At 61.9% G+C, this 114,710-nt stretch carries 103 protein-coding genes (2 of these 103 cut by a window edge); 73 read left to right on the forward strand and 30 right to left on the reverse strand.

Going from position 1 to position 114,710, the window contains the following annotated elements:
* On the forward strand, positions 1-433 hold the end of the coding sequence (gene guaA / locus LIX93_RS06300) for a glutamine-hydrolyzing GMP synthase (RefSeq protein WP_226503157.1). It extends 1,145 nt beyond the left edge of the window; only the last 433 of its 1,578 coding nucleotides appear in the window; the start codon falls outside the window, past its left edge; the stop codon is at positions 431-433.
* 283 nt (positions 434-716) lie between these two features.
* Here guaA and LIX93_RS06305 read toward each other — a convergent pair whose 3' ends face one another.
* Genes LIX93_RS06305 through LIX93_RS06335 form a run of 7 tightly spaced genes read right to left on the reverse strand, consistent with a single transcriptional unit; the run spans position 717 to position 7,015 of the window.
* Positions 717-2,087, reverse strand: coding sequence for an ATP-binding protein (locus LIX93_RS06305; protein WP_226503158.1), 1,371 nt, complete (start codon positions 2,085-2,087; stop codon positions 717-719).
* On the reverse strand, positions 2,087-2,746 hold the full coding sequence (locus tag LIX93_RS06310) for a response regulator (RefSeq protein ID WP_226503159.1): 660 nt from the start codon (positions 2,744-2,746) through the stop codon (positions 2,087-2,089). Before LIX93_RS06310 ends, LIX93_RS06305 begins: the two co-directional genes overlap by 1 nt.
* A gap of 12 nt (positions 2,747-2,758) precedes the next feature.
* Positions 2,759-3,403, reverse strand: coding sequence for a tetratricopeptide repeat protein (locus tag LIX93_RS06315; RefSeq protein ID WP_226503160.1), 645 nt, complete (start codon positions 3,401-3,403; stop codon positions 2,759-2,761).
* Positions 3,400-4,209, reverse strand: a complete 810-nt coding sequence (locus LIX93_RS06320; protein ID WP_226503161.1) for an SDR family oxidoreductase — start codon at positions 4,207-4,209, stop codon at positions 3,400-3,402. Before LIX93_RS06320 ends, LIX93_RS06315 begins: the two co-directional genes overlap by 4 nt.
* Complete coding sequence (locus tag LIX93_RS06325; RefSeq protein ID WP_226503162.1) at positions 4,196-4,870, reverse strand: iron-containing redox enzyme family protein; 675 nt, start codon at positions 4,868-4,870, stop codon at positions 4,196-4,198. Before LIX93_RS06325 ends, LIX93_RS06320 begins: the two co-directional genes overlap by 14 nt.
* A complete protein-coding gene (locus LIX93_RS06330) occupies positions 4,867-6,348 on the reverse strand; it encodes an AMP-binding protein (RefSeq protein WP_226503163.1) in 1,482 nt (493 codons plus the stop codon). Before LIX93_RS06330 ends, LIX93_RS06325 begins: the two co-directional genes overlap by 4 nt.
* Positions 6,338-7,015: a thermostable hemolysin gene (locus LIX93_RS06335; protein ID WP_226503164.1), complete on the reverse strand. Its 678-nt coding sequence runs from the start codon at positions 7,013-7,015 to the stop codon at positions 6,338-6,340. The genes LIX93_RS06330 and LIX93_RS06335 overlap by 11 nt, the downstream gene beginning before the upstream one ends.
* Before the next feature lie 189 nt (positions 7,016-7,204).
* On the opposite strand from LIX93_RS06335, the gene LIX93_RS06340 reads away from it, so the two are divergent.
* The 3 genes from LIX93_RS06340 to LIX93_RS06345 all read left to right on the forward strand — a co-directional run bounded on the left by LIX93_RS06340 (position 7,205) and on the right by LIX93_RS06345 (position 8,646).
* Positions 7,205-7,753 (forward strand): cytochrome b, encoded by a 549-nt coding sequence (locus tag LIX93_RS06340; RefSeq protein WP_226503165.1) that lies wholly within the window; start codon positions 7,205-7,207, stop codon positions 7,751-7,753.
* A gap of 124 nt (positions 7,754-7,877) precedes the next feature.
* Positions 7,878-8,012 (forward strand): hypothetical protein, encoded by a 135-nt coding sequence (locus LIX93_RS29550; RefSeq protein ID WP_260524669.1) that lies wholly within the window; start codon positions 7,878-7,880, stop codon positions 8,010-8,012.
* A 193-nt stretch (positions 8,013-8,205) separates the two neighbouring features.
* A complete protein-coding gene (locus LIX93_RS06345; RefSeq protein ID WP_226503166.1) occupies positions 8,206-8,646 on the forward strand; it encodes a hypothetical protein in 441 nt (146 codons plus the stop codon).
* A gap of 26 nt (positions 8,647-8,672) precedes the next feature.
* Here the strand turns inward: LIX93_RS06345 and LIX93_RS06350 are convergent, their stop codons facing one another.
* A complete protein-coding gene (locus LIX93_RS06350) occupies positions 8,673-9,278 on the reverse strand; it encodes a response regulator transcription factor (RefSeq protein ID WP_226503167.1) in 606 nt (201 codons plus the stop codon).
* 109 nt (positions 9,279-9,387) lie between these two features.
* Between LIX93_RS06350 and LIX93_RS06355 the strand changes: the two genes are divergently transcribed.
* Positions 9,388-11,028: a hybrid sensor histidine kinase/response regulator gene (locus tag LIX93_RS06355; protein ID WP_226503168.1), complete on the forward strand. Its 1,641-nt coding sequence runs from the start codon at positions 9,388-9,390 to the stop codon at positions 11,026-11,028.
* Between the two features lie 39 nt (positions 11,029-11,067).
* Here LIX93_RS06355 and LIX93_RS06360 read toward each other — a convergent pair whose 3' ends face one another.
* The gene (locus LIX93_RS06360) at positions 11,068-11,355 is read right to left on the reverse strand and encodes a hypothetical protein (protein WP_226503169.1); all 288 of its coding nucleotides are present in this window, start codon (positions 11,353-11,355) and stop codon (positions 11,068-11,070) included.
* A gap of 279 nt (positions 11,356-11,634) precedes the next feature.
* On the opposite strand from LIX93_RS06360, the gene LIX93_RS06365 reads away from it, so the two are divergent.
* A complete protein-coding gene (locus LIX93_RS06365; protein ID WP_226503170.1) occupies positions 11,635-13,020 on the forward strand; it encodes a multicopper oxidase family protein in 1,386 nt (461 codons plus the stop codon).
* Complete coding sequence (tadA, locus tag LIX93_RS06370; protein ID WP_226503171.1) at positions 13,020-13,502, forward strand: tRNA adenosine(34) deaminase TadA; 483 nt, start codon at positions 13,020-13,022, stop codon at positions 13,500-13,502. Before LIX93_RS06365 ends, tadA begins: the two co-directional genes overlap by 1 nt.
* 11 nt (positions 13,503-13,513) lie before the next feature.
* Here tadA and mltF read toward each other — a convergent pair whose 3' ends face one another.
* A complete protein-coding gene (gene mltF / locus LIX93_RS06375) occupies positions 13,514-14,974 on the reverse strand; it encodes a membrane-bound lytic murein transglycosylase MltF (protein ID WP_226503172.1) in 1,461 nt (486 codons plus the stop codon).
* Between the two features lie 279 nt (positions 14,975-15,253).
* On the opposite strand from mltF, the gene purL reads away from it, so the two are divergent.
* Both purL and LIX93_RS06385 read left to right on the forward strand, forming a co-directional pair.
* On the forward strand, positions 15,254-19,153 hold the full coding sequence (gene purL, locus LIX93_RS06380) for a phosphoribosylformylglycinamidine synthase (protein ID WP_226503173.1): 3,900 nt from the start codon (positions 15,254-15,256) through the stop codon (positions 19,151-19,153).
* A gap of 3 nt (positions 19,154-19,156) precedes the next feature.
* Entirely contained in the window at positions 19,157-19,468 is a 312-nt protein-coding gene (locus LIX93_RS06385) for a YqfO family protein (protein ID WP_226503174.1), read from the forward strand.
* 139 nt (positions 19,469-19,607) lie between these two features.
* Here LIX93_RS06385 and LIX93_RS06390 read toward each other — a convergent pair whose 3' ends face one another.
* The 4 genes from LIX93_RS06390 to LIX93_RS06405 form a co-directional block, all read right to left on the reverse strand.
* Complete coding sequence (locus LIX93_RS06390) at positions 19,608-24,170, reverse strand: hemagglutinin repeat-containing protein (RefSeq protein WP_226503175.1); 4,563 nt, start codon at positions 24,168-24,170, stop codon at positions 19,608-19,610.
* Positions 24,171-24,202: 32 nt separating this feature from the next.
* Positions 24,203-25,915: a ShlB/FhaC/HecB family hemolysin secretion/activation protein gene (locus tag LIX93_RS06395; protein ID WP_226503176.1), complete on the reverse strand. Its 1,713-nt coding sequence runs from the start codon at positions 25,913-25,915 to the stop codon at positions 24,203-24,205.
* Between the two features lie 197 nt (positions 25,916-26,112).
* Positions 26,113-26,622: a L,D-transpeptidase family protein gene (locus LIX93_RS06400; protein ID WP_226503680.1), complete on the reverse strand. Its 510-nt coding sequence runs from the start codon at positions 26,620-26,622 to the stop codon at positions 26,113-26,115.
* A 250-nt stretch (positions 26,623-26,872) separates the two neighbouring features.
* Positions 26,873-27,433: an NUDIX hydrolase gene (locus LIX93_RS06405; protein ID WP_226503177.1), complete on the reverse strand. Its 561-nt coding sequence runs from the start codon at positions 27,431-27,433 to the stop codon at positions 26,873-26,875.
* A gap of 191 nt (positions 27,434-27,624) precedes the next feature.
* Here LIX93_RS06405 and LIX93_RS06410 point away from each other — a divergent pair, with 191 nt between their 5' ends.
* The 5 genes from LIX93_RS06410 to purT all read left to right on the forward strand — a co-directional run bounded on the left by LIX93_RS06410 (position 27,625) and on the right by purT (position 30,867).
* Positions 27,625-28,224, forward strand: coding sequence for a CoA pyrophosphatase (locus LIX93_RS06410; RefSeq protein ID WP_226503178.1), 600 nt, complete (start codon positions 27,625-27,627; stop codon positions 28,222-28,224).
* Positions 28,225-28,248: 24 nt separating this feature from the next.
* Positions 28,249-28,776: a gamma carbonic anhydrase family protein gene (locus LIX93_RS06415; protein WP_226503179.1), complete on the forward strand. Its 528-nt coding sequence runs from the start codon at positions 28,249-28,251 to the stop codon at positions 28,774-28,776.
* The gene (locus LIX93_RS06420; protein WP_226503180.1) at positions 28,773-28,973 is read left to right on the forward strand and encodes a DUF1289 domain-containing protein; all 201 of its coding nucleotides are present in this window, start codon (positions 28,773-28,775) and stop codon (positions 28,971-28,973) included. The genes LIX93_RS06415 and LIX93_RS06420 overlap by 4 nt, the downstream gene beginning before the upstream one ends.
* Positions 28,974-29,128: 155 nt before the next feature.
* Positions 29,129-29,596 carry a VUT family protein gene (locus LIX93_RS06425; protein WP_226503681.1) on the forward strand — a complete coding sequence of 156 codons (468 nt, stop codon included), beginning with the start codon at positions 29,129-29,131 and terminating at the stop codon, positions 29,594-29,596.
* A gap of 89 nt (positions 29,597-29,685) precedes the next feature.
* The gene (purT, locus tag LIX93_RS06430) at positions 29,686-30,867 is read left to right on the forward strand and encodes a formate-dependent phosphoribosylglycinamide formyltransferase (RefSeq protein ID WP_226503181.1); all 1,182 of its coding nucleotides are present in this window, start codon (positions 29,686-29,688) and stop codon (positions 30,865-30,867) included.
* Positions 30,868-31,017: 150 nt separating this feature from the next.
* Here purT and LIX93_RS06435 read toward each other — a convergent pair whose 3' ends face one another.
* The 3 genes from LIX93_RS06435 to ccsA all read right to left on the reverse strand — a co-directional run bounded on the left by LIX93_RS06435 (position 31,018) and on the right by ccsA (position 34,737).
* Positions 31,018-32,331, reverse strand: coding sequence for an MFS transporter (locus tag LIX93_RS06435; RefSeq protein WP_226503182.1), 1,314 nt, complete (start codon positions 32,329-32,331; stop codon positions 31,018-31,020).
* A 342-nt stretch (positions 32,332-32,673) separates the two neighbouring features.
* Positions 32,674-33,915: a transporter associated domain-containing protein gene (locus LIX93_RS06440; protein WP_226503183.1), complete on the reverse strand. Its 1,242-nt coding sequence runs from the start codon at positions 33,913-33,915 to the stop codon at positions 32,674-32,676.
* 9 nt (positions 33,916-33,924) lie between these two features.
* Complete coding sequence (gene ccsA, locus LIX93_RS06445) at positions 33,925-34,737, reverse strand: cytochrome c biogenesis protein CcsA (RefSeq protein WP_226503184.1); 813 nt, start codon at positions 34,735-34,737, stop codon at positions 33,925-33,927.
* Between the two features lie 198 nt (positions 34,738-34,935).
* Here ccsA and ffh point away from each other — a divergent pair, with 198 nt between their 5' ends.
* The 11 genes from ffh to LIX93_RS06500 all read left to right on the forward strand — a co-directional run bounded on the left by ffh (position 34,936) and on the right by LIX93_RS06500 (position 47,629).
* Positions 34,936-36,318: a signal recognition particle protein gene (gene ffh, locus LIX93_RS06450; RefSeq protein WP_226503185.1), complete on the forward strand. Its 1,383-nt coding sequence runs from the start codon at positions 34,936-34,938 to the stop codon at positions 36,316-36,318.
* A 262-nt stretch (positions 36,319-36,580) separates the two neighbouring features.
* Complete coding sequence (rpsP, locus tag LIX93_RS06455) at positions 36,581-36,832, forward strand: 30S ribosomal protein S16 (RefSeq protein WP_226503186.1); 252 nt, start codon at positions 36,581-36,583, stop codon at positions 36,830-36,832.
* Positions 36,833-36,837: 5 nt separating this feature from the next.
* Positions 36,838-37,377, forward strand: a complete 540-nt coding sequence (gene rimM, locus LIX93_RS06460) for a ribosome maturation factor RimM (RefSeq protein ID WP_226503187.1) — start codon at positions 36,838-36,840, stop codon at positions 37,375-37,377.
* Positions 37,378-37,380: 3 nt separating this feature from the next.
* Positions 37,381-38,133, forward strand: a complete 753-nt coding sequence (gene trmD / locus LIX93_RS06465; protein WP_226503188.1) for a tRNA (guanosine(37)-N1)-methyltransferase TrmD — start codon at positions 37,381-37,383, stop codon at positions 38,131-38,133.
* Between the two features lie 42 nt (positions 38,134-38,175).
* A complete protein-coding gene (gene rplS, locus LIX93_RS06470; RefSeq protein ID WP_027902605.1) occupies positions 38,176-38,526 on the forward strand; it encodes a 50S ribosomal protein L19 in 351 nt (116 codons plus the stop codon).
* 110 nt (positions 38,527-38,636) lie between these two features.
* Positions 38,637-39,533: a site-specific tyrosine recombinase XerD gene (gene xerD / locus LIX93_RS06475; RefSeq protein ID WP_226503189.1), complete on the forward strand. Its 897-nt coding sequence runs from the start codon at positions 38,637-38,639 to the stop codon at positions 39,531-39,533.
* 156 nt (positions 39,534-39,689) lie between these two features.
* A complete protein-coding gene (locus tag LIX93_RS06480) occupies positions 39,690-40,418 on the forward strand; it encodes a thioredoxin fold domain-containing protein (RefSeq protein WP_226503190.1) in 729 nt (242 codons plus the stop codon).
* Between the two features lie 91 nt (positions 40,419-40,509).
* Positions 40,510-41,814 carry a homoserine dehydrogenase gene (locus LIX93_RS06485; RefSeq protein ID WP_226503191.1) on the forward strand — a complete coding sequence of 435 codons (1,305 nt, stop codon included), beginning with the start codon at positions 40,510-40,512 and terminating at the stop codon, positions 41,812-41,814.
* Positions 41,815-41,920: 106 nt separating this feature from the next.
* Positions 41,921-43,330, forward strand: a complete 1,410-nt coding sequence (thrC, locus tag LIX93_RS06490; RefSeq protein WP_226503192.1) for a threonine synthase — start codon at positions 41,921-41,923, stop codon at positions 43,328-43,330.
* Positions 43,331-43,440: 110 nt separating this feature from the next.
* Positions 43,441-47,076 (forward strand): transporter substrate-binding domain-containing protein, encoded by a 3,636-nt coding sequence (locus LIX93_RS06495; protein WP_226503193.1) that lies wholly within the window; start codon positions 43,441-43,443, stop codon positions 47,074-47,076.
* A gap of 130 nt (positions 47,077-47,206) precedes the next feature.
* On the forward strand, positions 47,207-47,629 hold the full coding sequence (locus LIX93_RS06500) for a response regulator (RefSeq protein ID WP_226503194.1): 423 nt from the start codon (positions 47,207-47,209) through the stop codon (positions 47,627-47,629).
* Between the two features lie 7 nt (positions 47,630-47,636).
* Here the strand turns inward: LIX93_RS06500 and LIX93_RS06505 are convergent, their stop codons facing one another.
* Entirely contained in the window at positions 47,637-48,299 is a 663-nt protein-coding gene (locus LIX93_RS06505; RefSeq protein ID WP_226503195.1) for a response regulator, read from the reverse strand.
* A 185-nt stretch (positions 48,300-48,484) separates the two neighbouring features.
* Here LIX93_RS06505 and LIX93_RS06510 point away from each other — a divergent pair, with 185 nt between their 5' ends.
* Positions 48,485-48,775, forward strand: coding sequence for a DUF3509 domain-containing protein (locus LIX93_RS06510; protein ID WP_226503682.1), 291 nt, complete (start codon positions 48,485-48,487; stop codon positions 48,773-48,775).
* A 189-nt stretch (positions 48,776-48,964) separates the two neighbouring features.
* Here the strand turns inward: LIX93_RS06510 and LIX93_RS06515 are convergent, their stop codons facing one another.
* On the reverse strand, positions 48,965-49,807 hold the full coding sequence (locus LIX93_RS06515; protein ID WP_226503196.1) for a TIGR02285 family protein: 843 nt from the start codon (positions 49,805-49,807) through the stop codon (positions 48,965-48,967).
* A 237-nt stretch (positions 49,808-50,044) separates the two neighbouring features.
* Here LIX93_RS06515 and LIX93_RS06520 point away from each other — a divergent pair, with 237 nt between their 5' ends.
* The 3 genes from LIX93_RS06520 (at position 50,045) to LIX93_RS06530 (ending at position 53,527) form a co-directional block, all read left to right on the forward strand.
* Positions 50,045-50,587, forward strand: coding sequence for a YaeQ family protein (locus tag LIX93_RS06520; protein ID WP_226503197.1), 543 nt, complete (start codon positions 50,045-50,047; stop codon positions 50,585-50,587).
* Positions 50,588-50,590: 3 nt separating this feature from the next.
* On the forward strand, positions 50,591-52,300 hold the full coding sequence (gene recJ, locus LIX93_RS06525) for a single-stranded-DNA-specific exonuclease RecJ (protein WP_226503198.1): 1,710 nt from the start codon (positions 50,591-50,593) through the stop codon (positions 52,298-52,300).
* Positions 52,301-52,420: 120 nt separating this feature from the next.
* The gene (locus LIX93_RS06530; RefSeq protein WP_226503199.1) at positions 52,421-53,527 is read left to right on the forward strand and encodes an NADH:flavin oxidoreductase/NADH oxidase; all 1,107 of its coding nucleotides are present in this window, start codon (positions 52,421-52,423) and stop codon (positions 53,525-53,527) included.
* Between the two features lie 93 nt (positions 53,528-53,620).
* Here the strand turns inward: LIX93_RS06530 and LIX93_RS06535 are convergent, their stop codons facing one another.
* Entirely contained in the window at positions 53,621-55,243 is a 1,623-nt protein-coding gene (locus LIX93_RS06535) for a glucan biosynthesis protein D (RefSeq protein WP_226503200.1), read from the reverse strand.
* Positions 55,244-55,529: 286 nt separating this feature from the next.
* On the opposite strand from LIX93_RS06535, the gene LIX93_RS06540 reads away from it, so the two are divergent.
* The 13 genes from LIX93_RS06540 (at position 55,530) to LIX93_RS06600 (ending at position 70,867) form a co-directional block, all read left to right on the forward strand.
* Complete coding sequence (locus tag LIX93_RS06540; RefSeq protein WP_226503201.1) at positions 55,530-56,216, forward strand: DUF533 domain-containing protein; 687 nt, start codon at positions 55,530-55,532, stop codon at positions 56,214-56,216.
* A gap of 173 nt (positions 56,217-56,389) precedes the next feature.
* Positions 56,390-58,012, forward strand: a complete 1,623-nt coding sequence (locus tag LIX93_RS06545; protein ID WP_226503202.1) for a methyl-accepting chemotaxis protein — start codon at positions 56,390-56,392, stop codon at positions 58,010-58,012.
* Positions 58,012-58,548 (forward strand): chemotaxis protein CheW, encoded by a 537-nt coding sequence (locus LIX93_RS06550; protein WP_226503203.1) that lies wholly within the window; start codon positions 58,012-58,014, stop codon positions 58,546-58,548. The genes LIX93_RS06545 and LIX93_RS06550 overlap by 1 nt, the downstream gene beginning before the upstream one ends.
* Complete coding sequence (locus LIX93_RS06555; RefSeq protein ID WP_226503204.1) at positions 58,545-59,831, forward strand: protein-glutamate O-methyltransferase CheR; 1,287 nt, start codon at positions 58,545-58,547, stop codon at positions 59,829-59,831. Before LIX93_RS06550 ends, LIX93_RS06555 begins: the two co-directional genes overlap by 4 nt.
* On the forward strand, positions 59,828-60,511 hold the full coding sequence (locus tag LIX93_RS06560; protein WP_226503205.1) for a chemotaxis protein CheW: 684 nt from the start codon (positions 59,828-59,830) through the stop codon (positions 60,509-60,511). Before LIX93_RS06555 ends, LIX93_RS06560 begins: the two co-directional genes overlap by 4 nt.
* Complete coding sequence (locus LIX93_RS06565) at positions 60,508-62,862, forward strand: hybrid sensor histidine kinase/response regulator (RefSeq protein WP_226503206.1); 2,355 nt, start codon at positions 60,508-60,510, stop codon at positions 62,860-62,862. The genes LIX93_RS06560 and LIX93_RS06565 overlap by 4 nt, the downstream gene beginning before the upstream one ends.
* On the forward strand, positions 62,859-63,869 hold the full coding sequence (locus LIX93_RS06570; RefSeq protein ID WP_226503207.1) for a chemotaxis response regulator protein-glutamate methylesterase: 1,011 nt from the start codon (positions 62,859-62,861) through the stop codon (positions 63,867-63,869). The genes LIX93_RS06565 and LIX93_RS06570 overlap by 4 nt, the downstream gene beginning before the upstream one ends.
* 51 nt (positions 63,870-63,920) lie before the next feature.
* Positions 63,921-64,925 carry a diguanylate cyclase gene (locus LIX93_RS06575; RefSeq protein WP_226503208.1) on the forward strand — a complete coding sequence of 335 codons (1,005 nt, stop codon included), beginning with the start codon at positions 63,921-63,923 and terminating at the stop codon, positions 64,923-64,925.
* Positions 64,926-65,028: 103 nt separating this feature from the next.
* A protein-coding gene (prfB, locus tag LIX93_RS06580; RefSeq protein ID WP_226503209.1) for a peptide chain release factor 2 occupies positions 65,029-66,124 on the forward strand; the annotation gives its coding sequence in 2 pieces (ribosomal slippage) (positions 65,029-65,100 and positions 65,102-66,124; 1,095 coding nt in all).
* Positions 66,125-66,214: 90 nt separating this feature from the next.
* Entirely contained in the window at positions 66,215-67,717 is a 1,503-nt protein-coding gene (lysS, locus tag LIX93_RS06585) for a lysine--tRNA ligase (RefSeq protein ID WP_226503210.1), read from the forward strand.
* Between the two features lie 209 nt (positions 67,718-67,926).
* The gene (locus LIX93_RS06590) at positions 67,927-68,631 is read left to right on the forward strand and encodes a TetR family transcriptional regulator (RefSeq protein ID WP_226503683.1); all 705 of its coding nucleotides are present in this window, start codon (positions 67,927-67,929) and stop codon (positions 68,629-68,631) included.
* Positions 68,632-68,700: 69 nt separating this feature from the next.
* A complete protein-coding gene (locus tag LIX93_RS06595; protein WP_226503211.1) occupies positions 68,701-69,978 on the forward strand; it encodes a flavohemoglobin expression-modulating QEGLA motif protein in 1,278 nt (425 codons plus the stop codon).
* Positions 69,950-70,867 (forward strand): alpha/beta hydrolase, encoded by a 918-nt coding sequence (locus LIX93_RS06600; RefSeq protein WP_226503212.1) that lies wholly within the window; start codon positions 69,950-69,952, stop codon positions 70,865-70,867. The genes LIX93_RS06595 and LIX93_RS06600 overlap by 29 nt, the downstream gene beginning before the upstream one ends.
* Before the next feature lie 64 nt (positions 70,868-70,931).
* On the opposite strand, the gene LIX93_RS06605 is transcribed toward LIX93_RS06600, so the two are convergent.
* The 4 genes from LIX93_RS06605 to LIX93_RS06620 form a co-directional block, all read right to left on the reverse strand.
* On the reverse strand, positions 70,932-75,497 hold the full coding sequence (locus LIX93_RS06605; protein WP_226503213.1) for an NEL-type E3 ubiquitin ligase domain-containing protein: 4,566 nt from the start codon (positions 75,495-75,497) through the stop codon (positions 70,932-70,934).
* A gap of 161 nt (positions 75,498-75,658) precedes the next feature.
* Positions 75,659-76,441 (reverse strand): OmpA family protein, encoded by a 783-nt coding sequence (locus tag LIX93_RS06610; RefSeq protein WP_226503214.1) that lies wholly within the window; start codon positions 76,439-76,441, stop codon positions 75,659-75,661.
* 51 nt (positions 76,442-76,492) lie between these two features.
* A complete protein-coding gene (locus LIX93_RS06615; RefSeq protein WP_226503215.1) occupies positions 76,493-76,918 on the reverse strand; it encodes a DUF4398 domain-containing protein in 426 nt (141 codons plus the stop codon).
* A 338-nt stretch (positions 76,919-77,256) separates the two neighbouring features.
* Positions 77,257-77,586 carry a pilin assembly protein gene (locus tag LIX93_RS06620; protein ID WP_226503216.1) on the reverse strand — a complete coding sequence of 110 codons (330 nt, stop codon included), beginning with the start codon at positions 77,584-77,586 and terminating at the stop codon, positions 77,257-77,259.
* A 194-nt stretch (positions 77,587-77,780) separates the two neighbouring features.
* Here LIX93_RS06620 and ppc point away from each other — a divergent pair, with 194 nt between their 5' ends.
* The 8 genes from ppc to LIX93_RS06660 all read left to right on the forward strand — a co-directional run bounded on the left by ppc (position 77,781) and on the right by LIX93_RS06660 (position 85,777).
* The gene (ppc, locus tag LIX93_RS06625; protein ID WP_226503217.1) at positions 77,781-80,420 is read left to right on the forward strand and encodes a phosphoenolpyruvate carboxylase; all 2,640 of its coding nucleotides are present in this window, start codon (positions 77,781-77,783) and stop codon (positions 80,418-80,420) included.
* Positions 80,421-80,701: 281 nt separating this feature from the next.
* Positions 80,702-81,349, forward strand: coding sequence for an adenylate kinase (gene adk / locus LIX93_RS06630; RefSeq protein WP_226503218.1), 648 nt, complete (start codon positions 80,702-80,704; stop codon positions 81,347-81,349).
* Between the two features lie 100 nt (positions 81,350-81,449).
* On the forward strand, positions 81,450-82,124 hold the full coding sequence (gene tsaB / locus LIX93_RS06635; protein WP_226503219.1) for a tRNA (adenosine(37)-N6)-threonylcarbamoyltransferase complex dimerization subunit type 1 TsaB: 675 nt from the start codon (positions 81,450-81,452) through the stop codon (positions 82,122-82,124).
* Between the two features lie 312 nt (positions 82,125-82,436).
* Positions 82,437-82,727: a hypothetical protein gene (locus LIX93_RS06640; RefSeq protein WP_226503220.1), complete on the forward strand. Its 291-nt coding sequence runs from the start codon at positions 82,437-82,439 to the stop codon at positions 82,725-82,727.
* The gene (locus tag LIX93_RS06645; protein ID WP_226503221.1) at positions 82,724-83,593 is read left to right on the forward strand and encodes a DUF72 domain-containing protein; all 870 of its coding nucleotides are present in this window, start codon (positions 82,724-82,726) and stop codon (positions 83,591-83,593) included. Before LIX93_RS06640 ends, LIX93_RS06645 begins: the two co-directional genes overlap by 4 nt.
* Before the next feature lie 32 nt (positions 83,594-83,625).
* Complete coding sequence (locus LIX93_RS06650; protein WP_226503222.1) at positions 83,626-84,453, forward strand: isocitrate lyase/phosphoenolpyruvate mutase family protein; 828 nt, start codon at positions 83,626-83,628, stop codon at positions 84,451-84,453.
* A gap of 6 nt (positions 84,454-84,459) precedes the next feature.
* Positions 84,460-85,149 carry an extensin family protein gene (locus LIX93_RS06655; RefSeq protein ID WP_226503223.1) on the forward strand — a complete coding sequence of 230 codons (690 nt, stop codon included), beginning with the start codon at positions 84,460-84,462 and terminating at the stop codon, positions 85,147-85,149.
* Between the two features lie 181 nt (positions 85,150-85,330).
* Positions 85,331-85,777 (forward strand): hypothetical protein, encoded by a 447-nt coding sequence (locus LIX93_RS06660; protein ID WP_226503224.1) that lies wholly within the window; start codon positions 85,331-85,333, stop codon positions 85,775-85,777.
* A gap of 126 nt (positions 85,778-85,903) precedes the next feature.
* On the opposite strand, the gene LIX93_RS06665 is transcribed toward LIX93_RS06660, so the two are convergent.
* A complete protein-coding gene (locus tag LIX93_RS06665; RefSeq protein ID WP_226503225.1) occupies positions 85,904-87,022 on the reverse strand; it encodes an enoyl-CoA hydratase/isomerase family protein in 1,119 nt (372 codons plus the stop codon).
* Positions 87,023-87,151: 129 nt separating this feature from the next.
* Between LIX93_RS06665 and ung the strand changes: the two genes are divergently transcribed.
* From ung to LIX93_RS06700, 7 genes are all read left to right on the forward strand, one after another.
* Positions 87,152-87,847, forward strand: a complete 696-nt coding sequence (gene ung, locus LIX93_RS06670; RefSeq protein ID WP_226503226.1) for a uracil-DNA glycosylase — start codon at positions 87,152-87,154, stop codon at positions 87,845-87,847.
* A 219-nt stretch (positions 87,848-88,066) separates the two neighbouring features.
* Entirely contained in the window at positions 88,067-89,047 is a 981-nt protein-coding gene (locus tag LIX93_RS06675) for a tripartite tricarboxylate transporter substrate binding protein (RefSeq protein ID WP_226503227.1), read from the forward strand.
* A gap of 70 nt (positions 89,048-89,117) precedes the next feature.
* Complete coding sequence (locus LIX93_RS06680) at positions 89,118-89,579, forward strand: tripartite tricarboxylate transporter TctB family protein (protein WP_226503228.1); 462 nt, start codon at positions 89,118-89,120, stop codon at positions 89,577-89,579.
* 2 nt (positions 89,580-89,581) lie between these two features.
* Positions 89,582-91,096, forward strand: coding sequence for a tripartite tricarboxylate transporter permease (locus LIX93_RS06685; RefSeq protein WP_226503229.1), 1,515 nt, complete (start codon positions 89,582-89,584; stop codon positions 91,094-91,096).
* On the forward strand, positions 91,089-92,123 hold the full coding sequence (locus LIX93_RS06690; RefSeq protein ID WP_226503230.1) for an AbrB family transcriptional regulator: 1,035 nt from the start codon (positions 91,089-91,091) through the stop codon (positions 92,121-92,123). Before LIX93_RS06685 ends, LIX93_RS06690 begins: the two co-directional genes overlap by 8 nt.
* A 69-nt stretch (positions 92,124-92,192) precedes the next feature.
* Entirely contained in the window at positions 92,193-92,864 is a 672-nt protein-coding gene (locus tag LIX93_RS06695; protein WP_226503231.1) for a response regulator, read from the forward strand.
* Complete coding sequence (locus LIX93_RS06700; RefSeq protein ID WP_226503232.1) at positions 92,857-94,236, forward strand: sensor histidine kinase; 1,380 nt, start codon at positions 92,857-92,859, stop codon at positions 94,234-94,236. The genes LIX93_RS06695 and LIX93_RS06700 overlap by 8 nt, the downstream gene beginning before the upstream one ends.
* A gap of 6 nt (positions 94,237-94,242) precedes the next feature.
* Here LIX93_RS06700 and LIX93_RS06705 read toward each other — a convergent pair whose 3' ends face one another.
* Together LIX93_RS06705 and LIX93_RS06710 are read right to left on the reverse strand one after the other, a co-directional pair.
* Positions 94,243-95,055 (reverse strand): HDOD domain-containing protein, encoded by an 813-nt coding sequence (locus LIX93_RS06705; RefSeq protein WP_226503233.1) that lies wholly within the window; start codon positions 95,053-95,055, stop codon positions 94,243-94,245.
* A gap of 73 nt (positions 95,056-95,128) precedes the next feature.
* Positions 95,129-96,112: a folate-binding protein gene (locus LIX93_RS06710; protein WP_226503234.1), complete on the reverse strand. Its 984-nt coding sequence runs from the start codon at positions 96,110-96,112 to the stop codon at positions 95,129-95,131.
* 191 nt (positions 96,113-96,303) lie between these two features.
* Here LIX93_RS06710 and LIX93_RS06715 point away from each other — a divergent pair, with 191 nt between their 5' ends.
* Both LIX93_RS06715 and LIX93_RS06720 read left to right on the forward strand, forming a co-directional pair.
* Positions 96,304-96,558 carry a succinate dehydrogenase assembly factor 2 gene (locus LIX93_RS06715; protein WP_226503235.1) on the forward strand — a complete coding sequence of 85 codons (255 nt, stop codon included), beginning with the start codon at positions 96,304-96,306 and terminating at the stop codon, positions 96,556-96,558.
* The gene (locus tag LIX93_RS06720; RefSeq protein ID WP_226503236.1) at positions 96,542-97,018 is read left to right on the forward strand and encodes a protein YgfX; all 477 of its coding nucleotides are present in this window, start codon (positions 96,542-96,544) and stop codon (positions 97,016-97,018) included. Before LIX93_RS06715 ends, LIX93_RS06720 begins: the two co-directional genes overlap by 17 nt.
* 83 nt (positions 97,019-97,101) lie before the next feature.
* Here LIX93_RS06720 and nadB read toward each other — a convergent pair whose 3' ends face one another.
* Complete coding sequence (gene nadB, locus LIX93_RS06725) at positions 97,102-98,715, reverse strand: L-aspartate oxidase (protein WP_226503237.1); 1,614 nt, start codon at positions 98,713-98,715, stop codon at positions 97,102-97,104.
* A 471-nt stretch (positions 98,716-99,186) separates the two neighbouring features.
* Here nadB and rpoE point away from each other — a divergent pair, with 471 nt between their 5' ends.
* The 11 genes from rpoE to pdxJ all read left to right on the forward strand — a co-directional run bounded on the left by rpoE (position 99,187) and on the right by pdxJ (position 109,713).
* Positions 99,187-99,768, forward strand: a complete 582-nt coding sequence (gene rpoE, locus LIX93_RS06730) for an RNA polymerase sigma factor RpoE (protein WP_040070299.1) — start codon at positions 99,187-99,189, stop codon at positions 99,766-99,768.
* A 30-nt stretch (positions 99,769-99,798) separates the two neighbouring features.
* Positions 99,799-100,395 (forward strand): RseA family anti-sigma factor, encoded by a 597-nt coding sequence (locus LIX93_RS06735; protein ID WP_226503238.1) that lies wholly within the window; start codon positions 99,799-99,801, stop codon positions 100,393-100,395.
* 8 nt (positions 100,396-100,403) lie between these two features.
* Positions 100,404-101,360: a MucB/RseB C-terminal domain-containing protein gene (locus LIX93_RS06740; RefSeq protein WP_226503239.1), complete on the forward strand. Its 957-nt coding sequence runs from the start codon at positions 100,404-100,406 to the stop codon at positions 101,358-101,360.
* A 307-nt stretch (positions 101,361-101,667) separates the two neighbouring features.
* Positions 101,668-103,095 (forward strand): DegQ family serine endoprotease, encoded by a 1,428-nt coding sequence (locus LIX93_RS06745; RefSeq protein ID WP_275948743.1) that lies wholly within the window; start codon positions 101,668-101,670, stop codon positions 103,093-103,095.
* A 174-nt stretch (positions 103,096-103,269) separates the two neighbouring features.
* Positions 103,270-105,066, forward strand: a complete 1,797-nt coding sequence (gene lepA, locus LIX93_RS06750; protein ID WP_226503240.1) for a translation elongation factor 4 — start codon at positions 103,270-103,272, stop codon at positions 105,064-105,066.
* A gap of 9 nt (positions 105,067-105,075) precedes the next feature.
* Positions 105,076-105,930, forward strand: coding sequence for a signal peptidase I (lepB, locus tag LIX93_RS06755; RefSeq protein ID WP_226503241.1), 855 nt, complete (start codon positions 105,076-105,078; stop codon positions 105,928-105,930).
* Positions 105,931-105,999: 69 nt separating this feature from the next.
* Positions 106,000-106,371, forward strand: a complete 372-nt coding sequence (locus tag LIX93_RS06760) for a DUF4845 domain-containing protein (RefSeq protein ID WP_226503242.1) — start codon at positions 106,000-106,002, stop codon at positions 106,369-106,371.
* Positions 106,368-107,057 carry a ribonuclease III gene (gene rnc / locus LIX93_RS06765; protein ID WP_226503243.1) on the forward strand — a complete coding sequence of 230 codons (690 nt, stop codon included), beginning with the start codon at positions 106,368-106,370 and terminating at the stop codon, positions 107,055-107,057. Before LIX93_RS06760 ends, rnc begins: the two co-directional genes overlap by 4 nt.
* A complete protein-coding gene (era, locus tag LIX93_RS06770) occupies positions 107,050-107,955 on the forward strand; it encodes a GTPase Era (protein WP_226503244.1) in 906 nt (301 codons plus the stop codon). Before rnc ends, era begins: the two co-directional genes overlap by 8 nt.
* Before the next feature lie 144 nt (positions 107,956-108,099).
* A complete protein-coding gene (recO, locus tag LIX93_RS06775; RefSeq protein WP_226503245.1) occupies positions 108,100-108,786 on the forward strand; it encodes a DNA repair protein RecO in 687 nt (228 codons plus the stop codon).
* A 186-nt stretch (positions 108,787-108,972) separates the two neighbouring features.
* Positions 108,973-109,713, forward strand: a complete 741-nt coding sequence (gene pdxJ, locus LIX93_RS06780; protein ID WP_226503246.1) for a pyridoxine 5'-phosphate synthase — start codon at positions 108,973-108,975, stop codon at positions 109,711-109,713.
* A gap of 113 nt (positions 109,714-109,826) precedes the next feature.
* Here pdxJ and nadE read toward each other — a convergent pair whose 3' ends face one another.
* Complete coding sequence (gene nadE / locus LIX93_RS06785; protein ID WP_226503247.1) at positions 109,827-110,654, reverse strand: ammonia-dependent NAD(+) synthetase; 828 nt, start codon at positions 110,652-110,654, stop codon at positions 109,827-109,829.
* Positions 110,655-110,839: 185 nt separating this feature from the next.
* Between nadE and LIX93_RS06790 the strand changes: the two genes are divergently transcribed.
* The 3 genes from LIX93_RS06790 (at position 110,840) to LIX93_RS06800 (ending at position 113,888) form a co-directional block, all read left to right on the forward strand.
* Complete coding sequence (locus tag LIX93_RS06790) at positions 110,840-111,988, forward strand: ABC transporter substrate-binding protein (protein ID WP_226503248.1); 1,149 nt, start codon at positions 110,840-110,842, stop codon at positions 111,986-111,988.
* Positions 111,989-112,065: 77 nt separating this feature from the next.
* On the forward strand, positions 112,066-113,091 hold the full coding sequence (locus LIX93_RS06795; RefSeq protein ID WP_226503685.1) for an iron ABC transporter permease: 1,026 nt from the start codon (positions 112,066-112,068) through the stop codon (positions 113,089-113,091).
* A complete protein-coding gene (locus LIX93_RS06800; RefSeq protein WP_226503249.1) occupies positions 113,091-113,888 on the forward strand; it encodes an ABC transporter ATP-binding protein in 798 nt (265 codons plus the stop codon). Before LIX93_RS06795 ends, LIX93_RS06800 begins: the two co-directional genes overlap by 1 nt.
* A 55-nt stretch (positions 113,889-113,943) precedes the next feature.
* Here the strand turns inward: LIX93_RS06800 and cmoB are convergent, their stop codons facing one another.
* Positions 113,944-114,710, reverse strand: partial view of a tRNA 5-methoxyuridine(34)/uridine 5-oxyacetic acid(34) synthase CmoB gene (gene cmoB / locus LIX93_RS06805; RefSeq protein WP_226503250.1) — the 3' portion only. Its footprint extends 190 nt past the window's final position; only the last 767 of its 957 coding nucleotides appear in the window; the start codon falls outside the window, past its right edge — the gene reads right to left on this strand; its stop codon occupies positions 113,944-113,946.

A 114,710-nucleotide genomic window follows, 5' to 3' on the forward strand; every position in this document is an offset into this window, starting at 1 on the left:
CGAAGTGCGTCGCCTCGGTCTCGAGCTGGGTCTGCCGTACGACATGGTTTACCGCCACCCATTCCCGGGCCCGGGCCTGGGCGTGCGCATCCTCGGTGAAGTGAAGAAGGAATACGCCGACCTGCTGCGTCGCGCCGACCATATCTTCATCGAAGAACTGCGCAAGGCCGACTGGTACCACAAGGTCAGCCAGGCTTTCGTGGTGTTCCAGCCGGTCAAGTCGGTCGGTGTTGTCGGTGATGGCCGCCGTTACGCCTGGGTCGTGGCCCTGCGTGCGGTGGAAACCATCGACTTCATGACCGCGCGCTGGGCGCATCTGCCGTACGAGCTGCTGGAAACTGTCAGTGGGCGAATCATCAACGAGATCGAAGGGATTTCGCGGGTGACGTATGACGTGTCGAGCAAGCCGCCTGCGACGATTGAATGGGAGTAGGATTGCTTCGTAACTAATTAATTTTTATATAAAAAAACATGATAGTTACGATATTTCCTATGTTGTCAATGGCGTTGGCCATGGTGCTCAGTGCAAGCATCACTAGAAAAGCACATCGATACCATGTTCAGTTGGACAGTGCTGGTATGGTATCGAGTGTGCTCATCCGCGCAGAGGAAGTAATGGCTGGCGGGAGTTCTGATTCAGCAACAAGGGCGCAGCCCATGGCTAACACGATGTTTACTGACTGTGCGAAACGAAATAATCGCTTGATGCTGTGCGATTATTCTTTTGCTGGAATTGATAACGTAGCCCTCAAACCTCCCTCTGTCCGGTTTACCAGTTCGATACGACCGTTCAAACGCATGGCGATTGTGTTGACGATGGTTAGCCCCAAACCGGCTCCTTGCGCCGTTCCACGGCTATAGAAACGCTCAAACAATCGCTCTCTACATGACTCATCAATTCCCGGCCCTTGGTCGTCGACGGTCAAATGACAGAAGCCATCAGCCTGGTTCAGTTGCACAGCGATTACCCCGTGTTCGGGAGAGAAATTGGCTGCGTTGGTGATCAGGTTGCTCAGCGCGATGTCGATGGCGGCAGGGTTGGCGAATACATAAAATGGCTGGTCGCTGACATCGAATATCAGTTCAAGCTTTTTGCTCAATAACCACGGCGCCAACTGCACGAGACTATTACGCACGGTTTCGCTGAGGTCGATGCGCTGTAGCGGTTGTGGATTGGGTTGGGGTTCCAGTCGCGCCATGGTCAGTAACTGGTTGACCAGTCGGCTGGTGCGATCAACGCCTGAGATGAGGAATTCCAGCGATTCTCGACGTTCCTGCTCTGTGCCTGCCTCCAGCAGGTTTTGCGCGTGCACCCGCAGCACGGCGAGTGGCGTACGCATTTCGTGGGCTGCGTCGGCAATGAAGCGTCGTTCGCGGCCAAGCACTTCTTGAATCTGCGCGAGCATGCGGTTGAGCGCCGCCTGCATGGGCTCTAGCTCGCTGGGCAACGGTGCCAGTTGCAATGGCTCAAGTGAGCCGCTGTGACGGGCACGCAGGGTCTCGGCCATGTTTGCCAAGGGCTTCAAGCCCCAGCCTATAGCGAGCCAGACCATCGCCGCGAGCAGCAAACTGCCGACGATGTTCGGCCATAACGTATGACGCACGATGCGGTCGACCAGATCCGCGCGCACATCATCGCGCTCGCCAACCCAGATGCGCATGCCGTTTTGTGGGTCTTCAAGGAGGAATGCGCGCCAATGACGATGGTTCAAATCCACCACATCACTGAAACCCGGTTGCGTCGGGGGTGAGCCGAAGGACGGCGCGCTGGCAGTGTGCACCAATACCTCACCGTCAGGGTTCCATACCTGAAAAGCAATTTTCCGTTCGTAAGGATGACCATCGCCGCGCGGCACCGCTTCGCCCAGTGCGGTATTGAAGGCCCGGTACAGTTCGGCGTGCTGCTTGCTCGCCAACGGCATGCGCATCACGCCTTGCAATAAGCGCGCGTTCTGCGCCAGTTGAGCATCGTAAACCTCGGCGATTTCATGATTGCTATCGTGCAGGTTAAAGGTGCTCAGCACTGCCAGACCGGCAAGCAGCAGGCCAATGATCAGTGTCAATGTGCGGCGGCGTATCGATGTCATCAGCGCTCCTCCACTAGATAGCCCACACCCCGAATGGTACGGATCAGATCAGTAGAGAACTTTTTGCGCAGGTGATAGATGTGGACTTCCAGAGTGTTACTTTCCGCTTCTTCACTCCAGCCATAGAGCAGTTGAATCAGCTGATCTCGAGTCATCACCCGGCCCGGAGGTGACAGCAGTTCATGCAACAACTGATACTCCTTGGGCGTCAGTGCTACGGGATGGCCCTGGTAGCTGACCTGCTGGGTGCGGGGGTTGAGGATGATACCGGCATGTTCGATCAGAGCTTGCGCGCGGCCGGCACTGCGCCGCAACAACGCTCGCAATCGCGCCTTGAGTTCGGCCAGGTCGAACGGTTTGATCAGGTAGTCGTCGGCACCGGCATCCAGCCCTGCGATGCGATCTTCGGTTGCATCGCGGGCGGTGAGAATCAACACCGGCAGGTTCGAGCCGCTATCGCGCAGGCGCCGCAGTACTTCTAGACCGTCCATGCGTGGCAAGCCGAGATCCAGTACAGCGACATCGAACGTTTCGCTGAGCAGGGCATGCAGCGCGCTGCTGCCGTCCTTGAGCCAATCGACCGTGTATCCCTCGCGCCCCAGCGCTTGATGGATGCCTTCACCTAGCGCCACATCATCCTCAATCAGTAATACACGCACGAGGACTCCTGGTCAGTCGGTTTTCTTGTTGACGTCTACCAGCAGAGTGGCGATCTCTTTGCGGCGTCCGGCATCTGCCGTTTCACGGCCGGGACGCGGCGCCGCTTGCTGGGCTTTTTGCAGCGCTGCTTTTGCTTCAGCGTAGCGTTTCTGACGGTAGAGGTGATCGCCCCAGAAGTACAGGCTGTCGATGCCGTCGGGGTTGAGTTGCAGCGCCTGCTTGAGCAACTGTTCAGCTTTGTCGCTATCACCGAAACTGATGGGCCAGCCGGGCACACGATCATACAACGCCGCCAGGCTGGTATAGGCCGAGCCTTGCAGAGCCTTGGGGTCGAGGGTCAGGGACTTTTCCAGGTCGGCCTTGGCTTCCTTGGCTTTTCCCAGCGCTCCGAGTCCGCCTTCGGCACCGGCCCAGCTGCTGGTGACAATGCCTTTCCAGATCCAGGCTTCGGCCACCGCCGGGCGCTGCGCAGTGAACGCCTGGGTTTCGCTGGACAACTGCTCGAACGCGGCGGCGCGCTGTTTTTCAGCCACTTCATATTGGATGTGCGCCCAGGTTTGTTGAATGCTGCTCAGGCGTTGCTGGTCGGCGGCCTCCAGCGCCCAGACGCTTTGGCTGAGGGTTGCGATCAACAGGCACGCGAAGATTTTTTTCATGGTTTGAGAGTCTCGTTGTCGGATTTTTCGCTGAAGCGCCGGATCAGGGGCAGCTGCTTTCGCAGACCTCGATCGACAAGATGCGGGAGCAAATTGTTGAGTCGCACAAAGAAGCGTTCGGGCCAGCCCAGGTACAAGTCGCGGCGGTCACCGGCAATTGCATGGATCACCGCCGAGGCCACGGTTTGCGGGTCATCGACATTGGCCTTGAGCGCATCGTTCAGGGCTTGCGCCGCCGCGCTGTTCATCGACGTGCGGGTTGCCCGCGGTGCGACGTAGAGCACATTGACCCGGGTGTCGGCCAGCTCTCGGCGCAACGCTTCGGAAAACCCGCGCAGGGCAAACTTGGTCGCGCAATAGCTGGCGTAACCGGCATAGCCGATCGAGCCATAGGTCGAGCCGACGTTGACTACCATGGCGCTATCGGCCTGCTTGAGTAGCGGCAGCAATAGCTTGGTCAGGCAAATCGGCGCGTTGATATTCAACGCGAGCATCGCATTGATATCACTGTCGTCGAGCTGTTCGAGCATGGCGAAGTGATTCACCCCAGCAGCGTTGATCAACAGATTGACTCCGCCAATTTCTTCGGCGGCGGCGAGTACTTTGCGTTGGTCGCTTGGCAGTGTCAGGTCAGCTGCGACCCAGCACAGGGCCTCAGGGTAGCGTTTGAGCAGCGAGGCCAAGGCTTCCTGATGCCGCGCCACGGCCAATACCCGCGCACCGGCGGCGCACAAGGCTTCGGCGATAGCCATGCCGATTCCGCCACTGGCACCGGTCAAGACCACGCGCGCGTTACGCAGCTGCATGTTCAATCTCCGGGTCACGAGGCAGGCCGCGAAACATGTCGGTGTACAGTCGGTACACGACTTTTGAAGCATGAATCACTGCCGCTCGATCCTCAGGATCTTCCAACTGGTTCATCAGGCGGCGATAGGTTTGCATGTGTTCGATGTCGAGCGAACCATGAGAGCTCAGGTAACTGAAGGCGGTTTCCGGCAACGCCAGGCGCTCCCGAATGCTCCCTGCCGCGTGTGTGGCCAGGGCGATGCTGGTGCCTTCGAGGACATTGACCATGCCGAACAGACCCACCGGGTTGCCTCGGGCGATCAGGTCATAAAGGAAGCTCACCATTAGCTCAATCGGAAGCGAAGGCTCGCCATCATGCACGGCTTTGCGATCACCTCCGCAGGCTGCAATGTCGTTGAGCACCCACTGTTCGTGGCCGTATTCGTCTTCAATGTACTCGCACACAGCTTTGCGCAACCATTCCAGACGCGTCGGCAAACGTGCACCGCACGCCATCATCAACGGCACGGTGTGGCGCACGTGATAGTAGGCCTGTGCGAGAAAAGCCCGATAGCTATCGAGGCTTACCTTACCTTGCAACGCATCGAGGATGATCGGCAGATTGAACAGCTCGCGGCGTTCATGCTGTGTGGCTTCTTGCAGGGTGTCGAAAAAACTCATGATGCGGATTCCTCTCGGACAACGGATTCGGTCAATTGGGCGTGGTACTGCGCGACAATGGCATCGCGGCGTGGGCGGCCATTGGCAGTTAGATAGCCATTGGCGGCGGTGAAGGGTTGCGGCAGGCGGGTCCACTGATGCACCTGGGCGTAATCGGGCAACGCCTCGTTGGCTTCGGCGACAGCAGCGGCTAGTTCGGCATCGGTGCAGTCCGGGCGATGCGGCCAGAGCAGGGCGTGATTGCGCGGCAAGGACTCGCCGTAAACAAACGCCTGGGCGATGTGGCGGCGCTGGGTCAGCTCGGACTCGACCCATTCCGGGTTGACGTTGCGCCCGTAACTGGTGACGAACTGATGCTTCTTGCGGCCCTTGAGATAAAGAAAACCTTCCGGGTCGAACTCGCCCAGGTCGCCGCTCGGCCACCACTCATCGGCGTACGGTGCGTCTCCTAGATAGCCGAGCAACGTCGAGCCCTTGATTAGCACTTCACCGTCTTCGGCCAACCGCACTTCGACATGGGGCAGCGGTCGACCGACACTGCCGGGTCGGAGTGCGCCGGGGCGGTTGAGGCACACCACTGACGCGCATTCGGACAAACCGTAACCTTCAAAAACTGGTAAGCCGACCCGTTGCGCACGGTCCAGCAAATCTTTGGAAACTCGTGCACCACCAACCGCAGCAAAGCGCAGAGTTTGCGGGGCGAAGGCTTTCTGTTCGGCGGCGCTGACCAGCATCAGTAACAGCTGTGGCACCAGAATAAGGCTATGCGGCGCACGCCCGGCGAGATAACCCAGCAGGTGCGGAATATCGACGCCACTGGCGCCCTGAATGCCGAGGGTTTTCTGGCTCGGCAAACTGAGCATCGCACCGGCATACAGCGCGGCATAACAGCCTAGGTTCTCCAGCAGTATCGCCAACGGTAGTAGCGCCAAGTGATGCTGCGGCCGGGTGGTTTCGCTCGCCTGATCCAGCTCTCGTGCGACCCGCAGCAAGCTGTCGGCACTCAGGCAAACACCTTTCGGCGTACCGGTGGTGCCGGACGTGAAGGTCAGTTTGGCGGTGCCAATCGGCATGTGTCTTTTGCTGGTAAAGGCGCGGCACCAGAACTCGCCGCGTTGCTCATAGCCCGCAGCGCGCAGTTCGGGGTCCAGCTCCGGTTCGGCAATCACGCGTTCGGCCTGACTCTGCTCCAAGCAATGGGCGCGTTGTGCCGCGCTGAAAAACGGCGGCAGCGTCACGCAGGTCAACCCTTCGAACAACACCGCCAGATCCCAGAGCATTGCGTCGACGCCGTTGTCCAGCGCCAAGGCGACGACTTCCACCTGCTCATCGCGCAGGCGCTCCTGGCGATACAGCACTTCTGCATACAGGGTGGCGTAATCGAGTTTCAGCGTATCGCCCCACAGCGCGGTCGCGCTGTCATTGCTCCGGGCATGCTCACGCAAGGTTTCCTGAAAGCGTTGCAGTTCAAGCGACATGGCAGGCTCCTTCAGTCGGGGTCGGCAAACCCAGGCGGCTGAACAGGCCGCTATTGCGTAGGTGGACGAACCCGGCGCGGATGTCGCCGACGTGCACCCATGGTTTACTCTCGTAATAACTGCCCCAATGTTGACGCTCGTCACCCAGTCGATCCGGATCAGCGGCGCACAATGTCACGGGTTTCAGGCCGAGACGACGGAAGCTGTTAACCAGTCCGATATTGCCGGTGAACGTCACCCATTCCAGGCCACCCATGGCCAGCAGATAGGTGATGGCGATGATGCTCAGGCGCGCGCTGCCGGTATCGCTAGCCGCCAGATTGCCAACCTCGACAATGGCATTTCGGTCTACCGCGTGATCAGCGGCCGCGCTAATCAATGGCTCGATCGGCTCCTCCAGATACCGCTCCAGAAATAGCGTCTCAAGGTGCGCGCGACGCACACCGGCCACTGCGCACAACTGGCCCTCACCGTTGTGCATGCCGAACAGCTCGGGCATGAAGTGGCGGATGTCGGCGCCGTGGGCCTTGTGGAAACGCTGCTGGATAAAGTCTTCGAACGTCGCTCGCAAAGCGTCGTTCGGCAAAGCACCAGCCAAGGTTAACGGTGACGTTTCAGCTTGGCCAAAATGCAAGGGCAGGGGGATGTTCCAGTCGAAATCGAGCATGGGCCGAACGCCTTCCTCAATGAGATTGAGCGAAGTATCCAAGCCATTTCTTAACGAAGTCTGAAGGTGAAAGAGGAATAACCTTTGGGTCGATCTTCAGACTCTCTTAAGGCAGGACGAGCAGGGTTACGCAGCCGGTTCAAGGAAACCGGATCAACGGTCCCTCACAACAATCAACAGGCGCTTCTTATGACCAGCGACACCTCCGTGACCCGATATGGAAAACTTTCAATAGCCCTGCACTGGCTGATGCTCTCCCTGTTCGTCGGGGTATATGCCTGTGTTGAAATCAAGGGTTATCTGCCCAAAGGCAGCGAAGCGCGGGGTTTGCTCATGGGCTTGCACGGCTTGTTTGGTACAACCATCTTCGCCCTGGTGTGGGTTCGCCTGGTCGGGCGCCTGAGCCCAAGACCACCAATCACCCCAAAACCACCGGCTTGGCAGACCGCTATCGCGCATCTGACACACCTTGCGCTGTACGGGCTGATGATCGCAACGCCCATCCTCGCCTGGCTGATGCTCGCCGCTGGCGATAAGCCATTTCCGTACTTTGGCTTTCACGTGCCGGCACCGGTAGCCATTGCCCCGGACTTCGCCAAACAGCTCAAGTACTGGCATGAGCTGGTTGGCACTACAGGATATTGGTTGATCGGTTTGCACGCTGTGGCGGGGCTGTTTCATCACTATTGGGTGAAGGACAATACGCTGGATAGGATGTTGTTTGAACGAAATTCATGAAGGACAGCTGTTGGCCGATTTCTGTCAGTCTTCACAGCCAGTACCGGCCAGAAGCTGACGGATTTGTAGGAGTCGGAGCAGGCTATTCTTGACGCTGAGGGCATTTGCGAACTAGGGGCGATTGATGAAAGACCGTAGTCACGATGAGGCAATGGCAGAGCTTTTCCAGGTCGATCCGTCTTTTGCGGCGGATCTGCTGGCCGAGGTTGTTCGTGATGGGAATGCGGGTGAGTTGGCCATTACCCTTAAGCCCGCTTAGTTGCGGGCTTTTTGCTTTCTCGATGGAGTATTTTCAACATTACTGGCACTGGGCTATAGCACACTTGCACTATAGCGAAGCCAACCCCCGCTCCTTAAGCTGAGCGAGCATAAATATAAAACTCTGCTGAAAACACATGCAAGGTAACCTCATGTCCGTAATATATAGAAACACATTCAGGAACGGAGTTGGAATGTGCCTGTTGGTCGCTGTTTTGACCGGTTGTGCAAACTCGAACGATTTGATGGGGAATATGAATACCTTCGGTGTCGGCGCGAAGAAATATGATATGGATTATCTGAATAAAACGCTTCTTGTGGGTAAAACCACCAAGGCCCAAGTCCTGGAGCTATTTGGAAAGCCGACAAGGGGCGGTTCGGACCTGAGTGCACAGAGCACCTGGACCTATGAAAAAAGCCAGGAAGGCCTCGAGAAGTATTTGAACATCGCCCACGGCTACGTACCGCAGGAGATGGGTCAGAAACTCTCGGCTGCCCAGTATCAGGTATTCAAGGCGCAAGTCGCGGTGAATGATGCCGGCACCTTGGCAGGCGGATCACCTGCCAGACAGGGGCTTAGCCTGGATATCTATTTCGATCACGATGTGGTCCAGGGCTTTAGCGTGCCCCAATAGTGGCCCGTTTGCCGCCGCTGCCCACTTCAGCCACCAATCACCGAATACTTGACCGCTGCTGCCGCCCGCGATTTCACGTTGAGACTGCGCAGCAGCGATGACACATGGATGCGCACGGTGAAGGGCGAAATCGCCAGCGCCTTGGCGATTTCCTTGTTGGTCTTGCCTTCTGCAATCAGCCGCAACACATCTTGCTGGCGCGGCGTGAGCACATTGGTTTCCAATGGCAGCAGGCCGGAGGGGGCAAATTTCACCAGCACTTCACCCTGGCGGATTGCCAGGAGCGCCTCAGCGATTTCATCGGTGGTGATGTTCTTGCCGATAAAGCCATCGACGCCGAGCGCCATGATTTTTTCGATCAGCGCAGGGTCGTCCACCATCGACATCACGATCAGCGTGGTACTCCGCAACTGTTGACGTAATTGCGCCAGGTCGGCGAGGCAGGTCAGGCCGGGAAAGCGCAGGTCCAGAATCAGGGTGTCGATTTCCTCTGCGCTGTGGAGGGCGGCTTGCACACTCGGGAAGTCACCGACTTGTTGCAATTGTGCCTCGGGCATCAGGCGTTGGACGGTGCGCATCATGGCTTCGCGAAACAATGGGTGGTCGTCAGCAATTATTATTTTACATGGCATTCATTGCCCTCCTGGGCCGTCCTCTGCTGATAGTTCAAGTCGGCGTGCCGATAAGCGGCTGGATACTGAATGGTACGGATACTTAAAATAACAATATAAGGAGATTCCCATGGCTTTTGAAAAAAGCGCGGAGCTCGATCAGGCCAACTTTCGAATCATCGTGACATTGGTGGCCATTGTATATGTTGGCGCTTTAGGATTTCTGCCTGGGCACAGGATGGAAACCTATCTTCCAATTATTATGTATTGCTTGTTGTTTCTAATTGCCTCTGTGGCGTTTCGCTATGTCATCGCCCATTGGCCCGGGCATTATCCGCTGCGCCGCGTTCTAGGTATGGTCCACGACTACACCGGCACTTCGTTCGGCCTGGTCGTCGGAGGAGAGGCCGCACTGGCGCTGTACGCCGTGATCGTGTGGGTCAACCTGGGAAACGGCATGCGTTTCGGCTCGCGCTACCTGGCGATTGCCACTGGCTTGGCGTTGCTCGCGCTGGTCGTCGTCTATTGCCTGACACCCTATTGGCAAGCGCAGCCCTTCATGGTGCTGATGCTGATGGTGACCAGCACGGTGATCCCCGGTTATGCCCATCTGCTCTTGAAGCGTACCCGCAAGGCCTCGGAACAGGCCGCTGCCGCCAACCGGGAGAAGTCGCGCTTCCTGGCCCAGGCCAGCCATGACTTGCGCCAGCCGATTCACTCCATCGGGCTGTTCACTGCCTGCCTGCGCGAGGCGCGGCTGGGCGATGACGAGCGGCGGCTGGTGGATAGCATCGACCGCTCCCTGCTCAACGTGTCCCAGCTGTTTCGCTCGATTCTCGATCTCTATACCCTCGACAATGACCGCGTGCAGCCCAGGCTTCGGGCGGTGCACCTGGGGGAGCTACTGAACGAGCTGGTGCGCCAGAACGCCGAGGCTGCGCGTTGGGCGGGTGTGGAAGTACGCTTGCGGCCCTGTGCCCATTGGGTTCGGGTGGATGCAACGTTGGTGTCCACCATGGTCCAGAACGTCCTGTCCAACTGCTTCAAATATGGCGCCGGGCGACCCGTCCTGATCGGCGTGCGCCAGCGGGGCGGTACGGTGGCAATCATGGTCCACGACCGCGGCAGGGGGATTGCCCAGGCGGACCTGGCGAAAGTGTTCGAAGAGTTCTATCGGGTCCGACAGCGGCGCGACACTGATGTTGAAGGCGTCGGCCTGGGGCTCTCGATCGTCAAGCGCCTCGGACAGTTGATGGGCGTGGAGGTAGCCATTCGTTCACGCCTGGGCCGGGGCACGTCAATTTGTTTCTCAGGCTTGCCGCTGACGCGTGAGCCGGTACCACTTCTCCATCGCGAATCCCCCCAGCAGGCCGGACTGTTGACGGGCCTGAAGGTGTGCCTGATCGAGGATGACCGCAACGTGTTGCTCGCGACCCAGGCCCTGCTGGAGCGCTGGGGATGCTCGGTGCAGGCAGCCTTGAGTGATGAGAACCTGAACAGCGATTGCGATGTCATCATCGCCGACTACGACTTGGGTGCCCATGCCACCGGCATCGAATGTATTGACCAGCTTCGCGAGCAACGTGGCTGGGCGGTGCCGGCGCTGATGCTCACCGGGCACGACATCGAGACGCTTCAAGCGCAGTTGCACGGCCGCCAGATCACTCTGCTTTGCAAACCCGTGCGACCCGCAGAGCTGCGCGTTACCTTGCGCGACCTCGCTCACAGCTCACCTCGCCAATATCGGTCGAAGGCCTCGGTTGCCCCTTAGCCCAGCCGAATGCTGGCTACATCGCGGCCAGTCGAGCCATTATTGCTTGGTGCATTGCGCGCCCATGCCCATGCCCATCGAGCCGAGAGCAACCATGGCCCCACTCGGCAGTTCACAGGCGTAATCGCCGGTCGCTGTCTTGGCCGTGAAATAGGTAGTGCTGCTGTCGTTGCGTACGTTCGAGATGTGGCTTATCGGCTTGCCAATGCTGGTTTGGGCCCTGCTTTTGAGGTCGTCTTCAGTCGGTTTGATGACTTGGCAGCCGGCCAGGCCGAGCATTAATGTGCCGAGGAAAGCAAGGGAGTGGGCGGTGCGAAATGGCTTCATAGGTACCTTTAGGTGGATGCGAAAAATGCCCGCAGATTTAATGACGAAGGCACCTGGCGAGCAATTAGGGCGGATGTGCTAATGGCGTGTTGACCACATAAATGCCTTGAGCAAGCGCTTTGCGATAAGTCCCGTACTTTTCTTTCAATAAACCTGCCTACGTAGGCTTTCCTGCTACAAATTGTTTCAATGCGAATCATTCCCTGATGGCCGGTGTATCTTGTTCGCCCTTTATGCCCATCCGGGGCGCCATGTCGTCGCCATCAGGAATATCCGCTCATGTCTGTTACCCGCCGCCAAATTCTCACGGGCGTGGCCGGCCTTGCTGTGGTCGGGGTGACTGCGGGCGGGCTGGGGCGTTATTGGCTGGGGCGTTCCGATCCTGAGGTCGGGCACGACTATCAGCTGATTGCCGCACCGCTGGACGTCGAGTTGGTACCGGGGCATACCACCCAGGCTTGGGCGTTCGGGCCGAGTGCGCCGGGCACTGAACTGCGCGCGAGGCAGGGCGACTGGCTGCGGGTGCGATTCATCAATCGGCTGCCGGTCGAAACGACCATCCATTGGCACGGCATCCGCTTGCCGCTGGAAATGGACGGGGTGCCTTATGTCTCCCAGTTACCGGTCAAACCGGGCGAATTCTTCGACTATCGCTTCCGCGTGCCGGATGCTGGCAGCTATTGGTACCACCCCCATGTTGCCAGCAGCGAAGAACTGGGGCGCGGGTTGGTGGGGCCGTTGATCATAGAAGAGCGCGAACCTACAGGTTTCGCTCACGAGCGTACCGTAAGCCTGAAGAACTGGCACGTGGACGAGCAGGGGGCCTTCCTGCCTTTCAGTATTGCCCGCGAAGCGGCTCGCAATGGCACGCTGGGACGCCTGTCCAGCGTCAACGGCGTGCATCTGGGCGTCGTCGACTTGCCGGCGGGCGAGGTGGTGCGGGTCCGCCTGCTCAATCTGGATAACACCGCCACGTACAGGATCAATCTCAGAGGCCAGTTCGAGGCGCGGATCTACGCGCTGGACGGCAACCCGATAGAACCACGCGATCTGGACAAGGAGTATTGGCTCGGCCCCGGCATGCGCATCGATCTGGCCATTCGCGCGCCGGCGGCCGGCGAGGTGATCGCCCTGCGCGATGGCCCGGTGCGGCTGGGCACGTTTCGGGTGGTCGCACCGGTCGAGCACTCGGCTACCACCCGCGACTGGCCGCCAGCGTTGCCGGCCAATCCGGTATCCGAGCCGGACCTGTCCAATGCCGAAAAACTCAACTTCAACTTCGAATGGGTTGGCTCCGTCTCGGTAGATACCGATAATGGTCGCCCGCCCAGCCTCTGGCAGATCAATGGCCAGGCCTGGGATATCACCGACAAGACCTGCGCCGATCGCCCCATCGCGCGCTTGGTCAAAGGCAACAGCTACATCCTCGAATTGAAGAACATGACCCAGTACCAGCATCCCATCCACCTGCACGGCATGAGTTTCAAGGTGATCGCATCCAATCGCCATGAAGTCATTCCGTACTTCACCGATACCTACCTGCTGGGTCGCAACGAGCGCGCCCAGGTGGCATTGGTGGCGGATAACCCGGGGACCTGGATGTTTCACTGCCATGTGATCGACCATATGGAAACCGGCCTGATGGCCGCGATCGAGGTGGCCTGATGCGTCAGCCATTGATCGTCGACCGCAGCCGCGACCGGGATTTCATGCTCGAGGCGTTGGCCTTGGCCGCCCAGGGCGCAGCGCTGGGTGAGGTGCCCGTGGGGGCAGTGCTGGTGCAGAACGGCGAAATCGTTGGCCGTGGTTTCAACTGCCCCATCAGCGGCAGCGATCCCAGCGCCCATGCCGAGATGGTCGCCATCCGCAACGCCGCCCAGTCGGTGCAGAACTATCGGCTGCCGGGCAGTACACTTTACGTCACGCTGGAACCTTGCAGCATGTGCGCCGGATTGATCGTGCATTCACGAATCGCGCGAGTGGTGTACGGCGCGCTCGAGCCCAAGGCGGGGATCGTGCAGAGCCAGGGACAGTTCTTCAGCCAAGGCTTTCTGAACCATCGGGTGGTGGTTGAGGGGGGGGTGTTGGCGCAGGAGTGTGGGGCGATTTTGAGTGAGTTCTTCAAGGCCCGTCGCGCGAAGCTCTAGGCGCTGGCCAATCAAAGCGGCGGCGTCTGCTCCGGTGCCTTGGTCTTGTCGATCCCCGGCACATGCAGATTGCCGTCGGCGACCTGGCTGCCTTCGAGTTGCGGCTGCGTCACCCAGGTGAGGATGTCGTAATAGCGGCGGATGTTGGCCACGAAGTGCACCGGCTCGCCGCCGCGGGCGTAGCCGTAGCGCGTCTTGCTGTACCACTGCTTCTGCGCCAGGCGCGGCAGCATCTTCTTGACGTCCAGCCACTTGTTGGGGTCCAGGCCTTCGTTCTGCGCCAGCTTGCGGGCGTCGTCCAGATGCGCCGAGCCGATGTTGTAGGAGGCGAGGGCGAACCAGGTACGGTCGGGCTCAAGGATGCTGTCATCGAGCTGGTCGCGCACATAGGCGAAGTACTTGGCGCCGCCGATGATGCTCTGCTTGGGGTCGAGCCGGTTGGACACGCCCATGGCCTGGGCGGTGCTCTGGGTCAGCATCATCAGGCCGCGCACGCCGGTCTTGGAGGTGACGTCCGCCTGCCACATGGATTCCTGATAGCCGATGGCGGCGAGCAGGCGCCAGTCCACCTCTTCAGTCTTGGCCGAAGTGCGGAACTGCTTCTCGAATTTTGGCAGACGTTGCTGCAGGTGTTGAGCGAAAGTGGTGGCGCCGACATAACCAAGTACGTCGACATGGCCGTAGTAGCGATCCTTGAGGCGCTGCAGCGTGCCGTTCTTGTCGACGTTGTCGATGTAGCGGTTGAGCTCGTCCAGCAGGCTGTTGTCTTCGCCTGCCGCCACGGCCCAGCGTTGCTGACGGGCATCGCCGAGGTCGAAGGCGACACGCACGTTGGGGAAGTACACCTGGTTCATGGCCACTTCGTTGGAGTCGACCAGGGTCAGGTCGATCTGGCCCTCGTCGACCATCCGCAGCAAGTCGACCACTTCGACGGCGTCGGACTCTTCATATTGTATTTCAGGATATTGCTTCTTCAGCTCGGCGAGCTGTTCGGCGTGACTGCTGCCCTTGAGTACCATGATCTTCTTGCCCACCAGATCGGCCGCTTCGGTCGGCCGCGATTGGCCGTTGCGGTAGATGATCTGCGGGGTGACCTCAAGATAAGGGTGGGTGAAGCGTACCTGCTTGTCGCGCGTCGGTGTGCTGACCAGACCCGCAGCGGCCAGCACCGGAGCTCCGGGTTTGCCGAGGCGTCCGAACAGATCGTCGAGGTTGTCGGCGGTCTCGATTTGCAGCTTGACGCCCAGATCGTCGGCGAAATGCTTGACCAGTTCGTACTCGAAACCGGTTTCACCATTTCGATCCTGGAAGTACGTTGCCGGGCTGTTGCGGGTGACAACGCGCAGGACTCCATCCTCCTTGATGCGCTCCAGTGTGGTGGTTTTATCCACGCAGCCATTGAGCGCCAGGAAGATACCGAGTACGCCGAGCCATCTGGCGCAGCGCGAGCGTGAAACTCTCTGGGCAAACATCGGTGCAGTATACGCAAAGCGCGTCCGTCGCCATATCTCGACAGAATGGGGATGGTCTGCTATGCGGGGTGCTCAGTTGCGTGAGCCCCTGATGCTACAACTGTGGGAGCGGGCTCTGCCCGCCAAGCTTCTGAGGCATAAAAGCTCGCGGGCAGAGCCCGCTCCCACAGGGGCCGACACGCGGATTGGTACTGCGACACCGTTTCGGGTGCCGTGAGCAACGGTTTAGGCTAGAATGCACGGCCTCAAAGCACACCCCTTCTCGAGGCTGTCCCGAAGATGTTGATCCTGCGCGGCGCTCCTGCCCTTTCTGCCTTTCGCCACGGTAAATTACTCGAGCAACTGAGCCAGAAAGTCCCTGCTGTTACTGGCCTGTATGCTGAATTTGCCCACTTCGCTGAAGTCACTGGCGAATTGACCGACGAGCAACAGCACGTCCTGGCTCGTCTGCTCAAATACGGCCCGAGCGTGCCGGTGCAGGAGCCTGCCGGGCGCCTGTTCCTGGTCATGCCGCGCTTCGGTACCATTTCGCCTTGGTCGAGCAAAGCCAGCGATATCGCCCACAACTGCGGGTTGAGCAACGTCTCGCGGCTTGAACGCGGTATTGCCTTCTATGTCGCCGGCGAGTTCGATGCCGCCCAGGCACAGCTGGTGGCGGACGTGCTGCACGACCGCATGACCCAGATCGTGCTGGGCAAGCTTGAAGAGGCCGCCGGCCTGTTCAGCCACGCCGAGCCCAAGCCGCTGACCGCCATCGATGTGCTCGGTGGTGGCCGCGCCGCGCTCGAAGCCGCCAACGTTTCGCTGGGCCTGGCCCTGGCCGAAGACGAAATCGACTATCTGGTCACCAGCTTTGTAGGACTGGGGCGCAACCCCCACGACATCGAATTGATGATGTTCGCCCAGGCCAACTCCGAGCACTGCCGTCACAAGATCTTCAACGCCAGTTGGGATATCGACGGCCAGAGCCAGGAAAAAAGCCTGTTTGGCATGATCAAAAACACCTACGTGATGCACAGCGAAGGCGTGCTGTCGGCCTACAAGGACAACGCTTCGGTGATCGTCGGCAACGTTGCCGGGCGTTTCTTCCCGAACCCTGACACCCGCCAGTACGGCGCGGTGCAGGAGCCGGTGCATATCCTGATGAAGGTCGAGACCCACAACCACCCGACCGCGATCGCCCCGTTCCCCGGCGCGTCCACCGGTTCCGGTGGCGAGATTCGCGACGAGGGCGCGACCGGTCGTGGTGCCAAGCCCAAGGCTGGTCTCACCGGCTTCACCGTGTCCAACTTGAATATCCCGGGTTTCGAACAACCTTGGGAAAAGGCCTACGGCAAGCCCGAGCGCATCGTCACCGCGCTGGACATCATGCTCGACGGCCCGCTGGGCGGCGCCGCGTTCAACAACGAATTCGGTCGTCCGGCGCTGACGGGCTATTTCCGTACGTTCGAGCAGACCATCAACACCCCCCACGGTGAAGAAGTCCGCGGTTACCACAAGCCGATCATGTTGGCTGGCGGCATGGGTAACATCCGCGCCGAACACGTGCAAAAAGGCGAGATCACCGTCGGCTCCAAGCTGATCGTGCTCGGTGGCCCGGCCATGCTCATCGGCCTGGGCGGCGGCGCTGCCTCGTCGATGGCCACCGGTGCCAGCTCGGCGGACCTGGACTTCGCCTCGGTACAGCGCGAAAACCCGGAAATGGAACGCCGCTGCCAAGAGGTCATCGACCGCTGCTGGCAGTTGGGCGACAAGAACCCGATCAGCTTCATCCACGACGTCGGCGCGGGCGGTCTGTCCAACGCCTTCCCGGAACTGGTCAACGACGGCGGCCGTGGCGGTCGTTTCGAGCTGCGTAATGTGCCGAACGACGAGCCAGGCATGGCGCCGCTGGAAATCTGGAGCAACGAATCCCAGGAACGTTACGTCATGGCCGTCGACGCGGCCGACTTCGAACGCTTCCAGGCCATTTGCGAGCGTGAGCGCTGCCCGTTTGCAGTAGTCGGCGAAGCCACAGCCGAGCCGCAACTGACCGTTACCGACAGCCACTTCGGCAACAACGCCGTGGACATGCCGCTGGAAGTACTGCTGGGCAAGGCGCCACGCATGCACCGCAGCGCCGTGCGCGAAGCCGAGCTAGGCGATGATTTCGACCCGAGCACCCTGGATCTCGCCGACTCGGTGACCCGCGTGCTGCATCACCCGGCCGTGGCCAGCAAGAGCTTCCTGATCACCATCGGCGACCGCTCGATCACCGGCCTGGTGGCCCGTGATCAGATGGTCGGTCCTTGGCAGGTTCCGGTGGCCGACGTCGCCGTGACCGCCACCAGCTTCGACGTCTATACCGGTGAAGCCATGGCCATGGGCGAGCGTACGCCGCTGGCGCTGCTGGATGCTCCGGCCTCCGGGCGCATGGCGATCGGCGAAACCCTGACCAACATCGCCGCCTCGGCGATCGGCAAGATTTCCGATATCAAACTGTCTGCCAACTGGATGTCTGCTGCCGGTCATCCGGGCGAAGACGCTCGTCTGTACGACGCGGTAAAAGCGGTCGGCATGGAGTTGTGCCCTGAGTTGGGCATCACCATTCCAGTGGGCAAGGACTCCATGTCCATGAAAACCCGCTGGAGCGATGAGGGCGTCGAGAAGAGCGTCACCTCGCCGATGTCGCTGATCATCACCGGCTTCGCGCCGGTCACCGATATCCGCAAGACCCTGACACCGCAACTGCGCATGGACAAGGGCGAGACCGATCTGGTGTTGATCGACCTCGGTCGCGGCCAGAACCGCATGGGCGCCTCGATCCTCGCCCAGACCCACGGCAAGCTCGGTGCCCAGGCGCCGGACGTCGATGACGCAGAAGACCTCAAGGCCTTCTTCGCCGTGATCCAGGGCCTGAATGCCGACGGTCACCTGCTGGCCTACCACGACCGTTCCGACGGCGGCCTGCTGACCAGCGTGGTCGAAATGGCCTTCGCCGGTCACTGCGGCCTCAATCTGCACCTCGATACCCTGGCCCACAACGCTGCGGAAATCCCTGCCATCCTTTTCAACGAAGAGCTGGGTGCCGTGATCCAGGTTCGCCAGGATGCCACCCCAGATATCCTCGCGCAGTTCAGTGCAGCGGGTCTGGGGGGTGATTGCGTCGCGGTGATCGGCCAGCCGGTCAACAACGGCGAAGTGCGGATCAGCTTCTACGGCGAAACCGTCTTCAGCGGCGAGCGTCGTCTGCTGCAGCGGCAGTGGGCCGAAACCAGCTATCAGGTCCAGCGCCTGCGTGACAACGTCACCTGCGCCGAGCAGGAATTCGATGCCCTGTTGGAAGAAGACAACCCGGGCCTGAGCGCCAAGCTGGGCTTCGATGTCAACGACAACATCAGCGCGCCGTACATCAAGAAAGGTGTGCGCCCGCAGGTGGCCGTGCTTCGGGAGCAGGGCGTCAATGGCCAGGTCGAAATGGCTGCGGCCTTCGACCGTGCCGGTTTCAACGCCATCGACGTGCACATGAGCGATATCCTCGCCGGTCGCGTCGATCTCAACGAGTACAAGGGCCTGGTCGCTTGCGGCGGCTTCTCCTACGGCGACGTGTTGGGTGCCGGTGAAGGCTGGGCCAAGTCGGCGCTGTTCAACGCCCGTGCTCGTGATGCGTTCCAGCAGTTTTTCGAGCGCACCGACAGCTTCACCCTTGGTGTGTGCAACGGTTGCCAGATGATGTCCAACCTGCACGAGCTGATTCCGGGGTCGGAGTTCTGGCCGCACTTCGTGCGCAACCGTTCCGAGCAGTTCGAGGCGCGGGTGGCCATGGTTCAGGTGCAGGAGTCGAACTCGATCTTCCTGCAGGGCATGGCCGGTTCGCGCATGCCGATCGCCATCGCTCACGGTGAAGGCCATGCCGAGTTCGCCAGCCAGGACGCGCTGCTGCAAGCGGACTTGTCCGGTTGCGTGGCACTGCGCTTCGTCGACAACCACGGCAAGGTCACCGAGACCTATCCGGCCAACCCGAACGGTTCGCCGCGCGGGATCACCGGTCTGACCAGCCGCGACGGCCGTGTGACCATCATGATGCCGCACCCGGAGCGGGTATTCCGAGGCGTGCAGAACTCGTGGAAGCCTGAGGACTGGAACGAAGATGCCGCCTGGATGCGCATGTTCCGCAACGCCCGCGTGTGGGTTAACTAAGGCGTGTACAAGCTGGCCTTTTTCGTTCCGCCCAGCCATCTGGAGGCCGTCAAACAGGCGGTCTTCACGGCTGGCGGGGGACGCCTCGGTGCCTATGACCAGTGTTGCTGGCAGGTGCTGGGGGAGGGCCAGTTCCGGCCACTGGACGGCAGCCAGCCGTTCATTGGCCAAAGCGGCATCGTCGAAAAACTCGTGGAGTGGAAGGTCGAGCTGGTGGTCGATGAAGGCATGATTGCCGACGTCGTCACCGCGCTCAAGGCTGCCCATCCCTACGAGACGCCGGCCTATGAGGTGTGGCGGCTCGAAAGTTTTTGATACGCGATAATCCTGCTCCATGGCTACTGGCGCCTTCGCGGGCGAGCCTGGCTCTCACAGTGCAGAGACCTTGAGTCGTATGCCTGTGGGAGCACAGCTTGCTGGCGAAGCGGCCGGGCCGGCTGCCGCGATAACTGCACTAAGGCTGCTGTACAGTCGCTTTGAGCTGCTGCGTCTCGCTATGCCCACCCCCTCGAACCAGGCCTAGATTGACCCCGTTCTCGGTGTCCTTGCCGAATGAATCCTTCAACCCCTTCACCAGATCCAGCGGTGCATTCGAACCGTTGATGCCGGCTTCTGCCCGATAGTCCTGACCGCTGAGGTCGGTCTTCTTCACTGCACCATCACCCAACTCGACACTGCTCGCAGTCAGGCTCGCACCCGTCAGTGTGGTGTTGCCTTGCACCTGCAGATCGATGTTCCGGGTCGCCGTCAATGCGGTGGCCTGGAGTGCGGTATTGCGATGTTGCTCCACGACATCGATGCCGACCGAAGGGGTTATGTTCGGGTCGATTTTCGACAGCCGCTTGCCAGCGGCTTCCTGCACCTTGGCACCAAAAGGCCCGGCCAGCGAGGTGGCGCCGTTGACCAGCCCTTGGGGGTTCTTCTCCCGGCTGAGTTTCAGGTCGACATTCACTGCCAGGCCGTCGACCTGGTCCTGGCGAGTTTCGACGTGCAGGTCGCCGCCGACAGTGCCGGTGATATTCCCCGCCTCCAGGTTGGCGCCGGCCAGTCGTGTGTCGTCAGCGCTATTGATCATCAGTGAGTCGGCCTTCAGCCGAGCGTTGCTATGGGTCGTGCTATCCAGTTGCTCCAGCCCCAGCTTTACTCGGCCGTAGACGCCTGAAGTATCGGCACTCGGGGCAGCGGGGTTGCTTTTGCTGTTGGCGCCAGCGCCAACGGCCATGTCGATATTGTCGCGATGGTCACTGGACTGCGCTGACTCGATCAGCACGCCGCCGTTGCTGGCGTCGACCTGCAGAGCCTGGGTGGTGGCTTGCAGGCCCTGCAGGTGCACTGCGTCGTCCGCCTTGGCGGCACTGGCGAAAGTGATGCCGTCGCGACCTTGGAACTCGGCGTTGTGAGAAGTCTGCGCCTGTTCGTCGACCCGCGCTGTAGTGAATGCCCCCCCCAGGCCGCCACCTTTGCCGCCTGCAGTCGGATTGCCGGAAGCGGTGATTTGCAGCGCGCCACCCATGCCTGAGCCTTTGGCTTCATGGGTGTCGGTGCTGGGCAAAACCTGCACCCGGCCATTCGCTTGCAGATCGATGCTGGCCGCTGGCTGCTGCGCGCTGCCAATGCGTGTGCCTTCGAGGCGCAGGTCATCCTCGCTTTTCAGGCGTACCTTGCCGGTCGTGTCGATCTGCGTGATCCGAGCCTGAGCGTCCTGAGTGTGGCTTTCCTTGCCATCAAGCTTGCTCAGCAGGCTCGCCGCTTTGCTGGCGCCCGGCGTCGTGCCGGCTTTCAGCTGACCGAAGCCGCCCAGGGATTGCTCGTCGACGCTCTGCCGGTCGTTGGCCTGAGGGGCCGAAAGTGTGCCGCCGCTGACGATCGAAACATCGCCCGAACCGCCGTTGATCCGCGTGCCCTCGTAGATCCCATTGGTGCCCAGCTGGATGGTGATGCCTTGCCGGCCGGTCAGGCTGCCCGGCACCGCGACTTGCTGGGTGGAGGCGTTGTTCATCGAGTCACCGACACTCAGGAGCTTGGCGTTGATATCGCTACCGGTGACGGTATCGACTCGTCCGGCGACCTCGACATTCCAGCGATCCAGGGTCTTTTGCTGCAGGTTGGCGGCCGCGAGCATCTGGTGTTCCTGGGCGATCATTTGGATCTTGCGGGCTTCATACTGGGAGGCCACATCGGTGACGGTACCCGGCACGTGCAGATCGATCACGTCGGCCTTGATCTGGGTGCCGCGCGCGGTTTTGGTGGATTCTTCGGCCTTGCGCTTCTGGTAACCGGCGGCGATGTCGATGCCCAGGCTCGGTGGGTCCATGGCGTCTTCGACGCCGTTCTGTTGCAGGCGGGTCTGTTCTTCGCCATTGACGGCCTTTTCTATCGGGCGAGTGATGTCCTTGTACTCGATGCTCAGGCCTGCCTTGCCTTCGAGGGTGACCTTGTCGGTGGTTTCGCGGGTCGTGTCGTACACCGCCTGGTTGTCGACCGTGCCAGCGTGCTCTTCATAGATGCCTTTGACGTCGATCCTGGCGCCGTGCTTTTGCACCAGGCCTGTGCCGTTGTCGGCAATGATCCGTGCAGTGCCGTTGATGTCCAGCTCGGTGGCTGCTGCCTGAGTACTGTTCTTGGTGACGCGCTCATGTTCGTATTTGCCTACCGAAGCGCTGCCGACACGATCGATTCCGCCCTCGACGCGTACATAGCCGCCGGAAACCGTCCGCTCCTGTTCGCTGCTGTGTTCGGCATCGGTGCTGAGGAGTTTCACCGCCTTGCCGCTAATCTCGACATCCCCATCACGCGTCTTGAGTCTGGACGAGTCGACCACTAGCTCGTCGCCGGCCTTGAGTGTCAGGCTATTGCCCTCAAGCGCGCTGCCCTGCACCCTCTCGTCAACGGTATGAATGCTGTCGGTGTTCTTTTCCCAGCCGACTTGCCCGGCGAACTGCTTGCTCCCCGGCTTGCCATCTTCGGCGACCTTGGTCTCACCCGCCGACGCGACGTATCCGTGAGTCGTGCGGGTGTTCTTCTCGACGACTCGATCCTTGACCGGCTCGATTTTCACATCACCCCCGGCTTCGATCGTCACTTTGCCGTCCGCGATCAGCGTTGAACCCTTGACGGCGATATCCTGGGACGCCACGACCTGGAGATTGCTCTCGGCGCGCACTTCACTACTCTTGTTGAGCGTTTCTTCGCGCTCATGACGACGGTCGTCCTTGAACAGGCCGAACACCTTGCTGTTGTCCTTGCTGGTCTCGACCTTGCGAATGTTCTCGACACTCTCGATGAACACCCCGTCCTGCTTGCTGATCAACAGCGCGTCCTCGCTGCCTTTGACCTGACTGCCGCGCACGGCCAGCCGCTCCGTGTCGATGATCAGCTTGCCGCCGGCCTCCACCGTGCTGCCTTGGTGGGTCACGCGCTGGTCGCCATCCTTGGCGGTATCACCGAAAAAATGCCCGGACACCAAGTCGCCTCGATAGCGCTTGTCACTCTTGCTGTCCTTCAAGGCGACCGTGTCGATATCGACGCTGCGGGCCTTGATCGTCATGTCGGTGCGGCTTTCGAGCGAGCTGCCACTGAAGCGCAGTTTGCCGCCGCTTTGCAGGTCGATATCGCCACCGAGCAGCATGCTTTGCTCGGCGGTTTCCTCGATCGTCTCTTGGCGAGTGTCTTGGCGCCATAGGTGCTTGCGGTGGGCGCTTCGTTCATCCACGTGCTTGCGATCTATCGCCGCCTCGATCTGCAGATCACCGCCGGTTCTGACCTCCAAGTGGCCGTTAGCCCGCACGAAAGCACCGCGCACGATAGCGTTTTCGCCGACCTCCACCTTCATGTCTGCGGCGGCGGTGAACAGGCTGCCGAGCTGCTGGGTCTCGGTCGTGGTGCGATCGCGGTGATAGGTTTCGGTGGTCACGAACCAGGCTTTGTTTTTCCAGTTTTCGTTGTCCTTGGCAATGGTTTCGCGGGTCGCCGCGTCCAGATAGAGGTTCTTGCGGGTGCGCACATTGATGTGGCTACCTGAGGCATCCAGCGCGCTCAGGTGCATATCGCCCTCACTGCGCAGGTCCAGGCGGCCGGCGCCTGCATCGAGGCGGGTGAGTTTTATGTGATTGGCGTCGCGTCTGTCCCCGCTGAGATGCAGCTCACCGGCCGAATGCACCTGCACGCCGTCGCCAGCCTCGATCTGCGGTGAGGCAAGCCGTACGCCGGCGCCCTGCGCGGTGCTGACGATACGAATGCGCCCCGCACGCATGGCACCGAACAGGCTGGCGTCGTAACGTTGCTCGGCCTGGCTGCGCTGGGCGGTCTCGACGATTTCTCCATCGTCATAGCGAAGGCGGTTGTTGCCGGCAATGATGTCCAGCTGGCCCTGGTTGGTCAGATCTCCGGTGGTCTCGATGCGCGGCGCAATCAAGCTGATGCTGCCCTGAGGGTTCTGCAGGCCTTCGGGGCCCACTTCCAGCAGGCCGTCACCGCGCAAGCTGTCGAGGTAGACGCCGCCGGTGCCGTCGATATCCGGTCGCCCGACCAGAAACGAGGCGCGCGGCGCGTTGATGAATCCCCCGCCGTTGACGTAGATGCCATTGGGGTTGGCAAGCACATAGTCGGCGGCCTGGCCGAAAATCTCCTGGGTGCCGAGGATACGTGACTGTTCCTGGCCAATGACATAGTTGAAGATCATGTCGGCGGCGCGCCCTTGATACTGCGGGTTCGCCGCCAGGTAGCCGGCGAGCTGCGACTCCCCGGCGCTGAGGGAATTGTTGATGACCACGCCCTCCCTGGCGACGTTGTAGAGCTCGAAGAAGTTGACCGAGTCGCCATTGGCGTTGGGCGCCACTGGGGTGATCACGGTGGCGGATCCATTGGGATCCACCCCGGCGATGGCGCCGTTGGGGCCGGGCGCCGGCTGGATACCGTCTTGTGCGCTGGCCAGCGCCGGGGCCAGCAGCAGGCTGGCGATGATCCAGCGCAGGGGATCGTGACGCAGGCGAAACAGGGGAAGAGGCAGGGGGATCATTGGCGTTTCTCTAGTTATTGTAGGTAGGGAGATCACAGTTTCAGCGCCAGCTCCAGGCGCCAGAACCCCGGTGGCCGGGATGCGCCAGGCAGGTACAGTGCGTGCTGATAGCCAAGGTTCAAGCGGGTATGGCGGTTGACCAGCGCGATGCCGGCGCTGGCGCCGGCCATGCGCGCTACCGACGCAAACGGATCGCGGATAGCACGCTGCAAGGGATCGAGGCGCCGCCAGCCGACGTCCAGCCCTAGCTGTGGTTCGAGGGACCAGCCGGCGCCAAGTCCGTGTTTGAGGATCAGGGTGTTGTTCCAGCTGGCGGCGGTGCTGGCTGCCAGCGACAGGTCCTGCAGGCCGCGCACGGCGTACTGCTCGGTGAGCACCTGCTGCTCGGCGGGGGGGAGCGGGTCGCGGCTGTATTGCGCGGCCAGTTGACTGCGCCATTGCCACTGCTGGCCGGCCCAGGGGCGCTGCGTCAGGTAGCCCAGCGACATGCGCCATTTGGTGAATTGCCCGCGTGGCGAGTCGGGTAGCGCGCTGGGGTTGCCGCCTGATTTGCGTATCACGTCGCGGTGCTGGGCATCGCTGCGCCAGTCGCTCAGTCCGCGGCTGACGCCCAGGTAGGCGGTCCAGATGCCTTGCTGGTTCCATAGCAGATTCAAGCCCGCTTCGGCATTCAGCAGTCGCGGACTTTGCGGCTCCAGCAATTGTTCGCCGATCCACGCGTCGGTGCGCTTGCGGTCGATCCGCACGGTGGCGCTCAGCAACCGTTGCTGATCCCGCCACAGGCTGCGTTCAAGCCCCATGCCCAGGGCGGTATTGCTGCCGTGGCTGAGTCTGGTGCCCGCCAGCCCGACCACCGGCATCTGGTATTCGGATCCGTTGGCACTCAGGTTGAAGCTCCAGGCCTCGAACGGTATGGCGTAGTAAACACCCAGGATGCGACTCAAGGCTGGAGCATGGGCGAACGTCTGGCCGGCGCTGAGGTAGATGAAATCGTTAAGGTGCAACGGGCTGTCCAGGCTAACCGTCAGTTGTGCTTGATGCCGGCCGGTATCGGGTTTGCCGGCGTTGTTGAAGTTGGCGTTCAGGCTCCAGCGCGAGGGGCGGCTGAGGGGGCGGATGACGATACGGCTGGCGCCCATAGCATCGCCGGGCTCGACGTCGGCGGTGAGGTCGAACGCCTGCAGTCGATTGAGTTGTTCCAGCCCGCGCTCCAGGTTTCGTAGCTGCAGCGGTTGCCCGAGCATGCCATTGAAGGCGCTGCGCAGTGACAAGGGCAGGCTTTGGTCGCTGACCTCGATCGACTCGACGAAGCCTTCGGTGATGTCGAGGCGCAGTGGCTCTCTATCGGCGGGGGGCAACGCCAACTGGGGACGGCTGGCGATATAACCTTTGTCGACATACAAGGCCGTGATGGCGGCGAGCAGGCGGTTGATCTGGTCGGTGTCGATGCACGCTGAAAGGTGCGGTGCGATAGCCTGGGTGATGTCTGCCTGGGCGATCAGGCGATTGCCGGTCAGGCGTATGCCGTCGACCCACCAGCAGCGTTGGCTGAAGGAGAAAGGGATGGCGGCCCGATTTGGCGGCGCCACCGAGGCGGGCCCCAGGAGGGGTGGCGGGCGCCTCATGCTGCGTAAACGCTGCCCGAGTTCGAGCTGTTCGCGCTGGCGCACCACACTCTGAGCGTCGATCAATGACTGTGCGGCCACTTGCGGGCTGAATAGCAGGACGAGGGCCAGGGCGGTCATGACCCCTGCACGGAGCCTTACAGAGCGCTGTAGAAGCGTGGCGGTCATGTGCCTTACCCGAATCTGATTGTTTCGGGCAACTCTACTGAGCGAGGCTATTTACGTCGGCCAGACGAGTCCTACAAGGGTGTCAGGGGAGGCTGAGCAGTGTGTGGGGTATTTCCTACAGAGGTACAAAACAGTTCAACGCGCAGGTATCAGGGGCGAATCTCGATCATCGTGCCGTCCTTGACCAGCGACCAGACCTCGCGCATGTCGGCGTTGTTCATGGCGATGCAGCCGTCGGTCCAATCCAGGGAGGCGAAGTACCATTCCGGGTAGTCGTCGCTGATCGGCGTGCCGTGGATCATGATCATGCCGCCTGGAGGGGTGCCTTCACGGCGCGCACGGGCGGCGTCATCGATATTGGGGTAGGACACGTGCATGGCCAGGTTGTAGCGGTCGCTGGTCTTGCGCCAGTCGAGCCAGTAGAAGCCCTCGGGGGTGCGGCGGTCGCCCTCGGCCAGCTTGGGCCCGCGGGGCTGCTTGCCCAGGGAAATCTTGTAGGCCTTGACCGGCTCGCCATGGCTTATGAGCTCCAGGCGGTGGGCGGATTTGATCACCAGCACCTTGTCGATGGCGATATTGGCCAGGGTGCGGGCAGGGCTGGCAGGCGCTGGAAGGGTGGTTGTCGGGGCAAAGGCGACCGAGGGCACTGGTGCTTTCAAGTTCGGTGCCCAAGCCGCTGCGCCGGGGGGCGTCGGCTTAGCGGCGTTGGCTGCCGGGGTGACGGTTTGCGCTCGCGACGAGGGTGCCGCGCTCGGTGCGACGGGCGCAGGCGCCGATACCGCGGCGATGGGCCGCTTGATTACCGTAACGGTGAGCTCTGCGCAGGCAAACGCCGGAAGAGACAGGCAAAGCAAGGCAAGCAACCAGCGCATTTAACGACATCCTGAATGAATACGCGCCCGCCGGGCGTCAGGTAGGGCTGCCCGGCAACGGGGCGAGCAGAGGGGGCAATGATTCGTTTCGAACCGGATAGTGATCCCTCAGCCGGTCAGCGAAGTAGCATTCTAGGGTACGTCCGACCGTTGGAAAAGCCAGATCCGACCAAGGTATTTCGCTTTCCTTGAACAGCCGGGTTTCGAGGCTTTCGCTCCCCACGGCGAAATCCAGATCGGCCAGCGTGGCGCGGAAGAACACATGTACCTGGCTGATGTGCGGCAGGTCGAACAGGGTGTAGAGCGCCAAGTCGTGCACGCGGGCGCAGGCTTCTTCGTCGGTTTCCCGACAGGCGGCCTGCTCGAGGGTCTCGCCGTTCTCCATGAACCCTGCGGGCAAGGTCCAGAACCCGTAGCGTGGCTCGATGGCGCGCCGACACAAGAGCACCTGATCGCCCCAGATCGGCAGGCAACCAGCGACTATATTGGGGTTCTGATAATGGATGCAGTGGCAGTGCTCACAGACAAAGCGCAGCCGGTTGTCGCCTTCGGGCACCAACTGGCTGACGGGATGGGCGCACTGGCTGCAGAATTTCATGGAAGGCCTCCTGATCGATGGGCCTATCTTGGTGCTTGCCGGGGTTTGCTGGCAAGCCACGCAAGCGAAGTGGCCAACAGCTTCAGTGCATATCTGCGCTCCTCTCACCGCAGCGCGGACCCATAAACAGCACTTGGGCGGCGCGTCGCTTTGGTGCATCATGCAGGGCAAGCAACGCATTGAGAGAAGCCATGCTGGACGAGCTACTTCGCCGTGTAAGCAGCCATACGCCGCGCACCCTGGAGACGGATCAGCGTTTTCCCGAGGCCGCCGTTTTATTGCCCATCACTCGTGGGGATACGCCCGAACTGGTACTCACCCTGCGCGCCAAGGGGCTGTCGACCCATGGCGGCGAAGTCGCCTTTCCCGGTGGGCGCCGCGATCCCGAAGACCCTGACCTCATGTACACCGCCCTGCGCGAAGCCGAAGAGGAAATCGGCCTGCCGCCCGGCCTGGTGGAAATCGTCGGGCCACTGAGCCCGCTGGTGTCCAAGCACGGCATCAAGGTCACGCCTTTCGTGGGGATCATTCCCGACTTTGTCGAATATCGCGCCAATGACGCAGAAATTGCCGCGGTCTTCAGCGTGCCGCTGGAGTTTTTTCGCCAGGACCCGCGCGAGCACACTCATCGTATCGATTACGCCGGCCAGAGCTGGTATGTGCCCAGTTACCGTTACGACGGCTACAAGATCTGGGGGCTGTCGGCGATCATGATCGTCGAGTTGATGAACCTGCTGTATGACGCCAATATCAGCCTGCATCGTCCGCCCGCGCACTTCACGCCGGTCTGACCCCGCGACCGAGGAATCTTTTCCATGATCTACCGCCTGGGCGATGACGCGCCCGATCTTGATCCCAGCAGCTGGACTGCGCCCAGTGCCACACTGATCGGCAAGGTGCGCCTGCAGGCCGGCGCCAGCGTGTGGTTTGGCGCCGTGCTGCGCGGTGACAACGAGCTGATCGATATCGGCGTGAACAGCAATGTGCAGGATGGCACCGTGATGCACACCGATGCGGGCGTGCCACTGACCATCGGCACCGGCGTGACCATTGGCCACAACGCCATGCTGCATGGTTGCACGGTGGGCGACTACAGCCTGATCGGCATCAACGCTGTCATCCTCAATGGCGCAAAAATCGGCAAGCATTGCATCATCGGCGCCAATTCGCTGATCGCCGAAGGCAAGGAAATCCCCGATGGCTCGTTGGTGATGGGCTCCCCGGGCAAGGTCGTGCGCGAGTTGACCGAGGTCCAGAAGCAAGGCCTGCGGGCGTCCGCCCAGCATTATGTCGACAATGCCCGGCGCTATGCGCGGGATCTCAACCCCGTGGACCCAGCATGAGCACTGAACGCGAACGCCCGGTGGCATCGCCCTGCATCAGCGTCTGCGCGCTGGATGACCACGACATGTGCACCGGTTGCCAGCGCACCGCGGCGGAGATCACCCGTTGGGGGCGCATGGACAACAACGAGCGGCGTGCAGTATTGGCTCAGTGCCACGAGCGGGCGAGGACGCAGGGGTTGCTGTTCAGTCAGTGACATCGGTGTGGAACGGGCCGTCCCTGTCGCGGGCAAGCCTTGTTCCCACAGTAGCGAGTCGTGCACCGGTGGGAGCAAGGCTTGCCCGCGATGAGGCCCTGGAGTCGAGCACAGGTGTAAACTGGATACCTTTCTCTATGCCTGCCCACAATCCCATGCCCTTCCTGATCGCCTACATCGCCAGCGTCGTGCTGATCAACTACGCTTTTTCTGCTGCGCCGCACCTGGATGTCATCTGGTCGGCATGGGGCGGGCTGGTGTTCATCCTGCGCGACATGGTCCAGACCCGCTTCGGTCATGGCACCCTCTTGGCGATGCTGGCGGCCCTGGTGCTGTCCTACATCACTTCCGATCCGGCCATCGCCCTGGCTAGCGCCACCGCGTTCGGCCTCTCGGAACTGATCGACTGGCTGGTGTTTTCCATCACCAAGCGGCCGTTGCATGACCGCTTGTGGCTGAGCTCGGCGCTGAGCATTCCGCTGGATACCTTCATCTTTTTCGGCATGATCGGCGCTCTTTTCCCCGCAGTGGTCGGCACGGCGCTGGTGTCCAAGTTCGCTGGGGTCAGCGTGGTGTGGATGATCATGCACTGGCGGGCACGGAAAAACCTCGCCCGGCGCTGAACAGTGGATGCCCGGTCATGTAAAATGCCGGGCTTTATCGGGTGGCTGCCCGGCGCCCGCGATCCCTCCTTATTGTTCGAGGACCTGAAATGACCCGTATCGGAACCCCCCTGTCGCCCACCGCGACCCGCGTCTTGCTGTGTGGCTCTGGCGAGTTGGGCAAGGAAGTGGTGATCGAACTGCAACGCCTGGGCGTCGAGGTGATTGCCGTCGATCGCTATGCCGATGCGCCGGCCATGCAGGTCGCGCACCGCAGCCATGTTATCAATATGCTCGATGGCGACGCCCTGCGTGCGGTGATCGAGGCTGAGAAGCCCCACTACATCGTCCCGGAAATCGAGGCCATCGCCACCGCCACCCTGGTGGAGCTGGAGGCTGAAGGCTACACGGTGATTCCGACCGCGCGGGCTACGCAGTTGACCATGAACCGTGAAGGCATCCGTCGCCTGGCCGCCGAAGAGCTGGACCTGCCGACCTCGCCGTATCACTTCGCCGATACCTTCGAAGACTACCGTGCCGCGGTGCTCGACCTGGGTTTTCCGTGCGTGGTCAAACCGGTCATGAGCTCCTCGGGCAAAGGCCAGAGCCTGCTCAAGGGTGAGGACGATATTCAAAAGGCATGGGACTACGCCCAGGAAGGCGGTCGCGCCGGCAAGGGCCGGGTGATCATCGAGGGTTTCATCGATTTCGATTACGAGATCACCTTGCTGACCGTTCGCCACATCGGTGGCACCACCTTCTGCGCGCCGGTCGGCCATCGGCAGGAGAAGGGCGATTATCAGGAATCCTGGCAGCCACAGGCCATGAGCCCGGTGGCGCTGGCTGAATCCGAGCGCGTTGCACGGGCGGTGACCGAGGCCTTGGGCGGTCGCGGGCTGTTCGGTGTCGAGCTGTTCATCAAGGGCGATCAAGTGTGGTTCAGCGAAGTCTCGCCGCGCCCGCACGATACCGGCCTGGTCACCCTGATTTCTCAGGACCTGCCGCAGTTCGCGCTGCACGCCCGCGCCATTCTCGGCTTGCCGATCCCGGTGATCCGTCAGTTCGGGCCATCGGCTTCGGCGGTGATTCTGGTGGAAGGGCAGTCGACGCAGACGGCCTTTGCCAACCTGGGGCAGGCGTTGAGCGAGCCGGATACGATGTTGCGTCTGTTCGGCAAGCCTGAAGTGAACGGCCAACGCCGCATGGGCGTGGCGCTGGCACGTGACGAGTCGATCGAAGCGGCACGTGCCAAGGCGACTCGCGCGGCTCAGGCGGTCAAGGTCGAGCTGTAAGCCCTGCAATCGGCACCCTGATGCGACGCTGAATGTGCGTCGCGTCGCCTGGCGCTTTCAAGGGCAAGCCTGGCTCCCACAGTGTATGACTCAACACCGGTCGATTCTGTAGGAGTCAAGCTTGCTCGCGAAGAGGCCGGTGTGGCTGGCCTAGATCTGGCTCAAATCCTCATCCCGCGTCTCTTTCAGGCACAGCACCGCCAGCACGCTGAGCACGGCTGCCGCCGACACGTACCCGCCGACATAACTCAAGCCGCCGATCGCCACCAGCTTCTGCGCGAAGAAGGGTGCGGCCGACGCCCCGACGATCCCGCCGATGTTGTACGCCGCCGACGCGCCGGTGTAGCGCACATGCGTGGGAAACAGTTCAGGCAGCAGGGCGCCCATGGGAGCAAAGGTCGCCCCCATCAGGAACAGCGACACACTCAGGAACACCAGCACGCCCGCCGTCGAGCCTTGGGTCAGCAGGGGTTCCATGCAGAAACCGCTCGCCACGGCCAGCAGACCGCTGACGATCAGCACCGGTTTACGCCCGTAACGGTCGCTGAGCCAGGCCGACAGCGGCGTCGCGGCCGCCATGAACAGCACGGCGAAGCACAGCATGGCCAGGAAGCCTTCACGGCTATAACCCAGAGTCGACACCCCGTAGCTGAGCGAGAACACCGTCGAGATATAGAACAGCGCGTAGCACACCACCATGGAGGCTGCGCCCAGCACCATCGGCTGCCAGTGCTGGCTGAACAACTCGACCACCGGCATCTTGACCCGCTCGTGCCGGGCAACGGCCTTGGCAAAAATCGGTGTTTCTTCGAGTTTCAGGCGCACATACAGGCCCAGCATCACCAATACCGCACTGAGCAGAAACGGCAGCCGCCAGCCCCAGCTGCGGAATTGTTCATCGCTCAGGCAGACCGCCAGTGTCAGAAACAACCCGTTGGCTAACAGAAAACCGATCGACGGCCCCAGTTGCGGGAACATGCCGAACCAGGCGCGTTTGCCCTTGGGGGCGTTTTCGGTGGCCAGCAGCGCCGCGCCGCCCCATTCGCCGCCCAACCCCAGGCCTTGGCCGAAGCGCAGCACGCACAGCAGGATGGGCGCCCAGGCGCCAATGACATCGTAGCCGGGCAGGGCGCCGATCAGCGTGGTGCACACGCCCATCAGCAGCAAGGAGGCCACCAATGTCGACTTGCGGCCGATGCGGTCGCCAAAGTGGCCGAACAGCGCCGAGCCCAAGGGTCTGGCCAGGAAGGCGATACCGAAGGTCAAAAAGGCCGAGAGCATCTGCGCGGTGCCGGAGGTCTGCGGGAAGAACACCGGACCGATCACCAGGGCGGCGGCCGTGGCGTATACATAAAAGTCATAGAACTCGATGGCCGTACCGATGAAGCTGGCAGTGGCGACGCGCGCGGCAGAGTTGGCCGGTGGCGCCGCGCTGGCCTCGTTATAGAGGGTCTGGCTGGTCATGCGGATAATCCCTGGCAGTCGTGCTGCGGCAAAGACGCCTGGGCGCAAGGCCGGGCTTCGCAGCAGCAAATTGTTATGGTTTTGGTGCGGGACAGGCGCCCCAGGGATGGGGGCGGGCGCAGGCCAGGCTCGGGGTGAGAGCGGCTGGCGGCAGACATGCGCACGAACTGTCAGGCGGGCTGACTGGCCGGATCACCTCAAGTGCGGGTGGGCACAGGTGTCGGCGGGCTGGGTAAGCGGCTCGATTATAGGAAGGCCGCCGCTCTGGATCAACGCTTTGTGTCTGGCGAGGCCTGTAGCGAGGGGGCTTGCAGGCGGTTTTCGCCGTCGAACAGGCCCCCGCTACAGCGCCGGCGGCAGGCTGCTGGTGTGCCAGACCAGTACGCGGGACACGCGGTTATCCTCGGTTTCGAGGATTTCGAGGCGATAGCGTCCCAGCTTCAGGCACACGCTGCTCTCCGGAATGTTCTCCAGCGCTTCGGTGATCAGGCCGTTGAGGGTCTTGGGGCCGTCGCTGGGCAAGTGCCAGCCCAGGCTGCGGTTGAGGTCGCGCAACGAGGCCGCGCCATCGATGACGAAGCGTCCGTCGGCCTGCGGGTGAATGTGGGGGTTGTCCTCGGCGTGCTCGTCTTCGAATTCGCCGACGATTTCTTCGAGGATGTCTTCCAGTGTCACCAGGCCCAGCACTTCGCCGTACTCGTCCACCACCACGCCGAGGCGCCGCTGTTGCTTGTGGAAATTGAGCAGCTGCATCTGCAAGGGCGTGCTTTCCGGCACGAAATAAGCCTCATAGCAGGCGCCCAGAAGCGCCTCCATGGTCAGTTCGCGGCGCGGCAGCAAATGGCTGATCTGGCGGGTGTTGAGCACGCGTTCGACCAGATTGATGTCGCTGTGGAAGACCGGCAAGCGGGTATGGCGGCTGGCGATCAGTTGATCGGTGATTTCTTCGAGGGAGTCATCGAGGTTGATGCCGTCGACATCGTTGCGTGGCACCAGAATGTCGTTGACGGTGATCTTGTCCAGTGCATGCAGGGTGTTGAGCAGGTGCGGTTTGTTGGCCCGCGCCTCGCTGGACAGCTCGTCCAGCACCGCGCGCGGTGATGGCGTGTCCTGGTCTGGGCCGCCGGTCCGCCTCTTGACCTTGAACGGTTTGGCCAACAGTCGCGCGAAGCCCGCCAGCAGCCAGGCGATCGGGTAGAGCAGCTTGAGCGGCAGGCGCAGCAAGGTGTTGCCCAGAATGATGAACGCCTCGGGATTGCGCCGGGCCAGCTGGCGCGGCAAGAACTCGGCGACGATCAGCAGCACGGCGGCAATGATCACTGCCGCCAGCCAGGCACCGCGGTCGCCCCACAGGTACATGCCCAGCGTGGTGGCGAGGGTGATGGTGGCGATCTTGCTGACCGTGACGCACAGCACCAGGCTGTCGAGCGGCGCGTGCAAGGTCGGTGCGTCCGGGGCCTTGCGTTTGCCCTTGGCGCGTTGATTGAGCTGGTGCTGGGAAGCTTCCACCGCAGTGAACAGCGCCGCCCAGAGCAAGGTCAGCACCAGCAGGCAGAAGAGGGGTGCCAGAGGCAAAGTGTCCATGATCCGCCGTCAGATGTGCAGGATGTATTCGCGTACCAGCTTGCTGCCGAAGTACGCCAACATCAAAAGGCAGAAGCCCGAGAGAGTCCAGCGAATAGCCTTGTGGCCGCGCCAGCCAAGACGGTTGCGCCCCCACAGCAGCACGCTGAAGACGATCCAGGCGAGGCAGGCGAGCAGGGTCTTGTGCACCAGGTGCTGGGCGAACAGGTTCTCGACGAACAGCCAGCCGGACACCAGCGACATCGACAGCAGCACCCAGCCAGCCCACAGGAAGCCGAACAGCAGGCTTTCCATGGTCTGCAGGGGTGGGAAGTTCTTGATCAGGCCTTTGGGGTGCTTGTGCTTGAGCTGATGGTTTTGCAGCAGCAGCAGCAAGGCTTGTACCACGGCGATGGTGAACATGCCGTAAGCCAGCAGCGACAACAGGATGTGCGCGAGGATGCCGGGCTCTTCATCGATGAACGGTACGGTACCCTTGGGCACGAATTGCGTCAGCAGCACCGTGATGATCCCGAGCGGGAACAGCAGAATGAGCAGGTTGTGTACCGGCAGGCTGAAGCACGCGACCAGCGTCAGGGCAATGACCGCTGCGGCGATCAGGCTGGCCGAATTGAGGAAGTCGAGGCTCAGCCCATGTGCCGTCCAGAGCTGAGGGAACAGCGCCGTACCGTGAGCGAGCACCGCCAGTGCGCCGAGCACGAACAGCAGTCGCCTGCTGGCCTTTTCGCCCTGACCGAGGCGCAATGCTTGATAGACGGTCGCAGCGGCGTATAAAAGGGCGGCGGCGAGGCTGGGTAACAGGCTGGGTGACAAGGGGGGCATAAGTCCTGACGAGCGGGCTCTAAAGGCGCGAGTTTGGCATAGAAAGCGCGCCGGACGAAAGACTGCGCTCACCGGCAGTGTCGGCCGGCCTCACTCTTGGTTATAATCGCCGCCCTGCCCTTGGAGCGGGCCCCTCGAGTGCGCTCGAGCCACCCGCTACCAAAACCTCGGTTCAACCGAACCTGTATAGGATCGCGCATGTTTGAAAATCTAACCGACCGGCTCTCACAGACGCTTCGCCATGTCACCGGCAAGGCCAAGCTGAATGAGGACAACATCAAGGACACGCTGCGTGAAGTGCGCATGGCGCTGCTCGAGGCCGACGTCGCCTTGCCGGTGGTCAAGGACTTCGTCAACGCCGTCAAGGAGCGTGCCGTCGGCACCGAGGTGTCGCGCAGCCTGACCCCAGGGCAGGCGTTCGTGAAGATCGTCCAGGCCGAGCTCGAAAGCCTGATGGGCGCCGCCAACGAAGACCTGGTGCTGAACGTCACGCCACCGGCGGTCATTCTTATGGCTGGTCTGCAGGGCGCGGGTAAAACCACCACCGCCGGCAAGCTGGCGCGCTTCCTGAAGGAGCGCAAGAAAAAGACCGTGATGCTGGTATCGGCCGACATCTACCGTCCGGCGGCCATCAAGCAGCTCGAAACCCTGGCCGGCGAAGTCGGTGTGACCTTCTTTCCGTCCGACCTGAGCCAGAAGCCCGTCGACATCGCCAACGCGGCGATTCGTGAAGCCAAGCTCAAGTTCATCGACGTGGTCATCCTCGACACCGCCGGTCGCCTGCACATCGACGCCGAGATGATGGCCGAGATCCAGGCCCTGCATGCCGCGGTCAAGCCGGCCGAGACGCTGTTCGTGGTCGACGCCATGACCGGCCAGGACGCCGCCAATACCGCCAAGGCCTTTGGTGATGCCCTGCCGCTGACCGGCGTGGTGCTGACCAAGGTCGACGGTGACGCGCGTGGTGGTGCCGCGCTGTCGGTGCGAGCCATCACTGGCAAGCCGATCAAGTTCATCGGTATGGGCGAGAAGAGCGAAGCGCTCGAGCCGTTCCACCCTGATCGTATCGCCTCGCGCATCCTGGGTATGGGTGACGTGCTCAGCCTGATCGAACAGGCCGAGCAGAATCTCGACAAGGACAAGGCCGACAAGCTCGCCAAGAAACTCAAGAAGGGCAAGGGCTTCGACCTCGAAGACTTCCGCGACCAGCTCGTGCAGATGAAGGGCATGGGCGGCCTCGGTGGCCTGATGGACAAGCTGCCGAACATGGGTGGCGTCAACCTGGCACAGATGGGCAACGCCCAGAGCGCTGCGGAAAAACAGTTCAAGCAGATGGAAGCCATCATCAACTCCATGACCCCGGCCGAGCGCCGCGACCCTGATCTGATCAGCGGTTCGCGCAAGCGTCGGATCGCCATGGGCTCCGGCACTCAGGTGCAGGACATCGGTCGCTTGATCAAGCAGCACAAGCAGATGCAGAAGATGATGAAGAAGTTTTCCACCAAAGGCGGCATGGCCAAGATGATGCGCGGTATGGGCAGCATGATGCCTGGCGGCGGCGGTGGCATGCCGAGGATGTAACAGAATTCGGTTCGATGGCGGCCTGTTGCCGCCGTCGAGCGATAGGCCCGCGATGCCGCGGGCTGCCTGGCCAAACGGCCAAAATCCGTTGTTCACAACGGTTTATGAGCAAATTTGCATTGCAAGCCTGTACCCCGGAATACCTTCCGGAAAAAGGCATTTGCAAATGTCCGTGTATTCCTTGAGAATATGCGGCCTTTCGGGCACCCGTGTGCCCGCTGTGCATTATGATTTGCAGCACCGACTACAGGAACGATGTTCAATGCTAACCATTCGTCTGGCTCGTGGCGGCTCCAAAAAGCGCCCATTCTACCAACTGACCGTAACCGACTCGCGTAACCCACGTGACGGTTCGCACAAAGAACAGGTTGGTTTCTTCAACCCTGTTGCTCGTGGTCAGGAAATCCGTCTGTCCGTGAACCAAGAGCGCGTCAACCACTGGTTGAGCGTTGGTGCACAACCTTCTGAGCGCGTTGCTCAGTTGTTGAAGGAAGCTGCCAAGGCTGCGGCCTGAGCAATATGAACGCGACGCCAGATTCCGCTGATGACTTGATCGTTGTCGGCAAGATTTTCTCGGTTCACGGCGTTCGCGGCGAGGTGAAGGTCTTTTCCTTTACCGATCCGATAGAAAACCTGCTCGATTACAAGACCTGGACGCTCAAGCGTGACGGCGTTGTGGTCAAACAGGTAGAGCTGGTCAGCGGCCGTTCCACTCAAAAGGATCTGGTTGCCAAGCTCAAAGGCCTCGACGATCGTGACGAAGCACGCCTTCTGTCCGGTTACGAGATTTGCATCTCGCGTAGCCTTTTGCCCGACCTGACCGAAGACGAGTACTACTGGTACCAGCTTCAAGGTCTGAAAGTCATCGATTTGCAGGAGCAACTGCTCGGCACCATCGATCACCTGTTGGAGACCGGCGCTAACGATGTAATGGTGGTGAAGCCCTGCGCGGGCAGCCTGGATGATCGTGAACGCCTGTTGCCCTATACGGCGCAATGCGTGTTGAAGGTCGATCTGGCCGCTGGCGAGATGAGGGTTGATTGGGATGCGGACTTCTAAGCGATGGCCAGCCTTCGCGTAGAAGTGATCACCTTGTTCCCCGAGATGTTCTCGGCCATCAGTGAATACGGCATTACCAGCCGCGCGGTAAAGCAGGGGTTGATGCAATTGACCTGCTGGAATCCGCGGGACTACACCACGGATCGCCACCATACGGTGGATGACCGGCCCTTTGGGGGCGGCCCCGGGATGGTAATGAAGATCAAGCCTCTGGAAGACGCTCTGGCCCAGGCCAAAAGCGCAGCAGGGGAAGCGGCGAAGGTGATCTACCTGTCGCCACAAGGCCGGCCGTTGACACAAGGCGCGGTGCAGGAACTGGCGACATCGGAGTCATTGATTTTGATCGCCGGGCGTTATGAAGGCGTTGACGAGCGGTTCATTCAAGCTCATGTCGACGAAGAGTGGTCGATTGGAGATTACGTGCTGTCTGGCGGCGAGCTGCCAGCCATGGTCTTGATCGATGCGGTTACACGACTGCTGCCCGGAGCTTTGGGGCATGCGGACTCGGCGCAGGAAGATTCCTTCACCGATGGTCTGCTGGATTGCCCGCACTACACCCGACCGGAGGTGTATGCGGATCAGCGTGTTCCCGACGTATTGCTAAGTGGCAATCACGCACATATCCGGCGCTGGCGTTTGCAGCAGTCCCTTGGGCGGACCTACGAACGACGTGCCGATCTTCTGGAAAGACGCTCGCTTTCTGGAGAAGAGAACAAGCTGCTCACGGAATACCTTCGTGAGCGGGACGATAGTTAACGTATCGATGGTAAATCGAGAGATTTTCCTTAGGAGCACAGCATGACCAACAAAATCATCCTTGCACTCGAAGCAGAGCAGATGACCAAAGAGATCCCTACCTTTGCCCCAGGCGACACTGTTGTCGTCCAGGTGAAAGTGAAGGAAGGCGATCGTGCACGTCTGCAGGCGTTCGAAGGCGTTGTTATCGCCAAGCGCAACCGCGGCGTGAACAGTGCTTTCACCGTACGTAAAATCTCCAACGGTGTTGGCGTAGAGCGTACTTTCCAGACCTACAGCCCGCAAATCGACAGCCTGGCCGTGAAACGTCGTGGTGACGTGCGTAAAGCCAAGCTGTACTACCTGCGTGACCTGTCTGGTAAAGCCGCACGTATCAAGGAAAAACTGTCCTGAGTGCAGTTTTGATCTGATAAAAAAAGCAGCCTTCGGGCTGCTTTTTTGTTGCCTGCGATTTATCGGCAAGGGGCAGGTAGAATGCGTGCAAACCAGTCTTCGAGTTTTTTATGCCCGCCATCGACCACCCGCTGATCGACCAGTACCTGGATGCCTTGTGGCTGGAAAAGGGGCTGTCCGACAACAGTCGCGAGGCCTATCGCAGCGACCTCGCGCTGTTCAATGGCTGGTTGCAGGAGCGTGGCGTCGAGTTGGGCAGCGCCGGACGCGAAATGATCCTCGATCACCTGGCCTGGCGTGTCGAGCAGGCCTACAAACCGCGATCGACCGCGCGGTTTCTGTCCGGCGCGCGGGGTTTCTATCGCTACTTGCTGCGCGAGCGGCTCATTGGCGTCGATCCGACCTTGCAGGTGGACATGCCGCAACTGGGCAAGCCCTTGCCCAAGTCTCTCTCCGAGGCCGATGTCGAAGCCTTGCTGCAGGCTCCGGACTTGAGCGAGGCCATCGGTGAGCGCGACCGGGCCATGCTCGAAGTGCTGTATGCCTGCGGCCTGCGGGTCACTGAGTTGATCAGTTTGACGCTGGATCAGGTCAACCTGCGCCAAGGTGTGCTGCGAGTGGTCGGCAAGGGCAACAAGGAGCGGCTGGTGCCCATGGGCGAAGAGGCTGTCGTCTGGGTCGAGCGGTACCTGCGCGGTGCCCGGGACCAGTTGCTGAACGGTCGGCCGAGTGACGTGATGTTCCCCAGTCAGCGCGGCGAGCAGATGACCCGGCAAACGTTCTGGCACCGCATCAAGCATCAGGCGCGGGTGGCCGGGATCTCCAAGTCGCTGTCGCCGCACACCTTGCGCCACGCCTTCGCGACCCATTTGCTCAACCATGGCGCCGACCTGCGCGTGGTGCAGATGCTGCTGGGGCACAGCGACCTGTCGACTACTCAGATCTACACCCATGTGGCCCGCGCACGCCTGCAGGAACTGCACGCGGTGCACCATCCTCGGGGGTGAAGGGGCATTGTGAAAAACATCGAGTTACGGCCTGCCTGTTCGGCCCGGCGTAGCGAATGTGATAGGCTTGGCGGGTCAACAAAGCCGGACCTCGAACGTCGCTCCAGGCGCGTCGCCATCGTCTCCGACTGTCCATACGTCGCCCCAGGAGTTCTCATGCGCGTAACCCATATTGTCGCTGCTGCTGCGCTTGCGCTGTTCAGCGTCGCGGCCTCGGCGGATACCCCCGAACAGGCCATTCGCAATACCTTGCAAACCCTCAAGCTGGATGTGCCAGTCGAAAGCGTGGCGGCCAGCCCGCTCAACGGCCTCTACGAGGTCAAGCTCAAAGGCGGCCGCGTACTGTACGCCAGCCCCGATGGCCAGTTCGTTATGCAGGGCTATCTTTATCAGCTCAAGGACGGCCAGCCGGTCAACCTGACCGAAAAGACCGAACGTGAAGCGATCGCCAAGACCATCAACGCCATTCCTCAGGCCGAAACCGTCGTGTTTCCAGCCGTTGGCGAGACCAAGTCGCACATCACCGTGTTCACCGACACCACCTGCCCGTATTGCCAGAAGCTCCACGCCGAAGTGCCTGAGCTGAACAAGATGGGCGTTGAAGTGCGCTATGTCGCGTTCCCGCGCCAGGGCCTCGATTCGCCAGGCGATCAGCAGCTGCAAGCGGTGTGGTGCTCCAAGGACCGCAAAGGCTCGCTTGAAAAACTCATGTCCAACAAGGATGTCGAGGCACCCAAGTGCGCCAACCCGGTCAGCAAGCAATTCGCCCTGGGCCAGTCGATCGGCGTCAATGGCACGCCTGCCATTGTTCTGGCTGACGGCCAAGTGATACCGGGCTACCAGCCAGCGGCTCAAGTGGCCAAGCTGGCTCTGGCTGGCGAATAATCACGCCAGGCAACAAAACATCAGGTCGCAACCCGTTTGCGACCGTATTTCACGGCCGACTCAGTGTCGGCCGTTTCATGGGGAGTTCAGAGTGAAACCGGTCAAAGTAGGCATCTGTGGGTTAGGTACCGTCGGTGGCGGCACCTTCAATGTGCTTCAACGTAACGCCGAGGAGATCGCCCGCCGTGCCGGGCGTGGTATCGAAGTGGCACAAATTGCCATGCGTTCGCCCAACCCGAATTGCCAGATTACCGGAACCCCCATTACCAACGATGTCTTCGCGGTCGCCAGCAACCCCGAGATCGACATCGTCATCGAATTGATCGGCGGCTACACCGTTGCCCGCGAACTGGTGCTCAAGGCCATCGACAACGGCAAGCACGTGGTCACCGCCAACAAGGCGCTGATCGCCGTGCACGGCAACGAGATCTTCGCCAAAGCCCGCGAGAAGGGCGTTATCGTCGCCTTCGAAGCAGCCGTTGCCGGTGGCATCCCGGTGATCAAGGCGATCCGTGAAGGGCTGTCCGCCAACCGCATCAACTGGGTCGCCGGGATCATCAACGGCACCGGCAACTTCATCCTCACCGAAATGCGCGAGAAGGGCCGCACCTTCCCGGACGTGCTGGCTGAAGCCCAGGCGCTGGGTTATGCCGAAGCCGATCCGACCTTCGACGTCGAAGGTATCGATGCCGCGCACAAGCTGACCATCCTGGCATCCATCGCCTTTGGTATCCCGCTGCAATTCGACAAGGCCTACACCGAAGGCATCACCCAGCTGACCACCGCTGACGTCAACTATGCCGAGGCGCTGGGCTATCGCATCAAGCACCTGGGCGTGGCCCGCAGCACCGCCAATGGCATCGAGCTGCGCGTGCACCCGACGCTGATTCCGGCCGATCGCCTGATCGCCAACGTCAATGGTGTGATGAACGCGGTCATGGTCAACGGTGACGCCGCCGGCTCGACGCTGTTCTACGGCGCTGGCGCCGGCATGGAGCCCACCGCTTCGTCAGTGATCGCGGACCTGGTCGACGTGGTTCGCGCCATGACCAGCGATCCCGAGAACCGCGTGCCGCACCTGGCCTTCCAGCCTGACTCGCTGTCGGCCCACCCGATCCTGCCGATCGAAGCCTGCGAGAGCGCCTACTACCTGCGCATCCAGGCCAAGGATCACCCGGGCGTATTGGCTCAGGTGGCCAGCATCCTCTCGGAGCGCGGCATCAATATCGAGTCGATCATGCAGAAGGAAGTCGAGGAGCAAGACGGTCTGGTGCCGATGATCCTGCTGACCCACCGCGTGGTCGAGCAACACATGAACGACGCCATTACCGCGCTCGAAGCCCTGCAGGATGTAATCGGCAGTGTGGTGCGCATCCGCGTCGAACAACTGAATTGACAACAGCCTGCAAGCGACAAGCCGCAAGCTGCAAGATCAACGCCACGGCGCGCTGACTTGCAGCTTGAAGCTTGCAGCTTGAAGCTCAAACCAAAGGTTTGCTCTTATGCGTTATATCAGTACGCGCGGCAAGGCGCCGGCGCTCAATTTCGAAGACGTGCTGCTGGCTGGCCTGGCCACCGATGGCGGCCTCTATGTGCCGGAAAACCTGCCGCGCTTTACCCAGGAAGAAATTGCCTCCTGGGCCGGCCTGCCTTACCACGAGCTGGCGTTCCGGGTAATGCGCCCGTTCGTTGCTGGCAGCATTCCGGACGCCGATTTCAAGAGAATTCTCGAAGAGACCTACGCCGGCTTCAGCCATGCAGCGGTGGCGCCTCTGCGCCAGCTCAACGCCAACGAGTGGGTGCTGGAACTGTTTCATGGCCCGACCCTGGCCTTCAAGGACTTCGCCTTGCAGCTGCTCGGTCGCCTGCTCGACTACACCCTCGCCAAGCGCGGCGAGCGGGTGGTCATCATCGGCGCCACCAGCGGTGATACTGGTTCGGCTGCTATTGAAGGCTGCAAGCACTGCGAAAACGTCGACATTTTCATCCTGCATCCGCACCAGCGGGTTTCGGAAGTGCAGCGTCGGCAAATGACCACGCTGTTCGGCGACAACGTCCACAACATCGCCATTGAAGGCAACTTCGACGACTGCCAGGAAATGGTCAAGGCCAGCTTCGCCGACCAGAGCTTCCTCAAGGGCACGCGTCTGGTCGCGGTCAACTCGATCAACTGGGCGCGGATCATGGCCCAGATCGTCTACTACTTCCACGCCGCTCTGCAACTGGGCGGCCCGGCGCGCTCCGTGGCGTTCTCGGTGCCGACCGGCAACTTCGGCGATATCTTCGCCGGTTACCTGGCGCGCAACATGGGCCTGCCGATCAGCCAATTGATCGTCGCGACCAACCGCAACGATATCCTGCACCGCTTCATGAGCGGCAATGGCTACGCCAAGGAAACCCTGCACGCCACGCTGTCGCCATCGATGGACATCATGGTGTCGTCAAACTTCGAGCGCCTGCTGTTCGACATGCACGGTCGTAATGGCGCCGCCATCGCGCAGTTGATGGACAGCTTCAAGCAGGATGGCCAGTTCAGCGTCGAACAGGACCGCTGGACCGAAACCCGCAAGCTGTTCGATTCCCTGGCGGTCGACGACGAGCAGACCTGCGAGACCATCGCCGATGTCTTCGCTCAAACGGGCGAAGTGCTCGATCCCCATACCGCTATCGGTGTGCGGGCCGCGCGCGAATGTCGTCGCAGCCTCGATACGCCGATGGTGGTGCTGGGTACGGCGCATCCGGTCAAGTTCCCTGACGCGGTACTCAAGGCGGGTGTTGGCAAGGCGCTGGAGTTGCCTGCCCACCTGGTCGATCTGTTCGAGCGTGAAGAAAAGTGCACGGTGTTGGCTAACGAGCTCAAGGCCGTCCAGAATTTTGTGGCGCAGCATGGCAATCGTGGCAAGCCGCTGTAACTGAAGCGTTCTGCAACACTTGAAGCCCGTCGATCGACGGGCTTTTTTTCTCTTCCGTGTCAAACTTGGTGCTTATTCGCTTTGCATAAGCCAGCGCCAAGGATGCCCGCATGTCTCCCCGTATGTATCAATATCTCTGCCGCCCCTGGCGTCTGCTTGTGCGGGTTTTATTGCTATGTGCCGTTGCGAATGGCGCCTGGGCGGCGCAGGCCCTGCCGTTTACTTTGGTGCAGCCGATCGCCCAGCTGGCGCCCATGGCGTTGGCTCCGGCGGAGCAGCAGTGGCTGCAAAAGCATCAACAGACGCTGCGCATCGGCATGTCGATCAACGACAACGAACCTCTGGATATCGCCGTCGATCGCAACCGCTACCAGGGCGTGAGTGCCGACTACCTGAACCTGATACGCGCCCGGCTGGGTGTCACCCTGCAGATCCATGGGTTTACGCGCCGTGACGATGCCATCGAGGCGCTGCACCAGGGCGACATCGATGTACTCACCGCATCGAATAGTTACGAGCAGGGTTTTGCCGGCCTGGCGTTTACCAGCCCTTATCTGTTCGATCGTCCTGTACTGGCCCGTCGCAGCGATGATATCCGCCAGAGCGGCGACGGTCTTGACGATCAACGCGTGGCAGTGGTGGAAGGTTATGCTTCGGTCGACGCGGTACAAAGGGCCTATCCGAGCAGCCGTGTGGTGGTCGCTCCCAGTTTAAGCAGTGCCTTGGAGGCGCTAAGGCAGGGCGCGGTCGACGCGGTGATCGGCAACGAAATTATCCTGCGCTCCTATATGGCACTGCGGCCCTACGTGGAGTTGCGCATCACCGGTGACAGTCGTCTGTCGTCCAGCGGCTTTGCCTTTGCCATTCGTAACACTGATGCGCCGCTCACGGCGATGTTCGATCGAGCGCTGGGCAGTCTTCAGGGCGCTTTGCAGCGTGAAATTCTTGGCCGCTGGACTTCGGGGCTGGGTGCCGGAATCGCTCAGCGTCCGGTGCAACTCGATAGCGACGAGCAATCCTGGATTGCTGCTCACCCCAAGGTTCAGGTCGCGGCCACCGAATATGCGCCCTATCTGTACCGGGATCGCCAGGGTCGCTGGGTCGGGCTTAATGTCGATATTCTGGCAGCGCTGTCGCAGATGACCGGCCTGCAGTTCGAGTACGTCCATGCCAGTTCGATCGCCCAGAGCCTCGACCTGCTCAAGAGCGGCCGGGCGCAGATGAACACTACCCTCAGCGAGACCTCGGAACGCCGGTCTCTACTGGAGTTCACCCATTCATATGGTGGGCAGAGTTGGGTCTTCATCCTGCGCCGTGACGGCGTTGCGTTTGATTCCCTCGAGGAAATGGACGACCGAGTGCTGGCCCTGCCGGCGCAGCATGCACTGGAAGATTTCATTCGTCGCGAGTATCCGCAGATCCGCCTCAAGCAGGTGGCGACCATGGATCAGGCCCGAGATGCCGTCGCTCGTGGTCAGGCTGACGCCACCATCGACAGCGAAGTCGGCGCCTATCGGGCGGTCCAGCGCGAAAGCGATAACGGGCTGACGGTCGGGCGCAGTCTCGACGGCGCGTGGTCTCCGGACCGCTTTTCGGTCACGTTGGCCAATCCACAGCTGACGAGTATCCTCAACAAGGCGCTCGAAGCCTTCCCAGTGGCAGATTTGCGCGCCATTCGCCTCAAGTGGCTTGGGGCGGCCCTGCCCGAGGTGCCGGTGTGGCAACGCATTGCACCTTGGGTCTACTGGGGGGCTGCCGTTGCCGGCCTTATCGCCTTGATATCACTGCTTTGGAGCGGTCGCTTGCGGGTGCAGATTGCCCAGCGACAGCGCGCCGAGGAAGCCCTCAGCGATCAGTTGGTCTTCCAGAAGGCGCTGCTCGATGGCATTCCCAATCCGATCTATGTGCGCGATCTGGAAGGGCGGCTGCTGTCATGCAACCGCAGTTACGAAGAATGCTTCGCGACGCGTTTCGAGCGTATCAAGGGATTGCAATTGCCCGAGGTTGGCTTGATCGGCGCCGAAGACGCGCAGCGCGTCCACGCCGACTATCTCAAACAGCTTGAAAACCCAAAGCCGGTATTCATCGATCGGCAAATAGAACTGGGGGGCAAACGGATCGATGCCTACCAGTGGACGGTGCCGTTCTATCGTGCAGATGGCCAGTTGCAAGGGTTGTTGGGCGGCTGGATCGATATCACCGAGCGCAAGCGCCTAGAGGTCGCGCTCACCGAGGCGAGGCAGGCGGCGGAAGACGCCAATCTGGCGAAAAGCTCTTTCCTTGCGACCATGAGCCACGACATTCGTACACCACTGTCGGCGATCATCGGTTTGCTGGAGCTTGAACGGGATACCAGCAGGGCGCGTGGGCAGACGCTCTCCCAGGGGCTGGAAGTCGCCTTTCGTTGCGCCTGCGAATTGCTGGAGCTGGTAGGCGACAGCCTTGACTTGTCGCGTATCGAGGCTGGCAGGCTGGAACTGCACCTGACCCCGGTCGCGCTATCGCCGTTTTTTGCCGACATAGCACGGTTGTTCGAGCCGGAGGCGCGGCGCAAGGGGCTGGACCTCCAGGTGCAGATCGCACTGGGGCTGCAAGGTCAATACTGGATCGATGCGCTGCGCCTGCGTCAGGTCATGCACAACCTGCTCGGGAATGCCCTGAAGTTCACCCACCGAGGGCGAGTGAGCCTGGTGGTCAACGCGCATCTGGAAGGGGCCCTACTGGCACTGGACATCAGGGTAGAGGACACCGGTATCGGTATCGACGCGGCCCAGCAGGCACAGCTGTTCGAGCCCTACGTTCAGGTCGGAGCCGATGCGGCGCAGCTTTATGGCGGGTCGGGGCTGGGGCTGAGCATCTGCCAACGGCTGATCGCCTTGATGGCCGGGCAGATGCAATTGCGCAGCACGCCCGGGCAGGGCACCTGCATCAGCCTCCAGTTACAGGTGCATCAGGTCGAGGTCATCAGCATCAAGGAGCCCCCTGAGCTCACGAGCGCCGTCAGCGCGGATCTGGTACCGCGAATGTTGCACGTGTTGATTGCCGATGACCTGTCTTCCAACCGCTTGGTGTTGAGCCGACAATTGGAGTACCTCGGCCATCAGGTCGAGGCAGTGGCTGGCGGGGAAGACGCCTTGATAGCCTGGCAGGACGGCGATTTCGATGTGTTGATCAGCGACTGCAACATGCCGGGTATCAGCGGTTACGAGCTGGCCACGCGGATCCGCGAGTTGGAGATCGAACAGGAGCTGGCGCCTACGCCCATCATCGGTTATACCGCCAACGTCATGAATGACGAGCGTCAGCGCTGTGAAGAAGCCGGGATGGACCTGTGGCTGCCCAAGCCTCTGTCGCTCGATGCGCTGAGCCAGGCATTGACACAATTGACCCGCCCAAGACATTTCGATCCAGCGACCTTGCAGGCCTTGACCCACGCCAATGCTCAGTTGCTACAGCGGATGCTGAGCGAGCTCGACAGCAATCTCGAAGAGGAACTCGAACGGCTGCATGATGCAGTCGAGGCTTTGGACTGGCCGATGCTGGAAGGCGTGCTGCATCGGCTCAAAGGGGTATGTGCCATGATCGATGCCGGGCCGTTGGCCAAGGCTTGCGGCCAGTTTGGCAAAGGCTGCTCCGCTCGCCATGAGCAGCAGGTACGGCAGGACTGGCCAACGTTCAGGGCGGCCATCGAGGACTTGCAGGCCGATATCTTGCGAACTTTGCGGGGCATGGTCGCTGACGAATGACGTGAAGTGCACAGACCGCAGCGAACCGTCCTACGACGGTTTCAGATTCGTCCTATAGCTGCTCTTCGGCCGGATCTTTAGAGTGCCTGATATCGCGGCACTCGGCCGTATCGCTTCTGGAGGCTGGTCCATGCGCTCACTCAGAGTTCTGATCCTCGAAGACAACCCGTTTCAATTGATGGCGCTGCACCAGATGCTCAACGCCAGTGGTGTCTATGACGTACTGGTCGCCGCTACCGTGACCGATGCCTGTCGCTCCCTGGCGCGGCGTGGCAGCGTCGACCTGGTGATATGCGACCTTGATCCGGATCGTACCGGCAGTGGTCTCGATCTGATACGTCATCTGGCGGTCAGCCGTCAGGCCGAAGCCTTGATCATTCTCAGCAATGCCGATGAGGCCCTGCGCGAAGATGCAGCGCGGCTGGCGCGACAATCCGGATTATGGGTGCTGGCGGCACTGAGCAAACCGGCCTCGACCCGGACCTTGCACCTGTTGCTGGAGGTTTATCAGCAGAACACCCGCTCCTCGGCTCGCGCCTTGGCGGCCTTGTGATCTGGACTCAGCTCAGGCCCTGTTCCTGCAAATAGATAAACAGCGCAGCATCGTTGGTGACCCCCAGCTTGCGCATGGCACTGACTTTCTGTGCACTGACCGTTTGTTTGCTGCGGTGCAGGCGGCCGGCGATTTCACTCACCGACAGCCCCGAGGCCAATAATCGAGCAACTTCCAGCTCCTTGGCCGAGAGCTCCACGGTGTTCAGGCCTCCAGCCGTATCTGCGGTGTCACCAGTCTGCAGGGTCTGGGAGACCGATTGGGCAATGTATAATTTGCCTTGGCGTAAATGCTCGATTGCCGTCGGCAGCTCGCCGGCCAGGCTGCCTTTGCCCAGCAGCCCAAGGACTCCGAGCTTGAGCATTGAACGGAACAGCGCGGCGTTGTTGAGCATGGTCACCACCAGGATCGGCAACTGCGGCCAGCCCCGGCGTATGCTCTCCATCAAGCGCAAGCCGTCGTTCTGCTTGTCTACTGGCATCATGAAGTCGCTGATCAGCACGTCACACGGTGTAGTCTGCAGGCAAGCCAGAAGGCTCTGGGGGCCATCCGCTTCGGCAACCACTTTGATTGTAGGGTCTTGTTCCAGTACGGCACGCAAACCCAGGCGGAAGATCGGATGGTCGTCCGCCAGTACGATGCGCAGTGGCGAGTCGGGCGAAGTGCTCACGAGCGCGCCCCCTCGGAAAATTCATGAAACATTATATCCGGCATCCCTGCTTTCCCCCGCTTCGTCAGCCTGTCATGTGCACTGTGCAATGTGCTTGGAGGAAGCCGGACCGGATCGAACTTTTTTGATCGGTCGACAGTCATTGATAGGCAACCTTTATTCTTGACGAGTGAGTGGTGATCGTATTGGAAAATATCAGCTTGCTGTTGAATGAAGCCCTGAGCCCCTATCTGGTCAGCGTGGGGCCCGTCGATACACTTGGAAATCGCCGTATCGCAGTCAAGGACCAGCATGGACTACTAATGGCCGAACGCCTGGTCAATCGTAGCCAGCTTACCGACAATCGTACCCTGATCGATGTCGTCGATGGATTTCATCGCGATCTCCTGGTTGCCGAGGGTCGACTACAGCCCTGTGTCATTGCCGCCCTGCAGCACGCCGCGCAATCGCGCCAGGTTTTTTCCGCCGGGATGTAGCGACGAGGCAGGCGGATGAGGAACCTTTCTAGCAGGCACTACTCGAATTTTGCAAGGGCAGGCCGTTGACATTGTGCTCCGATGTCCTTGACCTGTCGTGCTGGTCCGCAAGGGCCATGTTGACCCCGATCGGCTTCCCCACCGGTTGGGGTTTCTTTTGTCCGGGTTAAAAAGCAGGCTTGGAAGGTCTCAGCGCGACGGCATGGCCGCAGTAGCCTTGTCGCTGAAGAAGCTCTTGGCATCCTCCAGGTAATGGTCACGTGAATCGTGGTCCAGCCAACTGGCATAAAACAGCGGGAGCATGTCCTGACGCAAGGTTTCAAGGACAGGATTGATGCGGCTGATGGCCTGTTGGCCGTCGGCGTTGTCGCTGCAGCCGACATGATTGAACTGGTATTTCTCTACGCCCTTGATCGCAAGGAAGCTGAACTCATCGGCGCCCATGCCTTGCTGCCTGGCCACATAGCGCGCCTCGATCAAGTAGCCGATCAGCGCCTGCAGACGGCCGCGCTGTTCCATCTGCATCAAGCTGCTGACCGCATCGTTACCATAGTGGGGCGATAACATGTCCGCTGGCGCGTGTTTCAATATTTGATCGATAAATGGCCCATAGCTGCGCTCGGCGACCCTACCGACTTTCAATTTGCCACTCTGCAGCAAGGCATCGAGATCGACTTCGCCGTTTTCCATGAAGGGTGCGAACTGCGGTCGATCGGCCGAACGAATGATCAGGCCATTGCTGTATGTGACCACGCTAGGGATGGAAAAAGCGATGAACGTGGCGCGTTCGGGGCTCCACAGCAGGGTCGGATCGCACCGCAAGCCGGGCTCGTGGAGCATTTGCATGGCCCGCGCGCGGTTGACCCGTTGAATCACGTGATCGTATTGAGGCAGGCGCTGGATGAGCAGGGCGAGGGTTCTGTCCACCGCGCCCTGATTGCGTTGCGCGCCTTCAAAAATGGTCAGCGGAGGCAGTTCGCGCAGCAGCCACACCAGGGTTTCCTTGGCTTGAACCTGGGGTATGAAGGCCATGTTCAAACCAATGGCCAGGCACGCGCCAAGACATGCTTTCATCGGAACCAGAGGCCACCACCGAATCCATGGGCTGATGCGTAAAGCCATTGCGCGGGAGACTCCTGCATGCCAGTTGATGCCTTCGGCGCAGTTGTAGCATAGCCGTGGCATCGGCGTAACCGTTTGTCCGGGTTTCGTGCAAACGCGTGCCATCAGTTAGACTGGGCGACTTTTTCCGTTTCCAGAAGCGTCCTCATGGCCCAGCCGTCCACGACCTACAAGTTCGAACTGAATCTTACCGACCTCGATCGCAACGTCTACGAGAGCGTCAAGCAGACCATCGCCCGCCATCCCTCTGAAACCGAGGAGCGCATGACCGTGCGTTTGCTGGCCTACGCCTTGTGGTACAACGAACAGCTGTCGTTTGGCCGTGGCCTGTCGGACGTCGACGAGCCGGCGCTGTGGGAAAAAAGCCTGGATGATCGGGTCCTGCACTGGATCGAAGTCGGCCAGCCGGATGCCGATCGCCTGACTTGGTGCTCGCGCCGTACCGAGCGCACCAGTCTGCTGGCCTATGGCAGCCTGCGCGTCTGGGAAGGCAAGGTCATCCCGGCGATCAAGAACCTGAAAAACGTCAATATCGCTGCGGTCCCTCAAGACGTTCTCGAAATCCTGGCCAAGGACATGCCCCGGGTGATCAAGTGGGACGTGATGATCGATGAAGGCACGGTGTTCGTGACCGATGACCGCGGCCAGCACGAAGTGCAATTGCAATGGCTGCAAGGCGAGCGCGGCTGACCCATGCGTATCGAACCCCGTCCGCTGCCCGCTACCCTGCCATTTCTCGGTGATCTGCCACCCTTGTTGACGCGGTTGTACGCGGCCCGAGGTGTCAGTAGCGAGGCCGAGCTGGACAAGAGCCTGGCGCGGTTGATTCCGTTCCAGCAACTCAAAGGGATCGATGCCGCGGTGGCCCTGTTGGTCACTGCGCTGGAGCAGCGTCAGCGCATCCTGATCGTCGGCGATTTCGACGCCGACGGTGCCACCGCCAGCACGGTCGGTGTGCTGGGGTTGCGTCTGTTAGGCGCTGCCCATGTCGATTACCTGGTGCCGAGCCGCTTCAAGTTCGGCTACGGCTTGACCCCCGAGATCGTTGCCGTGGCGCTGGAGCGCGAGCCGCAGTTGCTGGTGACGGTCGATAACGGCATTTCCAGTATCGAGGGCGTGGCGGCGGCCAAGGCGGCGGGCCTGCAAGTACTGGTCACCGATCACCATTTGCCGGGTACCGAATTGCCCGCCGCCGACGCGATCGTCAATCCCAACCAGCCCGGCTGTGAGTTCCCCAGCAAGGCACTGGCCGGTGTTGGCGTGATGTTCTATGTGCTGATGGCGCTGCGGGCACGTCTGCGCGAGTTGGGCTGGTATGCCAGCACGCCGCAGCCGAATATCGGCGAACTGCTCGACCTGGTGGCCTTGGGCAGCGTTGCCGACGTGGTGCCGCTGGACGCCAACAATCGCATTCTCGTGCATCAGGGCCTGGAGCGCATCCGTGCCGGCCGCGCCCGTCCGGGTATCAAGGCGATTCTGGAAGTGGCCAAGCGCGATGCCGCCCGCATTACCTCCACCGACCTGGGTTTTATCATCGGCCCGCGGCTCAACGCGGCTGGACGCCTGGACGACATGAGCCTGGGGATCGAATGCCTGCTCAGTCGCGATCCGGCCAGCGCCCGGGAGATGGCCGAAGAACTGGACGGCATGAACCAGGATCGTAAAAACATCGAGCAAGGCATGCAGCGTGAAGCCTTGGCGCAGCTCAAGGAACTGCCGCTGGAGTCGATGCCGTTCGGCCTGTGCCTGTTCGACGCCGACTGGCACCAAGGGGTGATCGGGATTCTCGCTTCACGCCTCAAGGAGCGTTACCACCGCCCGACCATCGCCTTTGCCGATGCGGGGGAGGGGCTGCTCAAGGGCTCGGCGCGTTCGGTGCCGGGTTTCCATATTCGCGATGCGCTCGAAGCGGTCAATGCTCGCCATCCGGGCTTGATGAGCAAGTTCGGTGGGCACGCCATGGCGGCAGGCCTGACCCTGACCGAGGCCAATTTTGCGGTCTTTGCCGAGGCCTTCGACACGGAGGTCCGCCGTCAGCTGCACGCTGAGGACCTGACCGGCCGCCTGCTGTCTGACGGCGCGCTGGCGGTCGAGGAGTTTCACCTCGAACTGGCCCGTGCGCTGCGCCATGCCGGGCCTTGGGGCCAGCATTTCCCCGAGCCGCTGTTCCATGGTGTGTTTCAGCTGGCCGAGCAGCGGGTAGTGGGCGAGCGTCATCTCAAGGTCGTGCTCAAGAGTGAGTGCGGCACGGTCAAGCTCGATGGCATTGCCTTTGGCGTCGACCGTGAGGTATGGCCCAACCCAACCGTGCGCTGGGTGGAACTGGCCTACAAACTCGACGTCAACGAGTACCGCGGGCAAGAAACCGTGCAGTTGATGATCGCCCACATAGAGCCTCGCTAGGAACCTGCAAGCGCCGGTGGTTGTCGACTGATCTCTAGAGACTGCCGCACGGCGGGTGCTATGTTGCACGCCCGACTGCGGTCCAGTTTCGCAGCCGTACGATAATCACAGAGGTGGCCCATGAGCCTGCTGCTCCAACCCTTTACTTTGCGTCAGTTGACGCTGCGAAACCGCATCGTGGTCTCGCCGATGTGCCAATACTCGGCTGCCGATGGCTTGGCCAACGACTGGCATCTGGTGCACCTGGGCAGTCGCGCGGTCGGCGGCGCGGGCGTGGTGTTTACCGAGGCGGTCGCGGTCACCGAAGACGGACGCATCACCCCCGAGGACCTTGGTCTGTGGCACGACGGGCAGATCGAACCGCTGCAACGTATCACCCGCTTCATTACTGCCCAAGGTGCAGTGCCGGCCATTCAGCTGGCCCATGCCGGGCGCAAGGCCAGTACCTGGCGGCCATGGCTGGGCAAAAGTGGCAGCATCCCCGTCGGCGACGGCGGCTGGCAGCCGGTAGGGCCATCGAAAATCGCCTTCGACCCTAAGCACACCGCGCCCACCGAGCTCGATGAAACGCAGATCAAGCACATCATCCAGACCTTCGTCGACGCGGCGAAACGTTCCTTGACGGCGGGTTTCAAGATCGCCGAGTTGCACGCCGCCCACGGCTACCTGTTGCACCAGTTCCTCTCGCCGTTAAGCAATCAGCGCCGCGATCAGTACGGCGGCTCGTTCGACAACCGGATTCGTTTCGTTCTAGAAGTGACCAAGGCGGTACGCGAAGTCTGGCCAGAGGACCTGCCCCTTTTCGTGCGGGTATCGGCCACTGACTGGGTCGAAGACGGCTGGAATCCGGATGAAACCGTCGAGCTGGCGCGGCGCTTGAAGCAATTGGGCGTCGACCTGATAGACGTGTCATCGGGTGGTACCGCCAGCAGCGCCGAGATCCCGACGGGACCCGGCTATCAGACGCGCTTCGCCGAGCGTGTGCGTCAGGAGTCGGAGCTGGCCACCGGGACGGTGGGGATGATTACCGATCCGGCGCAGGCCGAGCATATCCTGCGTACCGGTCAGGCGGATCTGATTTTCCTGGCGCGCGAATTGTTGCGTGACCCTTACTGGCCGCTGCACGCCGATGATGATCTGGGCGGCCGAGTGGCCACCTGGCCGGCGCAATACCAGCGCGCCACGCACCGGGATCAGCCGATCCACGAGTCCGATCTGCGCGACTAGGCACCGCATGATGCCCACCTCCTGTAGGAGCGAGCTCTGCCCGCCAAGCCTTCAAAGCCTCGCGGGCATAGCCGCTCTCACAGGGGGCCTGCTTCAGTAGGTGTACTTGCGCTTGTCCGCCGCCGGCGGGAAGTACTGGTATAACCACGTCTCGCTCAACGTGCGGTCGGCCGTCTTGATGAACATGCGCATGTTCACCGGGTCGACCTTGTCGTTGGTCGGGTACCAATCGAACAGCACGCGGTAGCCCTTGATGTCTGGCAGCCAGAGGATCTGGAAGTCCTTGACCTCGCCATTGGACACCGTCACCACAGGCTCGATGTGAGTGCCATCCGCAAGTTTCTCCAGGCCGCCGCCCGCGAAGTCCACCGCGAAGCGTCGTGCCCACACGTCCGGATAGTGCTCGCCCGGCGCCCAGCCTTCGGTAAACCCACCCATGCCCGTGCGCGTCGCCGCCACTTGCGCCAGCGGTGTGCTCACCGGCGGTAGCGCGCTCCAGTACAGCTTGTAGCCATAGTTGAGGGATTCACCGGCCTTGACCGGGTCCTTGGGCGTCCAGAACGCCACGATGTTGTCCAGCGTCTCGCCCGTGGTCGGCAATTCCATCAGGTCGATGGAGCCTTCACCCCAAGGCGTCGTCGGCTCGACCCAAAGGCTCGGCCGCTCGTGGTACCCGTCGACGGTGTCCTGGTAGCTGGCGAAATTATGGTCGGTCTGCACCAGGCCGAAGCCCTTGGGATCCTTGTCGACGAAGGTGTTGAACTGGATATGCTCAGGGTTGTTCAGCGGCCGACAGATCCACTCGCCGTTGCCGCGCCACATGGCCAGGCGGTCGGAGTCGTGGATCTGCGGGTGAATGGTGTCGCACATGCGGCGCTCGCTGGTACCGCAGCTGAACATGGTGGTCATCGGCGCGATGCCCAGTTGCTTGATGTCCTTGCGGGCATTGATGTGGGCGTCGATGGCCATCACCACCTGCTTGGCCTGGCAATCGATATCGAAGCGATAGGCGCCGGTGGCGCTCGGCGATTCGAGCAGGGCATAGACCACGAAACGGGTGCCATCCTTGCTCGGAGCCTCGAACCAGAACTTGGTGAAGTCGGGGAATTCTTCCGGGCCGCCGGCATAGGTGTCGATGGCCAGGCCGCGCGCCGACAGACCGTACTGACCCGTGGCATCCACTGCGCGGAAGTAACTGGCGCCGAGGAACGAGAGGATATCGTGGTGATCGATTTCCGGTGCCTTGAACAAGCGAAAACCGGCAAAGCCCAGGTCACCCTTGAGCTGCTGGGTGTCGATCTTGGAGTCGGCATAGTTGAACAGCTCGGGGCGGAAATGCACTTCGCGCGCCTGCTGGCTGGCGGTGTCGACGCTGTACATGCGTACTGGGGTCTTGAAACCCATGCCGACGTGGAAGAACTGCACATCCAGTTGACCGTGCAGGTCGTACCACAGCGAATGCTTGGCGTCGTACTTGATGGCGTTGAATTGCAGCGGGTTCATGTTGGCCAAGGTGGCAGGCAAGACCTGCTTGCGATCCACGAAGCCTTTGCCGGCCAGGTCCTTGGCGTGGGCCTTGAGCCCGTCGAAGCTGAACTTTTCCAGCTCACCATCGGCTGTGGCGGCCATGGCCTGGGCAGCGAACAGCCCGGCAGAAGACAGACCGGTGTAAGCCGCAATGGCCATCGAGGCTTTCAGAAGGTTCCGGCGGTGCATAGATAACCCTGTACAGAAGGAGTCCCAGCCGCTCCGTGCGGCATGAAAGGGATGCAAATGGCGTTCGGATATCCGTGGGTCCGAGTGTGACAAGACCCTAAAGAGATACCTGATATGGGGTGTGGTTCGCCAGAGGGCTGATTATTTTTTAACAAAGGATGTCTGGTGAGTGCCTCTAATTGATGAAGCGCGGCAACATTCGGAAGCATTTCTCCTGAAGCGGGGCGACAACGCTCGCCGTAATCTCCCTGAACCCGTTTCGCCAACCCCTAGTGGAGATTGCCCGATGAATACCCGTGGATTGCTCGATCAGTTGCTCAAATCCGGCCAGCAGATGCTGCAAAACAAGTCCGCCGGTTCCGCCTCCCACAAAGGCGCAGCGGGCCTGGGGGATCTGACCGGCTTGCTGTCGGGCGCGGGCGGCGGCGCACTGGCTGCCGGGGCCATCGGCCTGTTGATGGGCAGCAAGAAGGCGCGCAACGTCGGCGGCAAGGTCATCACCTATGGCGGGCTGGCCGCGCTCGGGGTGGTGGCCTACAAGGCCTACAGCAACTGGCAGGCCAACCAGCCCGGCCAGACGGCGACCCCGCCGCAGACCATCGATCAGGTGCCGGCGCAGCAAGCTGAGGTGCACAGCCAGGCGATCCTCAAGGCGCTGGTGGCTGCCGCCAAGGCTGACGGTCACGTCGATGACCGTGAGCGCGCGTTGATCGAGGGCGAGTTCGTCAAGCTCGACGCCGATCAGGAGTTCCAGCAATGGTTGCATCTGGAGCTGAACAAACCGTTGGACCCTGCCGAAGTCGCCCGGGCGGCGCAAACGCCGGAAATCGCCGCAGAGATGTATCTGGCCAGCGTGATGATGGTCGACGAGGAGCACTTCATGGAGAAAGCTTACCTGGATGAACTCGCCCGTCAGCTCAAGCTCGATCCGGCATTGCGCGTGGAGCTGGAATCTCAGGTGCGCCAGCTGTAAGCGCCTGAAACCGGGGCCTGCCGAGCGACGAACAGCCCGCCGATACTGGCATTTTGGTAATAAATCTTGCTGGTAATACCCCCGCAGATGGCGGAAAGTACACATATGGTTGCAATATGCAGGGCTGTGCTCTGCCGTTTTCGCTGGCAGGCGAATGTATTCGAGGGGTAATCGTGAAGAACTGGACCTTGCGCCACCGCATTTTGGCGAGTTTTGCCGTCATCATCGCCATCATGTTGTTGATGATCGTCGCCTCCTACACCCGTCTGCAGAAGATCGAAGACAGCTCCGACGACGTGCGCACCGACAGCATGCCCGGGGTCTACTACAGCTCGATGATCCGTAGCGCCTTTGTCGACAGCTATGTCTACACCCAGCAGCTGATCGGCTTGAGCAGCCAGCGCGAGCTGATCAGCTCCGACGAGGAGCAGTACAAAGGGTTCGACGCACGCCTCACCGAGCAGATCGCCAAGTATGAAGGCACCATCCATGACGAGGCCGATCGGGCTGCCTTCAGCGAATTCAAACGCCTCAATACCGTCTACCACGACGTCCTCGAGCGTACCCTCGAAGCCTATCGGCAGAAGCACTTCATGGAGGCTCAGGACCTGGCTCAGACCGACTTGTCGCCAGCCTGGTTTGCAGGTCGCAAGGCGTTGAACGCGGTCATCGAACTCAACAGCAAAGCAGCCGAGAGTGCTACCCAGCAAATCGCCAATGCCGTGACGTCGGCCAAGGTCACCATGGGCGTGGCCTTGCTGGTCGCCGTGATCGCAGCGGGTATTTGCGGCTTTCTGCTGATGCGCACCATCATGGCGCCGATGGAAAAGCTCCTGCGTATTCTTGAGGTCATGCGCACCGGTGACCTCAGTACCCGTTTGCAGCTGGATCGCAAGGACGAGTTCGGCGATCTGGAAATCGGCTTCAATGACATGATGACCAACCTGACGTCCCTGGTTTCCCAGGCTCAGCGCTCTTCGGTGCAGGTCACCACCTCGGTCACCGAGATCGCTGCGACCTCCAAGCAGCAGCAAGCCACCGCGACCGAGACCGCCGCCACGACCACTGAAATCGGCGCCACATCGCGGGAAATCGCCGCGACTTCTCGCGATCTGGTGCGCACCATGACCGAGGTCGCCTCGGCGGCAGACCAGGCCTCCCTGCTGGCCGGCTCCGGTCAGCAAGGCCTGACGCGCATGGAAGAAACCATGCATCAGGTCATGGGCGCCGCTGAACTGGTCAACAACAAGCTGGCCGTGCTCAACGAAAAAGCCGGCAACATCAATCAGGTCGTGGTCACCATCGTCAAGGTCGCCGACCAGACCAACCTGCTGTCGCTCAATGCTGCCATCGAAGCCGAAAAGGCCGGAGAATATGGCCGTGGTTTCGCCGTGGTCGCGACCGAAGTGCGGCGTCTTGCCGACCAGACGGCGGTGGCCACCTACGATATCGAACAGATGGTCCGCGAAATCCAGTCCGCCGTGTCGGCAGGGGTGATGGGCATGGACAAGTTTTCCGAGGAAGTGCGTCGGGGCATGTACGAGGTCACCCAGGTGGGTGATCAACTGAACCAGATCATTCATCAGGTGCAGGCGCTGGCGCCGCGGGTGCTGATGGTCAACGAGGGCATGCAGGCTCAGGCCACCGGTGCCGAACAGATCAACCATGCGCTGGCGCAGCTGAGCGATGCCAGCAGCCAGACCGTCGAATCCCTGCGCCAGGCCAGTTTCGCCATCGACGAGCTCAGCCAGGTAGCGACCGGGTTGCGCGGTGGCGTGTCGCGATTCAAAGTCTGATGACCCAGGTGTCCACCTCGGTACGCGCCGCGGCGCCTGCCACCAGCAAGCTGTTTCTGGTCTTTCAGGTAGGCGGGCAACGCTTCGCCCTGGCGGCGGTAGAGGTGGCGCAGATCCTGCCGTTGTTGCCCCTCAAGCCGATCCCGCGCGCGCCCGGCTGGGTGGCGGGGATCTTCGCTCACCGCGGGCAGGTGGTGCCGGTCATCGATATCGGCGCCTTGACCTTCGATCGACCGGCCGTGGCGCGCACCAGCACGCGCCTTGTGCTGGTGCATTACCGCGGGCAGCCGCAACAGCCTGACGCCTTGCTTGGGCTGATTCTGGAGCAGGCCACCGATACCCTGCGTTGCGATCCGGCCGAGTTCCAGCCCTATGGCCTGGACAATCCGGCGGCGCCGTATCTGGGGCCGGTTCGTGAGGATGCGCTGGGGCTGCTGCAATGGGTCGGGGTCCAGGACCTGCTCGACGATCAGGCGCGCACGATGCTGTATGCGCCGAGCCTGGCTGTCAGCCTGCACGAGGATAACCCTCGATGAATGCTGACGAGCGCTTCTTCAAATACCTGTTCGAGCGCATCGGTCTGGACGTGGCTTCAGTGGGCTCGGCGATGATCGAAAGGGTCGTGGAGCAACGCTGCGCCAGCGCCGGCAGCGCGAATCTGGACGCCTATTGGGACCTGCTGCAGCATTCGGCCGCCGAGCAGCAGGCATTGATCGAGGCGGTGATCGTCCCGGAAACCTGGTTCTTCCGTTATCCCGAATCCTTCGGCGCATTGGCAGGGCTGGCGAAAAAACGTCTGCTGGAGCTCAAATCGTCACGCCCGCTGCGTTTTCTCAGCTTGCCCTGTTCGACCGGCGAGGAGCCTTACTCCATCGCCATGAGCTTGCTTGACGCGGGTATCTGCCCCCAGCAGTTCAAGGTCGACGGTATCGACGTCAGCCCCGCCTCGGTCGTTCGTGCCCAGCGCGCGCACTATGGACGCAACTCCTTTCGCGGCGCGGACTTGAGTTATCGCGAGCGATATTTCACGGCGGTGGGCGAGGGCTATCAGCTCAATGCGCAGGTGTGCGAGCAGGTTCGCTTGCAATCCGGCAATGTGCTCGACCCCAGGTTGCTCGCCAGCGAAGCGCCCTACGATTTTGTGTTTTGCCGCAATCTGTTGATCTACTTCGACGTGCCCACCCAGCAGCGCGTGTTCGACGTGTTGAAGAAGCTGACCCGCGAAGACGGCGCACTGTTCATCGGCCCTGCCGAAGGCAGCTTGCTGGCGAGCATGGGCATGCGTCCGATCGGGATTCCTCAGTCGTTCGCCTTTGTGCGCGACCATCAGGTGCCTGCGCCGACGCCGATACCTGCACCGATCACCGCTGCCAGTCGCCCGCCAGCCGCTGTGCCGGTGCGCATTGCACCTCCCGTGGCAGCGCGAGCGATGTTGGCGCGGACGCCGCGTGACGCTGGCCAGCCGGTTCGATCCGTCGGCATACCGGCAGTCTCGGCGAGAGACAGCGACGCGGCGATATTGCTGGCACGCATTGCTACGCTCGCCAATGAAGGCAACACCGCCCAGGCCCGCGAAACCTGCCAGCAATACTTGCGCGAACATGCGCCCAGCGCCCAGGTGTTCTATTGGCTCGGGTTGCTCAGCGATGTCGCCGGTAATTCGATGGAGGCGCAGGGTTTCTATCGCAAGGCGTTGTATCTGGACCCTCAGCACCCCGAGGCGCTGGCGCATCTGGCCATGCTGCTGGCTGCGCTTGGTGACGCCGCGGGCGCCCGGCGCCTGCAAGAGCGCGCTGCGCGCAGTGAGCGTAAATCATGATCGAGCGCCAAGTGATGGACGTCATCGTCGACGATCAGCCGATCGACGACTGCTGGAACCGCATCGGCGTGCGGGGCGACAAATCCTGCCCGCTGTTGGCCGAGCATATTCATTGCCGCAACTGCGCGGTATACGCTGCGGCGGCGGTGCGCCTGCTGGATCGCTACAGCCTTGGCCAGCAGGACATCGCGGCGCTGCAGTACAGTGAATTGCGTGGCAAGGTCGAAAACCGCTCGTTGCTGGTCTTCCGGCTCGCCGACGAGTGGCTGGCGCTGGCCACTCGCTGCCTGGTCGAGGTCGCGCCGTTGCAACCGGTGCACTCCTTGCCGCACCAGCGCTCGCGCGCTTTGCTGGGCGTCGCCAACGTGCGCGGCGCGCTGGTGGCTTGCCTGTCGCTGGGCGAACTGCTGGGCGTCGACCCCGATACCGTGGTTGCCAGCACTGCGCGCGTGACGCCGCGGATGCTGATTCTGGCGGCGGAAAACGGCTCGGTGGTGGTGCCGGTGGACGAAGTCGATGCGATCCACCGCATCGATCTGTCGGATATTCAAGCCGGCGAAACGCCCAGCGCGGTCGCTGGCGCGCGCTTCACCCGAGCGGTAATGCAATTCAAGGGGCGCAGTTTGCGAGTACTGGATGACGAATTGCTGATGTCGGCTGTGACCCGGAGCCTGACATGACCCCCGATCAAATGCGCGATGCCTCGCTGCTCGAACTCTTCAGTCTGGAGGCCGAAGCCCAGACGCAAGTGCTCAGCGCCGGCCTGCTGGAACTGGAACGCAACCCCACCCAGGCCGATCAACTGGAAGCCTGCATGCGCGCGGCGCATTCGCTCAAAGGCGCGGCGCGGATCGTTGGCGTCGATGCCGGGGTCAGCGTCGCTCACGTCATGGAGGATTGCCTGGTCAGCGCCCAGGAAGGGCGCCTGCGTTTGCAGCCCGAACACATCGATGCGCTGCTGCAAGGCACCGACCTGCTGATGCGCATCGCTACGCCGGGCGACAGCTCCAGCGGGCCGCAGGTGATTGCCGCCTATGTGGCGCGGCTGGCTCAGGTGGTGGATCCGGCCTCGACACCATTGCCTTCTCGGCAAGCCTCGAATCCGGCGTTGGACGCTGCTGCGCTATCGGCGGCGGCCCATGCCCTGTTGGCGTCTGCGTCGGCGGACCTCGACGACGCGGCCATCGGCGAGTCGCCCCTGGAGCCGCTGGAGTCTGCCGAGCAGAGCCTGGGCATGCAGGCCTCTACGCCTGCGCTCAGAGGCAAGCGTGTGCCCGAAGGCGGCGAACGGGTATTGCGGGTAACCGCCGAGCGCCTCAACAGCTTGCTCGATCTGTCGAGCAAGGCGCTGGTCGAGACCCAGCGGCTCAAGCCGTACCTGGCCACCATGCAGCGCCTCAAAAGAATGCAAAGCCAGAGCCTGCGTGCCCTGGACGGCCTCAAGGAGCAACTCGACGCCACATCGCCGAGCGCAGACATTCGCGAGGCGCTGGCTCAGGTGCAAGACCTGTTGGGGGAAACCCAGCAGATGCTGTTGCAGCAGACCGCCGAGCTCGACGAGTTCGGCTGGCATGCCGGTCAGCGCGCGCAATTGCTGTACGACACGGCCCTGGCCTGCCGCATGCGGCCCTTTGCCGATGTGCTGGCGGGGCAGGCACGCATGGTCCGCGATCTGGGCCGGTCGCTGGGCAAGCAAGTGCGCCTGGACATCGAAGGCGAAAAGACCCAGGTCGATCGTGATGTCCTGGAAAAGCTCGAAGCGCCCTTGACCCACTTGCTGCGCAACGCCGTGGATCACGGTATCGAAAGCCCCGAGCAGCGCTTGCTCGCCGGCAAGCCCGCCGAAGGCGTGGTGCGCTTGCGCGCGTCGCACCAGGCTGGGTTGCTGGTGCTTGAGCTCAGTGACGATGGTGCCGGTGTCGACCTGGAACGCTTGCGCACCAATATCGTCGCCCGCCAGCTCTCGCCCGCGCACACCGCCGAGCAGATGAGCGAGGAGGAGCTGCTGTCGTTCCTGTTCCTGCCCGGTTTCAGCATGCGCGACAAGGTCACCGAGGTGTCCGGCCGTGGCGTCGGCCTGGATGCGGTGCAACATGGCATTCGCCAGTTGCGCGGCGCCATCGAGCTGTATCAGAGCGCCGGGCAGGGCAGCCGCTTTCAGCTTGAGGTACCGCTGACCCTGTCGGTGGTGCGCAGTCTGGTGGTCGAAGTCGGCGCCGAGGCCTACGCGTTTCCCTTGGCCCATATCGAGCACACCCTCGACCTGCTCACCGAACAGATCGTCCAGCTCGAAGGGCGTCAGCATTTTTGGTACGAAGGCCGCCATATCGGTCTCGTGGCTGCTACCCAATTGCTGCAACGCCCGGCGGGGCAAGTCACCCAGGACAGCCTCAAGGTCGTGGTGATCCGCGAGCGCGATGCCATCTACGGGGTAGCGGTCGAGCGCTTCATCGGCGAGCGCACTCTGGTAGTGATGCCGCTGGATGTGCGCCTGGGCAAGGTTCAGGATATCTCTGCGGGCGCACTGCTCGATGACGGCTCGGTGGTACTGATCGTCGACGTCGAAGACATGGTGCGCTCGGTGGAAAAACTGCTGACCACTGGTCGCCTCGAGCGCATCGATCGTCGCCAGAACCACGCGGTCGAACAGACTCGCAAACGCGTGCTGGTAGTCGACGACTCGCTCACCGTGCGCGAATTGCAACGCAAGCTGTTGACCAATCGCGGCTACGAAGTGGCGGTCGCGGTGGACGGCATGGACGGCTGGAACGCGCTGCGCAGTGAGGATTTCGATTTGCTGATCACCGACATCGACATGCCCCGCATGGACGGCATCGAGCTGGTGACCTTGCTGCGCCGCGACAGCCGGTTGCAGTCGCTGCCGGTCATGGTGGTGTCGTACAAGGACCGCGAAGAAGATCGACGCCGTGGACTGGACGCCGGAGCGGACTATTATCTGGCCAAAGCCAGTTTCCATGATGATGCGTTACTCGACGCGGTGGTGGAGCTGATTGGGGGGGCACAGGGATGAAGATCGCTATCGTCAACGACATGCCCATGGCTGTCGAGGCACTGCGCCGCGCGCTGGCGTTCGAGCCGGCCCATCAGGTGGTCTGGGTGGCGACCAATGGCCAGGAAGCCGTGGAACATTGCGCCGAACTGACCCCCGACCTGATTCTCATGGACCTGATCATGCCGGTGATGGACGGCGTCGAAGCCACGCGTCAGATCATGGCAAAAACTCCCTGCGCAATCGTCATCGTCACCGTCGATCGCGAGCAGAACGTGCACCGGGTGTTCGAAGCCATGGGCCATGGCGCACTGGATGTGGTCGATACGCCTGCGGTAGGTGGCAGTCATCCGCAAGAAGCGGCGGCGCCCCTGTTGCGCAAGATCCTCAATATCGGCTGGCTGATCGGCCCGCGTGGTCGGGTTGAAAAAACCATCGAGGCGCCGCTGCGCCAAGCCTCGCAGCGCCAAGGGCTGGTGGCCATCGGGTCATCGGCGGGCGGTCCGGCCGCGCTGGAGATCCTCCTCAAGGCACTCCCGGAAAACTTTCCGGCGGCTATTGTGCTGGTGCAGCACGTCGATCAGGTATTTGCCGCCGGCATGGCCGATTGGCTGAGCAGCGAGTCGCGCCTGCCGGTGCGCCTGGCCCGCGAAGGCGAACCACCGCAGCCTGGCACGGTGCTGCTGGCTGGCACCAATCACCATATTCGCTTACAGAAAAATGGAACTTTGGCCTACACTGCCGAGCCGGTGAACGAAATTTATCGTCCTTCTATCGATGTTTTCTTTGAAAGTGTGGCACGCTTCTGGAATGGCGATACGGTGGGGGTACTGTTGACAGGTATGGGGCGCGACGGCGCTCAGGGTCTGAAAATGATGCGTCAGCAAGGCTGGCTGACCATCGCGCAGGATCAGCAAAGCAGTGCCGTTTACGGCATGCCCAAGGCGGCAGCGGCGATTGATGCGGCTGTCGAGATTCATCCCCTGGAGCGGATCGCGCCACGACTTACGGATATTTTTTTTCGATGATTACACGTCTCCCGCCTCGCCGGCATGAAGGCAGTTACCAGGTGAAAGCGCATGATTGATCTGCAGATCGAAGATTTCAAATCGTCCGACGAGAACAAAGCCATGGTGCTGCTGGTCGACGACCAGGCCATGATCGGCGAAGCCATCCGCCGCAGCCTGGCGAATGAAGCCAACATCGACTTCCATTTCTGCGCCGACCCGCGCGAGGCCATTGCCCAGGCGGTGCGCATCAAGCCGACGGTGATCCTCCAGGACCTGATCATGCCGGGCCTCGACGGCCTGACGCTGGTACGTGACTATCGCAATCACCCCTCGACCCAGGACATCCCGATCATCGTCCTGTCGACCAAAGAGGACGCGCTGATCAAGAGCGCGGCCTTCGCGGCGGGGGCCAACGATTATCTGGTCAAGTTGCCGGACACCATCGAACTGGTCGCGCGTATCCGCTATCACTCGCGCTCCTACCTGACGTTGCTGCAGCGTGACGAAGCCTATCGGGCGTTGCGAGTCAGCCAGCAGCAGTTGCTCGATACCAACCTGGTGCTGCAACGGCTGATGAACTCCGATGGCCTGACCGGCCTGTCCAACCGTCGGCATTTCGATGAGTACCTGGAACTGGAGTGGCGTCGCGCCATGCGCGACCAGACGCAGCTGTCGCTGTTGATGATCGATGTCGACTTCTTCAAGTCATATAACGACAATTTCGGTCACCTTGAGGGCGATGAAGCCCTGCGCAAGGTTGCCGATGCTATCCGCGAGGCCTCCAGCCGTTCCAGCGATCTGCCGGCGCGTTACGGTGGCGAAGAGTTCGCGCTGGTATTGCCCAACACCTCCCCGGGCGGCGCGCGGTTGGTAGCGGAAAAACTGCGCCAGAGCATCGCTGCCTTGAAGATCGCGCACAATGCACCGGTCGAGGATTCGTTCCTCACGGTCAGCATCGGTCTGTCGACCATGACCCCGGCGCAGAGCACCAGTTGCCGGCTGTTGATCTCGGCGGCAGACAAGGGCCTTTATCTGGCCAAGCACAACGGGCGCAATCAGGTCGGGATCGAATAGCGGCCTCGGCGGGCATCATTCCTCGCCCGGCGATGCTGCCCTAAAGCCCGGAGTGCGTTATACTCTCCGGCTTTTGAAACGCTACGCACGAGTGCTGCCCGCCATGGAAATCAACCCGATCCTTAACAGCATCAAGGACCTGTCCGAGCGCTCCGAAACCATTCGGGGGTATCTTTGACTACGATCAAAAGCATGAGCGTCTGACCGAAGTCAATCGCGAGCTTGAAGATCCGAGTGTCTGGAACAACCCTGCCTACGCCCAGGAACTGGGGCGCGAGCGCTCCCTGCTGGCGCAGATCGTAGACACCCTCGATGAGATGCATTCAGGCCTGGCCGACGCCAAGGACCTGCTGCAGATGGCTGCCGAGGAAGAAGACGAAAGCGCCGTCGCTGACGTCAGCGAAGAAGTCGAGCGCCTGCGCGAGTCGCTGGAAAAGCTCGAATTCCGCCGCATGTTCAGCGGCGAGATGGACGCCAACAACGCCTACCTGGACATCCAGGCCGGCTCTGGCGGTACTGAAGCCCAAGACTGGGCCAACATTCTGCTGCGCATGTACCTGCGCTGGGCCGACAAACGCGGCTTCGACACCACCATCATGGAGCTGTCGGCCGGTGAAGTCGCTGGTATCAAAGGTGCCACCTTGCATATCAAGGGCGAGTACGCCTTTGGCTGGCTGCGCACCGAGATCGGCGTGCATCGCCTGGTACGCAAGAGCCCGTTCGACTCCGGCAACCGTCGCCATACCTCGTTCTCGGCCGTGTTCGTGTCGCCGGAAATCGATGACAACATCGAAATCGACATCAACCCGTCGGACCTGCGCATCGATACCTACCGCTCCTCGGGTGCCGGTGGTCAGCACGTCAACACCACCGACTCGGCCGTACGTATCACCCACGTACCGACCAACACCGTGGTCAGCTGCCAGAACGAACGCTCCCAGCACGCCAACAAGGACACCGCCATGAAAATGCTGCGGGCGCGCCTTTACGAGCAGGAAGTGCAAAAACGCAACGCCGCCTCCCAGGCTCTGGAAGACACCAAGTCGGACATCGGCTGGGGACATCAGATCCGCTCGTACGTGCTCGACGCGTCGCGCATCAAGGATCTGCGTACCAGTATCGAACGCAGTGACTGCGACAAGGTGCTCGATGGCGACATCGACGAATACCTGATCGCCAGCCTCAAGCAAGGGCTGTAACACCTCTTCGCGCTTCGGCGCGAACAGGGCTGGCCCGCGATCCCTGCCGCAAGGCAGGGGCAACAACCCCGTGATGGAAATTCTAAAGACATGAGCGACCAACAACTCGACCCGCAAGCCCTGCAACAGGAAGAAAACTCCCTGATCGCCCTGCGCAAGGAAAAGCTTGCTGCCGAGCGCGCCAAGGGTCAGGCCTTCCCCAACGACTTCCGCCGTGACCGCTATGCAGCCGACCTGCAAAAGCAGTACGTCGACAAGACCAAGGAAGAACTGGAAGCAGCGGCCATCCCGGTCAAGGTGGCAGGTCGTATCATGCTCAACCGTGGCTCGTTCATGGTGATCCAGGACATGACCGGGCGCATCCAGGTGTACGTCAATCGCAAGACCCTGCCGGAAGAGACCCTGGCCTCGGTCAAGACCTGGGACATGGGCGACATCATTGCTGCCGAAGGCACCCTGGCGCGTTCCGGCAAGGGCGACCTGTACGTCGAAATGACCACCGTGCGCCTGCTGACCAAGTCGCTGCGCCCGCTGCCCGACAAGCACCACGGCCTGTCCGACACCGAACAACGCTACCGCCAGCGCTACGTCGACCTGATCGTCAACGAAGACGTGCGCCAGACGTTCCGCGTGCGTTCGCAGGTGATCGCCCACACCCGCGCCTTCCTGATGAAGCGTGACTTCCTGGAAGTCGAGACGCCGATGCTGCAAACCATCCCCGGCGGTGCTGCGGCCAAGCCGTTCGAGACTCACCACAACGCGCTCGACATGGGCATGTACCTGCGCATTGCGCCGGAGCTGTACCTCAAGCGCCTGGTTGTCGGTGGCTTCGAGAAGGTCTTCGAGATCAACCGCAACTTCCGTAACGAAGGCGTCTCGACGCGGCACAACCCCGAATTCACCATGTTGGAGTTCTACCAGGCTTACGCCGATTACGAAGACAACATGGACCTGACCGAAGAGCTGTTCCGTGAACTGGCGCAGCTGGTGCTCGGAACGACCGACGTGCCTTACGGCGACAAGGTGTTCCACTTCGGCGAGCCGTTCGTGCGCCTGTCGGTGTTCGATTCGATCCTCAAGTACAACCCCGAGCTGACCGCCGATGATCTCAACGACATCGACAAGGCCCGCGCCATCGCCAAGAAAGCCGGCGCCAAGGTGCTCGGTTTCGAAGGCCTGGGCAAGCTGCAGGTGATGATTTTCGAAGAGCTGGTCGAGCACAAGCTGGAGCAGCCGCATTTCATCACCCAGTACCCGTTCGAAGTGTCGCCGCTGGCACGTCGCAACGATGACAACCCGAACGTCACCGACCGTTTCGAGCTGTTCATCGGTGGCCGTGAAATCGCCAACGCCTACTCCGAGCTGAACGATGCCGAGGACCAGGCCGAGCGCTTCATGGCTCAGGTGGCGGACAAGGACGCCGGTGACGACGAAGCCATGCATTACGACGCCGACTTCGTCCGCGCTCTGGAGTACGGCATGCCGCCGACGGCCGGTGAAGGTATCGGTATCGATCGCCTGGTGATGTTGCTGACCAACTCACCATCGATCCGTGATGTGATCCTGTTCCCGCACATGCGCCCGCAAGCCTGATGCAGTGAATAAAAAGCCGCCTCGCAAGGGCGGTTTTTTTATGCAACACACACCGGCCCCTTCGCCGCCGAACGCGCAACCTTGCTCCCACAGGTGTACGCCGCTGCATCTGTGAACATTGTAGGGGCAAGGCTTGCTCGCGAAGAGGCCGGTGCTGATACCGTAAAAAATCCATTACACACAAGGAAAGTCTGTAAGTGATCCCCGCAATGGCACCACAGGGCGCAGCCGGCCTGGCCACCGACGTGGCAAACAACGTTCGTTATCAAGGCCGCAAGGCCACTCGTCAAGGCAGCGAACAACGCCGCCAGGACATTCTCGATGCCGCCATGCGCATCGTCATCCGCGATGGCGTGCGAGGCGTTCGCCACCGTGCCGTGGCCGCCGAGGCCAATGTGCCGCTGTCGGCCACCACCTATTATTTCAACGACATCGAAGACCTGCTCACCGACACCTTCGCCCAGTACGTCGAGCGTAGCGCGGCCTATCTGGCGCGCCTGTGGACCAACAACGAAGAACTGCTACGCCAGATGGCAGCCCGTGGCGATCGCAGCCCCGCCGCTCGCTCGCGCCTTGCCGACGACATCGCCCAGACCACCGCCGACTACATCCAGCACCAGTTGCGTACCCGCCGTGACGCTCTGATGGCCGAACAGGCCTTTCGCCAGGAGGCCTTGCTGTCGCCGCGCTTGGCTGAACTGGTGCGCGCTCACCAGGGGATTCTGCTGCAAGGCGCCTGTCAGCTGCTGCAAGTGCTGGGTGCCCGAGAGCCGCAGGAAGATGCCAAGGTGTTGACGGCGATCATCGGTCGGATGGAGTATCAAGGCCTGCTGAGCCCAGGCAATAGCGCCACGGACGCCGAGATGCTTGGTATCCTCACCCGCTACATGCACCGGGTCCTGGCCGCTGCCTGATCCGGCCGGCACTGACAGCAATGCTGCCGAGGAAGGCAACTGACGGCTTCACCAGCGAGGGAAGGGGTTTTGGACGAGTACCAGCAGACCATACGCACGCTGTCCGATCGCATCGTCGCCGCGCAGACGCCCATTCGGGTGCTCGACGCCGTCAAGTGGGACGACAGCATCAAGCAGGCATTCCTCAAGGCCAAGGGCAAGGCACTACCGGAAGTCGACCGCGCCTGGTATCAGAATCGCCCGCTGGCGTTCGACTCCAGTGCGGTCAAACTGGAATTCCAGAACATCGAGCGCGACATCACCCGGCGCCTTGGGCAGTTCAGCCCGGTCGGGCAAATCATGCGGCGCATGTGCAAGGAATACCGGATGGTGGTGCGCATGCTCGAGGCGCGCGGCACCGAAGACTTCGGCCTGATCTCCCAGGAGCTTTACGGCGCAGCCTCGGATGCCTTTCATGCCGGCGATCCGACCCTGGCCGACCTTGGCCTGATGCTCTCCGATTACCTCAACAATATTGCCGGGCGCGGCGACCTCAAGGATGAAGCCAAGACCTTGACCGCCAAGGACGCCGTGGCGCTGTTGCAAACTCGCCTCAACCGCGTTTTTGGCGAGGCCGAAAGCACCATCCGCGTGTTCGAGTCCGATGGTATCGTCGCCGATGCCGCGGCTGGCGCCGACTACATCAAGGTGCGCAGCGACGCCATGTTCAACGAGCGCGACGTGCGCGCGCTCGAAGTGCACGAGGGCCTGGTGCATGTCGGCACCACGCTCAACGGCCAGAACCAGCCAATCTGCACATTCCTGTCCAAGGGCCCGCCCTCGTCGACGGTCACTCAGGAAGGCCTGGCCATCCTGATGGAAATCATCACTTTCGCGTCCTATCCCTCGCGGCTGCGCAAGCTCACCAACCGCACGCGAGCGATCCATATGGTCGAGGAGGGCGCGGATTTTCTCCAGGTGTTCGAGTTCTTCCGCGAGCAGGGTTTCGAGATGGCCGAGAGCTACGGCAACGCCAGCCGCGTGTTCCGCGGCTCGACGCCGACCGGTCTGCCGTTTACCAAGGACCTGTCGTACCTCAAGGGTTTCATCATGGTCTACAACTACATCCAGCTGGCCGTGCGCAAGGGCAAGCTGGAGCAGGTGCCGCTGCTGTTCTGCGGCAAGACCACTCTGGAGGACATGCGCACCCTGCGCCAGTTGGTCGACGAAGGCCTGGTCGTGCCGCCCAAGTACCTGCCCGATCAGTTTCGTGACATGAACGCGCTGTCGGCCTGGATGTGCTTCTCCAACTTCCTCAATCACCTGAGCCTGGATCGTATTGAAGCGGACTACTCGAACATTCTCTGAGGTCGCACGGCTGGCCGTGCTCCTGGCGCTGCTAGGCCTGGCGGGCTGCAGTCAACTGCTGTTCTATCCCGAGCGCGGTCAGCCGTTCACCCCTGACAAGGCACACCTGCAATACCGCGACCTGACGCTGCTGGCCAAGGACGGTACGCACCTCAACGCCTGGTGGCTGCCGGCCAAGGCCGGGGTAGCGGTCAAGGGTACGGTGCTGTTCCTTCACGGCAACGGCGGCAATATGGCCACGCAGTTGGGCGGCAGTTGGTGGTTGCCCGAACAGGGCTATCAGGTGTTGATGATCGACTACCGCGGCTATGGCCTTTCAACCGGCAGGCCAAAACTGCCGGACGTGTACGAGGATATCGATGCCGCGCTGGACTGGCTCGACCAGGCACCCGAGGCGCAGGGCGCACCGCGCATTCTGCTGGGCCAGAGCCTCGGTGGCGCCATGGCGATTCACTACCTGAGTGAGCATCCTGAGCGTTTGCGGACTTTCAAGGCGCTGGTGTTCGACGGGGTGCCGGCCAGTTACCGAGATATCGGCCAGTACGCGCTGAGTGAGTCGTGGCTGACCTGGCCGTTGCAGGTGCCGTTGTCGTGGCTGGTGCCCGATGGCGACAGTGCAATTCGCTCGATCACGCGTTTGAAGGGCGTGCCCCAGCTGTACTTCCATAGTATCGACGACACCATCATCCCCGTGCGCAACGGTATCGCTCTGTACCAGATCGCCCCGCCGCCGCGGGTGCTGCAGCTGACCCGCGGTCCCCACGTGCAGACTTTTGCCGACCCGACCTGGCGTACCGTGATGTTGAGTTTCCTGGACGATCCGCATCGCTTCAGCGGCTTGCGACGCTTGGCGCAGATTCCTGATGATGGTGACGCCAGCGGCCGTTGAGCGCGGCCGCTGATGGGGAAGGGAAGCCGCCTGTCAGGGACAGGCGGCTGGGTGCCACGCCTCATCAGTGACGCGAGGATGGCCCGGGTTGTGGCTCCAGCAAGGCGTGGGTCAGGTCCAGTCTGGCCTGGGCGACCCGCCTGGCCAAGGCCTCATAGGCGGCGCGGTACTGATTGCTGTTTAGGCTCAGCACCTGCGGCAACGGATCGAGCCGGCCGAGCTGGCCACTGCCGATCAACACCTGGCGCAAGTGCTCGCGTTCCATCTCGCTCAACTGCGGCGGCAACTCGTCGTCGCCACTCGCCGCGTCCAGATACTCGCCGAGGCGATCTCGCCACTGATTGATGGCTCCGATACGGTCCGCGTGGGCCGAGTCGAGAAAGCGCTGCCAGTAAGGTTGTTCATTGAGGTAATCAGGCAGCAGCTCGGCTTGCGGCGCCAGCACGGCCGAGTACGCCGTGTCGAGCATGTCCTGAGTGACCCAACTGGTGTAGCTGGTGAAAACCTGAGAGGTCGGCTGGTCACGCAGGCCCAGGCGTGTTGCCAGGGCGATGCGGAAATACAGTTCGATCTCGCTGTAGTCGATCGAGTGTCCCGCCAGGCGCCAGGTGGTGATGTTGGCGGTGACATGCTCCTTGAGCCGGTGCACGCGCCAATGGCTGGTCGCCAGTGCGATCAATTCGCCGCCGGCCGCCGCATCGTCGGCCTTGGCCAAGGCCTGGTCGGCGTGCAGCAGGTTCTCCATCTGCGAGAACACCACCGCATCGCGGTCGACGCAGCTGATCGCCTGGCGGGCCTGTTCATGCAGGGCCTGGCGCAAGTCGGCAGTAAAAGCCCCGCGCACCAGTGCCTGGATCCGTGCGCGCATGTTCGCCTCGGGTCGCCGCGCCGGTGCGGACACATCGACACGCAACAGCAGGGAGAAAAATTCGGCGATCGACGACTCGCCGGGTATCAGCAGCTGCATCGCCTGGGCACGGTCGTCGCTGGACATCCCCTCGAACAAACGTGGGGCGTCGCGCAGGGCGTTCTGGTCGCGTACCTGTGGTCCTTCGTCTTCCGAGGAACCTTGGGAGCCGGAATCCTCATCGTCATCGTAGACGTAGTTGCCCGCCTCAAGCATCTCCGCGTCGAAGCGCCCGCGCTGAACCACGGACAAGTGGGCAGTGGACATGTGCAAGCCACGGGTGCGCCCGGCACCTTCGGGCACTTGGGTGATGGGGACGCGCCGCAGATCGGCGCTGACCACCCGCGGCAGGTTCTCGAGCCCCTCGGGCCACTGATTGATGGTCCCTTCCAAATGCGAGAGATCGACCTCTTCCAGATGTTGCAGGTTCGACAGGTTGGGCATTCGCGACAGCGGGTTGATGGACAGGTCGAGGCTGCGCAGTTGCTGCAACGTGCCCAGGTCTGTCACGTCTGCGTCGCTGAGGACGATATTGTTTTCACCCAGGTTCAGCGTCATCAGGTTGGTCAGCCGACCGAGTACGGCGAACACCTCGGGGCCGAAGCTGGTCTGCGAGCTCTGTATGGTCAGGGTCTGCAGCGAACCGCTGGCCGTGACTCGGGTCATGTCTCTGGCGCTCCAGTTGAAGGGGCGCACGCGCATATCGTTGAGGATCAGCGTTTGCAGGTTGCCCAGGGTGCCGAGCCGCGCCAGGCTTGCGGGGGACAGCGCGGTGCGCGAAAGATTGAGCGCGCGCAGTTGGCGCAGGCTCAGCAAGGCGTCGGGCAGTTCGGTCAGCGGCAGGTTGATGAGTTCCAGGCGTCGCAGGTTGGGCAGTTGCTGCAGCATCGTCGGCAGGTTGTGCAGCTGCGTGATGTTCATGACCAGCAATGAAACCACTGAAGTCAGTGGCACAGGTAGGGACGGCAGGCCGATGTCGACATTATCGAAATGCAGACTGTGCTCATGCCCGACGATATGCGCCTCCCAGGCGTATGCCAGTTGGTGTGTCATCTCGGCGCGATGGGAGCGAATCGTCTCGTCACTGCTTTGAGCGAGCCAGGCATCGAGCGCGTGGTCGAGTTGATGGCGTTCCTGTTCCAGTTGCGCGATGCGGGCAGCGATGGGTTGATTCTGGGTGAGCAGGCGATTGATGTAGCGATCGGCGCTCATGATCGGGATCACCAGACGCTGGTGAGTGACCAGGCGCGCCAGTCGAAGGTGGGAGGGTTCACGCTGGAACAGATCATCCTCGGCGTTGGCGGGGCTGCGTTGCACTGCATCGATCGTGGGGGGCGTCAACCAACTGCGCCGTACAGGCAGGCCCAGCAGCAGTCGCGCCCGTGTCGGCCGTGCCAGCGCCATCTCCCGCAGGCGTTGGTGCAGACGCTCGGGCTCGTTGAGGCCAACACCGAGCAGCGCTCGCTGGCGCTCGGAAAGTGCGAAGAGCAGGGCACGGTAGAAACCGTACTCTGTCATGTCCTGGGCCAGCATCACTTGCGTCGCGGTGCTGGTGCTCCAGCCTTCCTCGTCGTCCAGGTACACCGAGGTGGTCTCGACATCGGTTTCACCAAGCTCGGCCAGCGGGGTGCCGAAGCGATCGCCGCTACGCAACAACAAGGCGGTACCGGGTTGCCAGCCATCACAGTGTTCCAGCAGGCGCACCGCCAGCACGAAGGTGTCCTCGTTGATCGACCAAGGCACGGTGAACCCTTCCAGGGCACGGGTCAGTCTTGCGTCATGCTCCAGCGCTCGAGCGTTTTCGGTGAAGTCCAGCGGCAGGCGCGCGGATTCCGAGGTCAACAGCGCGCGCACGCTGCCCTGACTGGAATGCAGCATGCGTCGGGCGGCGCTCAGGGGCATGAGTGGGTAGCGTTGCTGAAGCTCTTGCACGGCATGATCGGTGTCCAGCTGGGCCAACTCGTAACGATGGGTGACGATCGCCCGGCTCAGCCGCGCGAACCATTGCAGGTAGAGGTCCAGAGAGGGAGGTATGCAACTGTCATCGCACGGCAGAGGCGTGGGGGTGGAGTCGCCGCTGCGAGTCACGCGTCTTGAATGGGGGCGAGGCTGTTGGCCGTTGCGGATCGCCACTGCCTCATAGAACGCGTCCAACTGGGACACTTGGTCACCTTCGGGCACGGGCATGCCCTTGGCGATCAAGGCCATGATCTGGCTGACCTTGTCTTGAATACGAGCACGTTGCAACACATGCAGGAGCAGCGCTGGCACTGGCTTGTCCAGTTGATAGACCTGGCGCAATTCGGCGTTGCTGACGCCGCTCACCCGCCCCAGCTCCAGCAGGCGTTCATCGGCCAAGCCCGCGCTGACTGGCCCCAGGCGGCGCAGCAAGGCCAGGCGGTCCCAGTATTGCGGCTGTTCGAGGTGATGATGCCAGGCGCCCGCACCATTGTGCCGCAGCGCCGGCAGATGAACCCCGCCAGCACTGGGGTGCACCAATCGCCAGGTGCCTTTGGCGGTCTTTTCGATGCGGTAGAACGCTTGGTTGATCGCGATTGCCTTGTGCTCGCCCGCGGTATAGATGCCTTGCGCGTCCGGTTCGCCGGTTGGGCTGTCGGCGCTGCTCAGGCGGTAGTCGCTGAGGTCTGGCAGCCAGCGCCGGTAACCGCTCGCGTCCTGCAACTTGACTGCCCTGAAAGGCGCGAGCCAGTCAGAGGGCGCGCGCCCTTCATCCTCTTCGCCAGGGCCGATACCGACCCCGGCGCCCAGCAGCAGATGTTCCTGCAAAAGCGTGGCATAGCTGGGGCGCAACGCTTGCAGCGCCTTGGCCGACGGTGCGTCGAGGGGGATCAGGTACCGGGCATCGGCGAGCAGCCGCGCCGCCATTTGGCTGTGAGCGTAGCTGCGCAGCGTCTGTTCCAGTGGCTGGGCCGCCATCGGCAGATCAAGCACAGCCTGACGCCCGGCCCAACTGGCCAATACCTGTTGCTGGTGCGCCAGCGCAATGAAGCGGCTGAAATACTGCTGGAACCCGCTGTCGAGCAGGTCCCGGCGCAGGCTGGTGAAGAAGTGCTTGCGGGTCGGGTACTGTTTGAGCGGGTGCTGTGGATGGCCGGGCACGAAGGCGACACACGGCGCGTCATCGTCATCCGGGCCTAGCAGGATGATGTCGGCCAGCACGATGTCGGTGTGCAATTGCAACGCCGCGCACACCGCTACGCCTGTACCGAGGTAAGGGCCTTGGTCGGCGAATTCTGGCGAGTCGGTATGGTATGCGCCGATGATCCACTCCAGCAGGGTCCGGCCCTCTTTGCCCAGCGTGCCTCGAAGCGTCGCTCGCGTGAATTCCTCGCGCAGGGTGGCCAGGTAGGCATGTTCCTTGGCGCTGCGCAGCGTCGAGCTGTCCAGCGCGCGGGTCAGGTTGTCGATGTAGTCGATGTTCAACGGCTGTTGTTGGTAAAGGGCCAGCAGCGTCCGCGGGGTGATGTCTGCCGCGTCGCTGTGGGTCAGGATGGTGCGGTGATGGTGATAGAGGCTATGCAGCGCGACGAAGGCCTGGGTGGCTTCACGCCTTGCCAGGCGGCCACTGCGCTGGTTTTCAAGCAACTGGCGACGCTCCTGAGGGGCGGCGTCGCGCAGCCAGGCGGGCTCGTCGGCGGATTCGAGAGGCGACACCAGCGTGTCGTATTGGCGGGTGGACGATGTGGCGTTGCTGTCGGTCATGATGCTCATTCCACTGGGATCGGAGGCGCTATTGATCCTGTGAACGAGCCTCATGGGGCGGTACATGCCTGCCGCCCGGCCATCCGGTGGCGGTGCTAACGAGCGTGCATAAAAAATCCCGCCTGGGCGGCGGGATTTTTTCAGCATTCAACGATGCGCTGTCACTTCATCGAAGAGCGTGGCGCAACTGGCTGGTTGTCGTTGGAAATGGTCACTTCCACACGACGGTTCATGGCACGGCCCGAAGCGCTGTTGTTGTCCGCTACCGGGTACTCCTTGCCATAGCCCTGCGACACTACGCGAGATGGGTCGACGCCCATCTTCACCAGCGCCAGGCGCACGGAACCGGCACGACGCTCGGACAGACTTTGGTTGTAGGCGGCGGAGCCGGTGCTGTCGGTGTAACCCTCGACAATCACTTTGCGATCGGGATTTTCTTGCAGGAACTGGGCAAGTTGGTTGACGTTGACCAGACCGCTTGATTTCAGATCGGCTTTGTTCAGGTCGAACAGCACATCACCGAAGGTCACCAGGGTGCCGCGGTCAGTCTGCTTGGCATTCAGGCTTTGCTGCAGCTTCTTGATCTGCGCATCGCGGTTGTCCAGTTGCGCCTGAGCACGCTTGGCGGCAGAGTTTTTCAGCTCTTCTTCAGCCGAGCGCAGGGCGATGGTTTCTTTCGCCACTTCTACGCGCTGGTTGGCGAGGTAAGAGATCTGCGTGACCTTTTTCTCGTCATCCTTGTTGCGGAAGGCCTGGTCAGCCTTGTCCAGCCACTCCGAGGCGTCCTTGGTTTCCAGGGCGGCCAACGTGCTGGATTTGGGGTTGCTTTGCAGCCCGGAGAAGTTGGTGCGGGCTTGCTCCAGCTCGGCGTTGGGTTGCGTGGAGCAGGCGGCCAGGCCGACGCTCAGGGCCAGCAGGGCAGGGATCATCAATTGCTTGCGCATAGCGGTAGTCCTTTTATCAATTCTCGATGCGATGTCGAATCAGTGCAGCGCTTACTGAGCGGGCTGCTGGAGGTTGTACTGACCTTCCTTGCGGATGTCCTGTACGCCCTGATTGGCATCCTGAACGGCTTTCTGAGCTTTCACGGCCTGAGCCTTGCGCTCGGCGACGCGGGCATCCCATTCGGCCTGTTCGGCGTAAACCTTGGCCTGTTCGTAGTTTTCATCGTGCATGGCCAGTTCGGCCTGCTTGAACTTGTCCTGGGCGGACTTGGTTTCTACCGCGGCGTATTCAGTGCCGCCAGCGCTGACTGCGCTGTTGACCGCTGATTGTGCCAGCGCGTATTGCTCGGTGGGCGGGTTACCGGCGCAACCGGCCAGGATCAAGCTCGAACCCAGCGCCAGGGCAGCCAGCTTGAGCCCGCGCAGTTGAGGAAAAGCAGTGACGGCAGGACGGGTCTTCATGATTTTCAACTCCATAGGAAAACTCCCAAAACAACGAATATCCATGACAGCGGCGAACCTGCTGCGCCTGTTGTGGGCGTCATGCCAAGGTGCCTTTTTCTGCAATGGCTAAACTTTGGGACTCAAGGGATTTTTGAATAGTTCAGAAAAAATTCCGATCGGAAGTAATTCTGGTGCTGAACGGCTGACGCAGATCAACGGGCGGCCCATGGATTCCTGCGGGAGCAAAGCTTGCGCATCCGGCAGCGATGGGGGCGGCACAGCCTGCACCTGCGCAAGCAGGCTGGACCCCTGTTGGCACTGATTGCCGCTTCACAAGCGGAGCTCTTTTTCCCGCAGGATTGCAGCATTTTTCAATCCGGGGCGGTGAGATCCTGCAAGCGCTGACGTGACAGCGCCAGGAATCGCGGGGTAGCGCCGACGTCTTCGTACAGCGGGTCGCCTTCCTCGTCAGTGGCGATCACCTTGGTGCCCTTGACGTAAGGGAAGCTGGCTTCGAGCTCCTCCAAGGCGGCGCCGATCAATTCGCCGAGCAGTTCTTCAGGATGATGCTTGGGGTACATCTCGGTCAGCGCCGCCAGGCGGGCGGCCGACTCGACGTCTAGATGGATGTTGTAGCCGGTGTCGGTCAGGCGGCCTTTGGCACTTTCTTCCCAGTGTTGCGCGAGCTCGCGAATCTTCATGTGGACCTCATCAGGCGGCGGGTTCCCCATCCGGTTCGATGCACTCTTGTAAGAATGCATGACGATGGGCACTCTAGGGTTTAGAGCGGCGCGCGGGCTGATTGTTCACCTTCGGCGTAACGCCTGACCTGTTCTTTACCACTGAATCAACGCCTGTAACCCCCGACAACAATGCCAAGACACGGAGAGTACGGATGACCGATATCGATGCCCGCTTGCGCGAGGACGTTCACCTGCTCGGCGAACTGCTGGGCAATACCGTACGCGAACAGTACGGCGATGAATTCCTGCAGAAGATCGAGCGCATACGCCATGGCGCCAAGGCTGATCGGCGGGCCACCGGAGACGATGGTGCCGAGCAGCTGAGTTCCAGCCTCAAGGATCTTGGCGAAGACGAACTGCTACCGGTGGCGCGTGCGTTCAACCAGTTTCTCAATCTGGCCAATATCGCCGAACAGTATCAACTGATTCACCGTCGCGACGCGGACCAGCCCGCGCCGTTTGAATCACGGGTACTGCCGGAGCTGCTCGAACGCCTCAAGGCCAGTGGGCACAGTGCCGAATCCCTCGCCCGGCAATTGGGCAAGCTGCAGATCGAGCTGGTGCTCACCGCGCACCCGACCGAGGTGGCGCGCCGCACGCTGATCCAGAAATACGACGCCATCGCCGCGCAACTGGCGGCCCAGGACCACCGCGACCTGATCCCGGCCGAACGCGAGCACATCAAGCAACGCCTGCAACGCCTGATCGCCGAGGCCTGGCATACCGAAGAAATTCGCCGTACCCGGCCCACGCCCGTGGACGAGGCCAAGTGGGGCTTTGCGGTGATCGAGCATTCGCTCTGGCACGCCATCCCCAACTACCTGCGCAAGGCCGATCATGATTTGCATGCCGCCACGGGTCTGCGTCTGCCGCTGGAGGCGGCGCCGGTGCGCTTCGCCTCGTGGATGGGCGGCGACCGTGACGGCAACCCCAATGTGACGGCCGCCGTGACGCGTGAAGTGTTGCTGCTGGCGCGCTGGATGGCCGCCGACCTGTTTTTGCGCGATGTCGATCAACTGGCCGCCGAGCTGTCGATGCAACAGGCCAGCCCGGCGTTGCGCGCGGTAGCAGGCGACACCGCCGAGCCCTACCGGGCGGTGCTCAAGCAGCTGCGCGAGCGCTTGCGGGCGACGCGCAACTGGGCTCATGCCTCGCTGGTGCAGACCCAGCCGGCGGGCGCTGAGGTGCTGGACAACAATCGTGATCTGCTCGAGCCGCTGCAATTGTGTTTCCAGTCGTTGCATGAATGCGGCATGGGCGTGATCGCCGATGGCCCGCTGCTCGATTGCCTGCGTCGCGCCGTAACCTTCGGGCTGTTTCTGGTGCGCCTCGACGTGCGCCAGGATTCCTCGCGGCACACCGGGGCCATGAGTGAAATCACCGATTACCTGGGGCTAGGCCGTTACGCCGATTGGGACGAAGACGCCCGCATCGCCTTTTTGCTGCGCGAACTGGCCAGTCGGCGCCCGTTGTTGCCGGGGCATTTCAAGGCCAGTGCAGACACCGCTGAAGTCCTCGCGACGTGCCGAGAAGTCGCTGCAGCGCCAGCGGCGTCGCTGGGCTCTTACGTGATCTCCATGGCCGGCGCGGCTTCCGACGTACTGGCGGTGCAGCTCTTGCTCAAGGAGGCCGGCCTGTTGCGCCCCATGCGCGTGGTACCACTGTTCGAAACCCTCGCGGACCTGGACAACGCCGGCCCGGTGATCGAGCAGTTATTGCTGTTGCCAGGCTACCGCAGCCGCTTGCATGGCCCGCAGGAAGTGATGATCGGCTATTCCGATTCGGCCAAGGATGCCGGCACCACGGCGGCGGCCTGGGCGCAGTATCGAGCGCAGGAAACACTCGTGCAGATCTGCCAGGAGCAACAGGTCGAGTTGCTGCTGTTTCACGGCCGCGGCGGCACGGTCGGGCGCGGTGGCGGCCCGGCGCACGCGGCCATTTTGTCGCAACCGCCGGGCTCGGTGGCCGGACGTTTCCGTACTACCGAGCAAGGGGAAATGATTCGTTTCAAATTCGGTCTGCCGGCCATCGCCGAGCAAAACCTCAATCTCTACCTGGCGGCGGTCCTGGAAGCGACCCTGTTGCCGCCGCCGATGCCGGAGCCTGCTTGGCGCACGGTGATGGACCAGATGGCCGCCGATGGGGTCAAGGCCTACCGCGCGGTGGTGCGCGAAAACCCGCAATTCGTCGAGTACTTCCGCCAGTCGACTCCTGAGCAGGAGCTGGGCCGTCTGCCGCTGGGCAGCCGCCCGGCCAAGCGCCGCCAGGGCGGGATCGAAAGCCTGCGGGCCATTCCGTGGATTTTCGGCTGGACCCAGACGCGCCTGATGCTGCCGGCCTGGCTGGGCTGGGAGGCGGCGCTCGAAAACGCTCTGGCGCGGGGCGAGGGCGAGCGTTTAGCGCAGATGCGCGAGCACTGGCCGTTCTTCCGCACGCGCATCGACATGCTCGAGATGGTCCTGGCCAAGGCCGACATGGACATCGCCAGGCTCTATGACGAGCGACTGGTGAGCGCCGAGCTGCTGCCGCTGGGTGTGCAGCTGCGCGACCTATTGTCGCAGTGCTGCGCGGTGGTGCTGGGCCTGACCGGGCAGGTCGAGCTGCTCGCCCACAGCCCCGAAACCCTTGAGTTCATCAGCTTGCGCAACACCTACCTGGACCCGCTGCACCAGTTGCAGGCCGAGTTGCTGGCCCGTTCACGGGAGCGTGAGGCGTCCCTCGACAGCCCGCTGGAACAGGCGCTGCTGGTCACCGTGGCAGGTATCGCTGCCGGCTTGCGCAATACGGGATGAAGGCGGGGCTGATGCCGCATGTGCGTGCATCGGTTGCTGGCATCGCGTACCCCGCCTGCAGCACCGGATTCACGGACCGGTGCACCCCCGGGTTGCACCTTTTGCCGGGGGCGGGTGCCTGCGACTTTCGGTGGCTTGTGTGGGCTGTGCCCGCTGTGTATCTTGATCAGCCTTTTGGCCCTTTTTGTGGCCATGACCGATTTTTGGATAACCCTCAGGCAGTTAGCGTTGTTGGGGGCAAGTTTGACGGTTTTCATATAAAAATTTTGAGGAGCATATCAATGCGCGTGATTCTGCTGGGAGCTCCCGGGGCCGGCAAAGGTACTCAGGCAAAGTTCATCACCGAGAAATTCGGTATTCCCCAGATCTCCACCGGGGACATGCTGCGCGCAGCCGTCAAAGCCGGCACCGAGCTGGGCATCAAGGCCAAAAGCGTGATGGACAGCGGCGGCCTGGTGTCCGACGATTTGATCATCGCTCTGGTCCAGGAGCGCATCGCTCAGGCTGACTGCGCCAATGGCTTCCTGTTCGACGGTTTCCCGCGCACCATTCCTCAGGCCGACGCCTTGGTGAACGCTGGCGTGACCCTCGATCACGTGGTCGAGATCGCCGTCGATGACGAAGCCATCGTTCAGCGTATCGCTGGCCGTCGCGTGCACGAGGCTTCGGGTCGGGTCTACCACGTGGTCTACAACCCGCCGAAGGTCGAAGGCAAGGACGACGCCACTGGCGACGAACTGGTCCAGCGCAAGGACGACACCGAAGACACCGTGCGCCATCGTCTGTCGGTCTACCATTCGCAGACCGAGCCGCTGATCAAGTTCTATCAGGAACTGTCTGCCGACAAGGGCAAGCCCAAGTTCACCCACATCGAAGGCGTGGGCTCGGTCGACGACATCACCGCCAAGGTGCTGGCCGCGCTGAGCTGATTGCAGGGATGTATCGATAACGGCCCGCTTGCGGGCCGTTTCGCGTTTATAATGCCGCTCCTTTTTTCGCCCGCCCGCTTGTATAGCATAGAGATTGCCGATGACCACCTTGTTGGCCCTGGATACCGCCACCGAAGCCTGTTCCGTTGCCGTGTTGCATGATGGCAAGGTGCTGAGCCATTACGAAGTGATCCCGCGTCTGCATGCCCAGAAGCTGCTACCGATGATCAAGCAGATCATGGCCGACATCGGCGCGCCGCTGTCGGCCATCGATGCGATCGCCTTTGGTCGTGGCCCTGGGGCTTTCACCGGGGTGCGTATCGCCATCGGCGTGGTGCAGGGCCTGGCATTCGGGCTCGATCGCCCAGTATTGCCGGTGTCCAATCTGGCGGTGCTGGCCCAAGGTGCCCTTCGGGTACAAGGCGCAGCGCAAGTGGCAGCTGCCATCGATGCCCGCATGGACGAGGTGTACTGGGGTTGCTACGCGGCAGTCGAAGGTGAAATGCGCCTGCAGGGCGAAGAGGCGGTGCTCGCCCCTGAGCAGGTGGCGTTGCCCGATGCCGCCAGTGGCCATTGGTTCGGTGCGGGCACCGGGTGGGGCTATGCCGAGCGGCTGGCAGTCAAGCCCGATGCATTCGATGCCGGCGCCTTGCCCCATGCTCAGGACTTGCTGACCTTGGCGCGTTTCGCCTGGGCGCGCGGCGAGGCAGTGCCGGCCGATCTGGCGCAGCCGGTATATCTGCGTGACAAGGTGGCGACGCCAAAGGCGCGTTGACTCCAGCAGGATTTGCGCTGGACTGTCCTGCCTCTTCGCGAGCAAGCCTTGCTCCCACCGTGTTAACCGACCTTGAGTCATGCGCCTGTGGGAGCAGGGCTTGCCCGCGAAGGCGCCAGTCGCTTTATCGCAAAAAGTGCTATCACGATCCTGGCATCCACGCTTGAATCATGTATTTCATCGGGCCAATGTGACTTCTGGCAAACCTTTTGCGATAACTGTGGTCTAGTTATCACCTAGGTGATTGCACCGCTGTTGCCGTGCCGTTAAATTGCCATCATTGTAGTCAAGAATCTGCACTGAGTCCGACCTATGCGCATAGATGGTCTTTCCTCTCGTTCGTACCCTGTGAAGCGCAAGCCTCGCAAGGCGATCGCGCGCGTCGACGATAACGACGACGGGATCGAAGGCGAGGCAGAGTTCATCGCTCAGGAAGCCCCCCGCGCGCGCAGCTCGAGCAACACCCTGCCAGCGCGCCAGCAGGACATGATTTTCCCGCGTTCCATGAGTACTCGCGTGGCTCACGCCTTGACCAGCTACCTGACCACCTCGAGCTTCGTCGAGTGGGACATGGAAGTCCTGGGGCTCGACGTTCACATTTGAGCCTGCCGCCGCTTCCCTACTTTATCGGTTGCCCGTCCTGGAGCGAAAACGCCTGGCGCGAATACCTGTACCCACAGGATGCCAAGGCGAGTGACTACCTCAGTCTCTATGCGCAGGTATTCAATGCTGTCGAAGGCAATACCACTTTTTACGCGCGCCCTGCCGAGTCTACCGTGGCCCGGTGGGCGCAGTGCATGCCGGCGCATTTCCGTTTTACCGCCAAGTTTCCCCGGGATATCAGCCACGGGGGCGACTTGCGCGAACAGATTGCCAATGCCGAGACCTTCAAGCAGTTGCTCAAGCCCTTGGGTGAAAGGGTCGCCCCCTTGTGGTTGCAGCTTCCTGCGACCTTCGGCCCCGATCAGCTCGGTGCCTTGGCGATGTTCCTCGACGAGTTGCAGGGTGCCGTTGCTGTAGAGGTTCGCCATCGCGCATTCTTTGCCAAGGGTGATGAAGAGCGTTTGCTCAATCACCTGCTCGCCGACCGAGGTGTCGAGCGCATTTGCCTCGATCCGCGGGCGCTGTTCAGCTGTGAATCCCGCGACCCCGCCGTGTTGCACGCGCAATCGAAAAAGCCCCGGGTACCGCCGCGACCTGCTGCATTCAGTCAGCATCCACAGGTGCGCTTTATCGGCCATCCGCAATTAGAGGCCAACGAGCAATTCTTGACGCCGTGGGTGGAAAAGATAGCCGCCTGGATCGAAGAGGGACGGGCGCCGTATATCTTCCTGCACACCTCGGACAATGTGCTGGCGCCGGCATTGGCCCAGCGTTTTCACGCGCGCCTGATGGAACGTTTGCCGGGCTTGCCGGCCTTATCTGTAATAGACAGAGCGCCGCCGGTCGAGCAGTTGGGGCTACTCTGAATTCGCTGTTTCCCGCCGCTGGAGTCACCACCATGGACGTTCGAACCTTGAGGGCAGAAGCTTTCAAAGCGCTGCATGCGCGCGAGGGCGCCTTTGTGATTCCCAATCCCTGGGATGCCGGGTCTGCCAAGTTGCTCGCCAGCCTGGGTTTCGAAGCCTTGGCCACCACTAGCGCCGGTCTTGCCTATTCCAAGGGGCGGCCGGATGGCGAAGGGCGGTTGTCCCGTGAAGACACGCTGCTCAATGCCCTGTCGATCGTCGATGCCACCGCGTTGCCGGTCGCGGCCGACCTCGAGAACGGCTTTAGCGACGATCCCGAAAGCTGCGCCCAGATCATCACCGATGCGGCGGGTGTGGGCCTGGTAGGTGGTTCCATCGAGGATGCCACTGGGCGCGCCCAGGACCCGATCTACTCCATAGGCGTCGCCGTCGAGCGCATCGCAGCGGCCGTGGCGGCAGCGCGGCAGTTGCCGTATGCGTTCACGCTGACCGCAAGGGCAGAGAATTTTCTGCACGGGCGCGTGGATCTGGACGACACCATTCGCCGGTTGCAGGCCTATGCCGACGCCGGGGCCGATGTGCTTTACGCGCCAGGCTTGCGCACCCGCGAGCAGATCGTGGCCGTGGTTCAGGCACTGGCGCCCAAGCCGATCAATATTCTGATGGGCCTGGGCGGTGTCGATTTCAGCGTGGCGCAACTGGCCGAAATGGGCGTCAAACGCATCAGCGTCGGTTCTTCCCTGGCGCGCTGTGCCTACGGCGCCTTGTATAACGCCGCGTTGGAAATTCGCGAGGGCACCTTCGGTTATGCCGAGCAGGCGATGCCGTTCGATCAGCTCAATGGCCTGTTCAATCGCTGAGTCGCCGTGAAGGTATTACTGCTGTTGGTAGTGCTGATCGCAGGTGCGGCCCTGGCGTATTGGCGCGGGTGGGTTCAGGTTCCGTCAGCATGGGATCCGTGGGCGCCGCTGGATGTTCGAGACACGCCGAACTGGCTCACCTCCTACAAACTGTCGAGGCTGCAGAACGATCGGGCTCTGTGCAATCAAGCGCTGGCCACCTCAGGCCTGCGCTATAGCCGCCAGGCCGATTCTGCGGCGACCGCCAAGTGTCCTTTGCAAAACGTGATCCGCGTGCAGGGCGGCGACGTGGCGCTGAGCAGCAGTTTCGTCGCCAGTTGCCCACTGGCCGTGGCATTGGCGCTGTTCGAGCGTCATCAGTTGCAACCGGCGGCGCAGCAGATGTTCGGTCAGCCCGTCGCGCAGATCGACCACCTTGGCAGCTTTGCCTGCCGCAATGTCTACAACCGCAGCAGTGGTCGCTTGAGTCAGCATGCGAGCGCCAACGCTTTGGATGTTGCCGGTTTTCGCCTGGCGGACGGTCGGCGCATCAGCGTGCTGGCTGATTGGGCTGGGGGAGGGGACAAGGCATTGTTCCTGCGTCAGATCAGCCGCGGCGCCTGTCGTAGCTTCAATACGGTGCTGGGCCCGGAGTACAACGCGGCGCACCGTAATCACTTGCATCTGGACATGGGCAGTTGGTCCATTTGTCGCTGATTTTTCAAGGGTTTGTGCTGCTGAGTGGGAAGTGTCAGGATTGTGTAATGTTTGTATCAAACCATTGCCTGAACCGCACTCGGCACCCTTTATTGTGTCTGATGTTATGACGATCACCGCCAGGCGATCGTTGCCGACCAGCGTCGCTGGTTCGTGCTATTCAGCGGTCCAGGAGGCCGCCATGACGTATCGACGAATCCTTTTGATTGTAGCCCTGAGTGTGTTGACCAGTGCGTGCGTACCCTATGACGGAGGCAGCTACTACCAGCAAACAGAAGTCTACAGTTCCGACCGCGCTTACTACGGTCCCGAATATTCCACCGGGTATTACTACTCCCGTCCCGCGCCGCGCTACTACGTGGTGCCGCAGCCGCGCTACTACGCGCCGCCTCCCCATTACCGTCCACCACCTGCGCCAGGCTGGGGCGGCGGCGGGAGAGGGCCAGGCCCAGGCTGGGGCGGCGGTGGGCACGGTCCGGGACCCGGTTGGGGTGGTGGGCCACGTCCGGGTGGCCCAGGCGGTGGTGATCATCGCCCGCCACCGCCCGGCAACGGCGGTGGCCATGGTGGTGACCATCGGGGTGGTGGCGGCCACGATCGAGGTGGTAATGGACCGGGTCGGCGTTAGCTCCTGATTCAGCGTTGTCGCTGCTGGCCTCTTCGCAGGCAAGCCTTGCTCCCACAGTGGTGAGTCGTCCATTCGTGGGAGCAGGGCTTGCTCTCGAAGGGGCCCGCCAGGCATGCACAACTTTCGCTACGAACCGATTTCGGCCAGGTCCGCCAGCGGATGGCGGCCTTCCCAGACCTTGCTGAAATGCGCATCCACCACCGCCTGAGGAATGGCCGCCACGTCCGGCCAGTGCCAGCGTGGGTTTTTATCCTTGTCGATCAACTGCGCCCGCACCCCCTCGCTGAACTCCGGATGGCGGCAGCAGTTCAGGCTCATGGTGTATTCCATGCGCAGCACCTGCGCCAACGACATCAAACGCCCACGCTCGAATTGCTGCCAGATCAGGTGCACCGTCAGCGGGCAGCCTTCAGCCATGGTCTTGGCCGCGCGGGCGATCAACGGGTCGCGGTCATCGCGCAGCTGGCTGACTGCGCGCCAGGCCCCGACCGGGTCGACTACATCAAGCGACTCGTCGATGCGCTCGCGCCGCGCCAGCCATTGCCCGGCGGGGAGGCTCGCGACGGCCTCCGCCTGCAACGCCTTGAGCAAGCTGTTGAGCTGGATCGCGGACTGTTCCTGCCAGTTGAGCTGCAACAGGCCGTCGATCAGCGCGTCGAGTTGTTCCTCGCCCAGGAAGCGATCGGCCAGCCCCAGATCAAGCGCGTCACGGGCATTGATGTGGGCGCCGGTCATGGCCAGGAACAACCCCAGCTTGCCCGGCAGTTGCGACAGGAACCATGTGGCGCCGACGTCCGGGTACAAGCCGATGGTTACCTCCGGCATTGCCAGGCGACTGCTCGGGGTCACGATGCGCACGTTACTGCCTTGCAGCAACCCCATCCCACCGCCGAGCACGTAGCCATGGCCCCAGCACAGCAGCGGCTTGGGGAAAGTGTGCAGTTGATAGTCCAGCGCGTATTCGGCGGTAAAGAACTGCGCCGCCAGTGGCGGGACTTCACCGGGATGCGAGCGGCAGGCCTCGACCAGGCTGCGCACCTCGCCACCGGCACAAAAGGCCTTGGCGCCGTTGCCGCGCAGCACCACGCAGGCAATATTGGCATCGTCGGCCCAGTCCTTGAGGCGTGCACTCAGGGCCTGGATCATCGGCAGCGACAAGGCATTCAGGGATTTTTCCGCGTCCAGGGTGCCGACGCCGATGCGGGCGCCGTCTACTCCCGTCAATTCTTCGAAGTGCAAATTCATCGTGACCTCTCTTGTAGGGCAGCACCTGATTATGGCTCTTATGGTGCACCCTGCCGACTATCGCTCAGATCGATTGACAAGTGTGATGGTCTTTCCTAGTGTCCGCCCACAGTTTTTTCGGGTGAGCCCATGACAACCAATGATGACCGCATCAAACTCGAGCCCAGCTGGAAGCACGCGCTGCGCGCCGAGTTCGATCAGCCCTACATGGCCCAACTGCGTGATTTCTTGCGTGAAGAGCATGCCGCGGGCAAGGAGATCTTTCCGCCGGGGCCGATGATCTTCAACGCCCTGAACCTGACTCCGCTGGATCAGGTCAAGGTGGTGATCCTGGGCCAGGATCCGTATCACGGCCCAGGCCAGGCCCATGGCCTGTGCTTTTCGGTGCAGCCGGGCATCCCTACGCCGCCGTCGTTGCTCAATATCTATAAAGAGCTCAAGCGCGACCTCAATATCGACATCCCCGGCCACGGCTGCCTGCAGCATTGGGCCGAGCAGGGCGTGCTGTTGCTCAACACCACGCTTACGGTGGAGCGCGCCAATGCAGCGTCCCATGCCAATCGCGGCTGGCAGCATTTTACCGACCGGATCATCGAGGTGGTCAGCGAACACCAGCCCAATTCGGTATTCCTGCTGTGGGGCGCCCATGCCCAGGGCAAGGCCAAGCTGATCGATGGTACCAAGCACCTGGTGCTCAAGTCGGTGCATCCTTCACCGCTGTCGGCCTATCGCGGGTTTATCGGCAATGGTCATTTCAGCCGCACCAACAAGTTTCTCGAGCAGCACGGGCTGGCGCCGATCGACTGGCGCTTGCCGACGGTTTAAGGGCGATCTCACGGGCCCCTTTGCGGGCAAGCCTTGCTCCCACCGGGGTTCACGCCTCTGTGGGCGCAACGCTTGCTCGCGAAGGCGCCGGGCCTGTTGGCGCACGCTGAAAGGTTGCTGAAAGGTTAACGAACTAGCATCGCTTCACGGCAGGTACCAACCGGCCCGAATACGATTCGTCATGATGCGACTCGATAACAAGAACAATAAGGAACTCCCATGAAGCTATCCCTGCGCCCGCTCGCCCTGGCCGCTGGCTGTGTGATGTTGTCCAGCTCGCTGTTCGCCGCCGAACCCAAACGCCCTGAATGCATCGCTCCGGCTTCCCCTGGCGGCGGTTTCGACCTGACCTGCAAGCTGGTTCAGAGCGCCCTGGTCAACGAGAAAATCCTCAGCAGCCCCATGCGCGTCACCTACATGCCAGGCGGCGTCGGCGCGGTAGCCTACAACGCGGTCGTCGCCCAGCGCCCGGCCGATGCTGGCACCTTGATCGCCTGGTCCAGTGGCTCGCTGCTCAACCTGGCCCAAGGCAAGTTCGGTCGTTTCGATGAAAACGCCGTGCGCTGGCTGGCGGCGGTCGGCACCAGCTATGGCGCCATCGCGGTCAAGAGCGATTCGCCCTACAAGACCCTCGATGACCTGGTCAAAGCCCTCAAGGCCGACCCCAGCAAGGTCGTGATCGGCTCCGGTGGTACCGTCGGCAGCCAGGACTGGATGCAGACCGCCCTGATCGCCAAGGCCGCCGGCATCAACCCGCGCGACCTGCGCTACGTCGCGCTCGAAGGCGGCGGCGAGATTGCCACGGCTTTGCTCGGCGGTCACATCCAGGTCGGCAGTACCGATATTTCCGACTCCATGCCGCACATCCAGAGCGGCGATATGCGCCTGCTCGCGGTGTTCTCCGACAAGCGCCTTGACGAGCCGGAGATGAAAGACATCCCCACCGCCAAGGAGCAAGGCTACGACATCGTCTGGCCGGTGGTACGTGGTTTCTATGTGGGCCCGAAAGTCACCGACGAGCAATACGCCTGGTGGAAAGAGGCCTTCGACAAACTGCTGGCGTCCGAAGACTTCGCCAAATTGCGCGATCAGCGCGAGCTCTTCCCCTTCGCCATGACCGGCCCGGAGCTGGACACCTACGTGAAAAAACAGGTGGCCGACTACAAGGTGCTGGCCAAGGAATTCGGCCTGATTCAATGACTCGCCGCTGAGCGCTCCGGCGCTCGGACCCTTTCCTTGCGCCGCAGGTCGGCGCTGCGGAGGATTGCCCATGCTCGTTTTTCAACGCCTGTTCGCTCTGGCGATGCTGCTGGTGTGCCTGGTCCTGGCCGTGATGGCCTGGCCCTATCAGGCTGCCTTTTCCTACGAACCGGTCGGCCCTCGCGCCTACCCGCTGCTCATGCTGGCGCTGCTCGGGGTGTCGTTCCTGTACATGCTGGTGCGCCCCACGGCCATCGTCCACAGCGAAGACGAACCGCAGCTGGATCGTCCGACGCTGAGCAAGATCGCCCTTTGCACGGTGCTGCTGCTGGTCTTCGCCGGGCTCTTCGAACCGCTGGGGTTCGTTCTCAGCTCGATACTCATCGGCATTCCCATGGCCCGCTTGTACGGCGGCCGCTGGTTGCCCAGCGTGGTGATCATCACGCTCATGAGCGTTGCCTTGTACTGGCTGTTCGATCGGGTGATGGATGTGCCGCTGCCCTTGGGCCTGCTTGATTTTCTGGAGATCTGACCATGGATACGCTTGGATATCTGGGGCAAGGCTTCGGCGTTGCCCTCACCCCTTACAACCTGGTGACGGCGCTGTGCGGCACTTTGATCGGCACCGTGGTCGGCTTGCTGCCGGGCCTGGGGCCGATCAATGGCGTGGCGCTGCTGATTCCGATCGCCTTCGCCCTCGGCCTGCCGCCGGAGTCGGCGCTCATCCTGCTGGCCGCGGTCTACCTGGGCTGCGAATACGGCGGGCGGATCAGCTCGATCCTGCTGAATATCCCCGGCGAAGCTTCGACTGTCATGACCACCCTTGACGGCTACCCGATGGCCCGCCAAGGCCTGGCCGGTGTGGCGCTATCGTTGTCGGCCTGGAGCTCGTTCATCGGCGCCTTTATCGCCACCTGCGGCATGGTGCTGTTCGCGCCGTTGCTGGCCAAGTGGGCGATCGCCTTCGGCCCGGCGGAGTACTTCGTGCTGATGGTGTTCGCCATCGTCTGCCTGGGCGGCATGGCCGGCAACCGACCGCTGAAGACCTTTATCGCCGCGTTGATCGGGTTGTTTTTGTCCAGCGTCGGCATCGATGCCAACAGCGGCGTGTACCGCTTTACCGGTGACAACGTGCACCTGGCCGACGGTATCCAGTTCGTAGTGCTGGTGCTCGGGCTGTTCTCGGTCAGCGAGATCTTCCTGCTGCTGGAAAAGACCCACCGCGGCCAGGAAGCGATCAAGGCCACTGGGCGCATGATGTTCAACTTCAAGGAGGCTGCCTCGGTGTTCACTGTGAATATCCGTTGCGGCCTGCTGGGGTTCATCATGGGCGTGCTGCCGGGCGCCGGTGCGACCCTGGCCAGTGCGGTGGCCTACATGACCGAGAAGCGCATTGCCGGTACGGGCGGGCACTTCGGCCAGGGCGACAAGCGCGGCCTGGCGGCGCCGGAAACCGCCATCGGTGCGTCGGCCTGTGGCGCGCTGGTGCCGATGCTGACCCTCGGGGTGCCGGGTTCCGGGACCACGGCGGTGATGATCGGCGCGCTGTCGTTGTATAACATCACCCCGGGGCCGCTGCTGTTTCAGCAGCAGCCGGATATCGTCTGGGGCCTGATCGCCTCGTTGTTCATCGCCAATATCATGCTGGTCATCCTCAATATCCCGATGATTCGTATCTTTACCCGCATCCTCGCCGTGCCGAACTGGGCGCTGGTGCCTGTCATCGCCATCATCACCGGCATCGGTGTGTATGCGGTGCATGCCACCACCTTCGACCTGTTCCTGATGGTGGGCATCGGCATCTTCGGCTATTTGCTGCGCAAGCTGGACTTCCCGCTGTCGCCGTTGCTGCTGGGGTTCATCCTCGGTGGCCTGATGGAGCAGAACCTGCGCCGGGCGCTGTCGATCTCCAATGGTGCGCTGGATATTCTGTGGTCGAGCCCGATCACCTTCGGGGTCTGGGTGCTGACCGCTTTCATGCTGCTGATGCCGTTGTTGCGCATCTGGCGCAAACGCAGCGTGGAGCGCCGTGCGGTGGCGGATGTCTGAAGTCCGTGGTTTACCGTGGTGGAGTACGCCGCTGGCAGGCTTGGCGGGCGGTTTCGTCGCCAGTCTGATCGGTTGGCCACTGCCGTGGATGATCGGCTCGTTGCTGGCGATCATCCTCGTGCGGTGCCTGACGCCCTGGCAGTTGCGCGAGATCCCCCATGGCCGCAAGTTCGGCCAGTGGGTGATCGGCGTGGGCATCGGTCTGCATTTCACCCCCCATGTGCTGGAGCAGGTGGCGAGCCATTTCGGGCTGATCTTTTTTGGCGCGTTGCTCACCAGTGTGTCCTCGGTGGTGGGCGTGTGGTTGCTGAGGCGCACCGGCGAGGAGCGCGCAACGGCGTTTTTCTCGAGCATGCCGGGCGGCTCCGGAGAGATGGTCAACCTCGGCGCGCGTAACGGCGCCGATCTCAGTCAGGTGGCGGCGGGGCAGAGCTTGCGAGTGCTGGTGGTGGTGCTCTGCGTGCCGGCGCTGTTCAAGTACTTGCTGGGCGAGGGTGTGCCGTTATCGCAACCAGCGGCGGTGGATTGGCGCTGGCTGGCGTTGATCTTTCCGCTGGGCGCACTGCTGGGGTGGGGATGGCAGCGGTTGCAGCAGCCCAACCCTTGGTTGTTCGGGCCGCTGCTGTTGAGCGCATTGATGAGCGTCAGCTTCGATTTGCACCTCGGCCTGCCCAATGGCGCCAGTCAGTTGGGGCAGTGGTTGATCGGCAGCGGGTTGGGGTGTCACTTCAACCGCTCGTTTTTCCGCCGCGCGCCGTCGTTTCTGGGGCGCACGCTGTTGGGCACGGCTTTGACCATGCTGATCGCCGGGGCCTGCGCCTGGTGCCTGAGCGTGTTTACTCATCTGGACCTGCGCTCCCTGACTCTGGGCATGATGCCGGGCGGGATTGCCGAGATGAGCCTGACGGCCGAAACCTTGCAGTTGTCGGTGCCCTTGGTGACGGCGATGCAAGTGATGCGGTTGCTGTTCGTGTTATTTCTGGCCGAGCCGTTGTTTCGCTATTGGGTCGGTAAAGTCACGGTTTGAGCCTGTGGGTACGCGCAAGCCCGCGCCCACGGGGATATCGTTACACTGTTGATTTCGCGGAGCCCACCCATGCGCGTCCTGCTTGTAGAAGACCACCCGCAACTTGCCGACAGCGTCGCTCAGGCACTGAAAAGCACCGGCCTGACCGTCGATGTGCTGCACGATGGCGTGGCGGCCGACCTGGCGCTGGCCAGTGAAGAATATGCCGCCGTGGTGCTGGACGTCGGCCTGCCGCGCCTGGACGGTTTCGAAGTGCTGGCGCGCCTGCGCGGGCGTGGCCGTAATACCCCGGTGCTGATGCTGACCGCGCGCAGCGACGTCAAGGATCGCGTGCATGGCCTCAACCTGGGCGCCGATGACTACCTGGCCAAGCCCTTCGAACTCACCGAGCTCGAAGCCCGGGTCAAGGCACTGTTGCGCCGCAGCGTGCTGGGCGGTGAGCGCCAGCAACGCTGCGGGGCGCTGGTCTACGACCTCGACACCCGGCGCTTCACCCTGGGCGATGAGATGCTCACCTTGACCTCCCGCGAGCAGGCCGTGCTGGAGGCCTTGATCGCTCGTCCCGGACGGGTGATGAGCAAGGAGCAACTGGCCGCCCAGGTGTTTGGTCTGGATGAAGAAGCCAGCAGCGATGCCATCGAAATATACGTCCATCGCTTGCGCAAGAAACTCGACGGGCACCCGGTGGCCATCGTCACCTTCCGCGGCCTTGGCTACCTGCTGGAGCAACGCGATGCGTGAACCCGGCAGCCTGCGCGGGCGGCTGTTATGGAACCTGGGCACCTTGTTGACGGTGTTGATGCTGGCCAGCGGCCTGAGCGCCTACTGGAACGGCCGCGAAGCCGCAGACATCGCCTACGACCGCACCTTGCTGGCGTCTGCCCGGACCATCGCCGCCGGGCTGTCGGAACGCGATGGCCTGCTCAGCGCTGACGTGCCGTATCTGGCCCTCGATCCCTTCGCCTATGACAGCGCCGGGCATATCTATTACCAGGTCATCGATATCGACAAAAAGCTCATCTCTGGCTACGAGCACTTGCCCGGGCCGCCGCCGGGTACCTTGCGTACTGACGACTATCCAGCACTGGCCAGCTTCTACAACGCGCGCTATCAGGGCCAGAACGTGCGGGTGGTGAGCTTGCTCAAGGCGGTGGTCGAGCCGGGCATGAACGGCATGGCCGAAGTGCGCGTCGCCGAGACGGACGAAGCCCGTGAGGCCATGGCCCGCAGCCTGATGGCCGACACCCTGCTGCGCCTGGGCATGTTGGGCCTGGGCGCGCTGGTGCTGGTGTGGTTCACGGTGAGTGCCGCGTTACGCCCGCTGGAGCGCTTGCGCGGCGCCGTCGAGGACCGCGCCCCCGACGACCTGCGTCCGCTGCCCGAGGTCGAGGTGCAGCGCGAACTGCTGCCGCTGGTGCAGGCCCTCAATCACTTTACCGAGCGCCTGCGCCGCCAGTTCGAGCGCCAGGCGCAGTTCATCGCCGATGCCGCCCATGAACTGCGCACGCCACTGGCCGCACTCAAGGCGCGGCTCGAACTGGGTTTGCGCGCACCTGAACCGCAGGTGTGGCGCGATACCTTGAATGCGGCGGGGCAGAGCACCGATCGCCTGACTCATCTGGCCAACCAGTTACTGTCGCTGGCGCGCGTCGAGAACGGCGCGCGGGCCATCGCCGAGGGCGGCGCTCAGCGCCTGGACCTGACTGCGCTGGCGCGGGAGCTGGGCATGGCCATGGCGCCACTGGCTCATGCCCGCGGGGTGTCGCTGGCGCTGGAAGCGGACGAGCCGGTGTGGCTGCTGGGCGAGCCGACGCTGCTCAACGAGCTGCTCAGCAATCTAGTCGACAACGCGCTGGCGCACACTCGCGCCAACGTGATTCTGCGGGTCAATGCACCGGGTGTGCTGGAGGTGGAAGACGACGGGCCGGGCATTCCGCTGCAAGAGCGCGAGCGTGTATTCGAGCGCTTCTACCGGCGCAATCAATACAGCGCCGGCACCGGCCTGGGGCTGGCCATCGTCGGGGAGATCTGCACGGCGCATCTGGCGCGGATCAGCTTGCACGATGGCGAGGCTGGCGGGCTCAAGGTCAGGGTCAGTTTCCCGCCGCGCTGAAGGGGGTCATGCCAGCAATTGCCGGGCGCTGGTCAACTCGTCATGGCTCATGGGCGGGCGATCGCCCAGTCCCAGGCGCTGCCAGCTGTCCAGGCTGCTGATCGAGGCGCCTTCGCGCGCCGGTTGATTGAGCAGGCTGGCGATCTGAATGACGTCGGCGTAATCAGCCGGGCCGGGCTCGCGATGCAGTTGCAGATAGCATTCGGGGACATTGGCCAGCGGCGCCGGAAAGTCCCATTTCTTGAGAATGCGCTCGCCGATCAGCGGGTGGATGCGGTCGATGACGTGGTTCAGGCAGATCGGATCGGAGAGCAGCTCGTTGTGCTCTTCGGCATAGATCAGGATCGGCAACGCGCCGATCTGGTGGATCATTCCGGCCAGCGCCGCCTGATCGGGTTTCAGGCCGTGATCGCTGTGGCGGCAGAGTTCGTAGGCAATGCCGGCGATCTGCACGCTGGTGGTCCAGATATCGCGCATCTTCTGTTCGACCACCGAGGAGCGGGCATTGAAGATCTGCTCCATCACCAGGCCGATGGCCAGGTTGCAGCTGTAGTTGACGCCCAGCCGGGTGATTGCCGTGTGCAGTGCGGTGACTTCGCTGCTGCCGCGCAACAGGGGGCTGTTGACTACCTTGATCAAGCGTGCGGACAGGGCGATATCGCGGCCGATGACCTTGCTCAGTTCGCTGACATTGATGTCGCGGTCTTCGGCGGCCTCACGGATCTGCAAGGCCACTTCAGGCAGCGTCGGCAGCATCAGATCGTCCCTGTCGATCGCTGCCAGCAGGTCCTTTTGAACGGTTTCCGCCAGGTTGCTCATCTTGGTACTCGAAAGTGTTTGCGGTGCTGAACGATTGCCCGTGCAGGCACCTGGAGGTGCCTGGGACCGTGGTTCAGCGCTGGATCTCGCGATCGCGGTCCAGCTCGTAGGGCAGCGTCAGCAGGCTCAACAAGGGGCCGCTGGCGTCACCGACGTGAATCTCGCCACCTTCGACGGCATCGGCCTGCAGCACGGCCAGCAATTCGATACCGTTGGCGGCCTGGGCCGCCAGCACTACCTCGCCGATGGCGCTGTTGCGGCTGGGCTCGAACAACGGCGTGCCGGGCTCGGGCAGGGTGTCGGCGGCCAGGGCTAAGCGGTACAAGCGACGCTTGAGCTTGCCCAGGTACTGCATGCGCGCGACGATTTCCTGTCCGGTATAGCAACCTTTCTTGAAGCTGACCCCGCCCACGGCTTGCAGGTTGAGCATTTGCGGGATGAACAGCTCGCGGGTCTGGGCCATGACCTGGCCGATGCCGGCGCGTACCTGGCCCAGCAGCCATTCGTTGAGCGGGGCTTGCGGCAGGTGCGCGGCAAGTTTTGCCTGCACGGCCGGCGCCTGGTCGGCGGGCACCCACAGTTCGACGCGGTCGGCGGATGCGCGCACCGCGATCAGCTCGCCGGCGCGGGCGACGCTGTGGGTGTTTTCGGCCAGATTCAGCTCGAGCTCGCCGAGCAGCGCCTGGCTGGGATCGCTGGCATCAGCAGCACCGGTGTCGCCTGCGGGCAACTGCTGCAGGCCGAAGCGGACCCAGGCGGCGCTTTCGTCGGTAAGCTTGGATTTGGAGAACACCGCGTATTTTTTCAGATCCGCCAGTTGCGGTTCGATCAGCTCGCTGATCATCGCCAGCAGGCAGCCGTCACCTTGCAGCAAGATACGGAAGCTGGACTGCATGCGGCCTTTTTGCGTACAGCGCGCGCCAAGGCTGGCGTGGTCCTGATCCAGGTAATTGAGGTTGCAGGTCAGTTGACCTTGCAGAAACTTGCTGGCATCTGAGCCACGCACGGCAACAACGCCCTCGTGGGACAGCACGCAGAAAAAAGCGGAATCGGCCATGGGTCTTCGCAGTGGAAAGAGACTGGCGCCCATCATAGTGCGCCACCGGGCAAATGGGTAGGGACCATGGTCGTCGTGACCGAGACCGCAGTGCGTAGCGGGGCGATATACCCGCAAACACTTCGCCGATGGTCGCGGATGCTCCGGCATCGTCCGCTCTGTATACTGGCCGCCTATTTGAGGAGAGCTCCATGGTCGAAGATATTGAACTCAACCGGCTCTACTGGCATAGCCGCCGCGGCATGCTCGAGTTGGATGTGCTGCTGGTGCCGTTTGTCCGGGAGGTCTACCCGCATCTGGGTGATGTCGATCGCGAGTGCTACCGCAAGCTGCTGGAATGCGAAGATCAGGACATGTTCGGCTGGTTCATGGAGCGCGCCGAGTCCGAAGATCCCGAATTGCAGCGCATGGTTCGCATGATTCTGGACCGTGTCCAGCCCAAGTGATCGGTTCGAATGTCGCTGGCGGGCGTCGAGGCGTTTGCTGGTGGTGTGCCTTGTGGGCCATCTGCTGGCACTGATTGCCTGCCTGATGCTCGCAGTGCCGGGTGCTATCAAACTGGCTTTGTTGGGGATGTGTCTGGCCCATGTTGTCTGGGTCATGCCGCGCCACGTCTTGCTCGGTCATCCCTTGGCAGTGACCGGTCTGCGGCGCAATCGCGATGGTTGGCAGCTGTGGACGGCGAGGGCAGGGTGGCAGCCGGTGCAGTTGCGCCACGACAGCGTGGCATTGCCGGGGTTGGTGATCATCCGTTATCGCCGACCGGGGCAATGGTTCAGTCGTAGTGTCTGCGTTCCAGCCGACGCCTTGCCTGCCGATCAGCACCGCCGCTTGCGGGTACGGCTGAAATTCAGCCGACGGCGCTGGGCGGCAGTGGAACAGCAGGCTTATGTACGGCGCCGCTGATGGACTCATCGCGAGCAAGCTTTGCTCCCACAACAGCCGTTCCTGAGTGATGCACCTGCGCAGCCATGGCTTGCCCGCGAAGGCTATACCGCTGTGTTCGGGTCCAGTACCGTATCCACTGCCTCATCCAGCATCAGCGGATAATCCAGCGTGTAATGCAGCCCGCGTGACTCCTTGCGCGCCATGGCTGAGCGAATCATCAGTTCAGCCACTTGCGCCAGGTTACGCAGCTCGATCAAGTCGCGGCTGACTTTATAGTTGCTGTAGAACTCGTCGATTTCGTCCAGCAGCAAGCGTACCCGATGCTGGGCGCGTTGCAGCCGCTTGGTGGTACGTACGATCCCGACGTAGTCCCACATGAAGCGCCGCAGCTCGTCCCAGTTGTGGGCGATGATCACGTCCTCATCCGAATCGGTGACCTGGCTGGCGTCCCAGCCCGGCAACTGTTCGGGCATCGGTGTACTGGACAGCTGCTCGACGATATCGGCGGCGGCCGAACGGCCGTACACGAAGCATTCCAGCAGCGAGTTGCTGGCCATGCGGTTGGCCCCGTGCAGGCCGGTGAAGCTGGTTTCGCCGATGGCATACAGGCCTGGCACATCGGTGCGGCCTTGTCGATCGACCATGACGCCACCGCAGGTGTAATGCGCGGCGGGCACCACTGGAATGGGCTGACGGGTGATATCGATGCCGAACGTCAGGCAGCGCTCGTATACCGTGGGGAAGTGCGCTTTGACGAAATCGGCCGGTTTATGGCTGATGTCCAGGTACACGCAATCCACGCCCAGGCGCTTCATCTCGTGGTCGATGGCGCGGGCCACGATGTCGCGCGGGGCTAGCTCGCCACGCGGGTCGAAGCGCTGCATGAAACGATCGCCGTTAGGCAGCTTGAGGATGGCGCCTTCGCCGCGCAGCGCCTCGGTGACCAAAAAGCTCTTGGCCTGCGGGTGATACAGGCAGGTCGGGTGGAACTGGTTGAACTCAAGGTTGGCGACTCGGCAGCCGGCGCGCCAGGCCATGGCGATACCGTCGCCGCATGCGCCGTCGGGGTTGCTGGTATAGAGGTAGACCTTGGCCGCGCCGCCGGTGGCGACAATGGTGAAGCGCGCGCCGAAGGTATCGACCTCGCCGCTGCGACGATCAAGCACGTAGGCGCCCAGGCAGCGATCACCGCTCAGGCCCAGACGTCGTTCGGTGATCAGATCGACGGCGACGCGCTGCTCCAGCAATTCGATGTTTGGTCGTTGCCGTGCTTGTTCGAGCAAAGCGGTGAAGATCGCCGCGCCCGTAGCGTCGGCGGCATGGATAATGCGGCGGTGGCTGTGGCCGCCTTCGCGGGTCAGGTGATATTCGAAATGGCCGTCGTCGGGTTCGCTACTGTCGTCGCGGGTAAATGGCACGCCTTGCGCGATCAGCCATTCGATGGCTTCGCGACTGTGTTCGACGGTAAAGCGCACCGCGTCTTCGTGGCACAGGCCGCCGCCGGCATTGAGGGTGTCCTCGACGTGGGACTGCACGGTGTCGGTGTCGTCAAGCACCGCAGCGACGCCCCCTTGGGCCCAGAACGTCGAACCATTATGCAGGTCACCCTTGCTCAGGACCGCCACACGCACATCGCTCGGCAGGTTCAGCGCCAGGCTCAAACCTGCCGCGCCGCTGCCGATGACCAGAACATCATGTTGGAACTGTTGAGTCATTATTATGATTCCACGAGACGACTGACGAAGGCGGGACAGACCGCCAAGAATCAAGCTTCACCGCGGTCGCGGGCTTGCCGCGGCCGGTTCCCGGGCGACGGCCGGGTCGGCAGGGGAAAAGGTTCCCTAGTATATAGACAGGCGTAGCGGCACAATAGCGGGCTGCATCGCACGAAAGCTTGAAAATTCAGAGGGAACTTTCTGTATGGGCGTTGAATCCATAAGGGGTTACCTATAAAAGGTACAGCGTCGAATCGGCTGTGCACTTGCGCTTGCGAAGCACTTCGGGTTTCAACGACAAGATTATTGGCGCAGCCGGCCCGGTCCGTGCTGCGTTTTTCGTGCAGCGCCCGGACTGGCTGCGGGAAAACTTGCTTGGAGGGGAGAACTTTTGCGAAAAGCCCGAGTCTATGTTTGCAAGCCTGAACGATGCCTTTTGCGATGCTCCTTAACGTTCACTGAGGAGTGTGCATGCTAACCCAGGAAGAGGATCAGCAGCTGGTTGAACGCGTCCAGCGCGGAGACCGGCGAGCTTTCGATCTGTTAGTACTCAAGTACCAGCACAAGATTCTCGGTTTGATCGTGCGCTTCGTGCACGACACTCATGAGGCTCAGGACGTCGCGCAGGAAGCGTTCATCAAGGCGTACCGGGCTCTTGGCAACTTTCGCGGTGATAGCGCGTTTTACACGTGGCTGTACCGTATCGCCATCAACACGGCGAAAAACTATCTGGTGTCCCGCGGACGCCGGCCGCCAGATAGCGATGTGAGTTCTGAAGATGCAGAGTTCTACGACGGTGATCACGGTCTCAAGGATCTTGAGTCTCCGGAGCGCGCTCTGCTGCGGGATGAAATCGAGGGCACTGTCCATCGGACCATCCAGCAACTGCCAGAAGATTTACGTACGGCGCTAACTTTACGTGAATTCGACGGTCTGAGTTATGAAGACATTGCGAGTGTCATGCAGTGTCCGGTGGGTACCGTTCGCTCTCGGATATTCCGAGCTCGGGAAGCCATCGATAAAGCCCTGCAGCCGTTGTTGCAGGAATCCTGAGACAGCGGCGATAGCCAAGAGAGGAACGCCATGAGTCGTGAAGCCCTGCAGGAATCGCTGTCCGCAGTGATGGATAACGAAGCGGACGAACTGGAATTACGTCGGGTATTGACTGCCCTTGACGATGCCGAAACACGTGCCACCTGGTCTCGCTACCAAGTTGCCCGTGCAGTCATGCACAAAGACCTGCTCAATCCGAAACTGGATCTGGCAGCGGCTGTGTCGGCTGCTCTGGCTGATGAGGCGGTGCCGGCCAAGTCCAAGCCGCGTGCCTGGCGTAGCCTGGGTCGCCTGGCGGTCGCCGCCTCCGTTACCGTCGCCGTGCTGGCAGGCGTGCGCCTGTACAACCACGACGAAGTCACTGGCGCACAGCTTGCACAACAGCAGTCTGTACAGTCGGGTCCTTCGGTGCCACAAGCGCAAGGCCCAGCAGTATTGGCTAACTACACCGAGGGCGCTGAGCAGCCGAGCACCGGGCCAATGGCCAACGGCGTTCTGCAGAACCAGGCCGGCTGGCAAGACCAGAAGCTGCCAGGCTACCTGCGCCAGCATGCTCAGGAAGCTGCCGTAAAGGGCACTGACACCGCGCTGCCATACGCTCGCGCTGCGAGCCTGGAAAACCGTTAAGGAGCTTCATGCGCGGTTCAACCCTAGTCACGTTATTGCTCGGTGGGTGTCTGAGCGTCCCGGCCTTCGCGGCCAGCGACGCTTCACAGTGGCTTAATCGCCTGGCGCAAGCCGAGCAGCAGCAGAGTTATCAGGGTACCTTCGTTTACGAACGCAGTGGCAGTTTCTCCACTCATGACATCTGGCATCGTGCCCAAGGCACCAAGGTCAGCGAGCGTCTGTTGCAGCTCGATGGCTCTGCCCAGGAAGTCACGCGTGTGAACGGCCAGACGCAGTGCGTCAGCGGTGCCCTGGTGCCGGGCGTGAGTGTCGCCCCGGCTACATCTCCCAGACCTCTCGATCCCTTGAAGCTCATGTCCTGGTACGACCTCTCGGTCGCCGGGGAATCGCGCGTGGCGGGTCGTAAAGCCACCATCGTGACCATGACGCCCAAGGATCAATACCGCTATGGTTTCGAGCTGCATCTGGACAGCGAGACCGGCTTGCTCCTCAAGTCGTTGTTGCTCAACGACAAAGGGCAGTTGCTCGAGCGCTTCCAGTTCACTCGATTCGATCCGACGAGCCCCAGCGATACTGACCTGAGCGCCAGCAAGAACTGCAATCCGGTGGCGCAAGTGGCGGCGCTCAAGGATCCGTCGGGGCCGATCAATTGGCATTCCGACTGGCTTCCCCCCGGTTTCGAGCTGGCCAATAGCGCGGTGCGCAAGGATCCTGACAGCAAGTCGACCGTCAGCAGCTTGATGTATGACGATGGCTTGGCGCGTTTCTCGGTCTTCCTGGAGCCGCTCAATGGTGCCAAGGCTACGGATGCGCGCACCCAATTGGGCCCGACCGCCGCCGTGTCGCGGCGCTTGAGTACGCCCAAGGGTGACGTCATGGTCACGGTGGTGGGTGAAATCCCGATTGGTACGGCCGAGCGCATCGCCCTGTCGATGCGTCCTCTCGACCCCCAGGCCAAGCAGTGACCGACCCTTGCCGGCGCGGTGTTTCAGCGTCCGGCGAGGCTCTCGCGCAGGCTTTGACAGAGTTTTCATGCTTGCGCTGGCAAGATGAAAATTCAGTGTCTTCGGTTGCAAAAGCATCTGAATTTTCTTATAGCTCAGCTCTGCAGGACGTTGATGGCGCCGCCGTTGTTCAGGTCGCGCGATCTTCGCCATGAGCGCGCGTGCAGTCGTGATGGCTGTGCGCAGCGGCTGCTCCATGAGGGTGGCCAGTGCTGAACATGTTGCTAAACAACGTTGCTTAATTTCGCTCGTTGTAAACGGGAGCCGTATGTCGATACCACGTTTCAAATCCTACCTTTCCATCTGCGCTGCGGTGCTGATGCTTGGCCAGATTGCAGCCGTGCAGGCCGAGGCGTTGCCGGACTTCACCACCTTGGTCGAGCAGGCCTCGCCGGCAGTGGTGAACATCAGTACCACGCAAAAACTCGACAGCAAGACTGCTAGTGCCGATATGCCGGACCTCGACAGCCTGCCGCCGATGTTCCGCGATTTCTTCGAGCGCAACATGCCCAAGGGTCAGAAGTCGCCGCGCGGCGATCGCCAGCGTGAAGCGCAGTCATTGGGCTCGGGCTTCATCATTTCTCCCGACGGTTACGTGCTGACCAACAATCACGTGATCGCCGATGCCGATTCGATCATCGTACGCTTGTCCGATCGCAGCGAGCTGAAGGCCAAGCTGGTGGGTAACGATCCGCGCAGTGACGTGGCGTTGCTGAAAATCGACGGCAAGAATCTGCCGACAGTCAAACTCGGGGATTCCGACAAGCTCAAGGTAGGTGAATGGGTGCTGGCGATCGGCTCGCCGTTCGGCTTCGACCATTCGGTTACCAAAGGTATCGTCAGCGCCAAGGGCCGGACCCTGCCGAACGACGCTTATGTGCCGTTCATCCAGACCGACGTGGCGATCAACCCTGGCAACTCCGGCGGCCCGCTGTTCAACATGGCCGGTGAAGTGGTTGGCATCAATTCGCAGATATTCACCCGTTCCGGCGGCTTCATGGGCCTGTCGTTCGCGATCCCGATCGATGTGGCGCTGGACGTTTCCAATCAGCTGAAAAAAGACGGCAAGGTGAATCGCGGCTGGCTGGGCGTGGTGATCCAGGAGGTCAACAAGGACCTCGCCGAATCCTTCGGTCTGGACAAGCCTGCCGGTGCGCTGGTGGCGCAGATCATGCCCGATGGCCCGGCGGCCAAGGCCGGCCTGCAAGTGGGTGACGTGATCCTGAGCATGAATGGCCAGCCAATCGACATGTCGGCTGACCTGCCGCACCTCGTGGGTGGTCTCAAGGCGGGCGCCAAGGCCAGTCTTGACGTGGTCCGTGAGGGCAAGCACCGCACCGTCGACGTGACCGTGGGCGCCATGCCGACCGACGATCCGGACATGAATGGCAATGCTCAGGGCTCGGCGGATACCGACAGCAATCGCCTGGGGCTGACCGTCGGCGACCTGACCGCCGATCAGAAAAAAGAACTGCAATTGCAGAACGGCATCCTGGTCAAGGATGTGCAGGACGGCCCGGCAGCCATGATCGGCCTGCAGCCAGGCGACGTCATCACTCACCTGAACAATCAGCCGCTGACCTCGGCCAAGCAGTTCAGCGACATCGCCAAGGCGTTGCCGAAGAATCGTTCGGTGTCGATGCGCGTGTTGCGCGACGGCCGTGCGAGCTTCATCACCTTCAAGCTGGCCGAATGATCGGCTAACCGGTGGCAACACAAAAAGGGCGGCCCACGGGTCGCCCTTTTTTATGGCTGCTATCCCTGTGGGAGCTGGGCGACGCTTATGCGCACACGCCCGTGTAAATCAGGTACAATTCCCGGCTATTTTTCGTTGGGCGTCCGGCCCGCAGCCTTATTCGAGTGTTGATCCGTGAGTGATTTGAGTCATATCCGCAATTTCTCCATCATCGCCCACATTGACCATGGCAAGTCGACACTCGCCGATCGGTTCATTCAGATGTGCGGTGGTCTTGCCGATCGCGAAATGGAAGCCCAGGTACTGGATTCCATGGACCTGGAGCGTGAGCGCGGTATCACCATCAAGGCCCACAGTGTCACGCTGTATTACACGGCCCAGGATGGCAAGACCTACCAGCTGAACTTCATCGATACTCCCGGCCACGTCGACTTCACCTACGAAGTCAGCCGCTCGCTGGCGGCCTGTGAAGGCGCGTTGCTGGTGGTCGATGCCGGCCAGGGTGTCGAGGCGCAGTCGGTCGCCAACTGCTACACCGCTATCGAGCAGGGCCTGGAAGTCATGCCGGTCCTCAACAAGATGGACCTGCCCCAGGCCGATCCGGATCGCGTCAAGGACGAGATCGAAAAAATCATCGGCATCGACGCCACCGATGCCGTGGCCTGCAGCGCCAAGAGCGGCATGGGCGTGCTCGAAGTGCTGGAGCGTCTGGTGCAGACCATCCCTGCGCCGACCGGTGATATAGAAGCGCCACTGCAAGCGTTGATCATCGATTCCTGGTTCGACAACTATCTGGGCGTGGTCTCGCTGGTGCGCGTGCGCCAGGGCCGCGTCAAGAAGGGCGACAAGATTCTGGTCAAGTCCACCGGCAAGGTGCACCTGGTCGACAGCGTCGGCGTGTTCACCCCCAAGCACACCGCCACCGCTGACCTCAAGGCCGGCGAAGTGGGCTTCATCATCGGCAGCATCAAGGATATCCACGGTGCTCCGGTCGGCGACACGCTGACCCTGAGCAGCACCCCGGACGTCGACGTGCTCCCGGGCTTCAAGCGCATTCAGCCGCAGGTCTACGCTGGCCTGTTCCCGGTCAGCTCGGATGACTTCGAAGACTTCCGCGATGCCCTGCAAAAGCTCACGCTCAACGACTCGTCGCTGCAGTACTCGCCAGAAAGCTCCGATGCCCTTGGCTTCGGTTTCCGTTGCGGCTTCCTTGGCATGCTGCACATGGAAATCATCCAGGAGCGCCTCGAGCGCGAGTACGACCTGGACCTGATCACCACCGCGCCAAGCGTGATTTTCGAAGTCGTGCTCAAGACCGGTGAAACCATTTACGTGGATAACCCGTCGAAGCTGCCGGATATTTCATCTGTCGAAGACTTCCGCGAGCCTATCGTCTCTGCGACTATCCTTGTGCCTCAAGAGCACCTGGGCAACGTCATTACCCTGTGCATTGAAAAGCGCGGCGTTCAGCGGGACATGCAATTCCTCGGCAGCCAGGTGCAAGTTCGCTATGACCTGCCGATGAACGAAGTGGTGCTGGACTTCTTCGATCGATTGAAATCCACCAGTCGCGGTTATGCTTCGCTCGACTATCACTTCGATCGCTACCAGTCGGCCAATCTGGTCAAGCTGGATGTACTGATCAATGGTGACAAGGTAGATGCGTTGGCGTTGATCGTGCACAGGGACAACGCGCACTACAAAGGCCGCGCGTTGACCGAGAAGATGAAAGAACTGATTCCGCGGCAGATGTTCGACGTGGCAATTCAGGCCGCCATCGGTGGTCAGATTGTTGCCCGGCAAACTGTCAAGGCACTCAGAAAGAACGTACTGGCCAAATGTTACGGCGGCGACGTCAGCCGTAAACGCAAACTGCTCGAGAAGCAGAAGGCTGGTAAAAAACGCATGAAGCAGGTCGGTAACGTGGAGATTCCACAAGAAGCCTTCCTCGCCGTGCTCAGGTTGGAATAGTCAGGTCCTATGTCTCTAAATTTCCCGCTGTTGTTGGTCATTGCTGTAGCAGTTTGCGGTGTGCTGGGGTTGCTCGATCTGATCTTCCTGGCGCCGCGTCGGCGTTCGGCGATTGCCAATTATCAGGCCAGCGTCGGCGAGCCTGATATCGCGGTGGTCGAGCAACTCGACAAAGAACCCTTGCTGATCGAATACGGCAAGTCGTTCTTTCCTGTGTTGTTCATCGTCCTGGTGCTGCGCTCGTTTCTGGTCGAGCCCTTCCAGATTCCGTCGGGGTCGATGATCCCGACCCTGCAAGTGGGCGATTTCATCCTCGTCAACAAATTCTCCTACGGCATTCGCCTGCCGGTGATCGACGAGAAGGTCATCCCAGTCGGCGATCCGCAGCGTGGCGACGTCATGGTGTTCCGCTACCCGAGCGACCCTGATGTGAACTACATCAAGCGCGTCGTAGGTGTGCCAGGCGACAAGATCCGCTATACCAAAGAGAAGCAGCTGTACATCAACGATCAGTTGGTGTCCGAGCAGTTGGTGGGCGATGAGCCGGGTTCGATGGGCACGGCGCAGTTGTACCGCGAGCAGTTGGGCGAGGCTGAACATTTGATCCGTCAGCAAATGACTCGCTACAACATGCCACCGGAAAGCCAGTGGACGGTGCCGGAAGGGCACTACTTCATGATGGGCGACAACCGTGACAACTCCAACGACAGCCGTTACTGGGATGACCCCAACATTCCCAAGGACGAACTGGGCATGGTCCCCGACAAGAATATCGTCGGCAAGGCATTTGCCGTGTGGATGAGCTGGCCAGAGCCTAAACTCAGCCATTGGCCGAGCCTCTCCCGAGTCGGCCTGATCAAATGATCGAGCGCGGCGCTGTCCTGGACAGCGCCGAATGTTTTTTACGGGATGACCTTATAACGAGTTTTCGCCATGACAGCAGTTCGTTCGCAGCAAGGTCTATCGTTCGCCGGCTGGTTGTTGACCCTGGCGATTGTTGCGTTTGTGGTCAGCGTCGCGCTCAAGGTCGTGCCGCACTACACCGATTACTGGTCGGTGAAAAAGAGTATCGAAACGGCCATGGCCGACAAGTCGATACTCAGCAAAGAAGAATTATTTGCTCGTGTGCAGAAGGACATGAGCATCAACAGTATCCGGGATGTGGATTTGGACAAGGCATTAACCGTGCGTGAGTCGGCAGAGGGCTTCAAGGGCCAACTGCAGTATGAACAGCGTGATCCACTGATCGGTAATCTCGATATCGTGGTGAAGTTCAACCACGAATTCAACGTGGGTAAACCGTGAGCGTTTCATTGAGTCGTCTCGAGCGTCAGCTCGGCTACACCTTCAAAGACCAGGACTTGATGGTCCTGGCCCTGACGCACCGCAGTTTTGCGGGGCGCAACAACGAACGCCTGGAGTTCCTGGGCGACGCCATTCTCAACTTCGTCGCTGGCGAAGCCTTGTTCGATCGCTTCCCGCAGGCCCGTGAAGGCCAGTTGTCTCGCTTGCGCGCGCGCCTGGTCAAGGGAGAAACCCTGGCCTTGCTGGCCCGCGGCTTCGGGCTGGGCGAGTACCTGCGCCTGGGTTCGGGTGAGCTCAAGAGCGGTGGCTTTCGCCGCGAGTCGATCCTGGCCGACGCCCTCGAAGCGTTGATTGGTGCCATCTACCTCGATGCCGGCATGGATGCGGCGCGAGAGCGCGTGCTGGCCTGGCTGACCGGCGAGTTCGAGGGCCTGACGTTGGTCGACACCAACAAGGACCCGAAGACCCGCCTGCAGGAATTCCTCCAGTCCCGTGGTTGCGAACTGCCGCGCTACGAGGTGGTGGACATCCAGGGTGACCCCCACTGCCGCTTGTTCTTCGTTGAATGCGAAGTCCTGTTGTTGAATGAAAAGAGCCGTGGGCAGGGCGTCAGCCGGCGCATCGCCGAGCAGGTGGCAGCCGCCGCCGCATTGATCGCCCTGGGCGTGGAGAATGGTAATGACTGATACAACTTCCAACCGTTGTGGCTATGTGGCCATCGTCGGTCGCCCCAATGTGGGCAAGTCCACGCTGCTCAACCATATCCTTGGTCAGAAGCTGGCGATCACCTCGCGCAAGCCGCAGACCACTCGCCACAACATGCTGGGTATCAAGACCGAAGGCGCCGTGCAGGCGATCTACGTCGACACCCCCGGCATGCACAAGGCCAACGAGAAAGCCCTCAATCGCTACATGAACAAGACCGCCTCGGCCGCCCTCAAGGACGTTGACGTGGTGATTTTCGTGGTTGACCGCACCCGTTGGACCGACGAGGACCAAATGGTGCTCGAGCGTGTTCAGTACGTGCAGGGCCCGGTGATCGTGGCGCTGAACAAGACCGACCGCATCGAGGACAAGGCCGAGCTGATGCCGCACCTGACCTGGCTGCAAGAGCAACTGCCGAATGCGCAGATCATGCCGATTTCCGCCCAGCATGGTCACAACCTCGAAGCGCTGGAACGGGTGATTGCCGAGCACCTGCCGGAGAACGAGCACTTCTTCCCGGAAGACCAGATCACCGATCGCAGCAGCCGCTTCCTGGCTGCCGAGCTGGTGCGTGAAAAGATCATGCGCCAGCTGGGTGCCGAGCTGCCGTACCAGATCACGGTCGAGATCGAAGAGTTCAAGCAGCAAGGCAAGACCTTGCATATCCATGCGCTGATTCTGGTTGAGCGCGATGGCCAGAAGAAGATCATCATTGGCGACAAGGGCGAGCGTATCAAGCGCATCGGTACCGAAGCGCGCCGCGACATGGAGCTGCTGTTCGACTCCAAGGTCATGCTCAACCTGTGGGTGAAGGTCAAGGGCGGGTGGTCCGACGACGAGCGCGCCTTGCGTTCGCTGGGCTATAACGACCAGGTTTGACGGCCGCGCTTTTTCCCCCGGTGGGAGTGAGCTCTGGTCGCGAAGAGGCCAGCAGGGACACCGCATCAACTTCTTCGCGAGCAGAGCTCGCTCCTACAGGGGGCATGTGTGACATGCCCCTGTTGCCTGTTAAGGTAACCGCTCATGTCCAACCCTCCCGACGCACAACCGGCCTATGTCCTCCACAGCCGGGCCTATCGCGAAAACAGCGCACTGGTCGACTTCCTCACTCCGCAAGGGCGTCTGCGTGCGGTATTGCGCAGCGCCCGAGGCAAGGCGGGCACCCTGGCGCGGCCGTTCGTGCCGCTGGAAGCCGAGTTTCGCGGCCGCAGCGAGTTGAAGAACGTCGGCCGCATGGAGGCCGCCGGCGTGGCCAGTTGGCTGGTGGGCGATGCGTTGTTCAGCGGGCTGTACCTCAACGAGTTGTTGATTCGCCTGTTGCCCGCCGAGGATCCACACCCTGGCGTGTTCGATCACTATGCCGCGACCCTGCAGGCGCTGGGCGCCGGCCGGCCGTTGGAGCCCTTGCTGCGCTCGTTCGAATGGCGGCTGCTGGATGATCTGGGCTATGGCTTCGCGCTGGACACCGACATCAATGGCGATGCCGTGGAGTCAGACGGCCTGTATCGGCTGCTGACCGATGCGGGCCTGGAGCGAGTATGGTTGGTGCAGCCTGGCCTGTTCAACGGTACCGACTTGCTGGCCATGGCCGAAGCCGACTGGTCGGCCCCAGGCGCGTTGCTGGCGGCCAAGCGGCTGATGCGCCAGGCGCTGGCGGTGCACCTGGGCGGTCGCCCGCTGGTCAGTCGCGAGCTATTTCGCAAGTCTTGAGGCTGGGGTCGTTAACGCGGGCCTCTTCGCGGGCAAGCCTTGCTCCCACGGTTGTACGCCGCCGGGCCTGTGTGCTGTGGGAGAAAAGCTTGCTCGCGAAGAGGCCCTCCCTGACACCCTGCAACTGTTTCCCCCCACCGCGCCACCACGTATCCTTGTACCCCTTCACCATTCAGGAGCCAGCCCGTGACCACCAGTAACCGAATCCTTCTTGGCGTGAACATCGATCACGTGGCCACCCTGCGTCAGGCACGAGGCACGCGCTATCCAGACCCGGTCAAGGCGGCGCTGGACGCGGAAGAGGCGGGCGCCGATGGCATCACCGTGCATCTGCGCGAAGACCGCCGGCATATCCAGGACCGCGACGTGTTGTTGCTCAAGGACGTGCTGCAAACGCGCATGAACTTCGAGATGGGCGTCACCGAAGAGATGCTCGCCTTCGCTGAGCGCCTACGCCCGGCCCATGTGTGCCTGGTGCCGGAAACCCGCCAGGAACTGACCACCGAGGGCGGCCTGGACGTCGCTGGCCAGGAAGCGCGGATCAAAGCGGCGGTCGAGCGTTTGAGCGCGGTGGGCTGTGAAGTATCGCTGTTCATCGATGCCGACGAGCAACAGATCGCCGCATCGCAGCGGATCGGCGCACCGGCCATCGAGTTGCACACCGGCCGTTACGCCGATGCGACGACGCCGACCGAGGTCGCCCTCGAACTCAAGCGTGTGGCGGATGGTGTGGCCTTTGGCCTGACCCAGGGCCTGATCGTCAACGCCGGCCACGGCCTGCATTACCACAACGCCGAAGCGATCGCAGCGATCAAGGGCATCAACGAATTGAACATCGGCCACGCGTTGGTGGCGCATGCGCTGTTCGTGGGGTTCAAGGCAGCGGTAGCCGAGATGAAAGCGTTGATCGTCGCGGCGGCGCGTTAAGTAAGCAGAATTCTACGGCGCTTTGCCCGGCCCTTCGCCGCCGCACGCGCCCCCTTGCTCCCACAGTCATACTGACCTGTGGGAGCAAGGGGGGCCTTACTGACTACAAAAAATCACGGCACAAACGGCAAATCCCGCTTGTGCTGAGTCTGGTCATAAGTGCGCACGATGATGTTGTAGGCCTCTTCGCTCACCGGCTGCCCATGCAAAAATGCATCGATCTGCGCGTAGGTCACGCCATGTGACTCTTCATCCGGCTTGCCGGGGCGCAGCTCTTCGAGATCGGCGGTCGGCACCTTTTGCACCAGATTATCCGGCGCCCCCAGGTAACGCGCGATGCTACGCACCTGGTTCTTCACCAGCCCGCTCAAAGGCGCCAGGTCGCACGCGCCATCACCGAACTTGGTGAAAAAGCCCATCACCGCTTCAGCGGCGTGGTCAGTACCGATCACCAGGCCGTTGTTGGCGTTGGCGATGGTGTACTGCGCCACCATGCGGATGCGCGCCTTGGCGTTGCCGACCACGAAATCGCGACGAGCATCGCTCAGCCCATGCAGATGGGTGACCTGCTCCGATAGCCCGAGCACAGCGCCGGCAATGTTGACAGTGTCCTCGACATCGGCGCGGATGAAGGTCATCGACGCGCTGGCGTCTTCTTCGTCGTGCTGCTTGTTATAGGGCAGGCGCACGGCGATGAAACGATAGCCCTCGTCGCCAGTCTCGGCGCGCAGCTCCTCGACCGACAGTTGTGCCAGTCGCCCGGCGGTGAGCGAGTCGACGCCGCCGCTGATGCCCAGCACCAGCACTTTGAGCTTGGCGTTGCGCAGCGTCTGCTTGATGAACTGCTTGCGTCGCGCGATCTGCGCCTCGATCGCGGCGTCGTCGGCGAACGGCGGCACTACGTCCAGGGCTTGGGCAATTTCGCTTTGACGATTGCTCATGTCGGTCTCCTTGAAGGTATCTGGGCAAATTGGCAGGGGCATGAATGCGCTTACTTTAACAGCGATAGCCCGGTTGTAGAGCGTCCGGCACTGCGACTTCATGTACCTTTCTTCATCGCGAATAGGAAGTGTTATCAGGTAAAATGCCAAACTCACTGCTCATTCATGCCCTGAAAGAGGTCGTCATGCGTTTCGGTTTTCCCTCCCTCAAAGGCTCTACCGCTGCTGTCGCAGCTGTACTCCTGACCCTTTGCAGCCACGCGGCGCTGGCCCTCACGGTCACCGACATCGCCGGGCGCAAGGTGGATATTCCGGAAAAGGTCGATCACGTCCTGCTAGGTGAAGGGCGCATGCTGTATTCGGTGGCGATGCTGGAGGGCAAGGAGCCGTTCAAGCGCATCGTCGGCTGGCAGGGTGAATTGAAGACGGTCGACGCCCAGGGCTACGCCGCCTATCAGGCCAGATTCCCGCAGATCGACCAGTTGCCGCGTATCGGCACCACCTCCGAGGCCAGCGTCAGCCCGGAAAAAGTCCTGGCGCTGCATCCGGACATCGCCATCTTCGGGGTCGCCGGTCATGGCCCAGGGGTCAAGAACGAAATCGTCGAGCAATTGCAGCAGGCCGGCGTACCGGTGGTGTTCATCGACTTCCGCCAGCACCCGTTGCAGAACACCATCCCCAGCCTGCGCTTGCTGGGGCAGGCCTTGCATCGCGAGCAGCAGGCCCAGGACTATATCGACTTCTACCAGCAGCACCTCAAGCGGGTGCAAGACGTGGTCAGCCAGATCCCCGAAAGCCAGCGCCCCAGCGTGTTCATCGAGATGCTCGCCGGCTACGGCAAAGGCGGCGTGCCGTGCTGCCACACCGCCGGCGACGGCAACATGGGGGACTTCATCAAGGCCGCCGGTGGCAACAATATCGCCGCCAAGCTGCTGCCGGGCCCCATCGGCGACATCAATCTGGAGAAGCTGATCAGTGCCGATCCGCGCTTCTATCTGGTCAGCGGTACCCGTGACAGCGCCTCCACCGAGCCAGGCCTGAAGGCCGGTGCCGGGGTCAGCGATGCCACTGCCCGCGCCAGTCTGCAGCCGTTGATCGCCCGCGAGGGCATCGCCAGCCTGACCGCCGTGCGCGAGGGCCGTGTGCACGGTGTGTGGCACAACTTCTATGATTCGCCTTACAACATCCTCGCGATCGAAGCCATGGCCAAGTGGTTCTACCCCGAGCAGTTCAAGGACCTCGACCCGAACAAGACCCTGGCCGAGCTGCAGCAGCGCTTTTTGCCAGTGGACATCAGCGGCGCCTACTGGGTCGACCTGAAGCCTGCACCGTGAACGCCAAGGTCGATCCATCCTCATCCGCCGAGGAAGCGGGCTGCGCCTCCGGCCGACAAGCGTCCCGAACTCCCGCTCTGGCCGACTATCAACGGGTGCTGCGCCGCCGCTTGCTGCTGCTCGGCCTGTTCGTGCTGGCAATCCTTGCCTCTGTGCTGCTCGATTTCACCCTCGGCCCCGCTGGCCTGAGCCTGCACGAGCTGTGGCAGACGCTGGTGGACAAGGCCTCGGTCAGCCCCGGCCAGCAGGTGATCGTCTGGAGCATCCGTCTGCCGCAGGCGCTGATGGCCGTGTTGGTCGGGGCGGCGTTGGGACTGGCGGGTGCCGAGATGCAGACCATCCTCAACAACCCGCTGGCGAGCCCCTTCACCTTGGGCGTGTCCCATGCCGCGGCCTTTGGCGCGGCGCTGGCGATCATCCTCAACCTCGGGCTTCCCGGCGTCCCCAACGAGTGGATCGTGGCGGTCAATGCCTTCGTCTTCGCGGTGATCGCCACCTTGCTGCTGGACCTGATGGCGCGCTGGCGCCAGGCCGATACCGGGGTGGTGGTGCTGTTCGGTATCGCCCTGGGGTTTACCTTTGGTGCGCTGGTGTCGTTGATTCAGTTCGTCGCCAGTGAGGACGCCCTGCAGGCGTTGGTGTTCTGGACCCTGGGCAGCCTGGCTCGGGCGACCTGGTTCAAGCTCGGGTTGTTGGCGTTGGCGTTGCTGATCGCCTTGCCCTGCGCGATGCGCCGCTCGTGGCAGCTGACCGCGTTGCGCCTGGGGGAGGACCGCGCGGCGAGCTTTGGTATCGACGTCAAGCGCCTGCGGTTGGGCACCTTGTTGCGGGTCAGCGTGCTGTCGGCGCTGGCGGTAGCGTTCGTCGGTACCATCGGCTTTATCGGGCTGGTGGGGCCGCATATCTCGCGCCTGCTGTTCGGGGAAGATCATCGCTTCTATCTGCCAGGCAGTGCCTTGGCCGGGGCGTTGATTCTGTCGCTGGCGTCGGTGGCGTCGAAGAATATCGTGCCGGGGGTATTGATCCCGGTGGGGATCGTCACGGCCTTGGTGGGGATTCCGTTTTTCCTCACCATCGTGCTGCGCGGCAAGGGGGTGCGCTGATGCCGGCTATCCATCGCGAAGGCTTGGAGATAGAAGGCCTGCACGTCAGCTATGGCAAACGCGAGATCATCGCGCAGCTGTCGGTGGGGGCGTTACTGCCTGGGCGGGTGACGGCGTTGCTCGGCCCCAACGGTAGTGGCAAATCGACCCTGCTCAAGGCTGCAGCGGGGCTGGTGAGCGCGCGCGGGACGGTCAATCTCGATGGCAATGATCTATTGCGCGCCAGCTTCGCCAGCCGCGTCGAACGCGTGGTGTATCTGCCTCAGAGCCTGCCTGCCAGCGTGCATCTGCGCGTGTTCGAGTCGCTGCTGGTGGCGCGCCGAGCCAGCGGCAACACCGCGCAAGCCGACGACATCGTCGAAGCCGAGAGCCTGTTGGTGCGGTTGGGTATCGAGAGCCTGGCGATGCGCTTTCTCGACGAGCTGTCTGGTGGGCAGAAGCAACTGGTGGGGCTGGCCCAGGCGCTGATTCGCCAGCCGCGCCTGCTGTTGCTCGATGAGCCTTTGAGCGCCCTGGACCTGAATTTCCAGTTTCATGTGATGGAGGTGATCCGCCAGGAGACCGTGCAGCGCAACATGGTGACCTTGATCGTGCTGCACGATATCAATATCAGCCTGCGCCATACGGATCATGTGTTGATGCTCAAGGCCGGGCGGTTGATGGCGGACGGCGCGCCGGCCGAAGTCATCACCGCCCAGTCGCTGGCCCAGGTGTATGGGGTGCGCGGCCGGGTGGAGCGGTGTTCCCAGGGCAATGCGCAGGTGTTGATCGATGGGTTGGTGGCGGCGGTGTCCTGAGAGCGATGTCCTGAGAGATATGAGCTGCCTGAGGATCGATACCGATCCATCCGCCTCACTTACGCGCCTTGATCACCGCCCGCATCGGCGCCGGCAGGCCCTCGAGGGTACGGCTGTGGTCGGCGGGGTCGAGGAAGTCGCTCAGCGACTGGTACTTCATCCACTCGGTGCTGCGTTGTTCCTGCACCGTGGTCACGCTGACGTCCACGCATTCCACGTCGCGGAAACCGGCGCGGCGCAACCATAACTCCAGTGCGGGCACCGACGGCAAAAACCACACGTTGCGCATCTGTGCATAGCGGTCTTCGGGCACCAGCACCTGTTGAACGTCGCCCTCGACTACCAGGGTCTCCAGCACCAGTTCCCCGCCTTTGACCAGGCAGTCCTTGAGCGCCAGCAGGTGCTCGATGGGCGAGCGCCGATGGTAGAACACGCCCATGGAAAACACCGTGTCGAAGCCTTCCAGCCCGGCGGGCAGGTCTTCAAGCGCGAACGGCAGATGCCAGGCGTTGAGTTCGGGCAGATAGCGTTGCACCGCCTGGAACTGACAGAAGAACAGCCAGTTGGGGTCGATGCCGATCACGCTGTCGGCGCCGGCACCGAGCATGCGCCATTGGTAGTAGCCATTGCCACACCCCACATCCAGCACGCGCTTGCCGTGCAGGTCCAGATGCGGTGCCACGCGGGACCACTTCCAATCCGAGCGCCATTCGGTATCGACGTGCACGCCGAACAGATCGAACGGCCCTTTGCGCCACGGCGACAGGCCCATCAGTGCCTGACGCATCTGCGCGCGGGTGGCGTCATCGCATTCGCCATCCA

This window comes from Pseudomonas sp. MWU16-30317, from assembly GCF_020515695.1.
Lineage (GTDB): Bacteria > Pseudomonadota > Gammaproteobacteria > Pseudomonadales > Pseudomonadaceae > Aquipseudomonas.

What these genes read in the sequence shown, in the direction of transcription:
- LIX93_RS06305 (WP_226503158.1), bottom strand. Translation starts at nt 2,087, where the DNA reads ATGACATCGATACGCCGCCGCACATTGACACTGATCATTGGCCTGCTG.
- LIX93_RS06315 (WP_226503160.1), bottom strand. Translation starts at nt 3,403, where the DNA reads ATGAAAAAAATCTTCGCGTGCCTGTTGATCGCAACCCTCAGCCAAAGC.
- LIX93_RS06320 (WP_226503161.1), bottom strand. Translation starts at nt 4,209, where the DNA reads ATGCAGCTGCGTAACGCGCGCGTGGTCTTGACCGGTGCCAGTGGCGGA.
- LIX93_RS06325 (WP_226503162.1), bottom strand. Translation starts at nt 4,870, where the DNA reads ATGAGTTTTTTCGACACCCTGCAAGAAGCCACACAGCATGAACGCCGC.
- LIX93_RS06330 (WP_226503163.1), bottom strand. Translation starts at nt 6,348, where the DNA reads ATGTCGCTTGAACTGCAACGCTTTCAGGAAACCTTGCGTGAGCATGCC.
- LIX93_RS06335 (WP_226503164.1), bottom strand. Translation starts at nt 7,015, where the DNA reads ATGCTCGATTTCGACTGGAACATCCCCCTGCCCTTGCATTTTGGCCAA.
- LIX93_RS06340 (WP_226503165.1), top strand. Translation starts at nt 7,205, where the DNA reads ATGACCAGCGACACCTCCGTGACCCGATATGGAAAACTTTCAATAGCC.
- LIX93_RS29550 (WP_260524669.1), top strand. Translation starts at nt 7,878, where the DNA reads ATGAAAGACCGTAGTCACGATGAGGCAATGGCAGAGCTTTTCCAGGTC.
- LIX93_RS06345 (WP_226503166.1), top strand. Translation starts at nt 8,206, where the DNA reads ATGTGCCTGTTGGTCGCTGTTTTGACCGGTTGTGCAAACTCGAACGAT.
- LIX93_RS06350 (WP_226503167.1), bottom strand. Translation starts at nt 9,278, where the DNA reads ATGCCATGTAAAATAATAATTGCTGACGACCACCCATTGTTTCGCGAA.
- LIX93_RS06355 (WP_226503168.1), top strand. Translation starts at nt 9,388, where the DNA reads ATGGCTTTTGAAAAAAGCGCGGAGCTCGATCAGGCCAACTTTCGAATC.
- LIX93_RS06360 (WP_226503169.1), bottom strand. Translation starts at nt 11,355, where the DNA reads ATGAAGCCATTTCGCACCGCCCACTCCCTTGCTTTCCTCGGCACATTA.
- LIX93_RS06365 (WP_226503170.1), top strand. Translation starts at nt 11,635, where the DNA reads ATGTCTGTTACCCGCCGCCAAATTCTCACGGGCGTGGCCGGCCTTGCT.
- tadA (WP_226503171.1), top strand. Translation starts at nt 13,020, where the DNA reads ATGCGTCAGCCATTGATCGTCGACCGCAGCCGCGACCGGGATTTCATG.
- mltF (WP_226503172.1), bottom strand. Translation starts at nt 14,974, where the DNA reads ATGTTTGCCCAGAGAGTTTCACGCTCGCGCTGCGCCAGATGGCTCGGC.
- purL (WP_226503173.1), top strand. Translation starts at nt 15,254, where the DNA reads ATGTTGATCCTGCGCGGCGCTCCTGCCCTTTCTGCCTTTCGCCACGGT.
- LIX93_RS06390 (WP_226503175.1), bottom strand. Translation starts at nt 24,170, where the DNA reads ATGATCCCCCTGCCTCTTCCCCTGTTTCGCCTGCGTCACGATCCCCTG.
- LIX93_RS06395 (WP_226503176.1), bottom strand. Translation starts at nt 25,915, where the DNA reads ATGACCGCCCTGGCCCTCGTCCTGCTATTCAGCCCGCAAGTGGCCGCA.
- LIX93_RS06405 (WP_226503177.1), bottom strand. Translation starts at nt 27,433, where the DNA reads ATGAAATTCTGCAGCCAGTGCGCCCATCCCGTCAGCCAGTTGGTGCCC.
- LIX93_RS06410 (WP_226503178.1), top strand. Translation starts at nt 27,625, where the DNA reads ATGCTGGACGAGCTACTTCGCCGTGTAAGCAGCCATACGCCGCGCACC.
- LIX93_RS06415 (WP_226503179.1), top strand. Translation starts at nt 28,249, where the DNA reads ATGATCTACCGCCTGGGCGATGACGCGCCCGATCTTGATCCCAGCAGC.
- LIX93_RS06420 (WP_226503180.1), top strand. Translation starts at nt 28,773, where the DNA reads ATGAGCACTGAACGCGAACGCCCGGTGGCATCGCCCTGCATCAGCGTC.
- LIX93_RS06425 (WP_226503681.1), top strand. Translation starts at nt 29,129, where the DNA reads ATGCCCTTCCTGATCGCCTACATCGCCAGCGTCGTGCTGATCAACTAC.
- purT (WP_226503181.1), top strand. Translation starts at nt 29,686, where the DNA reads ATGACCCGTATCGGAACCCCCCTGTCGCCCACCGCGACCCGCGTCTTG.
- LIX93_RS06435 (WP_226503182.1), bottom strand. Translation starts at nt 32,331, where the DNA reads ATGACCAGCCAGACCCTCTATAACGAGGCCAGCGCGGCGCCACCGGCC.
- LIX93_RS06440 (WP_226503183.1), bottom strand. Translation starts at nt 33,915, where the DNA reads ATGGACACTTTGCCTCTGGCACCCCTCTTCTGCCTGCTGGTGCTGACC.
- ccsA (WP_226503184.1), bottom strand. Translation starts at nt 34,737, where the DNA reads ATGCCCCCCTTGTCACCCAGCCTGTTACCCAGCCTCGCCGCCGCCCTT.
- ffh (WP_226503185.1), top strand. Translation starts at nt 34,936, where the DNA reads ATGTTTGAAAATCTAACCGACCGGCTCTCACAGACGCTTCGCCATGTC.
- rpsP (WP_226503186.1), top strand. Translation starts at nt 36,581, where the DNA reads ATGCTAACCATTCGTCTGGCTCGTGGCGGCTCCAAAAAGCGCCCATTC.
- rimM (WP_226503187.1), top strand. Translation starts at nt 36,838, where the DNA reads ATGAACGCGACGCCAGATTCCGCTGATGACTTGATCGTTGTCGGCAAG.
- trmD (WP_226503188.1), top strand. Translation starts at nt 37,381, where the DNA reads ATGGCCAGCCTTCGCGTAGAAGTGATCACCTTGTTCCCCGAGATGTTC.
- rplS (WP_027902605.1), top strand. Translation starts at nt 38,176, where the DNA reads ATGACCAACAAAATCATCCTTGCACTCGAAGCAGAGCAGATGACCAAA.
- xerD (WP_226503189.1), top strand. Translation starts at nt 38,637, where the DNA reads ATGCCCGCCATCGACCACCCGCTGATCGACCAGTACCTGGATGCCTTG.
- LIX93_RS06480 (WP_226503190.1), top strand. Translation starts at nt 39,690, where the DNA reads ATGCGCGTAACCCATATTGTCGCTGCTGCTGCGCTTGCGCTGTTCAGC.
- thrC (WP_226503192.1), top strand. Translation starts at nt 41,921, where the DNA reads ATGCGTTATATCAGTACGCGCGGCAAGGCGCCGGCGCTCAATTTCGAA.
- LIX93_RS06495 (WP_226503193.1), top strand. Translation starts at nt 43,441, where the DNA reads ATGTCTCCCCGTATGTATCAATATCTCTGCCGCCCCTGGCGTCTGCTT.
- LIX93_RS06500 (WP_226503194.1), top strand. Translation starts at nt 47,207, where the DNA reads ATGCGCTCACTCAGAGTTCTGATCCTCGAAGACAACCCGTTTCAATTG.
- LIX93_RS06515 (WP_226503196.1), bottom strand. Translation starts at nt 49,807, where the DNA reads ATGGCCTTCATACCCCAGGTTCAAGCCAAGGAAACCCTGGTGTGGCTG.
- LIX93_RS06520 (WP_226503197.1), top strand. Translation starts at nt 50,045, where the DNA reads ATGGCCCAGCCGTCCACGACCTACAAGTTCGAACTGAATCTTACCGAC.
- recJ (WP_226503198.1), top strand. Translation starts at nt 50,591, where the DNA reads ATGCGTATCGAACCCCGTCCGCTGCCCGCTACCCTGCCATTTCTCGGT.
- LIX93_RS06530 (WP_226503199.1), top strand. Translation starts at nt 52,421, where the DNA reads ATGAGCCTGCTGCTCCAACCCTTTACTTTGCGTCAGTTGACGCTGCGA.
- LIX93_RS06535 (WP_226503200.1), bottom strand. Translation starts at nt 55,243, where the DNA reads ATGCACCGCCGGAACCTTCTGAAAGCCTCGATGGCCATTGCGGCTTAC.
- LIX93_RS06540 (WP_226503201.1), top strand. Translation starts at nt 55,530, where the DNA reads ATGAATACCCGTGGATTGCTCGATCAGTTGCTCAAATCCGGCCAGCAG.
- LIX93_RS06550 (WP_226503203.1), top strand. Translation starts at nt 58,012, where the DNA reads ATGACCCAGGTGTCCACCTCGGTACGCGCCGCGGCGCCTGCCACCAGC.
- LIX93_RS06555 (WP_226503204.1), top strand. Translation starts at nt 58,545, where the DNA reads ATGAATGCTGACGAGCGCTTCTTCAAATACCTGTTCGAGCGCATCGGT.
- LIX93_RS06560 (WP_226503205.1), top strand. Translation starts at nt 59,828, where the DNA reads ATGATCGAGCGCCAAGTGATGGACGTCATCGTCGACGATCAGCCGATC.
- LIX93_RS06565 (WP_226503206.1), top strand. Translation starts at nt 60,508, where the DNA reads ATGACCCCCGATCAAATGCGCGATGCCTCGCTGCTCGAACTCTTCAGT.
- LIX93_RS06570 (WP_226503207.1), top strand. Translation starts at nt 62,859, where the DNA reads ATGAAGATCGCTATCGTCAACGACATGCCCATGGCTGTCGAGGCACTG.
- LIX93_RS06575 (WP_226503208.1), top strand. Translation starts at nt 63,921, where the DNA reads ATGATTGATCTGCAGATCGAAGATTTCAAATCGTCCGACGAGAACAAA.
- lysS (WP_226503210.1), top strand. Translation starts at nt 66,215, where the DNA reads ATGAGCGACCAACAACTCGACCCGCAAGCCCTGCAACAGGAAGAAAAC.
- LIX93_RS06590 (WP_226503683.1), top strand. Translation starts at nt 67,927, where the DNA reads ATGGCACCACAGGGCGCAGCCGGCCTGGCCACCGACGTGGCAAACAAC.
- LIX93_RS06605 (WP_226503213.1), bottom strand. Translation starts at nt 75,497, where the DNA reads ATGACCGACAGCAACGCCACATCGTCCACCCGCCAATACGACACGCTG.
- LIX93_RS06610 (WP_226503214.1), bottom strand. Translation starts at nt 76,441, where the DNA reads ATGCGCAAGCAATTGATGATCCCTGCCCTGCTGGCCCTGAGCGTCGGC.
- LIX93_RS06615 (WP_226503215.1), bottom strand. Translation starts at nt 76,918, where the DNA reads ATGGAGTTGAAAATCATGAAGACCCGTCCTGCCGTCACTGCTTTTCCT.
- LIX93_RS06620 (WP_226503216.1), bottom strand. Translation starts at nt 77,586, where the DNA reads ATGAAGATTCGCGAGCTCGCGCAACACTGGGAAGAAAGTGCCAAAGGC.
- ppc (WP_226503217.1), top strand. Translation starts at nt 77,781, where the DNA reads ATGACCGATATCGATGCCCGCTTGCGCGAGGACGTTCACCTGCTCGGC.
- adk (WP_226503218.1), top strand. Translation starts at nt 80,702, where the DNA reads ATGCGCGTGATTCTGCTGGGAGCTCCCGGGGCCGGCAAAGGTACTCAG.
- tsaB (WP_226503219.1), top strand. Translation starts at nt 81,450, where the DNA reads ATGACCACCTTGTTGGCCCTGGATACCGCCACCGAAGCCTGTTCCGTT.
- LIX93_RS06640 (WP_226503220.1), top strand. Translation starts at nt 82,437, where the DNA reads ATGCGCATAGATGGTCTTTCCTCTCGTTCGTACCCTGTGAAGCGCAAG.
- LIX93_RS06650 (WP_226503222.1), top strand. Translation starts at nt 83,626, where the DNA reads ATGGACGTTCGAACCTTGAGGGCAGAAGCTTTCAAAGCGCTGCATGCG.
- LIX93_RS06660 (WP_226503224.1), top strand. Translation starts at nt 85,331, where the DNA reads ATGACGTATCGACGAATCCTTTTGATTGTAGCCCTGAGTGTGTTGACC.
- LIX93_RS06665 (WP_226503225.1), bottom strand. Translation starts at nt 87,022, where the DNA reads ATGAATTTGCACTTCGAAGAATTGACGGGAGTAGACGGCGCCCGCATC.
- ung (WP_226503226.1), top strand. Translation starts at nt 87,152, where the DNA reads ATGACAACCAATGATGACCGCATCAAACTCGAGCCCAGCTGGAAGCAC.
- LIX93_RS06675 (WP_226503227.1), top strand. Translation starts at nt 88,067, where the DNA reads ATGAAGCTATCCCTGCGCCCGCTCGCCCTGGCCGCTGGCTGTGTGATG.
- LIX93_RS06680 (WP_226503228.1), top strand. Translation starts at nt 89,118, where the DNA reads ATGCTCGTTTTTCAACGCCTGTTCGCTCTGGCGATGCTGCTGGTGTGC.
- LIX93_RS06685 (WP_226503229.1), top strand. Translation starts at nt 89,582, where the DNA reads ATGGATACGCTTGGATATCTGGGGCAAGGCTTCGGCGTTGCCCTCACC.
- LIX93_RS06690 (WP_226503230.1), top strand. Translation starts at nt 91,089, where the DNA reads ATGTCTGAAGTCCGTGGTTTACCGTGGTGGAGTACGCCGCTGGCAGGC.
- LIX93_RS06695 (WP_226503231.1), top strand. Translation starts at nt 92,193, where the DNA reads ATGCGCGTCCTGCTTGTAGAAGACCACCCGCAACTTGCCGACAGCGTC.
- LIX93_RS06700 (WP_226503232.1), top strand. Translation starts at nt 92,857, where the DNA reads ATGCGTGAACCCGGCAGCCTGCGCGGGCGGCTGTTATGGAACCTGGGC.
- LIX93_RS06705 (WP_226503233.1), bottom strand. Translation starts at nt 95,055, where the DNA reads ATGAGCAACCTGGCGGAAACCGTTCAAAAGGACCTGCTGGCAGCGATC.
- LIX93_RS06710 (WP_226503234.1), bottom strand. Translation starts at nt 96,112, where the DNA reads ATGGCCGATTCCGCTTTTTTCTGCGTGCTGTCCCACGAGGGCGTTGTT.
- LIX93_RS06715 (WP_226503235.1), top strand. Translation starts at nt 96,304, where the DNA reads ATGGTCGAAGATATTGAACTCAACCGGCTCTACTGGCATAGCCGCCGC.
- nadB (WP_226503237.1), bottom strand. Translation starts at nt 98,715, where the DNA reads ATGACTCAACAGTTCCAACATGATGTTCTGGTCATCGGCAGCGGCGCG.
- rpoE (WP_040070299.1), top strand. Translation starts at nt 99,187, where the DNA reads ATGCTAACCCAGGAAGAGGATCAGCAGCTGGTTGAACGCGTCCAGCGC.
- LIX93_RS06735 (WP_226503238.1), top strand. Translation starts at nt 99,799, where the DNA reads ATGAGTCGTGAAGCCCTGCAGGAATCGCTGTCCGCAGTGATGGATAAC.
- LIX93_RS06740 (WP_226503239.1), top strand. Translation starts at nt 100,404, where the DNA reads ATGCGCGGTTCAACCCTAGTCACGTTATTGCTCGGTGGGTGTCTGAGC.
- LIX93_RS06745 (WP_275948743.1), top strand. Translation starts at nt 101,668, where the DNA reads ATGTCGATACCACGTTTCAAATCCTACCTTTCCATCTGCGCTGCGGTG.
- lepB (WP_226503241.1), top strand. Translation starts at nt 105,076, where the DNA reads ATGTCTCTAAATTTCCCGCTGTTGTTGGTCATTGCTGTAGCAGTTTGC.
- LIX93_RS06760 (WP_226503242.1), top strand. Translation starts at nt 106,000, where the DNA reads ATGACAGCAGTTCGTTCGCAGCAAGGTCTATCGTTCGCCGGCTGGTTG.
- era (WP_226503244.1), top strand. Translation starts at nt 107,050, where the DNA reads ATGACTGATACAACTTCCAACCGTTGTGGCTATGTGGCCATCGTCGGT.
- recO (WP_226503245.1), top strand. Translation starts at nt 108,100, where the DNA reads ATGTCCAACCCTCCCGACGCACAACCGGCCTATGTCCTCCACAGCCGG.
- nadE (WP_226503247.1), bottom strand. Translation starts at nt 110,654, where the DNA reads ATGAGCAATCGTCAAAGCGAAATTGCCCAAGCCCTGGACGTAGTGCCG.
- LIX93_RS06790 (WP_226503248.1), top strand. Translation starts at nt 110,840, where the DNA reads ATGCGTTTCGGTTTTCCCTCCCTCAAAGGCTCTACCGCTGCTGTCGCA.
- LIX93_RS06800 (WP_226503249.1), top strand. Translation starts at nt 113,091, where the DNA reads ATGCCGGCTATCCATCGCGAAGGCTTGGAGATAGAAGGCCTGCACGTC.